This is a genomic window from Pseudoduganella buxea (assembly GCF_009720835.1).
GTDB lineage: Bacteria > Pseudomonadota > Gammaproteobacteria > Burkholderiales > Burkholderiaceae_D > Rugamonas > Rugamonas buxea.
On sequence record NZ_WNKZ01000003.1, the window covers coordinates 1 to 115343 of the forward strand.

At 65.8% G+C, this 115343-nt stretch carries 97 protein-coding genes (1 of these 97 running past the window's edge); 44 read left to right on the top strand and 53 right to left on the bottom strand.

Annotated features, from left to right (window positions below):
• A partial coding sequence (locus GM672_RS01730) for a J domain-containing protein (RefSeq protein WP_155468811.1) occupies window positions 1–947 on the bottom strand: 947 nt, incomplete at its 3' end.
• Window positions 948–1177: 230 nt separating this feature from the next.
• Window positions 1178–2518, bottom strand: a complete 1341-nt coding sequence (locus GM672_RS01735; RefSeq protein WP_155468812.1) for an acyltransferase family protein — start codon at window positions 2516–2518, stop codon at window positions 1178–1180.
• A 975-nt stretch (window positions 2519–3493) separates the two neighbouring features.
• Here GM672_RS01735 and GM672_RS29915 point away from each other — a divergent pair.
• The 10 genes from GM672_RS29915 (at window position 3494) to GM672_RS01780 (ending at window position 14801) form a co-directional block, all read left to right on the top strand.
• A complete protein-coding gene (locus GM672_RS29915) occupies window positions 3494–3628 on the top strand; it encodes a hypothetical protein (RefSeq protein WP_260098579.1) in 135 nt (44 codons plus the stop codon).
• A gap of 115 nt (window positions 3629–3743) precedes the next feature.
• Window positions 3744–4493 carry a TonB-dependent receptor domain-containing protein gene (locus GM672_RS01740; RefSeq protein ID WP_260098577.1) on the top strand — a complete coding sequence of 250 codons (750 nt, stop codon included), beginning with the start codon at window positions 3744–3746 and terminating at the stop codon, window positions 4491–4493.
• Window positions 4490–6265 carry a glycoside hydrolase family 2 protein gene (locus GM672_RS01745; RefSeq protein WP_155468814.1) on the top strand — a complete coding sequence of 592 codons (1776 nt, stop codon included), beginning with the start codon at window positions 4490–4492 and terminating at the stop codon, window positions 6263–6265. The genes GM672_RS01740 and GM672_RS01745 overlap by 4 nt, the downstream gene beginning before the upstream one ends.
• Before the next feature lie 152 nt (window positions 6266–6417).
• Window positions 6418–7284, top strand: a complete 867-nt coding sequence (locus GM672_RS01750; protein WP_155468815.1) for an STAS domain-containing protein — start codon at window positions 6418–6420, stop codon at window positions 7282–7284.
• A 7-nt stretch (window positions 7285–7291) separates the two neighbouring features.
• Complete coding sequence (locus GM672_RS01755) at window positions 7292–7648, top strand: STAS domain-containing protein (protein ID WP_155468816.1); 357 nt, start codon at window positions 7292–7294, stop codon at window positions 7646–7648.
• A gap of 21 nt (window positions 7649–7669) precedes the next feature.
• Window positions 7670–8086, top strand: a complete 417-nt coding sequence (locus GM672_RS01760) for an ATP-binding protein (protein ID WP_229417507.1) — start codon at window positions 7670–7672, stop codon at window positions 8084–8086.
• Complete coding sequence (locus tag GM672_RS01765) at window positions 8071–9105, top strand: ATP-binding SpoIIE family protein phosphatase (protein ID WP_155468817.1); 1035 nt, start codon at window positions 8071–8073, stop codon at window positions 9103–9105. Before GM672_RS01760 ends, GM672_RS01765 begins: the two co-directional genes overlap by 16 nt.
• Entirely contained in the window at window positions 9102–10853 is a 1752-nt protein-coding gene (locus GM672_RS01770; protein WP_155468818.1) for an ATP-binding protein, read from the top strand. Before GM672_RS01765 ends, GM672_RS01770 begins: the two co-directional genes overlap by 4 nt.
• Window positions 10854–10860: 7 nt before the next feature.
• Window positions 10861–12387 carry a response regulator gene (locus tag GM672_RS01775; RefSeq protein ID WP_155468819.1) on the top strand — a complete coding sequence of 509 codons (1527 nt, stop codon included), beginning with the start codon at window positions 10861–10863 and terminating at the stop codon, window positions 12385–12387.
• A 56-nt stretch (window positions 12388–12443) separates the two neighbouring features.
• Window positions 12444–14801, top strand: coding sequence for a S9 family peptidase (locus tag GM672_RS01780; protein WP_229417508.1), 2358 nt, complete (start codon window positions 12444–12446; stop codon window positions 14799–14801).
• Between the two features lie 4 nt (window positions 14802–14805).
• On the opposite strand, the gene GM672_RS01785 is transcribed toward GM672_RS01780, so the two are convergent.
• Window positions 14806–15249, bottom strand: a complete 444-nt coding sequence (locus GM672_RS01785) for a thioesterase family protein (RefSeq protein WP_155468820.1) — start codon at window positions 15247–15249, stop codon at window positions 14806–14808.
• 252 nt (window positions 15250–15501) lie between these two features.
• Here GM672_RS01785 and GM672_RS01790 point away from each other — a divergent pair, with 252 nt between their 5' ends.
• Window positions 15502–16440, top strand: a complete 939-nt coding sequence (locus tag GM672_RS01790) for a LysR family transcriptional regulator (RefSeq protein WP_155468821.1) — start codon at window positions 15502–15504, stop codon at window positions 16438–16440.
• On the opposite strand, the gene yidD is transcribed toward GM672_RS01790, so the two are convergent.
• Complete coding sequence (yidD, locus tag GM672_RS01795; protein ID WP_155468822.1) at window positions 16441–16896, bottom strand: membrane protein insertion efficiency factor YidD; 456 nt, start codon at window positions 16894–16896, stop codon at window positions 16441–16443.
• Between the two features lie 56 nt (window positions 16897–16952).
• Window positions 16953–17693 (bottom strand): sulfite exporter TauE/SafE family protein, encoded by a 741-nt coding sequence (locus GM672_RS01800; protein ID WP_155468823.1) that lies wholly within the window; start codon window positions 17691–17693, stop codon window positions 16953–16955.
• Between the two features lie 100 nt (window positions 17694–17793).
• On the opposite strand from GM672_RS01800, the gene GM672_RS01805 reads away from it, so the two are divergent.
• On the top strand, window positions 17794–18696 hold the full coding sequence (locus GM672_RS01805) for a LysR substrate-binding domain-containing protein (protein WP_155468824.1): 903 nt from the start codon (window positions 17794–17796) through the stop codon (window positions 18694–18696).
• Window positions 18697–18764: 68 nt separating this feature from the next.
• On the opposite strand, the gene GM672_RS01810 is transcribed toward GM672_RS01805, so the two are convergent.
• The 8 genes from GM672_RS01810 to aptA form a co-directional block, all read right to left on the bottom strand.
• On the bottom strand, window positions 18765–20036 hold the full coding sequence (locus GM672_RS01810; protein WP_155468825.1) for a Zn-dependent hydrolase: 1272 nt from the start codon (window positions 20034–20036) through the stop codon (window positions 18765–18767).
• A 33-nt stretch (window positions 20037–20069) separates the two neighbouring features.
• Complete coding sequence (gene hydA / locus GM672_RS01815; protein ID WP_155468826.1) at window positions 20070–21467, bottom strand: dihydropyrimidinase; 1398 nt, start codon at window positions 21465–21467, stop codon at window positions 20070–20072.
• Between the two features lie 16 nt (window positions 21468–21483).
• Window positions 21484–22980: an NCS1 family nucleobase:cation symporter-1 gene (locus GM672_RS01820; RefSeq protein ID WP_170299892.1), complete on the bottom strand. Its 1497-nt coding sequence runs from the start codon at window positions 22978–22980 to the stop codon at window positions 21484–21486.
• Between the two features lie 99 nt (window positions 22981–23079).
• Window positions 23080–24372, bottom strand: coding sequence for an NAD-dependent dihydropyrimidine dehydrogenase subunit PreA (preA, locus tag GM672_RS01825; protein ID WP_155468827.1), 1293 nt, complete (start codon window positions 24370–24372; stop codon window positions 23080–23082).
• The gene (locus GM672_RS01830; protein WP_155468828.1) at window positions 24372–25742 is read right to left on the bottom strand and encodes an NAD(P)-dependent oxidoreductase; all 1371 of its coding nucleotides are present in this window, start codon (window positions 25740–25742) and stop codon (window positions 24372–24374) included. The genes preA and GM672_RS01830 overlap by 1 nt, the downstream gene beginning before the upstream one ends.
• 96 nt (window positions 25743–25838) lie before the next feature.
• A complete protein-coding gene (locus GM672_RS01835; RefSeq protein WP_155468829.1) occupies window positions 25839–27341 on the bottom strand; it encodes a CoA-acylating methylmalonate-semialdehyde dehydrogenase in 1503 nt (500 codons plus the stop codon).
• Between the two features lie 33 nt (window positions 27342–27374).
• Window positions 27375–28490 carry an alanine dehydrogenase gene (ald, locus tag GM672_RS01840; RefSeq protein ID WP_155468830.1) on the bottom strand — a complete coding sequence of 372 codons (1116 nt, stop codon included), beginning with the start codon at window positions 28488–28490 and terminating at the stop codon, window positions 27375–27377.
• A gap of 107 nt (window positions 28491–28597) precedes the next feature.
• Entirely contained in the window at window positions 28598–29914 is a 1317-nt protein-coding gene (gene aptA / locus GM672_RS01845; protein WP_155468831.1) for an omega-aminotransferase AptA, read from the bottom strand.
• Between the two features lie 169 nt (window positions 29915–30083).
• Here aptA and GM672_RS01850 point away from each other — a divergent pair, with 169 nt between their 5' ends.
• From GM672_RS01850 to GM672_RS01880, 7 genes are all read left to right on the top strand, one after another.
• Window positions 30084–31601 (top strand): aminotransferase-like domain-containing protein, encoded by a 1518-nt coding sequence (locus GM672_RS01850; RefSeq protein WP_155468832.1) that lies wholly within the window; start codon window positions 30084–30086, stop codon window positions 31599–31601.
• Window positions 31594–32286: a TetR/AcrR family transcriptional regulator gene (locus tag GM672_RS01855; RefSeq protein WP_155468833.1), complete on the top strand. Its 693-nt coding sequence runs from the start codon at window positions 31594–31596 to the stop codon at window positions 32284–32286. The genes GM672_RS01850 and GM672_RS01855 overlap by 8 nt, the downstream gene beginning before the upstream one ends.
• Window positions 32286–32834 carry a GNAT family N-acetyltransferase gene (locus tag GM672_RS01860; protein ID WP_155468834.1) on the top strand — a complete coding sequence of 183 codons (549 nt, stop codon included), beginning with the start codon at window positions 32286–32288 and terminating at the stop codon, window positions 32832–32834. Before GM672_RS01855 ends, GM672_RS01860 begins: the two co-directional genes overlap by 1 nt.
• 204 nt (window positions 32835–33038) lie before the next feature.
• Window positions 33039–33326, top strand: coding sequence for a hypothetical protein (locus GM672_RS01865; RefSeq protein ID WP_155468835.1), 288 nt, complete (start codon window positions 33039–33041; stop codon window positions 33324–33326).
• The gene (locus GM672_RS01870; protein ID WP_155468836.1) at window positions 33323–34231 is read left to right on the top strand and encodes a sensor histidine kinase; all 909 of its coding nucleotides are present in this window, start codon (window positions 33323–33325) and stop codon (window positions 34229–34231) included. Before GM672_RS01865 ends, GM672_RS01870 begins: the two co-directional genes overlap by 4 nt.
• Window positions 34228–34992, top strand: a complete 765-nt coding sequence (locus tag GM672_RS01875; RefSeq protein WP_155468837.1) for a LytR/AlgR family response regulator transcription factor — start codon at window positions 34228–34230, stop codon at window positions 34990–34992. The genes GM672_RS01870 and GM672_RS01875 overlap by 4 nt, the downstream gene beginning before the upstream one ends.
• Before the next feature lie 124 nt (window positions 34993–35116).
• Window positions 35117–35554, top strand: coding sequence for a VOC family protein (locus GM672_RS01880; RefSeq protein ID WP_155468838.1), 438 nt, complete (start codon window positions 35117–35119; stop codon window positions 35552–35554).
• A 2-nt stretch (window positions 35555–35556) separates the two neighbouring features.
• On the opposite strand, the gene GM672_RS01885 is transcribed toward GM672_RS01880, so the two are convergent.
• From GM672_RS01885 to xapA, 7 genes are all read right to left on the bottom strand, one after another.
• Window positions 35557–36774: a nucleoside deaminase gene (locus tag GM672_RS01885; RefSeq protein ID WP_155468839.1), complete on the bottom strand. Its 1218-nt coding sequence runs from the start codon at window positions 36772–36774 to the stop codon at window positions 35557–35559.
• A 16-nt stretch (window positions 36775–36790) separates the two neighbouring features.
• Window positions 36791–37195, bottom strand: coding sequence for a cytidine deaminase (locus tag GM672_RS01890; protein WP_155468840.1), 405 nt, complete (start codon window positions 37193–37195; stop codon window positions 36791–36793).
• 99 nt (window positions 37196–37294) lie between these two features.
• On the bottom strand, window positions 37295–38617 hold the full coding sequence (deoA, locus tag GM672_RS01895; protein ID WP_155468841.1) for a thymidine phosphorylase: 1323 nt from the start codon (window positions 38615–38617) through the stop codon (window positions 37295–37297).
• A 136-nt stretch (window positions 38618–38753) separates the two neighbouring features.
• On the bottom strand, window positions 38754–41138 hold the full coding sequence (locus GM672_RS01900; RefSeq protein ID WP_371867012.1) for an aldehyde dehydrogenase family protein: 2385 nt from the start codon (window positions 41136–41138) through the stop codon (window positions 38754–38756).
• Window positions 41139–41150: 12 nt separating this feature from the next.
• Complete coding sequence (gene deoC, locus GM672_RS01905) at window positions 41151–42113, bottom strand: deoxyribose-phosphate aldolase (RefSeq protein ID WP_155468842.1); 963 nt, start codon at window positions 42111–42113, stop codon at window positions 41151–41153.
• A complete protein-coding gene (locus tag GM672_RS01910) occupies window positions 42110–43303 on the bottom strand; it encodes a phosphopentomutase (protein ID WP_155468843.1) in 1194 nt (397 codons plus the stop codon). The genes deoC and GM672_RS01910 overlap by 4 nt, the downstream gene beginning before the upstream one ends.
• Window positions 43304–43360: 57 nt before the next feature.
• The gene (gene xapA / locus GM672_RS01915; protein ID WP_155468844.1) at window positions 43361–44197 is read right to left on the bottom strand and encodes a xanthosine phosphorylase; all 837 of its coding nucleotides are present in this window, start codon (window positions 44195–44197) and stop codon (window positions 43361–43363) included.
• 253 nt (window positions 44198–44450) lie between these two features.
• Between xapA and GM672_RS01920 the strand changes: the two genes are divergently transcribed.
• The 3 genes from GM672_RS01920 to GM672_RS01930 are packed head-to-tail and all read left to right on the top strand — an operon-like array spanning window position 44451 to window position 47427.
• Complete coding sequence (locus GM672_RS01920; protein WP_170299893.1) at window positions 44451–45566, top strand: carbohydrate kinase; 1116 nt, start codon at window positions 44451–44453, stop codon at window positions 45564–45566.
• 3 nt (window positions 45567–45569) lie between these two features.
• Window positions 45570–46490 carry a pseudouridine-5'-phosphate glycosidase gene (locus GM672_RS01925; RefSeq protein ID WP_155468845.1) on the top strand — a complete coding sequence of 307 codons (921 nt, stop codon included), beginning with the start codon at window positions 45570–45572 and terminating at the stop codon, window positions 46488–46490.
• Between the two features lie 31 nt (window positions 46491–46521).
• On the top strand, window positions 46522–47427 hold the full coding sequence (locus GM672_RS01930; protein ID WP_155468846.1) for a LysR family transcriptional regulator: 906 nt from the start codon (window positions 46522–46524) through the stop codon (window positions 47425–47427).
• Between the two features lie 181 nt (window positions 47428–47608).
• Here GM672_RS01930 and pcp read toward each other — a convergent pair whose 3' ends face one another.
• The 4 genes from pcp to GM672_RS01950 form a co-directional block, all read right to left on the bottom strand.
• Window positions 47609–48253 carry a pyroglutamyl-peptidase I gene (gene pcp, locus GM672_RS01935; protein ID WP_443094174.1) on the bottom strand — a complete coding sequence of 215 codons (645 nt, stop codon included), beginning with the start codon at window positions 48251–48253 and terminating at the stop codon, window positions 47609–47611.
• Complete coding sequence (locus GM672_RS01940) at window positions 48253–49209, bottom strand: DUF979 domain-containing protein (protein WP_155468848.1); 957 nt, start codon at window positions 49207–49209, stop codon at window positions 48253–48255. The genes pcp and GM672_RS01940 overlap by 1 nt, the downstream gene beginning before the upstream one ends.
• Entirely contained in the window at window positions 49206–49907 is a 702-nt protein-coding gene (locus GM672_RS01945; protein WP_155468849.1) for a DUF969 domain-containing protein, read from the bottom strand. Before GM672_RS01945 ends, GM672_RS01940 begins: the two co-directional genes overlap by 4 nt.
• Window positions 49908–50157: 250 nt before the next feature.
• Window positions 50158–52428 (bottom strand): TonB-dependent receptor, encoded by a 2271-nt coding sequence (locus tag GM672_RS01950; RefSeq protein WP_155468850.1) that lies wholly within the window; start codon window positions 52426–52428, stop codon window positions 50158–50160.
• 569 nt (window positions 52429–52997) lie between these two features.
• Between GM672_RS01950 and GM672_RS01955 the strand changes: the two genes are divergently transcribed.
• The 4 genes from GM672_RS01955 to GM672_RS01970 all read left to right on the top strand — a co-directional run bounded on the left by GM672_RS01955 (window position 52998) and on the right by GM672_RS01970 (window position 57705).
• A complete protein-coding gene (locus GM672_RS01955; RefSeq protein ID WP_170299894.1) occupies window positions 52998–53993 on the top strand; it encodes a BMP family lipoprotein in 996 nt (331 codons plus the stop codon).
• 132 nt (window positions 53994–54125) lie between these two features.
• A complete protein-coding gene (locus GM672_RS01960) occupies window positions 54126–55652 on the top strand; it encodes an ABC transporter ATP-binding protein (protein WP_155468851.1) in 1527 nt (508 codons plus the stop codon).
• Window positions 55649–56731, top strand: a complete 1083-nt coding sequence (locus tag GM672_RS01965; protein WP_155468852.1) for an ABC transporter permease — start codon at window positions 55649–55651, stop codon at window positions 56729–56731. The genes GM672_RS01960 and GM672_RS01965 overlap by 4 nt, the downstream gene beginning before the upstream one ends.
• A 2-nt stretch (window positions 56732–56733) precedes the next feature.
• On the top strand, window positions 56734–57705 hold the full coding sequence (locus GM672_RS01970; protein ID WP_155468853.1) for an ABC transporter permease: 972 nt from the start codon (window positions 56734–56736) through the stop codon (window positions 57703–57705).
• Window positions 57706–57849: 144 nt separating this feature from the next.
• Here the strand turns inward: GM672_RS01970 and GM672_RS01975 are convergent, their stop codons facing one another.
• Window positions 57850–58167: a c-type cytochrome gene (locus GM672_RS01975; protein WP_155468854.1), complete on the bottom strand. Its 318-nt coding sequence runs from the start codon at window positions 58165–58167 to the stop codon at window positions 57850–57852.
• A gap of 97 nt (window positions 58168–58264) precedes the next feature.
• Window positions 58265–58858 carry an NUDIX domain-containing protein gene (locus tag GM672_RS01980; RefSeq protein WP_155468855.1) on the bottom strand — a complete coding sequence of 198 codons (594 nt, stop codon included), beginning with the start codon at window positions 58856–58858 and terminating at the stop codon, window positions 58265–58267.
• A gap of 71 nt (window positions 58859–58929) precedes the next feature.
• Between GM672_RS01980 and GM672_RS01985 the strand changes: the two genes are divergently transcribed.
• A complete protein-coding gene (locus GM672_RS01985) occupies window positions 58930–59685 on the top strand; it encodes a DeoR/GlpR family DNA-binding transcription regulator (RefSeq protein WP_155468856.1) in 756 nt (251 codons plus the stop codon).
• 54 nt (window positions 59686–59739) lie between these two features.
• Here the strand turns inward: GM672_RS01985 and GM672_RS01990 are convergent, their stop codons facing one another.
• The 11 genes from GM672_RS01990 to GM672_RS02040 form a co-directional block, all read right to left on the bottom strand.
• Entirely contained in the window at window positions 59740–60828 is a 1089-nt protein-coding gene (locus GM672_RS01990) for a S1/P1 nuclease (RefSeq protein ID WP_371867013.1), read from the bottom strand.
• Window positions 60825–62066, bottom strand: a complete 1242-nt coding sequence (locus GM672_RS01995) for a phospholipase D-like domain-containing protein (protein ID WP_155468857.1) — start codon at window positions 62064–62066, stop codon at window positions 60825–60827. Before GM672_RS01995 ends, GM672_RS01990 begins: the two co-directional genes overlap by 4 nt.
• 11 nt (window positions 62067–62077) lie before the next feature.
• On the bottom strand, window positions 62078–63772 hold the full coding sequence (locus tag GM672_RS02000) for a bifunctional metallophosphatase/5'-nucleotidase (RefSeq protein ID WP_155468858.1): 1695 nt from the start codon (window positions 63770–63772) through the stop codon (window positions 62078–62080).
• Window positions 63773–63931: 159 nt separating this feature from the next.
• The gene (locus GM672_RS02005; RefSeq protein WP_155468859.1) at window positions 63932–67354 is read right to left on the bottom strand and encodes a TonB-dependent receptor; all 3423 of its coding nucleotides are present in this window, start codon (window positions 67352–67354) and stop codon (window positions 63932–63934) included.
• A 563-nt stretch (window positions 67355–67917) separates the two neighbouring features.
• Window positions 67918–69387 (bottom strand): adenosine deaminase family protein, encoded by a 1470-nt coding sequence (locus GM672_RS02010; protein ID WP_155468860.1) that lies wholly within the window; start codon window positions 69385–69387, stop codon window positions 67918–67920.
• Window positions 69388–69441: 54 nt separating this feature from the next.
• On the bottom strand, window positions 69442–70755 hold the full coding sequence (guaD, locus tag GM672_RS02015; protein WP_155468861.1) for a guanine deaminase: 1314 nt from the start codon (window positions 70753–70755) through the stop codon (window positions 69442–69444).
• 1 nt (window position 70756) lies between these two features.
• On the bottom strand, window positions 70757–71752 hold the full coding sequence (gene xdhC / locus GM672_RS02020) for a xanthine dehydrogenase accessory protein XdhC (RefSeq protein ID WP_155468862.1): 996 nt from the start codon (window positions 71750–71752) through the stop codon (window positions 70757–70759).
• Window positions 71749–74172 carry a xanthine dehydrogenase molybdopterin binding subunit gene (xdhB, locus tag GM672_RS02025; protein WP_155468863.1) on the bottom strand — a complete coding sequence of 808 codons (2424 nt, stop codon included), beginning with the start codon at window positions 74170–74172 and terminating at the stop codon, window positions 71749–71751. Before xdhB ends, xdhC begins: the two co-directional genes overlap by 4 nt.
• A gap of 12 nt (window positions 74173–74184) precedes the next feature.
• Window positions 74185–75666 (bottom strand): xanthine dehydrogenase small subunit, encoded by a 1482-nt coding sequence (gene xdhA / locus GM672_RS02030; protein ID WP_155468864.1) that lies wholly within the window; start codon window positions 75664–75666, stop codon window positions 74185–74187.
• Between the two features lie 104 nt (window positions 75667–75770).
• The gene (locus tag GM672_RS02035) at window positions 75771–77309 is read right to left on the bottom strand and encodes a carboxylesterase/lipase family protein (protein ID WP_155468865.1); all 1539 of its coding nucleotides are present in this window, start codon (window positions 77307–77309) and stop codon (window positions 75771–75773) included.
• A gap of 17 nt (window positions 77310–77326) precedes the next feature.
• The gene (locus GM672_RS02040; RefSeq protein WP_155468866.1) at window positions 77327–78550 is read right to left on the bottom strand and encodes a glutamate carboxypeptidase; all 1224 of its coding nucleotides are present in this window, start codon (window positions 78548–78550) and stop codon (window positions 77327–77329) included.
• Window positions 78551–78707: 157 nt separating this feature from the next.
• On the opposite strand from GM672_RS02040, the gene GM672_RS02045 reads away from it, so the two are divergent.
• From GM672_RS02045 to GM672_RS02055, 3 genes are all read left to right on the top strand, one after another.
• Entirely contained in the window at window positions 78708–79979 is a 1272-nt protein-coding gene (locus GM672_RS02045) for an HlyC/CorC family transporter (RefSeq protein ID WP_155468867.1), read from the top strand.
• A gap of 141 nt (window positions 79980–80120) precedes the next feature.
• Complete coding sequence (gene pilB, locus GM672_RS02050) at window positions 80121–81809, top strand: type IV-A pilus assembly ATPase PilB (RefSeq protein WP_229417509.1); 1689 nt, start codon at window positions 80121–80123, stop codon at window positions 81807–81809.
• A 19-nt stretch (window positions 81810–81828) separates the two neighbouring features.
• Complete coding sequence (locus GM672_RS02055) at window positions 81829–83043, top strand: type II secretion system F family protein (RefSeq protein ID WP_155468869.1); 1215 nt, start codon at window positions 81829–81831, stop codon at window positions 83041–83043.
• On the opposite strand, the gene GM672_RS02060 is transcribed toward GM672_RS02055, so the two are convergent.
• The 4 genes from GM672_RS02060 to GM672_RS02075 all read right to left on the bottom strand — a co-directional run bounded on the left by GM672_RS02060 (window position 83021) and on the right by GM672_RS02075 (window position 89961).
• Window positions 83021–84352, bottom strand: coding sequence for an MFS transporter (locus tag GM672_RS02060; RefSeq protein ID WP_188915896.1), 1332 nt, complete (start codon window positions 84350–84352; stop codon window positions 83021–83023). The genes GM672_RS02055 and GM672_RS02060 overlap by 23 nt on opposite strands.
• 149 nt (window positions 84353–84501) lie before the next feature.
• Window positions 84502–86340 carry an alpha-amylase family glycosyl hydrolase gene (locus GM672_RS02065; RefSeq protein WP_155468870.1) on the bottom strand — a complete coding sequence of 613 codons (1839 nt, stop codon included), beginning with the start codon at window positions 86338–86340 and terminating at the stop codon, window positions 84502–84504.
• Window positions 86341–86424: 84 nt separating this feature from the next.
• Window positions 86425–88710, bottom strand: coding sequence for a TonB-dependent receptor domain-containing protein (locus GM672_RS02070; RefSeq protein WP_155468871.1), 2286 nt, complete (start codon window positions 88708–88710; stop codon window positions 86425–86427).
• A 180-nt stretch (window positions 88711–88890) separates the two neighbouring features.
• On the bottom strand, window positions 88891–89961 hold the full coding sequence (locus tag GM672_RS02075) for a LacI family DNA-binding transcriptional regulator (RefSeq protein WP_155468872.1): 1071 nt from the start codon (window positions 89959–89961) through the stop codon (window positions 88891–88893).
• Window positions 89962–90092: 131 nt separating this feature from the next.
• Here GM672_RS02075 and GM672_RS02080 point away from each other — a divergent pair, with 131 nt between their 5' ends.
• The 4 genes from GM672_RS02080 (at window position 90093) to yacG (ending at window position 92761) form a co-directional block, all read left to right on the top strand.
• Window positions 90093–90968: a prepilin peptidase gene (locus GM672_RS02080; RefSeq protein WP_155468873.1), complete on the top strand. Its 876-nt coding sequence runs from the start codon at window positions 90093–90095 to the stop codon at window positions 90966–90968.
• Window positions 90965–91594, top strand: a complete 630-nt coding sequence (coaE, locus tag GM672_RS02085; RefSeq protein ID WP_155468874.1) for a dephospho-CoA kinase — start codon at window positions 90965–90967, stop codon at window positions 91592–91594. Before GM672_RS02080 ends, coaE begins: the two co-directional genes overlap by 4 nt.
• Before the next feature lie 183 nt (window positions 91595–91777).
• On the top strand, window positions 91778–92533 hold the full coding sequence (gene zapD, locus GM672_RS02090; RefSeq protein ID WP_155468875.1) for a cell division protein ZapD: 756 nt from the start codon (window positions 91778–91780) through the stop codon (window positions 92531–92533).
• A gap of 39 nt (window positions 92534–92572) precedes the next feature.
• Window positions 92573–92761, top strand: coding sequence for a DNA gyrase inhibitor YacG (gene yacG, locus GM672_RS02095; RefSeq protein ID WP_155468876.1), 189 nt, complete (start codon window positions 92573–92575; stop codon window positions 92759–92761).
• Window positions 92762–92800: 39 nt separating this feature from the next.
• Here yacG and GM672_RS02100 read toward each other — a convergent pair whose 3' ends face one another.
• From GM672_RS02100 to argJ, 3 genes are read right to left on the bottom strand one after another with little or no spacing between them, the layout of a single operon-like run.
• Window positions 92801–93208 carry an NUDIX domain-containing protein gene (locus tag GM672_RS02100; RefSeq protein WP_155468877.1) on the bottom strand — a complete coding sequence of 136 codons (408 nt, stop codon included), beginning with the start codon at window positions 93206–93208 and terminating at the stop codon, window positions 92801–92803.
• Window positions 93205–94080 (bottom strand): ATP-binding protein, encoded by an 876-nt coding sequence (locus GM672_RS02105; RefSeq protein WP_155468878.1) that lies wholly within the window; start codon window positions 94078–94080, stop codon window positions 93205–93207. The genes GM672_RS02100 and GM672_RS02105 overlap by 4 nt, the downstream gene beginning before the upstream one ends.
• Window positions 94080–95315, bottom strand: coding sequence for a bifunctional glutamate N-acetyltransferase/amino-acid acetyltransferase ArgJ (gene argJ, locus GM672_RS02110; protein ID WP_155468934.1), 1236 nt, complete (start codon window positions 95313–95315; stop codon window positions 94080–94082). The genes GM672_RS02105 and argJ overlap by 1 nt, the downstream gene beginning before the upstream one ends.
• Before the next feature lie 298 nt (window positions 95316–95613).
• Here argJ and GM672_RS02115 point away from each other — a divergent pair, with 298 nt between their 5' ends.
• The 7 genes from GM672_RS02115 to GM672_RS02145 all read left to right on the top strand — a co-directional run bounded on the left by GM672_RS02115 (window position 95614) and on the right by GM672_RS02145 (window position 101781).
• Window positions 95614–96828: a porin gene (locus GM672_RS02115; protein WP_155468879.1), complete on the top strand. Its 1215-nt coding sequence runs from the start codon at window positions 95614–95616 to the stop codon at window positions 96826–96828.
• Window positions 96829–96838: 10 nt separating this feature from the next.
• Window positions 96839–97249 carry a type 2 periplasmic-binding domain-containing protein gene (locus GM672_RS02120; RefSeq protein ID WP_155468880.1) on the top strand — a complete coding sequence of 137 codons (411 nt, stop codon included), beginning with the start codon at window positions 96839–96841 and terminating at the stop codon, window positions 97247–97249.
• 248 nt (window positions 97250–97497) lie between these two features.
• On the top strand, window positions 97498–98706 hold the full coding sequence (locus GM672_RS02125) for a porin (protein WP_155468881.1): 1209 nt from the start codon (window positions 97498–97500) through the stop codon (window positions 98704–98706).
• Between the two features lie 12 nt (window positions 98707–98718).
• Complete coding sequence (locus GM672_RS02130) at window positions 98719–99126, top strand: type 2 periplasmic-binding domain-containing protein (protein WP_155468882.1); 408 nt, start codon at window positions 98719–98721, stop codon at window positions 99124–99126.
• A 332-nt stretch (window positions 99127–99458) separates the two neighbouring features.
• A complete protein-coding gene (locus GM672_RS02135) occupies window positions 99459–100673 on the top strand; it encodes a hypothetical protein (protein ID WP_155468883.1) in 1215 nt (404 codons plus the stop codon).
• 13 nt (window positions 100674–100686) lie between these two features.
• Window positions 100687–101097 (top strand): type 2 periplasmic-binding domain-containing protein, encoded by a 411-nt coding sequence (locus GM672_RS02140; protein WP_155468884.1) that lies wholly within the window; start codon window positions 100687–100689, stop codon window positions 101095–101097.
• A 96-nt stretch (window positions 101098–101193) separates the two neighbouring features.
• Complete coding sequence (locus tag GM672_RS02145; RefSeq protein WP_155468885.1) at window positions 101194–101781, top strand: IS110 family transposase; 588 nt, start codon at window positions 101194–101196, stop codon at window positions 101779–101781.
• 230 nt (window positions 101782–102011) lie between these two features.
• Here the strand turns inward: GM672_RS02145 and GM672_RS02150 are convergent, their stop codons facing one another.
• Both GM672_RS02150 and secA read right to left on the bottom strand, forming a co-directional pair.
• A complete protein-coding gene (locus tag GM672_RS02150; protein ID WP_155468886.1) occupies window positions 102012–103883 on the bottom strand; it encodes a methyl-accepting chemotaxis protein in 1872 nt (623 codons plus the stop codon).
• 231 nt (window positions 103884–104114) lie between these two features.
• Window positions 104115–106883 carry a preprotein translocase subunit SecA gene (gene secA, locus GM672_RS02155; RefSeq protein ID WP_155468887.1) on the bottom strand — a complete coding sequence of 923 codons (2769 nt, stop codon included), beginning with the start codon at window positions 106881–106883 and terminating at the stop codon, window positions 104115–104117.
• A 259-nt stretch (window positions 106884–107142) separates the two neighbouring features.
• Here secA and GM672_RS02160 point away from each other — a divergent pair, with 259 nt between their 5' ends.
• Window positions 107143–107610, top strand: coding sequence for a DciA family protein (locus GM672_RS02160; RefSeq protein ID WP_155468888.1), 468 nt, complete (start codon window positions 107143–107145; stop codon window positions 107608–107610).
• Between the two features lie 31 nt (window positions 107611–107641).
• On the opposite strand, the gene lpxC is transcribed toward GM672_RS02160, so the two are convergent.
• Complete coding sequence (gene lpxC, locus GM672_RS02165; RefSeq protein WP_155468889.1) at window positions 107642–108577, bottom strand: UDP-3-O-acyl-N-acetylglucosamine deacetylase; 936 nt, start codon at window positions 108575–108577, stop codon at window positions 107642–107644.
• Window positions 108578–108652: 75 nt separating this feature from the next.
• The gene (locus tag GM672_RS02170) at window positions 108653–109495 is read right to left on the bottom strand and encodes a DMT family transporter (RefSeq protein WP_155468935.1); all 843 of its coding nucleotides are present in this window, start codon (window positions 109493–109495) and stop codon (window positions 108653–108655) included.
• Window positions 109496–109641: 146 nt separating this feature from the next.
• Between GM672_RS02170 and GM672_RS02175 the strand changes: the two genes are divergently transcribed.
• Together GM672_RS02175 and GM672_RS02180 are read left to right on the top strand one after the other, a co-directional pair.
• The gene (locus tag GM672_RS02175; protein WP_155468890.1) at window positions 109642–110046 is read left to right on the top strand and encodes a hypothetical protein; all 405 of its coding nucleotides are present in this window, start codon (window positions 109642–109644) and stop codon (window positions 110044–110046) included.
• A gap of 34 nt (window positions 110047–110080) precedes the next feature.
• The gene (locus GM672_RS02180) at window positions 110081–110575 is read left to right on the top strand and encodes an SET domain-containing protein (RefSeq protein WP_155468891.1); all 495 of its coding nucleotides are present in this window, start codon (window positions 110081–110083) and stop codon (window positions 110573–110575) included.
• Between the two features lie 72 nt (window positions 110576–110647).
• Here the strand turns inward: GM672_RS02180 and GM672_RS02185 are convergent, their stop codons facing one another.
• The 5 genes from GM672_RS02185 to GM672_RS02205 all read right to left on the bottom strand — a co-directional run.
• Window positions 110648–111151: a peroxiredoxin gene (locus GM672_RS02185; protein WP_155468892.1), complete on the bottom strand. Its 504-nt coding sequence runs from the start codon at window positions 111149–111151 to the stop codon at window positions 110648–110650.
• Between the two features lie 187 nt (window positions 111152–111338).
• On the bottom strand, window positions 111339–112550 hold the full coding sequence (ftsZ, locus tag GM672_RS02190) for a cell division protein FtsZ (RefSeq protein ID WP_155468893.1): 1212 nt from the start codon (window positions 112548–112550) through the stop codon (window positions 111339–111341).
• A gap of 165 nt (window positions 112551–112715) precedes the next feature.
• Window positions 112716–113948 (bottom strand): cell division protein FtsA, encoded by a 1233-nt coding sequence (gene ftsA, locus GM672_RS02195; protein WP_155468894.1) that lies wholly within the window; start codon window positions 113946–113948, stop codon window positions 112716–112718.
• 118 nt (window positions 113949–114066) lie between these two features.
• Window positions 114067–114831 (bottom strand): cell division protein FtsQ/DivIB, encoded by a 765-nt coding sequence (locus tag GM672_RS02200; protein ID WP_155468895.1) that lies wholly within the window; start codon window positions 114829–114831, stop codon window positions 114067–114069.
• A 10-nt stretch (window positions 114832–114841) separates the two neighbouring features.
• A protein-coding gene (locus GM672_RS02205) for a D-alanine--D-alanine ligase (RefSeq protein ID WP_155468896.1) crosses the window boundary here: on the bottom strand, window positions 114842–115343 show its 3' portion. Its footprint extends 461 nt past the window's final position; the window shows 502 of its 963 coding nt (coding positions 462–963); its start codon lies off the right edge, out of view — the gene reads right to left on this strand; the stop codon is at window positions 114842–114844.

The window sequence follows — 115343 nt, forward strand, 5'->3', positions numbered from 1 at the left end:
GCCTTCGCATCGGCATCGGGCGCTGCCGCCCGCTCCGGTTCTTCGCGCGCACGCGCCGGCTCGGGCGGCACGACGGGCGCGGGCGCCGCGGAGCGCGACGGTGCGGAGGTCGCCGTTGCCGCCATAGCAGCCTTATCCGATTCGGCGGGCGCTGCCCGGGCGGGAACCCGTTTTTCGTTCGGTGGCGGCGTCGGCAGGTCCAACCTGTGCAAGCCCAGGCCCATGCTCTTCAACATGGCCGTCAGGCGCTCGAGCTCCGAGGCCTTCGACGCAGGCGCTGGACTCTCCGGTACCGCCGGTGCCTTGGGCGCCGTCTCCTGCATGACCACCTGTGGGCCGGCAGCCTCCGGCATGTGGATCGCGCCGATGGATGCAGTGCCCGACGCATCGTCGTCGGCATGCGCCGCGGGCGCGGCCGCGCCACGCGCCTGCACCGCCGCCTGCTCCAGCAGCAGCATCGATTGCTGCTCTGTCCAATCCCGCCAGAAAATCACGACCACGAGAACGATGCAGCTGCCAAGCAGGACGGCTGCAAGCTTGCCGTCACGGCCAGCCGCATACTTGCGCAGCAGGTGCAGCAAGCCACCGCTCTTGCCCGCCTCGAAGGAGCCGGGCGCGGTTCTCCCTCCCCGGGCGGCGGCGGCGTCAGTTGCCGCATCGGCAGACGCATAATCGTCATCGCCTGCCGGTTCGTGGAACGCGTGAGGATGGCTGCCGTGGATCCGCTGGCGGAGAACCTGCGCATCGTAACGCCTGCGTTGCTCCGCATCGGACAGCACGCTGTACGCGAAGTTCAGGCGTGACATCATCGATGCGGCATCCTGGTTGCCGATATTCTTGTCGGGATGGTGTTTTTGCGAGAGTGAACGATAGGCCGCGCGGATCACTTCGGCGGGCGCGTCGCGGGTGACTTTCAGGCACTCGTAAAGGCATTGACTATGCGTCATCGGATCTGACTGTTGCAATAGGTTTCGGGGTATACAGATACCAGCTGTTACCAGGCTGGGCAGCAAGCCGAAATACTATAATGAATTCATATTGCCAAAACGGAACTTAGCCGTTTGGTCGGCAAAAATGACTCAAAAACAACAAAATCGCGTCAGAATGGCGCCAAGTCGCCGAAGACCAGGCCGCTCCGGCATCGAAACGGCAGGCGGCGCGGTGGCGCCACCGCGGACTACAGGCGTGCCGTGCTGTTATGACTTCCGGCAACCGGCAGGTTCGCCTCGGGTACGACGGGCTCCCTGAGCGCCAGCTCGGTTTTCTTCTCGACGTCGCTGCCCTTGCGGTGCGACAGGTAATTGCGGATCGTGACCTGCAACGGCGCCACGACGCGTTCCTGGACGACGATACAGATGATGACCAGCAGAACAAGGTAGACCGGAAACACGGGCACGGACTGCTCGATGGTGCGGCTGAGCGCCGCGATGGCGCCGACATTCCATTCGGCGCTGGCCAGGACGGCGCAGCAATACCGTTCGCATACACGGAACAGGGAGAACAAGGGGCCGTGCAGCAGGAACAGCGGCAGCGACGCGGCGCCCAGGCGCTCGCCCCAATAGGTAAGCCAGCGATTGGAAGTCGGCGGAATGCAGACGCACAGCCAGATCAGCGCCAGGCTGGACGGGTAATACAGCCCGTTCTTGATCATGTGCAAATGGGCGCCTTCATGGCGCAGAACGACGGCAATGGCCACCGTTGCCACCATCACGGTGACGAGCGAGCCTACCTGCAGCGCGGAGCCGACATTCCGGCTGCGCGCGAAGAGCACGCACAGCACCATGCCGGCGACAAACAGGGGCAGCCGGATAATGGGATTCCTGTGCAACAGGCCATCCGTGAAAACGTCGGTGCGGTGCAGCGCGTCGGCGATGGCGCCAGGCAGCAGAAACACCACGCCAAGCAGCACGATGGCAGCTATGGGGGACTTCATCCGGTAAATGCCGGGCGCGATCACGGGAAACACGAGGTAATAGCAGGCCAGGGCCGAGAGCGACCAGGACGGATAATTGAACGACAGGTAATACGGATTCCACGCATTGAGCAGCAATGCATTCATTGCCAGGGCCAGCAGGAACTCGCCCTGATCCAGCATACGGGTTGCGGTGCCGCTGACGTCGATGGGAACACTCATGCCGCCACGGTTGTAGATGGCGTAGACGACCGGCACCAGCGACAACAGCAGCCCGGCAATATGCAGGGGATACAAGGTGGAAAAGCGCGCGATCAGGAAATTGCGCGTGTCGACGCGCTGACCGTTCTTCTTCACCACATAGGCATAGGTCAGCAGGAAGCCCGACAGTGCGAAAAACAGGCTGGTCGCCATATTGCCCAGGCCAAGGGCCGCTTCGTACCAGGTACCATCGATAGCCGGGTAATTCTTCAGGGTGTGGAAGAGGACGATGTAGATCGCCAGAATGAAGCGCAGCCAGTTCAGCGCCCAGAATCCCTTTTTCCTGGGGACAGCTTTCAGGTCCCCGGGATGGCCGACTCCGGACTCAATCTTTTCTATTTTCATGTCACGGCGTTCTGCTTGTTAGAGGGGTTCCCAACGGTGAACCTTTTTCTTTCGACGCACCGCAACAGGGCTGGCTCCCGGACCACCGATGCCTTGCCCGTACTCGCGACTTCCCTGAGGCGCAGACCAGGGGATGGCACACGCAATGCATATCAGCCTGCTCAGGGAATTTTGGCGCGCGACAACAGCCTGCACGCGGTGTCGGCGTTGGAAGTACGGTGCCAGTCCGGACCGGGACATCGCACGCGGCACCACGAAGCCAGGCACATCAGGGCAAATACTGCTCAGCGGTGCCAGCACCTACCCTGTCGAGTGCTGAAACTCTTGTAATTATAATACTAAAATTCACCAACCTGCAAGGGGCCTGGTCCTGCCCCGCCCGTTTTGTCTTGCCGTCCCCGCCAAGCGCAGCCCGCGGGCGACCGAACGTAACGACGGTAACGGCGGTGCGGCGCCGACGCTGCGCGTGTTCTACGAACATCATGGCGCGACTTTCCGCAACGCCAGCCTGGCGCCACGCGTGAGCCGCACCTGGCCGGCGGCGACACCCTGGCGTGGCAAGGCCTGGTCAACGTGACGGATGCGTCGAACCGGGGCAGCGCGGCCGAGACGACCTTGCTGGCCGCACCGAGCCGCCCGCCCTTGTCGCACTGGACATCGACCACCCGGCCCGATGCGCTGCGCAGCGACCTGGCCTGGATCCGCGCCGTGGCGACAAGCTGTTCGAAAGGACCGGCCGGCGTGCCACGCCGACGCTGGTGCGCAGCGCCCTGTCCAGCGCGCGCGACGACACCGCCGGCAGCTCCGGCGAGCTGCTGCTCCGCTGCTGCCGGGCTAGGCCTTTGCCGCCGGCTGGGACATGGGCCACACGCGAAGGCGTGGGACGCGACTGCGGCAAGACACCCTGCCTGTGGCAACGCTGGAGCAGGACTACACGGCCGGCGTCAGGCGCGCCGCAACGTTCGTGCCGGACCAGTGGGAATCCGCCCCGGCCTGCAGGCCTACCTGGGCCTGCGTTGGGAAGGCCTTCGCACGGCCACGCACGGGCGCACGCTGGCACGGACCACTACCCGTTCGGGCGTGCCCAGCCCCGTATTCCAGGCCTTGTGAAAGATACCGGAACGGGGCCAGTGGCGCCTGGCGCTGGCACGCACCTACAAGGCGCCGGCCACGCGCGACCTGGTGCCGCGCCTCTATACGGTCAACAACGAAAACGGCCCGGCCAATCCCGATCGAAGGCAATCCTGCCTTGCGGCCGGACCTGGCATGGGGCGTCGACGGCGGCCGGGAGGCCTACTTCGCCGGCATGGGTGTCGTCAGCCTTGGGGGCTACGCGCGCCGCATCGACGACGTTACCGTGAAAAGGCTGTACCGCGACGGCGCCGCCTGGGTATCGATGCCTTTCAATCAAGGCCGCGCCGCCGCGCGTGGCCTGGAGTTCGACGCGAAGCTGCCGCTCGCCAGCCTGCTGGCAGGCGCCCCGGCGCTGGACGTGCATGCCGACGCCAGCCGCCATTGGTCGCGCATCGCCGCCGTGCCGGGGCCCGGCAACCGCCTGGACGGACGGCTGCCGCTGGCAGCCAGCCTGGGCGCCGACTACCGCGGAGGCTCGGCCTGGAGCGGCGGCGTCAATTTCACCTACAGGCCGGCGCCGCCAGCCGCACCAGAGCCATGCTGGCCACCGGGGTTAGTCGGGTGCGCACGCTCGACCTGTATTTCGAATGAGGATGGCAGCCCCGCCGGCAAGCTGCGCGTCGCCGTGGCCAACCTGCTGCACCAGCCGACGCCCCCTTGCGCTCGTACACCGGCGACGACGGCAGCAATGTATGCACCTACGTGCGCAGCACCGTCACACCTGGCACGACGGCATTGCGGGTGCACCATGAGGTGCCGCTGGCACGACGCAAGTGGCCTAGTGAGACCCCACGCACCGCAGCTGCAAGCAAAAACCACCTTGGTTATCATGCGGGCATGACCGATACCGACCTGCACCCGCGCCCGCAGTGGCGCCGCGCCACCTGGATGAGCCTTGACGGCACGTGGGAATTCGCTTTCGACGATGACGATATCGGCCGCACCGAGGGCTGGCAGGATGGCCGCGCGCTGCCGCTGGCCATCGACGTGCCCTTTCCCTACCAGGCCGCCCGCTCGGGCCTGGGCACGCGGGACATCCACGAAATCGTCTGGTACAGCCGCGGCTTCACCGTGCCGCCCGGCTGGGCCGACGAGGACCTGTTGCTGCATTTCGGCGCAGTCGACTATGCAACCGAAGTGTGGATCAACGCCCGGCTGGCGGGCCGCAACCGGGGCGGCCATGTGCCGTTCTCGTTCAATATCGCGCCCTTCCTGCGTGAAGGCGAAAACCGCGTCACCCTGCGTGTCGAGGACCGCCAGGACCCGTGCCAGCCGCGCGGCAAGCAGTCCGCGTCCGGCGTCCCCGTGCGCATCTACTATTACTGCACCACCGGCATATGGCAGACCGTCTGGCTCGAACCCGTGCCGGCGATGCGGCTCGACGGATTGCGCCTCGCGCAGGCCGCGCCGGACGGCACCCTGGCGCTGGACGTGCACCTGCATGCGCCGGCCGGCAGCTGGACGGTCGAACTGGACGTGCTGGCCTCCCTTGACGAGGACGCGGCCGTCGTCGCGCGTGCCGCTACGGACGCCGCCCGCGCCAGCGCATCGCTGCAGCTGCAGCTGGCCGAGCCCCGCCCCTGGTCCCCCGAGCAGCCGCACCTGTACGGCCTGCGCCTGCGGCTGGTGCGCGACGGCGTGGTGCTCGACAGCGTCACGTCATATGCCGGCCTGCGCGACTTTTCCGCGCGCGACGCCCATTTCTACCTGAACGGACGGCGCACCTTCCTCCTCATGGTGCTGGACCAGGGCTACTGGCCCGATACGCTGCTGGCCGCGCCATCGGACGAGGCCCTGCGCGCCGACGTCGAGTGGATCAGGAAGATGGGCTTCAACGCCGTGCGCAAGCACCAGAAGATCGAGGCCGAGCGCTGGCTGTACTGGTGCGACCGGCTTGGCCTGCTGGTGTGGGAAGAGATGCCGAACGCGCGCAATTGGTCGCTGGCGGCGGAAGAGGCGCTGCTGGCCGAGTGGGAACGGGCCGTGGCACGGGACCTGAACCACCCGTCCATCGTGGCCTGGGTGCCGGTGGTGGAAAGCTTCGGCTTCCCGGCATTGCGGCGCCATCCGGGCCAGCAGGCCTTCCTGGAACGCCTCGCCATGCGCACGCGCCGCATCGACCCGAGCCGCGATATCGTTGACAACGACGGCTGGGAGCACACCAACCTGACCGACATCTGCTCGATCCACGACTACTCGCAGCCGGCGGAAAAGCTGGTGGCGCGCTACGCCGACATGCAGCGCACGGGCCAGCCGCCCGCCAAGGGCTGGTACAAGGACAAGCCCCTGTTCCTGCCCGGCGGCCAGTACCGGGGCCAGCCCGTCGTGCTGAGCGAAGTGGGCGGCTTCCTGATGCAGCCGGCCGGCCAGCAGCGCGACCGTCTGTTCGATTACTACGGCAATGCCGCCACCACGGAAGACCTGTGGCACCAGTACCGCGACCTGATGGCCGGCATCGCCAGCCTGACGGCGCTGGCCGGCATCTGCTACACCCAGCTTACCGACGTCGAGCACGAGCAGAACGGCCTGCTCACCTATGGGCGCGAGCCGAAATTCGACCCGGAGCGGCTGGCGGCGCTGCACCGCGAACTGTTCTTCTCCCGCCCGGACTGAAGAACCCCGCCGCCGGCAGGTTTATTTCCTTGTTGCATTTCTTCCAATACAACTGAACAGGAAGGAAATATTTCCAATCGTTTCATGTCTCCATGCCGTGACCTGCTACACTTGCTTGTTCACAGTAAATTTTTCTCTTCCATGGAGACCGTATGAGCTTGGCAATGACCGGCCACCTGGCCAAAATCCTCAATGAGAACCAAGAGGCTCTGCTGGAAGGCTGGCTGGGCGGGATGATGTCCCGCATGGTGCGCCGCGACAAGGCGGCCGAAGCCGATATCCGCCAGCAGGCTACCCGCTTCATCCCCCTGGTCGTCAAGGCCGTCGAAAAAGGCCAGACCTATGATTTCGACGCCCCGGCCTGGTCCGAGGTACGCCAGCAACTGAGCGAGATGTCGGCGGCACGAGTGCGCCAGGGCTTCTCGCCGACCGAAACGGCCACCTTCATCTTCTCGCTGAAAGAGCCGCTGTTCGCGCTGCTGCGCCAGACCCTGTCGGACGATCCTTCCGCGCTGGCGACGGAAGTGACGGACACGGGCGCCCTGTTCGACCGCATGGGTCTGTTCACCGTCGAGGAATACCAGCGCGGCCGCGAGCAGGTCATCATGCGCCAGCAGCAGGAGCTGCTGGAGCTGTCGACCCCCGTGGTGCAGCTGTGGAAGGACGTGCTGGCCCTGCCGCTGATCGGTACCCTCGACAGCGCGCGCACCCAGGTGGTGATGGAAAACCTGCTGCAGAAGATCATCGAGACGGGCGCATCGATCGCCATCATCGACATCACCGGTGTGCCCACCGTCGATACGCTGGTGGCGCAGCACTTGCTGAAAACCGTGGCGGCCGCGCGCCTGATGGGTGCGGACTGCATCATCAGCGGCATCCGCCCACAGATCGCGCAAACCATCGTGCACCTGGGCGTGAACCTGGAAGACGTCATCACCAAGGCCACCCTGGCCGATGCATTCCTGATCGCCCTGAAGCGCGTCGGCGCCACCGTCACGCGCGCCGAACAGGCCAACTGAGTCGGCCATGGAGCGTATTCCCATTCTGAAGATGGGTGACCTGCTGTTGGTCACCATCCAGGTCGACATGCATGACCGCCTGGCCATGACGTTGCAGGACGACCTGACCGGACGTATCGTCAAGGACCGCGCGCGCGGCGTGCTGATCGACATCTCGGCGCTCGACATCGTCGACTCCTTCATCGGCCGCATGATCAGCAACACGGCGGCGATGGCGCGCGTGCTCGATGCCCGCACGGTGCTGGTCGGCATGCAGCCAGCCGTGGCGATCACGCTGGTCGAGCTGGGCCTGACCTTGCATGGCGTGCGCACCGCGCTGAACGTGGAAAAAGGCATCGCCCTGCTCCAGCGGCTGGCGGACTAACCTCATCGAAAGGCGGCTTCCTTGAGCAATAACGACGTCGACGCGCTGGTGCTGCCGATCCGGTCCGACGAGGACGTGGTGCGGCTGCGCCAGGCCGTGCGTGAACTGATGATCGCTGCCGGCTTCAGCTTGATCGACCAGACCAAGATGATCACCGCCGCCAGCGAACTGGCGCGCAACACGCTGCGCTACGGCGGCGGCGGCGAGGCGCATATGCTGAAACTCTGGCAGGGCATGCGCCAGGGCGTGTCGCTGACCTTCATCGACCATGGCCCGGGTATCGAAGACATGGCCAAGGCCCTCACCGACGGCTACACCACCGGCGGCGGCATGGGCCTCGGCCTGTCCGGCGCCAAACGCCTGGCGGACGAATTCGATATCGTCTCCGCTCCTGGCGAAGGTACAACAGTAAAGATCAGCAAATGGAAACCATTCTAGCCGCGCAGGGCCGGCAGACCTGTCACCCGGTGGCGGACACGAGCCAGATCGGCGCCGCGCGCCGGGCCGCGGCCGACCTGTGCGTGCGCCTGGGCTTCGGCGAGACCGAGGCCGGCAAGGTGGCCATCGCCGTCAGCGAAGCCGCCACCAATATCCTGAAGCACGCGCAGCACGGCGAAATCCTGCTGCGCCCCCTGCACTCGGGGGCGGCACGGGGCATCGAAATCATCGCGCTGGACCGGGGCCCGGGCATCACCAGCCTGCCGGCCAGCATGGCCGACGGCACCTCCACGGCCGGGAGCTACGGTGTCGGCATGGGCGCGATGCGGCGCCTGGCCTGCGAATTCGATATCTACAGCGCGCCCGGCAAGGGCACGGCGGTGATGATGGCGCTGTGGCAGCGCAGCAGCGAAAGATTGCTCGATGCGCTGCTGCACGGCGCCGTGTGCCTGCCGATGCGCGGCGAGGATATCCCCGGCGACAGCTGGGCTTTGGCCGTGGACGCCACCGGCGCCACCGTGCTGGTGGCCGACGGCCTGGGTCATGGCCCGCTGGCGGCCGAGGCATCGGAGCTGGCCTGCGTCGTCACGATGGCCAAGCCGGAACAGACCGTCGCGGTGCTGCTGGAAGATGCCCACGCCGCCCTGCGCGCCACCCGCGGCGCCGCCGCGGCGGCCGTGCGCATCGACATGCTGCGCGATGAGCTGCGTTTCGCCGGCATCGGCAATATCAGCGCCCACCTGTTCGCCGGCGGCGAGCGGCGCCAGCTGGTGTCGCACAACGGCATCGTCGGCAGCAATATGCGCAAGGTGCAGGAATTTCCGTCCACGTGGGCGCGCGACGGCCTGCTGGTGCTGCATTCGGACGGCCTGACGGCGCGCTGGGACCTGAACGACTACTATGGCCTCGCGGCCTGTCATCCGGCCGTCGTTGCCGCCGTGCTGTACCGCGACTTCACGCGCGGCCGCGACGACGTCACGGTGCTGGTGCTGCGTGACCGGCGGGGCTGGATCCAATGAGCCTGCGCATCCTGAACCTGTCGGTCCAGCAGGAGCTGGACGTGGTGGCGTCGCGCCAGCGCGCGCGCCAGATCGCCCAGCTTTGCGGCTTCGGCAACCAGGACCAGGCCCGCATCGCCACCGCCGTCTCCGAACTGACGCGCAACGTCTACAGTTATGCCGGCTCGGGCCGCGTCGAGTTCTCGATCGAGGGCGAAACCGTGCCGCAGCTGCTGGTGATCCGGGTCGAGGACCAGGGCCCCGGCATCGCCGACCTGGACCTGGTGCTGTCGGGCCGCTACCAGTCGCGCACGGGCATGGGCATGGGCATCCTGGGCGCGCGCCGCCTGATGGACCAGTTCGACATTCAGTCCGGGCCCGGCGGCACCGGCGTCACGCTCAAGAAACTGCTGCCGCACGACGCCCCCTTGGTAACGAACGCCCTGATCGGCGCGATGGGCGCCCAGCTGGCCGCGCTGTCGCCGGACGTCACGGTGGCCGAAGTGCAGCAGCAGAACCGCGAGCTGCTGGCGACGCTGTCGGAACTGAAGGCGCGCCAGGACGAGCTGGTACAACTGACGCGCGAGCTGGAGGACACCAACCGCGGCGTCGTGGCCCTGTATGCGGAGCTGGACGAAAAGGCCGACCACCTGCGCCGCGCGGACGAGATGAAGACGCGCTTCCTGTCGAATATGAGCCATGAATTCCGCACGCCGCTCAGTTCCATCCGGGCCCTGACGCGGCTGCTGCTGGAGCGGGTCGACGGCGAGCTCAGTCACGAACAGGAAAAGCAGGTGCGCTTCATCATGAAGGGCGCCGAGTCGCTCAACGAACTGGTGGACGACCTGCTCGACCTGGCCAAGATCGAAGCCGGCAAGATCGACGTGCGCCCCGTCGCCTTCGACGTGGGCGAAATGTTCTCGGCCCTGCGCGGCATGCTGCGGCCCCTGCTGGTGAGCACCAAGGTCGAACTGCTGTTCGACGAACCGGAACAACCCATCGCGATGATGACGGACGAGGCCAAGCTGTCGCAGATCCTGCGCAACTTCATCTCGAACGCGCTGAAGTTCACCGAGGCGGGCCACGTGAAGGTGCGCGCCACCCTGCTGCCCAACGGCGACGCGGTACGCTTCGAGGTGGAGGACACGGGCATCGGCATCGCCCAGGAACACCACCAGATCGTGTTCGAGGAGTTCTCGCAGGTCGAGAACCGGCTGCAGCACAAGATCAAGGGTACGGGCCTGGGCCTGCCCCTGTGCCGGCGGCTGGCCGCGCTGCTGGGCGGTTCGGTGAACCTGCGCAGCACGCCGGGCGAAGGCTCGACCTTCTCCACCACGATTCCCGTCGCCTTCGACGCCATGCCGGACCCGCTGGCCTTCCGCGGCGCGCTGGCCGCGGGCGAGGCGGGCGGCATTCCCGTGCTGGTGGTGGAAGACGACCGCTCGACCATGCTGTTGTATCGCAGCTACTTCCGCAACACCCCGTACCGCGCCGTCAGCGCGCGCAGCATCTGGGAAGCGGACCAGGCCTGGGCCGTGCAGGAGCCGGCCGCCGTCGTGCTCGACCTGTACCTGCAGGGCGAGGACACGTGGCGCTGGCTGGCGCAAACCAAGAACGACGAACGGCGCAAGCATGTGCCCGTCATCATCGCCTCCGAGGTGGCCGACCGGCAGAAGGCCTTCTCCCTGGGGGCGGAAGCCTACCTGTCGAAACCGGTCGCACGGGAAGACCTGTTGGCACAATTGAACACCTTGTGTAAGGTACACTAGAGGAACCATGGTATCTGCGCCCCCTCCCCTGATCCTCAACGTCGACGACACCGACGCGGCACGCTATGCCAAGACGCGCATCCTGCAGCGGGCAGGCCTGCGCGTGATCGAAGCGGGCAGCGGCACCGAGGCGCTGGAAAAGGTGCAGAACGAGTCGCCCGACCTGGTGCTGCTCGACACCAAGCTGCCCGACATTAACGGCTTCGAGGTGTGCCGCCAGTTGAAGCAGGACCCGCACACATCCATGGTGCTGGTCCTGCAGACTTCCGCCTCCTACCTGGCATCTCCCGACAAGGTGCGCGCGCTCGACAGCGGCGCCGACAACTACCTGTTCGAGCCGATCGAACCGGAAGAGCTGGTGGCCAATGTGCGCGCGCTGCTGCGGCTGGGCCGCGTCGAGCGCGAACTGCGCGACATGGACCGCCGCAAGGACGAGTTCCTCGCCATCCTGGCGCACGAGCTGCGCAATCCCCTGGGACCCATCCGCAATGCCGTCGAGCTGCTGCGCAGCCTCGATCCCCATGCCTCGCCGGCCCAGGAAAACGCCCGCCGCGTCATCCTGCGCCAGACCGATCACATGGTGCGCCTGGTCGACGACCTGCTCGACGTGTCGCGCATCTCGCAGGGCAAGATCGCGCTGCGGCGCGCGCCCGTGGAGCTGTGCGCCCTGCTGCGCTCGACCGTCGAGACGGCCGAACCGAACATGGCCAGCCGCCAGCACCTGCTGACGGTGCAGCTGCCGGACCACGACATCTGGATCGACGGCGACAGCGTGCGCCTGGCCCAGGTGGTCGGCAACCTGCTGAACAACGCCGCCAAGTTCACCGCCCCGGGCGGGCGCATCGCGCTGACGGCCTGCCTGGAAGACCAGGATGCCGTCATCCGCGTGACGGACAACGGCATCGGCATCGATCCGGAACAGGCAGCATCGATCTTCGACCTGTTCGCCCAGGCCGGCCATTCGCCCGACCGGGTGCAGGACGGCCTGGGCATCGGCCTGTCGCTGGTGCGCACGCTGGTCAAGCTGCACGGCGGCGATGTGCAGGCCCACAGCGCGGGCGAAGGCAAGGGTGCCACCTTCGAGGTGCGCCTGCCGACCCAGGCCGGCACGCCGCAAGCCGACGCAACCGACTGCGGCACCGCCAAGCCGGCGGCCCGCCCCACCGATGCCTATCGCATCCTGGTGGTGGACGACAATGTCGACTCGGCCGAAATCGTCAGCGCCCTGCTGCAGTTCGCCGGCCACGAGGTCCACATGGCCAACGACGGCGCCAGCGCCATCGAGGCGGCCCTGCGCCTGCAGCCGGACGTCATCTTCCTCGACATCGGCCTGCCCGACATGAGCGGCGTCGAAGTGGCCGAAACCATGCGGCGCAATCCGCAACTGGCCAAGACCGTGCTGGTCGCCCTGACCGGCTACGGCCAGGACAAGGACCGCATGGGCGCCATGGCCGCCGGGTTCAACCACCACCTGACCAAGCCGGTCAACATGGAAACCTTGAACGACACGGTCCGCACTTTCATGCGGCCTTGATTTTAATTACAACCAATTAGTGGGGTCGACCCGGCGGGTCCGGCCCCGGCCCTCCCATGCGCCTTTCAGTCCTCATTCCCCTTGCCGCCACGCTACTGGCCGCTGCCCCGGTATTTTCCGCCACCCCCATCACCCTCGACCAGGCCATGGCCAATCCCGACTGGATCGGCACGCCCGTCGAATCGGCCTGGTGGAGCTGGGACGGCAAGACCGCCTACTACAAGCACAAGCGCATCGGTTCGCCGCTGCGCGACATTTATGCCGCCGGCCCGGTGCCGCGCAAGGTGGCCGATTCGGCGCTGGCCAGCCTCGATGCGCCGGCTCCCGTGTTCAACCGCGAGCGCACCCGCGCCGTCATGCTGCGTAACGGCGACCTGTTCGAACGGGACCTGAAGACGGGCGCGCTGACGCAGATTACCCGCAACACCACGGCGGCGGCCGACCCGCAGTATTCCAGCGACGGTGCCAGTGTGCAGTTCCGCATCGGCCACGACTGGTTCAGCTGGAACCGCGCCGAGCGCCTGGTGGCGCCCGTGGCCCTGCCGCGCGCGATGAAGGACCCGGCCGCCGATGCGGACGAGGACTACCTGCGTGCCCTGCAGCTGCGCCTGATCTCGACCTTGAAGCGCCAGAAGGACGACCGCGACGCCGGCCGCGCCCGCACCGAGGTCGAACGCCGTGCCGACGCCACCCGCGCGCCGGCGCCGTTCTACCTGGGCGAGAAGGTCGTCATCGACGCCAGCGCGCTGTCGCCGGACGGCCGCTGGCTGCTGCTGGCGACGTCGCCGAAGCAGGCCGACAACGGCCGCGTGGGCAAGCTGCCCCGCTACGTGACGGAATCGGGCTACGAGGAATTCGACGACCAGCGCCCGCGCGTGGGCCGCAACCTGCCTCTGGCGCAGACCCTGAAGCTGGCGGACCTGCGCACCGGCAAGCTGCGCGACCTGCCGCTGGATGCCCTGCCCGGCATCGCCACCGATCCGCTGGCGGCGATGCGCTCGGCCCGCAAGCTCGAACCGGTCAAGGGCAACCGCGCCGCGCGCCTGGACGACGACGAGGGCAACGGCATCGCCTGGAGCCGCGACGGCAGCGGCCTGGCCGTGATGATCCGCGCCGTGGACAACAAGGACCGCTGGCTTGCCACCGTCGACCTGGCCGCAGGCACGCTGCAGCCGCGCCACCGCGCCACCGACCAGGCCTGGATCAACAACAGCTACAACGAATTCGGCTGGCTGCCCGACAGCCGTACCCTGTGGTTCCTGTCCGAGGAATCGGGCTACTCGCACCTGTACACGCTGGGTGCCGACGGCCGCCAGCGCGCGCTCACGAGCGGCAACTGGGAAGCCACCCAGGTCACGTGGAACGGCGACGGCTCGGCCGCCTGGGTCATGTGCAACCGCAAGACGCCGGGCGAATACGAAGTGTGCGCCGTGACGAAGGACGGCGCCGTGCGTGAAGTAACGCAGCTCGATGGCGGCGTGGAGGAGTTCACGCCTTCGCCGGACGGGCGCAAGCTGCTGGTGCGCCATTCGGCTCCGTACGTGCCGCCGCAGTTGGCCATCGTTCCGGCCGCCGGTGGCGCGGCCGTCAAGCTGACCGATACGCGCAGCGCCGAGTTCAAGGCCCGTGAATGGATCATGCCGCGCTTCGTGGCGGTGCCGTCCACCCACGGCGCCCAGCCCGTGTGGGCCAAGCTGTATCGCCCCGCCACCCTGGAGCCGGGCAGGAAGTATCCGGTGGTGATGTTCGTCCACGGCGCCGGCTACCTGCAAAACGTCAGCCACCGCTACTCGAACTACTTCCGCGAGCAGATGTTCCACAACCTGCTGGTCGAGAAGGGCTACATCGTGCTGGACATGGACTACCGCGCGTCGAAAGGCTATGGCCGCGACTGGCGCACGGCGATCTATCGCCGGATGGGCCACCCGGAGCTGGAGGACTACGTCGACGGCGCCAAATGGCTGGCGGCGCAGCACCAGGGCGATATCGACAAGGTCGGCATCTACGGCGGCAGCTATGGCGGCTTCATGACCTTCATGGCGCTGATGCGCGAGCCCGAGCTGTTCAAGGCCGGCGCCGCGCTGCGCCCCGTGACGGACTGGACTTCGTACAACCACGGCTACACGGCCAATATCCTGAACACGCCGGACCTCGATCCGGAAGCGTACAAGCTGTCCTCGCCGATCGAGTATGCCGACCGCCTGAAGGGCCACCTGCTGATCGCCCACGGCATGGTCGACGACAATGTGTTCTACCAGGACTCCGTGCGGATGGCGCAGCGCCTGATCGAACTGAAGAAGGACCACTGGGAGCTGGCCAGCTATCCGCTGGAACGGCACGCCTATACGCAGCCGGAAAGCTGGTACGACCAGTACCGGCGCATCTACCAGCTGTTCGAGCGGACCTTGAAGTAAGGTCTCAGCGCACGCTGCTGGGCAGCACCTGGTGATCGTCGGTCTGGTACAGCGAGCGCCACGTGGCCAGCAGCGCCGGCGAAGGCGTCACCAGCTTGCGGGCGGTCAGGTCGAGCCAGCCGCCCACGCTGTCGATGCGGGCGGCCAGCTTGCCATCGCCCCGGAAGATCTCGCTGCGCAGCTGCCAGCGGCTGCCGTCCTCGGACAACCCGGCCAGCGCCAGGGTGACGGTGATCTGCTCCAGCAGCGCCACTTCCCTGTAGTAGGACAGCTCGTCCTTCATCACGACGGGACCGATGTGCAGGCGCCGGAACTCGCTCATCGGATAGCCGTTTTCGGCGAGGAAGAGCATGCGCACGTCGGCCGCCTTGCCGAGAAAGGCGGTGTTGGCCATGTGGCTGTTGAAGTCCATGTCGGCCCAGCCGGCCATCATCCTGCGTTCGAACATGTCTGCTCCCCGGTCGGTGGCCGCCCCGGCGGCCGGTTGTGCGTCATTGCCTGCCGATGATACCGCGCCGACCCGATTCACGCCCGCAGGCGCCATCCGGCACGGCCGGCCAACCGATTCCCGCACCACCGTCCGGCACCCGCATATGCTGCGCGCACGCCACACCGGCCCAGCCGGGACAGGCCGCAAGGTTTCCCATACATGAAAGTTCGCGTATATTCGACATATTCGCGTCCATATAGTCAGCCAGCCATGTCCAGCCTGCCGCAACATCTCGACCTGCACCTGATCCGCATCCTTTACCTGCTGCTGGTGGAGAAGAACGTGTCGCGTGTGGCGCTGAAATTGAACCAGCCGCAGCCTTCGATTTCGGCCTCGCTGCGCAAGCTGCGCGAGCTGACGGGCGACCCGCTGCTGGTGCGCGGCGCGCGCGGCATGGTGCCGACGCAGCACGGCGAAAGCCTGCTGAAACCGGCCAAGCGCATCCTGGACGAGACGGAGAACCTGTTCGTCCGCAAGACGCCGTTCGTGCCGCAGGAGGAAGCGCGCACCTTCCACCTTGCCGCGCCCGATTACCTGGACAGCCAGTTCCTGCCGAACGTGGTGGCGCTGCTGCGACGCGGCTCCCCCAACAGCCGCGTCGTGATCCATAACCTCAGCCCCGGCATCGACTATGTGCGCATGCTGTCGGACGGCGAGATGGACCTCGTCATCGCCAACTGGGACGAGCCGCCGCAGCACCTGCACATCTCCAAGCTGTTCGAGGACCCCATCATCTGCGCCATGCACGCGGCCTGTCCTTACGCCCGCCGCACGGAAAGCGACGCGATGACCCTGCACGATTACCTGACCCTGCCCCATGTGGCGCCGTCCCAGATCGTGCCGGGCTATGGCGGCGTGATCGACTCCTTCCTGGAGCGCCAGAACCTGCGCCGCAACGTCGCCGTCGAATCGGCATACTTCGGCCTGATTCCCTACATGCTGACGCAGACGGACCTGGTGCTGACGACGGGCCGCCAGTTCCTGCGCTTCTACGAACGCACCCTGCCACTGAAGACCTTCACCGTGCCCGTCAAGTTCCCGCCGATGCGCTTCTATCAGCTGTGGCACGAGCGCGTACACCAGGCCCCGGAGCACAAGTGGCTGCGCGACCAGGTATCGACGGCGGCCAAGGCGCTGGCGCCGAAGTAGTCAGCGCCACGGGCGGGCACGTGGCGCCGGCTTGGCTGTCGTCCTCGGCGCCTGCCTGCGCTTGCGCCAGTTGTGCGGGTCGGCCAGCTCGCAGGCGCCATGGCAGCACGCGTTGCCGAGCAGGTCGGCCATGAAGCTGAAAACGTGGCGCTTGCCGCAGGACGGCATGTCGCAGCAGCCCGGATCGCAGTCGCCGCGCTGGCGCCGCAGGGCCGGGGACAGCATGCGGCGCGGCAGCGCTGCCGCGGCGGTGCGGCGATGCTGTTCGCCACAGGCCGCCATTCGCCGCCGCAGCAGGCCGATGCCCACTTTAGTTCCATGGCGAGCGATGACCCGGTAGCCGTAGGCCGAGCAGCTTTCGCCGCCAGTGGCGACGCGCCATGCGCAGCTGAAGCCCTTGTAGGGTGACAGGTAACGGCGATACATGCGGATGGCGGCCAGCAGCAGGGTTTTCATCGGTTCTCCGGGGGCGAGCCGGCATGATACCGCCCTGTGTCGCGGCCGCGCCAGACCTATCCCTCGCCGAGCACGAGGTGGGTGCCGGCCAGCAGCAGCACCACGAACAGGCAGCGCCGGAACAGCGCGGGCTGCAGGCGCTTGCGCAGCCGCTGCCCCACCAGCATGCCGGCCAGCGCCGGCAGCTGGGCCAGGAACGAGGCCCCGGCGGCGGCAGGCTGCCAGGCGTCGTGCGCGGCCAGCATGATGGCCAGCGCCATCGTCGACATGGCGAACGACAGGCCCATCGCCTGCACCAGCTCATCGCGCTCCATCTTCAATGCCTGCAGGTAGGGCACGGCCGGCAGCACGAACACGCCGGTGGCCGCCGTCAGCACGCCGGTACCGGCGCCGACCAGCGGCGCCATCCACGGCTCGTGCCGGGCCGGCACGGTCCAGCGCCACGACGACAGGCCGACCAGCGCATACAGCACCAGGGCCAGGCCCAGCACGGTGCCGCCACCATCGAGGCGCATCAACAGCGCGCCGCCGACCAGCGTGCCGAGAAAGATCCCGGCCATCATGCCGCGCAGGCGCAGCCACAGCGGATACAGGGGCCGGCCCGACAGCAGCTGCCAGCCATTGGTCGACAACGAAGGCACGACCAGCAAGGCAGCCGCTTCCATCGGCGGCATCACGAACGCGAGCAGCGCCATCGCGACCGTCGGCAAGCCCATGCCGGTAATGCCTTTTACCATGCCCGCCAGGGCAAACACGACACCGACATAGATGATGTGGGTAACGAAATGAGGTTCCATGGACGCAGTGTGCCAGCCGCACCGTCCTGGGAAAATGTGGAATATACTTGCCCAGCCTTCGGCTGCTCCGAAGGCTGTCCGCATTCATTCCAAGGTATTCATGCGCTTCGACCTGACCGACCTGAAACTGTTCCAGCGCGTGGCGGAAAGCGGCAGCATCACGGCCGGCGCCGCCCACGCGCACCTGGCCCTGGCTTCAGCCAGCGCCCGCATTCGCGGCATGGAGGACACGCTGGGCGTGCCGCTGCTGGTGCGGGGTCGGCGCGGCGTGGAGCCCACCGCCGCCGGGCGCACCTTGTTGCATCACGCCCGCCTGATCACGCAGCAGATGGAGCGCATGCGCGCCGACCTGGGCGAATACGCCAGCGGCCTGAAAGGCCATGTGCGGGTGCTGTCGAACACGTCGGCGCTGACGGAATTCCTGCCCGACGTGCTGGCCGCCTTCATGGCGGCCCACCCGCACGTGAATGTGGACCTGGAAGAGCGGCTCAGCACGGACATCGTGCAGGCCATGCGCGACCGGCTGGCCGATATCGGCATCGTCACGGACGCCGTCGACAGCAGCGGGCTGGAAACGCGGCTGTTCAAGGAAGACCGGCTGGTGCTGGCCGTGGGGCTGGCGCACCCGCTGGCGAAAGGCGTGCGGCGGAGCGGCGCCCTGCCGTTTTCCGCCTGCGTCGAATACGACTTCATCGGCCTGGCCGGCGACAGCGCGCTGCAGCAGTACATCGGCGAGCAGGGCTTGCGGCTGGGCCACCGGCTGCGCTACCGCGTGCGCCTGCGCAGCTTCGACGCCATCTGCCGCATGGTCGCCAGCGGCAACGGTCTGGCCGTGCTGCCTGAATCGGCCGCCGTGCGCTCGCGCGACGCGGCCAACCTGAAAGTGGTGCGGCTTACCGACCCGTGGGCCCGGCGCCGGCTGCTGCTGTGCATGCAGAGCTACGCCAAGCTGCCCGGCTATGCACGGGAGCTGGCCGATGCGCTGGCGGCGCCGCAACCGTAGGCTTGCGGCCGTATTCTTGCCGCGGAAAGTTGCCGAAAAAATGGGGTCTGTCCCCATTTTCAAGGCAACTACACCGTGCCGGCCCGCTCCAGCATGGCATGCAGCAGCACGTTGCAGCCCGCCTCCAGATGTTCGGACTTGGCGTCCTCGATCTCGTTGTGGCTGATGCCGTCCTTGCAGGGCACGAAGATCATGCCCGAGGGCGCCAGGCGGGCGGCGTAGATGGCGTCGTGGCCGGCGCCGGAGACGACGTCCATGGCCGGGTAGCCCAGCTTCGCGGTGGCATTGCGCACGGCGCCCACCACGTCCGGATGGAAGGGGCACGGCGGGTAGTACGACACCCGTTCCAGCTCGATGGCCAAGCCGGTCTCCCGCGCCGTCTTCTCGACGAATGCCGTCATCTCCTCATGCATCGTATTCAGCAGTTCGCCCGTGACATTGCGCAGGTCGATGGAGAACTTCACCTGGCCGGGAATGACGTTGCGGCTGTTGGGGAATACCTGCATCATGCCGACCGTGCCGCGCCCGTACGGTGGATAGCGGTTGGCGATGGCCACCACCTCCGGAATGATGCGGGCCGCCACCTGCATCGCGTCCTTCCGCAGATGCATCGGCGTCGGGCCGGCGTGCGCTTCCATGCCGGATACCGTGCAGTCGTACCACGACAGGCCCATCACGGCCGGCACCACGCCGATCACCTTGTCCGCGTCCTCCAGCACGGGGCCCTGTTCGATATGGGTCTCGAAGTAGGCACCGATGGGATGCTCCCCTGGCACCTGGTCGCCCTTGTAGCCGATGCGTTCCAGTTCCTCGCCGACGGTCTTGCCTTCCGTGTCGCGCGCCGCATACGCGTGTTCCAGCGTGAAGGCGCCGCAGAACACGCCCGAACCCATCATCACCGGCACGAAGCGCGAGCCTTCCTCGTTGGTCCAGAAGGCCACTTCGATCGGCGCGCGCGTGCGGATGCCGTGATCGTTCAAGGTGCGCACCACCTCCAGCCCGGCCAGCACGCCGTAGTTGCCGTCGAACTTGCCGCCGGTGGGCTGGGTGTCGATATGGCTGCCCGTCATCACGGGCGGCAGCGTATTGTCGGTACCGTCGCGACGCATGAAGACATTGCCGATCTGGTCGACCGTCACGCTCATGCCGGCGTCGCGGCCCCAGCCCACTACCAGGTCGCGGCCCTGGCGGTCCAGGTCCGTCAGGGCCAGGCGCTTGACGCCGCCCTTGGCCGTCGCCCCGATCCGGGCCAGTTCCATCAGCGCCGCCCACAGCCGCTCTCTGTCCACGCGCAAGCCGGCCAGCGCGTCCTCCTTCAAGTCATTGCGCATTTCGTTCATGTCTGCTCCTGGGTGTACGCCTGGTTATAAGGTTCAAGCCTGCGCCGTGACGGGCACAAAGGCGGGACGGTCGATATGGCGGCCCGCGCCCTCCTGGGCCATCAGCTCGCCCCGGTGGAATACCAGCTTGCCGGCGGCGATCGTCGAACTGGGAATGCCCTTGACGGTGCGCCCTTCGAAGACGTTGAAGCCGCCCTTGGCATGCTGCGTCGCCTGCGAAATGGTGCGCGTGCCTTCCGGGTCCCACACCACGACGTCGGCATCCGAGCCGGCGGCGATCAGGCCCTTCCTCGGATAGATATTGAAGATCTGCGCCGCGTTGGCGGACGTGACGCGGACGAACTCGGAAGGCGTCAGGATGCCGCCGTTGACGCCTGCGTCCCACACGACGGCCATGCGGTCCTCGACGCCGCCGCAGCCGTTCGGGATCTTCGTGAAGTCGTCGCGGCCGGCCGCCTTCTGTTCGGCGCAGAAGGTGCAGTGGTCCGTCGCCGTCGTGTGCAGGTTGCCGCCCCGCAGGCCCTGCCACAGCGCGCGCTGGTGCTCCTTGCCGCGAAACGGTGGGCTCATCACATGGCCGGCGGCGAAATCGAAATCGGAATTCTGGTAGACGCTGTCGTCGATGACGAGGTGGCCCGCCAGCGCTTCGCCGTAGACGCGCTGGCCCGTGGCGCGGGCCCGCGTGATCGCATCGAGCGACTCCTTGCACGAGACGTGGACAATGTACAGCGGCGTATTGAGCACGCTGGCAATGGCGATGGCGCGGTTGGCCGCCTCCGCCTCCACGGCCGGTGGCCGCGACAGCGGATGCGACGACGGCCCCGTCAGTCCTTGCTTCAGCAGGTCCTGCTGCAGCTGGTAGACCAGCTCGCCGTTCTCGGCGTGCACGGTGGGGATGGCGCCCAGTTCCAGCGAACGGCGGAAACTCTTCACCAAGGTTTCGTCGTCGGCCATGATGGCGTTCTTGTAGGCCATGAAGTGCTTGAAGCTGTTGACGCCGTGCTTCTGCACGAGCTCCCCCATCTCCTCGCGCACCCTGTCCGACCACCACGTGATGGCCACATGGAAGGTGTAGTCGCCGGCGGCCTTGGCGGCCCAGCCGCGCCACTGGTGGTAGGCCTCCAGCAACGACTGCTGCGGGTTCGGAATGACGAAGTCCATGATGGTCGTGGTGCCGCCGGCCAGCCCGGCCGCCGTGCCGGTAAAGAAGTCGTCGGCCGTCACGGTGCCCATGAAGGGCAGGTTCATGTGCGTGTGCGGATCGATCCCGCCGGGCATCACGTACTGGCCGCTGGCGTCGATCACCTGGGCCGACGCGGGCGCGTCGAGGTTCTCGCCGACGGCGACGATCTTGTCGCCGTCGCACAGTACATCAGCCTTGAAGGCGCGGTCCGCGTTGACGACGGTACCGCCGCGAATAATCAGTGTCATGGCGTCTCCTTCTCGTTCAGGAATGCAGGGTGCGTGCCGGCGGCGCCAGCACCGGCGCCGTCTTGCCGCGCATCAGGGCGCCGTAGACGACGGCCGAGATGGCGATGCCGACGAACCAGGCGTAGGTATAAATGGTCTTGAAGATGTCCGCCGTCGTGGGGAAGGCGGCCGGGAAGGCGGCATGCAGGAAGCCGGGGATGTTCGGCAGCACGCCCAGCACGAAGGCGACGATGGCGGCCATGTTCCAGCCGCTGCCGTACGAGTAGATGCCGTCGTCGCGGTACAGCTGCGCCACGTCCAGCTCCGTCCTGCGCACGAAATAGTAGTCGACGATCAGCACGCCCGCGATGGGGCCCAGCAGCGCCGAGTAGCCGATCAGCCACGTGAAGATATAGCCCTCCGTGGTTTCCAGCAGCTTCCACGGCATCATCGCCAGCGCGATGGCGGCCGTGATGTAGCCGCCCGTGCGGTACGAGATCTTCTTCGGCGCCAGCGCGGAAAAGTCGTATGCGGGGCCGACCAGGTTGGCGGCCAGGTTGACGCTGACGGTATCGACCAGCAGCACGATCAGCGCCACCAGCACGGCCACGCCCGTCATGCGGCTGGCCAGGTCGACCGGGTCCCACAGCGCCTTGCCGTACAGGACGACGGTGGCGGACGTGACGATGACGGCCAGTGCGGCCAGCAATCCCATCGGCACCGGCAGGCCGACGGACTGGCCCACCAGCTGGTCGCGCTGCGATTTGGCGAAGCGGGTGAAGTCGGGGATGTTCAGCGCCAAGGTGGCCCAGAAGCCCACCATAGCAGTCAACGACGGCCAGAACGTCGACCAGAACTGGCCGGCCTTCTTGCCCCCTTCGACGAATTCGGAAGGCTTGTCCAGCAGCGGGCCGAAACCGCCCGCCTTGTCGTACACCCACCACAGCAGCACGAAGCAGATCAGGATCTTCAGCGGCGCCGTATAGGTCTCGAGCTTGCGGATCGATTCCATGCCGTGCACGATGTAGTAGAACTGGATGGCCCAGAAGGCCAGGAAGCACAGCAGCTGCGCCAGGTTGATGCCCAGCCCCGGCAGCTTGTCGCCGCCGATCGGGCTGCCCATCAGCACGCCCAGCAGGGTGTAGATCATCTGGCCGCCGAACCAGGTCTGGATGCCATACCAGCCGCAGGCCACGACGGCGCGCATCAGCGCCGGCAGCTTGGCGCCGGCCGTCCCGAACGAGGCCCGCGCCAGCACGGCATACGGAATGCCGTACTTGGTGCCGGCGTGGCCGATGGCGAGCATCGGCAGCAGCACGATGGCATTGGCCAGGAACACCGTCAGCACGGCCTGGTAGGCGGACATGCCGCCTTCGATCAGGCTGGCCGACAAGGTGTAGGCCGGAATGCACATCACCATGCCGACCCACAGCGCGGCAAAGTGATACCAGCGCCACGTGCGTTGGGCGGCGCTGGTGGGCGCCAGATCTTCGTTCCACAGGTCGCTGCTGTTCTTGTTAAGGTCTTGGTTCACTGCGGCTCTCCGTCGGTTGAAAGGCTTGGATCACGACAACTGCAACGACAACTGCAAAGACCGGGGACAGTCCTGAAGAACAGCCCCCTGCTGGCGGATTCACGCCGCCGTCGGCACCTTCTCCGCGCGCGGATTGCGCGGATCCTGGGTCCAGTTCATATAGGGCTTGCCGGTCTGCTGCGGCACCATCGTGATGCAGTTCTGGACCGGGCAGGTGATTTCGCACAGGTTGCAGCCGACGCATTCGTGGTCGATGACCTGGTAGCTGCGTGCCGCGCTGATCGGGTCGACCAGCTTGGCAATGGCCTGGTGCGACGTGTCCTCGCAGGCGACGAAGCATTTGCCGCAGCCGATGCAGGCATCCTGGTCGATCCGGGCAATGACCTTGTAGTTCATGTCCAGGTATTTCCAGTCCGTCGTGTTCGGCACGGCCTTGCCGGAAAAGTCCGCCAAGGTCTGGTAGCCCTTCGACTCCATCCACCGGGCCAGGCCGTCCTTCATTTCCTCGACGATGCGGAAACCATGCAGCATGGCCGCCGTGCACACCTGCACGCAGCCGGCGCCCAGCGCGATGAATTCGGCCGCGTCGCGCCAGTTGTTGATGCCGCCGATGCCGGAGATGGGCAGGCCGCGGGTCTGCTCGTCGCGCGCGATCTCGGCCACCATGTTCAGCGCGATGGGCTTGACGGCCGTGCCGCAGTAGCCGCCGTGCGTGCTGGCCTGGCCCACCGTGGGCAGCGCCACCATCCGGTCCAGGTCGATCGACGTGATCGAGTTGATGGTGTTGATCAGCGAGACGGCATCGGCGCCGCCGGCCTTCGCGGCCCGCGCCGGCTGGCGGATGTCGGTGATGTTCGGCGTGAGCTTGACGATCACGGGCAGGCGGCTGTGCTTCTTGCACCAGCTGGTGACGAGCTGCACGTACTCCGGCACCTGGCCGACGGCCGCGCCCATGCCCCGCTCCGGCATGCCGTGCGGGCAGCCGAAATTAAGCTCGATGCCGTCCGCGCCGGTGGCCTCCACCTTCGGCAGGATGTCGGCCCAGTAGTGCTCCTCGCAGGGCAGCATCAGCGACACGACGATGGCACGGTCCGGCCACGCTTCCTTGACGGCCGTGATCTCGCGCAGGTTGATGTCGAGCGAACGGTCGGTGATCAGTTCGATGTTGTTGAAGCCCAGGACTTCGCGGTTCTTGCCGTAGATGGCCGAGTAGCGCGAGGACACGTTGACGGCCGGCGGGTCTTCGCCCAGCGTCTTCCACACGACGCCGCCCCACCCCGCCTCGAAGGCGCGGATGACGTTATAGGCCTTGTCGGTCGGCGGCGCGGAGGCCAGCCAGAACGGGTTGGGTGACTTGATGCCGCAAAAATCGATGCTGAGGTCCGCTTTCATCACACACCTTCCTTCTTCGCCTGCATATCGGAATGAATCGCCAGCGCCGCCAGCTTGCCGTGCTGGACGGCCTGCACCGTCAGGTCCTGCCCCGGTGCCACGCAGTCGCCGCCCGCGTAGATGCCCGGCAGCGCCGTGCGGAAGCGGTCATCCACGTGGATCTTGTCGCCGTCGCGCTTCAGGAGCGTGGCCAGCGGATCGGACAGCGACGCTTCGGCCAGGCCCTGGCCGATGGCCTTGAACACGGCGTCGGCGGCGATCTCGAAGGTTTCCCCCGTGCCCGTCAGGCGGCCGGCGTCGTTCATCGCGGTCTTCTCGAAGCGCATGCCGCGCACGCGGCCGAAGCCGTCCAGCAGCACTTCGCGCGGCTGCGCCCACGTCACCATCCGCACCAGGTTGGCCTTGGCGATGTCCTGCTCGTGGTGGGTGGCGCCCATCGCGTCGAAGCCGCGCCGGTAGACCAGGGTGACTTCCTCGGCGCCCAGGCGGCCGATCTGCACGGCCATGTCGATGGCCGTATTGCCGGCGCCGATGACGATGGCGCGGCGCGGCACGGGCAGCGCGGCCAGGTCGCTGGCCTGGCGCAGCGCGGCGATGTAGTCGACGGCGGCCAGCAGGCCCGGTGCATCCTCGCCGGTGAGGCCCAGCTGGCGGCTCGCGCCCAGGCCCAGGCCCAGGAAGACGGCGTCGTAGTTCGCGTGCAGGTCCTTCAAGTGCAGGTTCTCGCCCAGCTTCTGGCCGCAGCGGATTTCGATGCCGCCGATCCCCAGCAGGAATTCCACTTCGCGCTGGGCGAACTGGTTGGTCAGCTTGTACTTGGCGATGCCGTATTCGTTCAGGCCGCCCGGCTTGGCCTGGGCTTCGAACACGACGACGTCGTTGCCCAGCATGGCCAGCCGGTGCGCGCACGACAGGCCGGCAGGGCCCGCGCCCACCACGGCAACGGTCTTGCCGGTGCTCGGGGCGCGCTGGAACGGGTGGTCGACGAAGGACATATTGTCGGTGGCGTAGCGCTGCAGCAGCGCGATCTTGACAGGCTGGCCTTCGGCGTCGTGGTTGCGCACGCAGGCGTCCTCGCACAGGATCTCGGTGGGACACACCCGCGCGCAGCTGCCGCCGAAGATGTTCTGCTTCAGGATGCCGGCGGCGGCGCCGTCGATATTGCGGTCATGGATATTGCGGATGAAGCTGGCCACGTCGATCTCGGACGGGCAGATGCGCGTGCACGGTGCGTCGTAGCAGTACAGGCAGCGCGCGCTTTCGATGGCGGCCTGGCGCGCGTTCAGGGGCGGTGCCAGGTCGGTAAAGTGGCTGGCCAGTTCGCCATTGGTGGCGGTGGGTTGGGGGATATAGTGTAGTGAGTCGAGCATGGTGTGGTTCCTGGCTGGTCCTGAATAAGACATCACTGTGCTGGGTAAAACCGGGGACAGTCCGGGAGGGACAGTCCCCCCGACATCTGGCGTCAACTACTTCATCTGAGGGAATGCAAATTCCGCGCCAGCGGAGGCCGTATTCGGCCAGCGCTGCATCACGGCCTTGTGGCGCGTGTAGAAGCGCACGCCCTCGGGGCCGTAGGCGTGGTGGTCGCCGAACAGGCTGCGCTTCCAGCCGCCGAAGCTGTTGAAGGCCATCGGCACCGGCAGCGGCACGTTCACACCCACCATGCCGACCTGGATCTGCCGCACGAACTCGCGCGCCACGCCGCCGTCGCGCGTGAACACGGCCACGCCGTTGCCGTACTCGTTGCGGTTGATCAGCTCCACCGCGCTGCCCACGTCCGGCAGGCGCACCACGCACAGCACGGGGCCGAAGATCTCCTCCTTGTAGATCGTCATGTCGGGCGTGACGTGATCGAACAGGGTGCCACCGACGAAGAAGCCGTTGGGCCGGTCCGCCACCTTGTGATTGCGCCCGTCGACCACCAGCGTGGCACCCTGCTCGACGCCTTCGCCGATCAGCTTTTCGATGCGCAGCTTGGCGGCCTGCGTGACGACCGGCCCCATTTCGGCATCGTGTGCCATGCCGTCGCCAATTTTCAGTGCGGCCGTGCGCCGTTGCAGTGCGCCGATCAGTTTGTCGCCTGCGTCGCCCACCGCCGCCACGACGGAGATCGCCATGCAGCGCTCGCCGGCCGAACCGAACGCGGCACCCATCAGGGCATCCACCGTCATCTCCATGTCGGCGTCGGGCATCACCACGGCGTGGTTCTTGGCGCCGCCTAGTGCCTGCACGCGCTTGCCGTTGGCGCTGCCCTTGGCGTAGATGTATTCGGCGATCGGCGTGGAGCCGACGAAGCTGATTGCCTCGACCAGCGGATGCTCCAGCAGTGCGTCGACGGTAACCTTGTCGCCCTGGATCACATTGAACACGCCGTCCGGCAGGCCGGCCTGTTTCAGCAGTTCGGCATGCAGCAGCGACGGCGACGGATCGCGTTCGGAAGGCTTCAGGATGAAGGTGTTCCCGCATGCCAGCGCAACGGGGAACATCCACATCGGCACCATCACTGGGAAGTTGAACGGCGTGATGCCGGCGACGACGCCAAGCGGCTGGCGCATCGACCACGCGTCGATGCCGCGCGCGATCTGGTCGGTGAATTCGCCCTTCAGCAGGTGCGGAATGCCGATGGCGAACTCCACCACCTCAATGCCGCGCGCCACCTCGCCGCGGGCGTCGGCAAAGGTCTTGCCGTGCTCCCGCGTCAGCATCGCCGCGAAGTCGTCGGTATGCTGCTGGCACAGCTGCAGGTACTTCGACAGGATGCGGGCGCGCGCCAGCGGCGGCGTGTCGGCCCAGGCCGGGAAGGCGGCATGCGCGGCCTGCACGGCCGCATCCACTTCCTCGGCCGTGCCCAGCGCGACGCGCGCCACGGGCTCGCCCATTGCCGGGTTGAAGACGTCGGCATAGCGGCCGCTGCGCGTATCGACCTTGCTGCCGCCGATATGGTGGGTAATGGTGTCCAGGTCCGTCATGATGTTCCTATCGTTCGATTGGGGCCAACAGAATCAAGCCAACAACGATTCCGCCGGCACGTAGGGGTAGCCCAGCGCATGCGCCACCGCTTCATAGGTGACGTTGCCCTGGCAGACATTGAGTCCGTTCTTCAGGTGCGGGTTGGCGGCCAGCGCCTTGGCCCAGCCCCTGTCCGCCAGCGCCAGCGCGTGGCCGATGGTGGCGTTGTTCAGTGCGAAGGTGGACGTGCGCGCCACCGCGCCCGGCATGTTGGCGACGCAGTAGTGCACCACGCCGTCGATGACGAAGGTGGGCGCCTCGTGCGTGGTGGCGTGCGAAGTCTCGAAGCAGCCGCCCTGGTCGATGGCGACGTCGACGACGACGGCGCCCTGCTTCATCTTCGCCACCATGGCGCGCGTGACGAGCTTGGGTGCGGCGGCGCCCGGCACCAGCACGCCGCCGATGACGAGGTCCGCGTCGAGCACCGCTTCCTCGATGGTGTGGGCGTTCGAGTACATGGTCTGCACGCGGTTGCCGAATACGAGGTCGAGCTGGCGCAGCCGGTCGACGTTCTTGTCCAGCACCGTCACGCGGGCGCCCATGCCGACGGCCATCTGCAGCGCATTGGTGCCGACCACGCCGGCGCCGATGATGGCCACGTGGCCCGGCGCCACGCCAGGCACGCCGCCCAGCAGCAGGCCCATGCCGCCCTTGGATTTCTCCAGGTGGGCCGCGCCGGCCTGGATCGACATGCGCCCCGCCACTTCGCTCATGGGCGCCAGCAGCGGCAGGCCGCCGCCCGGTCCCGTGATGGTTTCATAGGCGATGCAGACGGCGCCAGATGCCACCAGCGCGCGGGTCTGTTCCGGGTCCGGCGCCAGGTGCAGGTAGGTATACAGGATCTGGCCGGGACGCAGCATCGCGCATTCCTGCGGCTGCGGCTCCTTGACCTTGACGATCATGTCGGCGCGGCCGAAGATTTCCTCGGCCGAGTCGACGATGGTGGCGCCGGCGGCGCCGTACAGTTCATCGGCCAGGCCGATCGCGGCGCCGGCGTTGTGCTGCACCAGGACCTGGTGGCCCCGCAGTGTCAGTTCCTTCACGCTGGCCGGGGTAAGGCCGACGCGGGATTCCTGGTTCTTGATTTCCTTGGGTACGCCTACTAGCATTTTCGTCTCCTTTTATCCTGCGCCGGGTGCCGGGCCGCAAGCGCCGATTGTGTCGGTGCCCCGTCCCTGCCCTGGCCGCGTAGGTGGGTGCGTCGTTGGTCGAGTCCTCAGTCGAGCTCTTTCAAAATTCTTGCCAGCTTGCCGAACAGTTCGTCGATATGCTGTTTCTCGAACACCAGCGGCGGCGACAAGGCGATGATGTCGCCCGTCACGCGGATCAGCACCCCGTCCGCGAAGGCCTTCTTGAACGCCGCGTAGGCACGCGCGCCCGGCTTGCCCGCGATGGGCGCCAGCTCGATGCCGGCGATCAGGCCGATGCAGCGCAGGTCGATCACATGCGGCAGGCCCTTGAGCGAATACACGGCATCGACCCAGTAGTCCTGCAGGCCCTTTGCGTGGCCCAGGATGTCCTGTTCCTGGAACACTTCCAGCGTGGCCAGGGCTGCGGCGCAGGCCAGCGGGTGGCCGGAATACGTATAGCCGTGGAACAGTTCGATGCCGGCCGGCGCGTCCATGAAGGCGTCGTGCACGAAGCTTTTCGAGAACACGGCGCCCATCGGCACGGTGCCGTTGGTCAGGCCCTTGGCGGTGGTCATCATGTCCGGCTCGACGTCGAAATAGTCGGCCGCGAACGGCGTCGTCATGCGCCCGAAGCCCGTGATGACTTCATCGAAGATCAGCAGGATGCCGTGCTTCGTGCACAGCTCGCGCAGACGCTTCAGGTAGCCCTTCGGCGGAATCAGCACGCCGGTGGAGCCGGCCACCGGCTCGACGATGACGGCGGCGATGGTGGAGGCGTCATGCAGCGCGACGATGCGTTCCAGCTCGTCCGCCAGGTGGGCGCCATATTCAGGCTCGCCCTTCGTGAAGGCGTTCTTTTCCAGGTTGTGCGTATGCGGCAGGTGGTCCACGCCCGGCAGCAAGGTGCCGTAGGGCTTGCGGTTGCCGGCGATGCCGCCGACGGATATGCCGCCGAAGCCGACGCCGTGATAGCCCCGTTCGCGGCCGATGAAGCGGGTGCGCGATGCCTCGCCGCGCGCCTTGTGGTACGCCAGCGCCATCTTCAGCGCCGTGTCGACGGCCTCGGAGCCGGAGTTGGTGTAGAAGACGTGACCGAAGCGGTGGTTGGTGTAGTCCATCAGCCGGTCGGCCAGTTCGAAGGCGGCCGGGTGGCCCATCTGGAAGGTGGGCGCGAAGTCGAGCTGGCCGACCATCTCGCGCACCGCCGCGACGATCTTCGGCTGCGTGTGGCCGCAGGGGACGCACCACAGGCCGGCCGTGCCGTCCAGGATCTGGTTGCCGTCGACATCCTTGTAGTGGACGCCCGCGGCCGACACCAGCAGGCGGGGATTGGCCTTGAAATCCCGGTTGTTCGTGAAAGGCATCCAGAAGGCTGCCAGCGATGCCGGGCGGGATTCGTTCATGCTTTTCTCCTTTTTTACGATCCGTAAAAAACTTTACCAGTTGGCAAAATGATGATGCAATAATAGTCACGCCGTTCACTATGGCACATATACACAATCGGAAAAACCATCCAACCGTACAGGTAGCCAAAACACTACAGTTTTGGAAAGCGCGTAAGCGGAGTCAACGATGACGATTCACGAGTTTGAGGCAGATCAAGGCGCCGACGATGCGGTGGGAATTCCTGCGTGGCCCTTGCTGGCGCTGGAGCGGGGCAAGAAAGGCAGCCTCGTCGACAAGATCGTCGCGGCGGTCACGGCCATGGTGGCGGCCAAGGCCCTGCGGGTGGGCACGCGCATGCCGTCCGTGCGGCAGTTCGCCAAGTGTAATGGCATCAGTACCTTTACAGTTGTCGAGGCCTACGACCGCCTCGTCACGTTGGGCTTGCTGTGCTCGCGGCGCGGGTCCGGCTACTTCGTGGCGCGCCAGGACCTGCCGCCGACCTTGCAGCCGGACGCCCTGCTGCCCTCGCCCTGCGCCGGCGGCCGGGGCGCCGTCGATGCGCTGACACCGGAGCTGTACACGGGCGTTTCCGAAGCGCTGCCGGCCGGCACGGGCTGGCTGCCGCCCGAGTGGTATGGCGAGGACACCATTCTCGACGCCGTGCGCCAGGCCATGCGCATTCCCGCCAACCGGCTGCGCGGCTACGGCCACCCGCTGGGCTTCGCCGGCCTGCGCCAGCAACTGTCGAGCAGCCTATCGGACGAGCTGTTCCCCGTCGAGCCGGACCAGGTGCTGCTGACGCACGGCGCCACCCACGCCTTCGACCTGATCCTGCGCACCCTGACGCGCCCGGGCGACACCGTTTTCGTCGAGGACCCGGGCTACAGCAACCTGCTGTCGCTGATCCGCCACCACGGCTGCAATGTCGTCGGCATTCCCCGCGACGACCGGGGCCTGGACCTGGACGCGCTGGCGGCCCAGGCCCGGCTGGTCCAGCCCAAGCTGATGTTCGTCAACACGGTGCTGCAAAATCCGCTCGGCACGTCGCTGTCGCCGGCCCAGGCGCACCGTTTGCTGGCGCTGGCCGAGCAGTTCGACTTCTGGCTTGTGGAAGACGATATCTACCGCGAGCTGGCCGCGCGCGGCGAGGCGTCGCTGGCGGCGCTGGACGGCCTGCGCCGCGTCATCCGCGTCGGCAGTTTTTCCAAGACCTTGTCGCCCGTGCTGCGGGTCGGCTCGATCTGCGCTTCCGCCTCGCTGCTGCCGGAACTGGTGCGGGTGAAGATGCTGACGGGGCTGACGACGTCGGAAGTGAACGAGCGCGCCGTCTATCACGCGCTGACGGCGCGCCCCTACCGGCGCATGGTGGAAAAGCTCGTGGCCCAGCTGGACGCGGGGCGCGAACGCAGCATCGAGGTCCTGCGCGAGGTGGGCATGGCCCCCGTGGCCCGGCCGCGCGGCGGCATGTTCGTCAGCGCCGGCTGGGATATCGCACCCACGCCCACCCGCAACGGCCGTGTCATCGCCGACCAGGCCTTGCGCGCCGGCGTGCTGCTGGCGCCGAACGAATTCTTCATGCTGCGGCCCAGCCCCACCATCTGGTTCCGCTTCAATGTGGCCTACACGGCCGAGCCCCTGCTGCGCGCGTTCTTGCGCGATGCACAGCGCGACGGCCTGCGCGCGGATGGGGGCCAGCATGGATAAGCGCAGCACGCGCGCCAACGGCGCCTCGCGCCGGGTGCAGAACCGCGACCGTCTGGAAGCCGACATCGTCGCCGAGGCCGTGCGCGTGTTCGCCGAATGCGGCTACGAAGGCACGTCGATCGCCACCGTGGCGGAAAACGCCGGCTTGTCGAAGCAGAACCTGATGTACTACTTTCCAACGAAGCAGGCCCTGTACCAGCGCGTGCTCGACGACGTGCTCGACGAGTGGCTGGAACGGATGACCCACCTGGCCGATGCCGGCATGGCACCGGGCGCCGTGCTGCGCGCGTATATCCAGGCGAAGCTGAAGTTCTCGCGCGAGCAGCCGTATGCGTCGCGCGTGTATGCGATGGAAGTCATCGGCGGGGCCAAGCTGTACGGGGAGCAGATCCGCGCGCGCGTGATTCCCGTGCTGCGGCGCGATATCGAAGTGTTCGAAGGGTGGATCGCGGCCGGCCATATCGCCCCCGTCAACGCGGCCCACCTGCTGTTCGCCATCTGGGCGATGACGCAGTCGTATGCCGATTTCGCGCCGCAGATGGCGCTGGTGCTGAACCGCCGGCTGGGCCGCAAGGATTTCGACGAGGCCGAGCAGACCGTCGTGCGGATGGTACTGTCCACCCTGGGAATCACCGAAACCGCCCCGCCAGTACCACCACCTTCACCACCGGACAAGGAGAGATGATGCCGTTTTTCGCCCCATTCACCTTGCAATGCGAGCGCGTACGCCTGCGCTTCCTGCGCGCAGGCGACGCGACTGCCCTGTTCCGCCTCTTTTCCGACCCGGAGGCGATGCGCTACTGGAGCTCGGCCGCGTGGACCGACCCGGCCCGCGCCGACGCGCTGCTGGACCGGTGCCTGGCCGGCTATGCGGACGGCAGCGTGCTGACCTTCGTCCTGGAAGTCGGCGGCGACCTGGCCGGCACCGTCACGCTGCGCAGCTTCGATGCCGCCAACCGCCGCTGCGAGATCGGCTACATGCTGGCGCGTCCGCATTGGGGCCAGGGCCTGATGCAGGAAGCCATGCCGGCCGTACTGGCGCATGCGTTCGACGAGCTGGACATGCACCGCATCGAGGCCGACGTCGATCCCCGCAACACGGCGTCGGGCCGGCTGCTGACGCGGCTGGGCTTCCGCCACGAAGGCTGCCTGCGCGAGCGCTGGTTCGTCAACGGCGAAGTGTGCGACAGCGATTACTACGGTCTGCTGCGGCGCGACTGGCAGGAACGCTGACACCCTGTTCCGCCGCCAGTCCGGTGTGAGACACCTGAATCGAGGCACCTAATCGAGGCACCTGGCGCGCGCGCGGTACGGCACCATTCATCCGCCGCCGCTGCAAATCAACCCGTCAAAACGGCGGTTCATCGGATGGCCGGTCCCACCCGCCGACGGCGGCGCTAAAGTGACGTCATTGTCACGTTACGGGAGCGATCCAGCATGAAAACCATCAATAAGACCTTTACCGAGACGGTACGCGAGGCGGCCAACGCCGTGCTGAGCGTGGGGCGCCATGCCGTGCGCCGCCTCGGCCGCATGTCGTGGCCGGCGCTGCTGGCCCTGTGCGTGATGCTGGCCCTGCTGCTGACCATCCTGCCGCTGGCGCTGACCCTGTTCGTCATCTTCCTGCTGGCCAAGCTCGTCATCGGCGCATTCGGCACGCCGCATGCACCACGGCGCCCCCTGCATGAGCCGCCACAGGACACCATGCACGGCGGGGCCCAATGAAAGTGGCGGCCGGCGGCACGGGCGCGATCGGCTTCCTGCGCGAACTGGGCGAGACGGCCAGCACGCTGTGGTGGCAGTTCTTCGACTGGCTGGCCCAGGTGCCGTTTCGCCAGCTGGTGGTGACGTGGGTGCTGGCCCTGCTGCTGGCCTGCACGCCCGTGCTGCTGCCGAAACAGGCCCTGGCCTTCGTGCTCATTTCCTGCGGCCTGAAGGTGCTGGCCGGCGGCAAGCGCAAGGCCGAGATCGAGGCGCGTGAAGCGTCCGCCCACGCCGGCCTGGAAAGCATGGAACGGCGCGTGCTGGAAGCGCAAATGGCGGCCCTGCAGGCGCAGGTGGAACCGCACTTCCTGTTCAATACCCTGGCCCTGATCGGCCAGCTGATCGAGACGGACCCGCCCCAGGCGGCCCGCATCCACGAACACCTGATCGACTACCTGCGCTCGACCCTGCCGCAGATGCGCGCGCGGGGCGGCGCCACCTTGGGCCGGCAGATCGCCCTGTCGCGCTCCTACCTGGCCATCATGCAGGCGCGCATGAAGGCGCGGCTGGCCGTGTCGATCGACGTGCCGTCCGGCCTGGAAAGCGCGTCCTTCCCGCCGATGATGCTGCAGATCCTGATCGAGAACGCCATCAAGCACGGCCTGGAGCCGAAGATCGAGGGCGGACGCATCGATATCCGCGCCCGCGCCGCCGGCACCGTGCTGGAGGTGGAAGTGCAGGACGACGGTGTCGGCTTCTCGCACCTGGCCGGCGACGGCGTCGGGCTGGCCAATATCCGCGAGCGCCTGAAGCTGATGTTCGGCAGTCGCGCCGAGCTGCTGATCGAAGCCCCGCCCGAAGGGGGCTGCCGCGCCTGCGTGCGCGTGCCGTTCGCCCCCGACATCTTCGCCAAGGACACGCCATGAATGCCGCTGCCGCCACGGCCCTGATCGCCGACGACGAGGAACCGATGCGCGACATGCTGCGCAAGCGCCTGCACGAGTGCTGGCCCGGGCTGCGCATCGTGGCGGAAGCGGCCAACGGGCAGGAAGCGGTGGAGCTGGCCGGGCGCCACCTGCCGGACATCGTCTTCCTCGACATCCGCATGCCCGGCCTGTCCGGCATCGAGGCGGCGCGCCTGCTGTTCAACCGCTGCCATATCGTCTTCGTCACGGCCTACGACCAGTACGCCATCGAGGCCTTCGAGCAGGGCGCGCTGGATTACCTGCTGAAACCGGTGGGCGGCGAACGCCTGAAGACGACGTGCGCGCGGCTGAAGGGACGCATCGGCCGCCAGCCCGACGATATCGAACGCCAGCTGGGCCGCCTGCTGGCCCTGGGCGGCGCACCCCGGCGCCGCAACTACCTGCACTGGATCCAGGCCCAGGTGGGCAACAGCCTGCGCATGATCAGCACGCGCGAAATCCTGTTCTTCCGCGCGGACGAGAAATATACGCGGGTACAGACGGCGCAGGGCGAAGTCCTGATCCGCAAGACCCTGAAGGAACTGGCCGACGAGCTCGATCCGGACGAGTTCTGGCGCATCCACCGCTCCACGCTCGTGCGGGTCGACGCCATCGCCCACGTGACGCGCGACCTGCGGGGCCGGCAGATGGTCAGGGTACGCAATTTCACGGAAGAGCTCGAAGTTAGCCGGGGTAATACCCACCTGTTCCAGCAGATGTAAGGGCGCCGATGCGCTGCCCGGCCGTTGTTTTTCCGCCTGCCTGACCCCGCTTGCTCCACGAATAGTGCTGGTCTATATTGGTGATTCGGCCCTTTCGGGCATTGCCAGAACAAGGAGAAACGCAATGACGACGATACCGAAGCACACCCGCGCAACCATCATGCCTTGCCTGCGTTATCGCGACGCACCCGCCGCCATCGAATGGCTGTGCAACACCCTGGGCTTCGAAGCATCGCTCGTCGTGCGCACGGAAAACGACCTTGTCGCGCACGCGCAACTCACCTATGGCAACGGCATGATCATGCTGGGTTCGGTCGTCGACAGCGACTACGGCAGCCTGCTGAAGACGCCCGGCGAGATCGGCACCTTCGTCACGCAGACGTCCTACCTGGTGGTCAACGACGCGGACCGCGTCTACGCGCGGGCCGTGGAGGCGGGTGCGCCCATCCTGCTGCCGCTGCAGGACGAGGAATATGGCGGGCGCGGCTTCACGTGCCGCGACCCGGAAGGCCATGTGTGGAGCATCGGCACGTACGACCCTTGGGTGGATGCCGAACGCTGAAGCTATGCCCTCAGCGCGGCCACCAGCGCGGCATCGCGCACCTGCATGGGGCGCGTGCCGATCCGCTGGCGGTACAGGGGTGGCATGTCCGCGCACAGCTCCGCCAGCCGGGCCTCGTCCAGCGCCGGCAGCACGTACTGGAACTGGGCCGGATTGTGGGCCGGCAGCGGGCCTTCCATGGTCGAGCCGTAGGCCCCCAGGTTCATGAAGCCGGCGGCATCGTCGCCCGGCCCCTGCGCGAACACGAAGGTGCCGTCGCGGGGATGGCCCAGGTATTGCCGCACCTCGTCCTGCTGCGCCGGCGTGGCGCCTTCCATCAGCTTGTAGCGCAGCTGGGCATAGGCGCGCGTGCATTCCATGAACGCCGTGCGGATGGCGGACTGGCTGCGCTGGCCGTGGCAGCGCAGCAGCAGGTTGCCGAAGGCGTCGAGCAGCACGACGGCGTCGCCCGGCCCGCCTTGGGCGCGGTCGCGCCGGGCCGCATGCTGCAGGTAGGGCGCCAGTCCCGCGTCGGGCCGCTGCGGCGTGCAGCGGTAGGTCAGCGCATCCGGGCAGGTACGCTTGAGTGCACGCACGATGGGGTGCTCCGGCGGCAGCGTGCCCGGGTCGCGCAGTTGTTCGCGGGGCGGGTCGGCATCGAACAATCCCGTCACGCTTTCGGCCGTGGCTTCGAACACGAGCGAGCACAGGGCCTGGGTTGGCTCGGCAATCGTCTTGCCGATGAAGAAAGGCGGCGGCGTGGCACCGATCGCCGTGCGTGCATACGACGACGAGCCCAACACGGCAGGATAGGCAAAGGTGGCGCGGGCCTGCTCGCGCAAGCCTTCCGGCAGCGCGGTGAAGCTGCCGTCGCCTTCATGGTTGACGCCAGCCTGGCGGTCGTTCGCCGCCACCACCACATTGAAGCCGCCGGCCAGGATGGCGCCGGCGCACATGCAGCAGGGGTCGAGCGACGTGACGATGGTGATCTCGTGCGGCGGCGGCAGCGCCCTGCCCTTCGCGCTTTGCGCGTAGTACCAGTCGATCAGCTGCCGTTCGCCGTGGGCCGTGGGATCGTAAACGAGGCCATTGCGGATGACGTTGTTGTGCACCGCCTGCAGCACGCTGCCGAAACTGTCCAGCATGACGCCGCCGACACCGAAGGTGCCCTGCGTCTTGGCGGCGATGGCCTCCAGCGACGCGATGGCGACCGCGGCCTGCACGTCGATGGCTTTTTTCAAGGCGCTCTACCTTGGCTTACTTCTTCAGGTCCTGGCCGCCGAAGGCGTTCGGCAACTGCTGGGCCGCCGTCGTCTCGAAGACGTCGCCGTTCAGGTTGGTCAGCACGACGGGCAGCTCGTTGCCGCCCAGTTCGATGATGACCTGGCGGCAGGCGCCGCAGGGCGCAATCGGGCCATCCGTTTCGCCAACCACGACGAGCTTGTCGAAGTCGCCCTGCTTGTAGCCGTGGGCAAAGGCCGAGAAGAAGGCCGTGCGTTCGGCGCAGTTGCACAGGCCGTACGCCGCGTTTTCCACATTGCAGCCGTGGAAGACCTTGCCATCGCGGCACAGCAGCGCCGCGCCCACCTTGAAGTTCGAGTACGGGGTATAAGCCTTCAGGCGCGCGGCCTTGGCTTCGACGATCAGTTGTTCGGTATTCATATCGGGATCTCGGAAGTTGCCAAGAAAATGGGGACAGACCCCATTTTCTTGGCAATGTTTCTCAAAAAATGGGGTCTGTCCCCATTTTTTGAGCAATTTTTACGGGCGGATCGTGCGGTAGACGATCGGGTTGGCGGCCGGGGCCGTGTCGGCGATCGTGTAGGCGGCCTGCACTTCGGCGACGGCCTGGCGGGCCGCTTCCTCGGTGCGGGCGTGGACGATGGCGAGCGGCTGGCCGGCGTCGATCTTCTGGCCCAGTTCGGCCAGTTGCGTCAGGCCGACGGCGAAGTCGATGGCGTCCTGCGGGCGACGGCGGCCACCGCCCAGGCTGACGACGGCCAGGCCCAGGCCACGGCAATTGGTCGTGGCGGCGTAGCCCGACTGCAGGGCCGGCACTTCGACAATGATCGGCGCCCGTTCCAGGTGGCCGTCCATGTTCTCCAGCAGGTCGGCCGGACCGCCCAGTGCCGTCACCATTTTGGCGAAGCGTTCGGCGGCAGCGCCGCTGTCGAGCGATGCCTGCAGCTTGGCACGTGCTTCCGTTTCGTTGGCGGCCAGCTTGCCCAGCACCAGCATCTCGGCGCACAGCGCCATCGTCACTTCGTGCAGGCGCGCCGGACGGGCCTTGCCCGTCAGGTAGTCGATGGCGCAGCGCACTTCGACCGCGTTACCGGCCGCGGGTGCCAGCGATTCGTTCATGTCGGTCAGCAGCGCGGAGGTCAGCATGCCGGCGCCGTTGCCCACCTTGACGATCGACTCGGCCAGTTCCACCGATTTCTCGTACGTCGGCATGAAGGCGCCGCTGCCTGCCTTGACGTCCATCGCCAGCACGTCCAGGCCGGCCGACAGCTTCTTCGACAGGATCGAGCCGGTGATCATGGCCACCGATTCCACCGTCGCCGTGACGTCGCGGATGCTGTAGAACTTCTTGTCCGATGGCGCCAGCGAAGCCGTCTGGCCGATGATGGCCACGCCCACTTCCTTGACGACCTTGCGGAACAAGGTGTTGTCCGGCACCGTGCAGTAGCCGGGAATCGAGTCGAACTTGTCCAGGGTGCCGCCCGTGTGGCCCAGGCCACGCCCGGAGATCATCGGCACGAAGCCGCCGCAGGCCGCGATCATGGGGCCCAGCAGCAGCGAGACGACGTCGCCGACACCGCCCGTGGAGTGCTTGTCCATCACGGGACCGGGCAGGTTCAGCGATTTCCACTCCAGCACGTCGCCGGAGTCGCGCATGGCCAGGGTGAAGGCGACGCGTTCGTCCATCGTCATGTCGTTGAAGAAGACGGCCATCGCCAGCGCGGCGATCTGGCCTTCGGTGGTATTGCCGTCCGTGATGCCGCGCACGAAGAAGCGGATTTCATCGGCGGTGAGGACGCCGCCGTCGCGCTTCTTGCGGATGATTTCTTGGGGGAGGTACATGATCTATTCTTTCTAAACTTGGTTGGCGCCGCAGGATGGTTTCTACATGATGCGCCGACAAAACCAGGGTCAGTCCCCTCGTGACGTCAACGGCAAGCGCCGGCGCCGTCGCTTGCCGGGGACAGACCCCATGGCCTTAAACGCCGTAAGGAATCCAGATGTTCTTTACCTGCGTGGCGTGGGCCAGCACCGTGCGGCCGGCGGCCTGCTGGGTGCTGAACCAGTCGCGGCCCTTGGCGCCGCCCGTCCACGTGCGCTTGAGCGACGCGGCCGACAGCTTCTCCACTTCGGCGCAGCCGGCGGCCGAACCGTCGTGCCGCCAGACGGCGTCGATCTCGCCGTGCGACGCCAGGGTGCGCGCCAGTTCGTCCGCGCTGCCGGTGACGATGTTGACGACGCCACCCGGCAGGTCCGACGTGTCGAACACCTGGTACAGGTCCGTCGCCGTCAGCGGATGCGCTTCCGACGGCACCACCACGACGCGGTTGCCCACGGCGATGGCCGGTCCCACCAGCGACACAAAGCCCAGCAGCGGGTTCTCGTTCGGGCAGACGATGCCGATCACGCCGATGGCCTCGTTCAGCGCCACGGTGATGCCGTGCATCGGCGGCTGGTGCGCGGCGCCGTCGTACTTGTCGGCCCACGCAGCCCAGTAGAACAGGCGCTCGATGGCGGCCTGCACTTCTTTCTCGGCATTCCTGGCACCCGTCTGGGCGGCGATGCGGCCGGCGAATTCCTGGCCGCGGGCAGCCAGGTTCTCGGCGATGTAGTACAGCACCTGGGCGCGGTTGTGCGCCGTCGCCTTGGTCCAGCCGGCGGCCTTGTGCGCCGCCTCGACCGCGTTGCGGATGTCCTTGCGGTTGCCTTCGCCGATCTCGCCCAGGAAGCTGCCGTCCGCGCCGTGGATGGGACGGCTGTAGGCGCCGTCGGGGCGGGCCTGCTTGCCGCCGATGTACAGCTTGGCCGTGCGGTCGATGGCGAACGGGTCGTTCGACGATGCAGCGGGTTTGGTTTGCGCCGCCTTCGCCACGGCCGGCAGGGCCGGACGCGCGTCCTCGGACACGGGCACCAGGTACTCGAACATGCCTTCGCGGCCGCCTTCGCGGCCATAGCCCGATTCCTTGTAGCCGCCGAAGCCGCAGGCCGCATCGAACTGGTTGGCCGTGTTGATCCACACGACGCCGGCCTTGATCTGCGGCGCCACGTCCAGCGCCAGGCTGATGTTCTCGGACCACACGCACGCAGCCAGGCCGTACACGGTGTTGTTCGCCAGTTGCACCGCCTCGGCGGGCGTGCGGAAGCTCATCGCCACCAGCACGGGGCCGAAGATTTCGGCCTGCGCCACGGCGGCCGACGTGGAGGCGCCCGTGATCAGGGTGGGCGGGAACCACGAACCTTCGGCCGGGATTTCGCAGGCAGACGGCTGGTAGATTTCGCAGCCCTCGGCGCGTGCCGCCTCGACCAGGCCGTGGATGCGCTGGCGCTGGATCGGGTCGACGAGGGCGCCGATGTCCATCGATTTGTCCAGGGGCGAGCCGAGGCGCAGCGTGTCCATGCGGCTTTTCAGTTTCTTCAGGAAGCGCGGCTCCATCGATTCCTGTACCAAGAGGCGCGAACCGGCGCAGCAGACCTGGCCCTGGTTGAACCAGATCGAATCGACCAGGCCTTCGACGGCGGCGTCGATATCGGCATCCTCGAAGACGATGTAGGGCGACTTGCCGCCCAGTTCCAGCGACAGCTTCTTGCCGCTGCCGGCGGTGGCTTCGCGGATCAGGCGACCGACTTCCGTCGACCCCGTGAAGGCCAGCTTGTCGATGCCTTCGTGCTTGACGATGGCTTCGCCCGTGCGGCCGTCGCCGGTGACGATGTTGACGACGCCTGCCGGCACGCCGGCCTGCACGCAGATATCCGCGAACAGCAGCGCGGTCAGCGGGGTGAACTCGGCCGGCTTGAAGACGATGGTGTTACCGGCCGCCATGGCCGGGGCGATTTTCCACGCCAGCATCAGGAGGGGGAAGTTCCATGGCACGATCTGACCGACGACGCCGACGGCGCGGTGGCCGGGGAATTCCTCGTCCAGCAGCTGGGCCCAGCCGGCATGATGGTAGAAGTGACGCGCCACCAGCGGCAGGTCGGCATCGCGCGTTTCGCGGATGGTCTTGCCGTTGTCCAGCGTTTCGAGGACGGCAAACAGGCGCGCGTGCTTCTGCATCAGGCGCGCGATGGCGTACATGATGCGCGCGCGGCCGTGGCCACCCAGGGCGGCCCATGCCGGTTGGGCGCGGCGCGCGGCCTGCACGGCACGGTCCACGTCTTCCGCCGTGGCTTGCGTGAGCTGCGCCAGTTCCTTGCCGTCGGCAGGATTGGTCGACGCGAAGGTCTCGCCGGCTTCGGTCCATTGGTTGTCGATGAACAGGCCGAAGGTGCGGCCGCGCTGCTCCAGCCACGCTTGCGCTTCTTTCGTGCTTTCCGGTGCGGGGCCGTATTCCATGGTGTTCAGGATCTCGTTGATAGTTGGCATGGCAGTCGTTCTTTAAGGTTGCGCGTGGCGATGGGCGGCGGAGTAGTTGCCCGTCACGTAGTGTTCCAGCTGGCGCTCGATATCGGTCAGCAGGCTGGAGGCGCCGATGCGGAACAGGTGGGGTTCCAGCCACTCGTTGCCCAGCTCTTCCTTCATGACGGTCATGTACTGCAGCGCGGCCTTGGCCGTGGAGACGCCGCCGGCCGGCTTGTAGCCGACCTTGAAGCCGGTGCGCTCGTGGTATTCGCGGATCGTCCGCACCATCGTCAGCGACACGGGAATGGTGGCGTTGACGCCTTCCTTGCCGGTCGACGTCTTGATGAAGTCCGCGCCCGCCATCATGCAGACCCAAGAAGCCTTGGCCACGTTTTCCAGGGTGACCAGGTCGCCGGTGGCCAGGATGGCCTTCACGTGCGCTTCGCCGCAAGCCTGGCGGTAGGCCACCATCTCGTCGTACAGGGCCTGCCAGTTGCCCGTCAGGACGTGCTGGCGCGTGATGACGATGTCGATTTCCTGGGCGCCGTCGGCGACCGACAGTTCGATCTCGCGTACCTTGGTTTCCATGCTGGTCAGGCCGGCCGGGAAGCCGGTCGACACGGCGGCGATGGGCAGGCGGCCCTTCAGCACCTTGTCCGCGTGGCGGATCATCTCGTGGTAGACACAGACGGCACCCGTCATCAGGTTACGGTCCTGCAGGCCCAGTGCCTCGACCAGGTCGGTGCGCAGCGGGCGCATCGCCTTCATGCACAGGCGCTCCACGCGGCCCGGCGTATCGTCGCCGGACAGGGTGGTCAGGTCGATCAGCTCGATGGCCTTGACCAGCCACGCAGCCTGGTATTCCTTCTTGACGGTACGGCGGTTCGCCAGCGACGCGGCGCGGCGGTCGGCCGCGGCCTTGTTGACGTGGATGTGGTTCAGCCAGCCCAGGTCAAGGCCGGTGGCCTCGTTGCGCTTGAAGTCTGCGGGGATGCTCATAACAGGTTGGTTCCGTTGGAAAGAGGTTTCACGCCGAGGTGGTGAGCCAGGGTCTGGCCAATGTCAGAGAACGTTTCGGACACGCCCAGCGCGCGCGGGGCCACACCTGGGCCGAAGAAGATCATCGGGATGTGCTCGCGCGTGTGGTCCGAACCGGGCGAGGTCGGGTCGCAGCCGTGATCGGCCGTGATGACGCAGACGTCGCCGTCCTTCAGCCTGGCGATGAATTCGGGCAGGCGTGCGTCGAGTTCGTGCAGCGCGTTCGAGTAGCCCGCCACGTCGCGGCGGTGGCCGAACATCATGTCGAAGTCGACGAAGTTCACGAACGTCAGCGACTTGTCGCCCGCTTCGTCCTGCACCTTCAGCAGCTGGTCGAACAGGGCCATGTTGTCCGGGCCCTTGACGACGCGCGAGACGCCCTTGGCCGCGTAGATGTCGCTGATCTTGCCCAGGGCGATGACTTCGCCGCCGGCGTCCTTGACGTGGTCCAGCAAGGTCGGCGACGGTGGCGGCACGGCGTAGTCGTGGCGGTTGGCGGTGCGCTTGTAGTCGCCATTGGCGCCCGTGAACGGACGGGCGATGACGCGGCCGATGTTGTACGGCTTGACCAGCTCGTAGGCGTGCTCGCACATCTCGAACAGGCGCTCCAGGCCGAAGTGCTCCTCGTGCGCGGCGATCTGCAGCACCGAGTCGGCCGACGTGTACAGGATCGGCTTGCCAGTGGCGACATGCTCGTCGCCCAGCTCGTTGATGATGGTGGTGCCCGAGGCGTGGCAGTTGCCCAGGAAGCCGGGCACGCCCGTCAGCGCCTGCAGCTTGTCCGTCAGCTCCTGCGGGAAGGTCGGCACGGTCTTGGGGAAGTAGCCCCAGTCGAACAGCACCGGCACGCCGGCGATTTCCCAGTGGCCGCTCTGCGTGTCCTTGCCCGTCGACTGCTCGCGCGCGACGCCGTAGGCGCCGGTGAAACCTTCGCGCTCCTTGAATCCTTCGGCCCAGGTACCGGTGGCGATATGGGCGGCCGCGGCCAGGCCCAGTTTTTCCAGATTGTGCAGCTGCATGGGCGCGCCTTCCCTGGCGGCCCATTCGGCGATATGGCCGAAGGTGTTGGCGGCGGCGTCGCCGTACTTGTCGGCGTCCGGCGTGGCGCCGAGGCCGAAGGAGTCGAGCAGGAGGATGAATGCGCGTGACATGATGGTCCCGTTAAAAAGATTCGGGGCGGTCGCGCCGCCCCTTCGATACTGTGTTGATTACGCTTTCGGCGTGGCGGCGACCTTCGCCATGAAGGCGTGGATCAGTTTCACCAGGCTTTCCGCGCCGATGGCGGCGTACTTCAGGGTCTGCTCGTGCGACAGCGGGAACGGCGACAGGCCTTCGGCCAGGTTGGTGATGACGGACACGCCCACCACCTTCAGGCCGCAGTGACGGGCCGGCACCACTTCGGGCACGACGGACATGCCGACGACGTCGGCGCCCAGGCGGGTGAAGGCGCGGATCTCGGCCGGCGTCTCGAAGTTCGGGCCGGCGTAGGCGATGTACACGCCTTCGTGCAGGGTGATGGCTTCAGACGCGGCGGTATCCTGCAGCAGCTTGCGCAGGTCGGCGTCGTAGGCATTGGCCATGCTGAAGAAGCGGGGGCCGAAACGTTCGTCGTTCGGGCCGATCATCGGCGTGCCGGGCAGGAAGTTGATATGGTCGTTCAGCGCCACCAGCGAGCCGGCATCGACTTCCGGACGCAGCGAACCGGCCGCGTTGGTGACGAAGACGAATTCGCAGCCCAGCAGCTTCAGGGTGCGCACGGCGCTCGTCATGACGCCCAGGCCATAGCCTTCGTAGAAGTGACCGCGCCCCTTCAGGCACACCACCTGCACGCCGGCCAGGGTGCCCAGCACCATCTGGCCCGCGTGGCCGTGCACGGTGCTGATCGGGAAGCCCGGCAGCTCGTCGAAACCGATGGTGACGGCGTCACTCATCTGCTCGGCCAGCACGCCCAGGCCGGAGCCCAGGATCAGTGCGCAACGTGGCTGGAAATCGGCCGGCATGCGCGCGCGGACGATGGCGGCGGCCTGGAAGGGGGAATTGTTCATGGGGTCCTCTGTGTGGCGAAGTCGGTTCGATGTTGCAGTGGCGCCAGGGGCACCAGGTGGCAGGCGACACTATGCCTTACCGCCGATATGTATGGCAAATACCATTTTTCTTGGTCATTTATATGTTGATTATATAAATACTGGCCTATTATAAGGGATGCGTCCGTTTGACAGCCAGCTGACAAGTGTTTACTATCAAAAACAATAGTTTGTCGCCCTGGCGATCCACCCACCGATTCCCCCGAAAGCGCCCGTGAGCGACCTGCCAAAAAAAGAGCAGCTTTACCAGCTGATCCGGTCCAACCCCTTCATCTCGCAACAACAGATGGCGGACCAGCTCGGCCTGTCGCGCTCGGCCGTGGCCGGCCACGTCGCCAGCCTGATCCGGGAACGCCGGCTGCTGGGCCGGGCCTATGTGCTGCCGACGGCCCGCGCCGTACTGTGCATCGGCGCGGCCAACCTGGACCGCAAGCTGCGCACCTTGGGCGAGCTGTGCATGGCTACGTCCAACCCGGCCAGCGCGGTCGAGACCTACGGCGGCGTGGCCCGCAATATCGCCGAGAACCTGGCCCGCCTGGGCACGCCCTGCAGCCTGCTGACGGCGCTGGGCGACGACGCGGCCGGCCAGGCGCTGCGCACCCATGCCGAAGGCGCCGGCATCGACATGACCGGCTCCCTGAAGCTGCCCGGCGCGGCCACCGGCACGTACACGGCGGTGCTGGACGGCGCGGGCGAGATGGTGCTGGCACTGGCCGACATGGCCCTGTACGAGCACCTGACGCCGGCCTGGCTGGCCGGGCGCCAGCCGCAGCGAAGCGCCGCCTCCCTGGTGGTGGCGGACCTGAACCTGCCCGAGGCGGCCGTCGCGCTGCTGCTGGGCGACGCGCAGCGCGGCGATACGCCACTGGTGCTGGTGGCCGTCTCGCAGGCCAAGATGGCCCGGCTGCCGCGCGAACTGCGCGGCCTGCGCCTCCTGATCCTCAACCGCGGCGAACTCGAAGCCCGCGCAGGCCGGGCGCTGCCCACGGAAGCCCACGTACGCGAAGCATGCCGCGCTTTGCAGGCCGACGGCGCACAGGACATCATCGTCACCTGCGGCGCGGCCGGGGTCTATCACACGGTGCCGGGCGACCTGCACTGGCTGCCCGCCCATGAAATTGCCCCGGCCGACGTCGTCGACGTGACCGGCGCCGGCGACGCCTTCTCGGCCGCCGTGTGCTGGTCGCTGACGCAAGGCGACACCGACCTGACGCGCGCCTGCCTGCGCGGCCTGCACGCGGCTGCCCTGACCGTGCAAAGCCCGCACACCGTATCGCCCGCGCTGACAGCCACGCTGCTCGGCGCCCCAACCCTCCAAGAACAGGACTAAAGCATGCATCACTTTCTCTCCTTCTCGCCCGAAGTGGCCAATGCGCGCGCCGCCGGCAAGGCCATCGTGGCGCTGGAGTCGACCATCATCTCGCACGGCATGCCCTACCCGCAGAACGTGCAGACGGCCCGCGAGGTCGAGCAGATCATCCGCGACGGTGGCGCCGTGCCGGCCACCATCGCCGTCATCAACGGCAAGATCTGCATCGGCCTGACGGACGAGCAGCTCGAGCTGCTGGGCCAGTCGCCGGAGGCGATGAAGGTGAGCCGCCGCGACCTGGCCTACGTGCTGTCGCAGAACAAGCTGGGCGCCACCACCGTTGCGGCCACGATGATCTGCGCGGCGCTGGCCGGCATCTCCGTCTTCGTCACCGGCGGCATCGGCGGCGTGCACCGGGGCGCCGAAACGAGCTTCGACATCTCGGCCGACCTGCAGGAACTGGCGCAAACCAACGTGGCCGTCGTGTGCGCGGGCGTCAAGTCCATCCTCGACATCGGCCTGACCCTGGAATACCTGGAGACCCAGGGCGTGCCGGTGGTGAGCGTCGGCCAGCCGGGATTCCCCGCCTTCTTCACGCGCGAAAGCGGCTTCCATGCCGACTTCCAGCTCGACACGGCGGCCGACCAGGCAGCCTTCATCCACACCAAGTGGCGCCTGGGCCTGAACGGCGGCGTCGTCGTGTCCAATCCCGTGCCGGAAGCGGATGCGATGCAGAAGGAAGAGATCGACGCGATCACCTTGCAGGCCCTGCAGGAAGCGGCCGAGAATGGCGTGACGGGCAAGAAGGTTACGCCCTTCCTGCTGGCCCGCATCAAGACGTTGACCGGTGGCCGCAGCCTGGCCACCAATATCGCGCTGGTCAAGAACAACGCCCGCGTCGGCGCCGAGCTGGCGCGGGCGATGGTGGAGTATCCGATCGCGTAAGCGTTTGCCCCTCACGCCCAGACCCACGCTCATGTCCATCGACCTGAAACAACTGAAGTACTTCCTCGCCGTGGCCGAAGAAAAAAGCTTCAGCCGCGCCGCCGAACGCCTGCATATCTCGCAGCCGCCGCTGTCGCAGCAGATCATGAAGCTGGAGGCGGAGCTGGGCGTGAAGCTGTTTGCCCGCACGACCAGGAGCTTCGAGCTGACCGTGGCCGGCCGCGCGTTGATGAACGAGGCGGCCGAGCTGCTGGCCAAGATGCGCATGACCATCGACACGGTGCGCCAGATCGACCGGGGCGAAGTGGGCCGCCTGCGCGTGGGCATCGTCGGTTCGGCAATGTGGGGACCGATTCCCAGCCTGCTCGAACAGTTCCAGAGCCAGTTCCCCCGCGTGACGTGGACCATCCACGAACTGGGACCGACCGTGCAGTACGACGCGCTGCGCGCCAAGCAGATCGACGTGGGCTTCTGGCGCGAGCCGAAGCTGGACGAAACGGACCTGCGCAACGACAACCTGCGCCAGGAGCTGTGCTTCCGCGAGAACGTCTGCGTGGCCGTCAACGAGCACCACCGGCTGGCGAAGATGGAGTCGATCGAGTTGGCCGACATTGCCGAGGAACCGATGCTGACCCTGGCGCTGGACAAGTCGGCCTTCCCCCGCTACCTGATCCAGTGCTGCGTCAACGCCGGCTTCCAGCCGGCCATCTTCCAGGAAGCGTCGGAACCGCAGACCCTGCTGGCGATGGTGGGCGCGGGCCTGGGCGTGACCTTGATGCCGGAAACGACGAGCCGCATCGGCTGGCCCGGCGTCGTCTTCCTGCCCATCCGCACCAACCCGCCGTCGGCCAACCTCTACATCACCTACACGACGCTGGACGACGCCCCCGTCGTGCGCGCCTTTCTCAACATCCTGCGGCCACCCGCCCGCGACTGAACCACCGGCCAACGGTCGGGTTCGTGTCCACCATGGGGGCGCAGCAGGGAATTCGATGAGCGCAGCTCTTCGCCTGCGCAGCGGGGCGGACATGCATGTCCGCCCTGCCTCCAGGCCCCCGACAAAGATACAGCTCAGCTATACACTCGTCCCCCATTGTGGACACGGGCCCGCCTGCGGGTCAGTGGGTCTTGCCGCCGGCTTCGCGCAGGTCGCCTTCGGTGGTGCAGGCGGTGCGCACGGCGATGCGGATGGCTTCGACCATGTCGGCCAGCGCCATGCTGGGCGCGCCGGGAATCTGCGCTGCCTGCTGCGGCAGGTAGGGAATGTGGATGAAGCCGGCGCTGGTGGCCGGTTGCGTGCGCAGCTCGTGCATCAGACCGTAGAACAGGTGGTTGCAGACGAAGGTGCCGGCCGTCTGCGACACCGACGCCGGCAGCCCGCCTTCGCGCAGCGCATGCACGATGGCCTTGATGGGCAAGGTGGCAAAGTACGCAGCCGGGCCGTCCGTTGCGATGGGCTGGTCGACCAGCTGGATGCCGTGGTTGTCGGCGATGGGGGCATCGTCGATATTGATGGCCACCCGCTCGACCGTGATGTCATGGCGCCCGCCCGCCTGGCCGACGGCGATGACGACGTCAGGCCGCACCTCGCCCAGCGCAGCGCGCAAGGCATCAAGGGCGTGGCCGAACACGCAGGGCAGCTGGCGCACGTTTACGGCGAAGCCCTCTTCGGCCCACCCTTCCAGCGCGCGCACGCTTTCCCACGCGGGGTTGAGGGACTGTTTATTGAATGGCTCGAAGCCTGTCAGCAGCACGGTTTTCATCATTGGTTCATCAGGAAGTACAGCAATACGATATTGACCACCAGCAGGGGCAAGGCGGTGGGGATCTGGGCCTTGATGACGGCGTGCTTGTCCGGCAGGTCGAGCAGCGCGGCCGGCACGATATTGAAGTTCGCCGCCATCGGCGTCATCAGGGTACCGCAATAGGCGGAGAACATGCCGATGGCCGCCATCACGGCAGGGTTGGCGTCGAACACGCCGACCAATACGGGGATGCCGACGCCGCCCGTCATCACGGGGAAGGCGGCGAAGCCGTTGCCCATCACGATGGTGAACAGCGCCATGCCGACGCAGTAGACGGCCACCGCGAGCAGCGCGGACTCCATCGGAATATACGACATCGTCAGGTGGGCCACGGCCTTGCCGACGCCCACTTGCGTGAACAGCAGGCCCAGGATCGCCAGCAGGTGGGGCAGGAAGAAGGCCCAGCCCAGCGCGTCGACCAGGCGGCGGTGCTCGCGCATGGCCTGCACCGGCGTCGAGCGCGTCAGCCGGCACGCCAGCGCGGCCGCGACGATGGAAGCGCAGCCCAGCCCCACCAGGGTGGCCTGCTTCGGGTCGATCAGGAACAGCGCGCCCACCTTGACATCCTTCAGCAAGGTCGACGCCAGCACCGTCACGATGGGAATGGCCAGCGCCGGCAGGAACAGCTTGTGGCGCAGGCGTGCGGCGCTGGCGCGGCGCTCGCTGTCGGACAGCACGTCGGGCCTGCCGCTGCGCACGCCGCCGAAACCCGCCAGCAGCGCCATCGCCACGACGACGGCGCCAGCCAGCGCGGCCGGCAGCGCCTCGCCAGCCAGGTAGATCAGCGCGTACAGGCCCCAGAACAGGGCCGTGCTCCAGCGGCGGGGATTGGTGCGGTCGGTGGCGGACATCCACGCGACGATGGCCAGGATGGCGCCGACGACATAGTAGAAATGCTCGAGCTGCAGGATCATGCGCGCGCCTCGCGGTCCAGGTACAGGTCGAGCCGGCGCAGGCGCCACGCGTGGATGACGAAGGCCGACAGCGCCGTCGGGATGCCCCACAGCGCCATGTGCAGCGGATCGACCTCGATGCCCTCGCCGCGCAGGATGGTCTGCATCAGCACGATGGCACCGAAGGCGACAAAGATATCCTCGCCGAAGAACAGGCCGACATTGTCGGTGGCCGCCGTCATCGCCCGCACGCGCTGGCGCGCCGCATCGGACAGCACGGTGCCATGCGCGGCAGCCTGCCGTTCGGCGGCGCCTTCGGCCATCGGCGCCATCAGCGGGCGCACCATGGTGGGATGCCCGCCGATCGACGTCAGCCCGACGGCGGCCGCGCCTTCGCGGATGGCCAGGTAGACGATCAGCAGGCGCCCGGCCGTGGCCGACTTCACCCGGCTGATGGCCGCCTGCGCATGCTCGCGCAGGCCGAAGCGCTCCAACAGGCCAATCGCGGCCAGCGGCAGCAGCAGGATCAGGGGCAGGTTGCGCGTGTTGACGAAAGCCGTTCCCAGCGCCGCCAGCAACTCCAGCGGCGGCATCAGCACGGCGGCTCCCGTTGCCAGGCAGGCGGCGATCACGACCAGCACCGGATGCAGCCGCAGAAGGAAGCCGGCGACAATGACGGCCACGCCCAGCAGGGGCCACAGGTTCACTACGGTTTGCATACTCTCTCCAGCAAGGTTCGTCCAACGATCCTAGCAGACGGCACGCCGATAGCCGGGCACAAGCGTCCCAACCCGGCACTCAAGCTCGGCGCCCGAATCAGGTGCCGGGCACCGAATCGCCTTTGCCCCCGTAAGCGGCCGCCGGCACGAAAAGTTGCCTGGAAAATGGGGTCTGTCCCCATTTAACTGTTGGTTGCATAAAAAAAGCCCCGCACGGGGCGGGGCCAGTCAAGCTACGTAACCAACAGTATCAGAAATTCATCTTGAACTGCACACCGTAGGTGCGCGGTTCGTTCAGGATGCCCGTCAGGTTGTTGAAGTCGATTGCGCCCACGGACTGCACTTCGTCCGTGATGTTGCGGCCGTACAGGGCCAGGTCGTACTTGCCGTCGCCCCATTTGTAGCCCACGCGCAGGCCGCCTTCCAGCAGGTCCTTGGCCTTGTACTCGACCGCTTCGTACAGGAAGAAGTTGTACGAGGAACGGTAGGCCCAGTCGGTGAAGGCGTAGAACTCGCCGTTGGCCACGGGGGTGCTGTACTTCAGGGTGAAGTTGTGCTGCCACTTCGGTGCGCGCGGCAGCGGGTTGCCGTTGATCAGGGCCACGCGGGTGCCGCCGACGAAGGAGATCGGGTTCGTCACCGTGCAGCCGCTGCCGCATGGCAGCACGTACAGGCTGGCGTCCTTGATCTCGGTATCGTTGTAGCTGGAACCGAAGGTCATCGACAGCGAATCGGACAGGTTGGCCTGCACGTCCAGCTCGACGCCCTGGCCCGTGGCCTTGTCGGCGTTGAGCAGCTGGTTCATGTTGACCGTACCGCTGCCGGCCGTCAGCTGCTTGTCCTTGACGCGGTAGTGGAAGGCCGTGGCCGACAGGCGCGCGCGGCGGTCGAACAGGTCCTGCTTGATACCGGCTTCAACCGACAGCACCTTCTCGGCGCCGGCCATCGAAGGACGGCTGCCCAGATCGTTCAGGCGGCCCTGCATCGACGGTGCGCGGTAGCCGGTGGCGACGCGCGCGAAGACGTTGGTGTCTTTCGTCAGCACGTAGGTGCCGCTGGCATCCCAGCTGATATTGTTCGAGTCCTGGCTCAGCGGCAGGTAGCTGCGGCCGCCCGTCTCGATGCGCTGCGCCACGAAGTCCTTCTTGTCGCTGGTGTAGCGCAGGCCGCCGCGTACCTTCAGGCGGTCGTTGATGGCGTAGTTGACGGAGCCGAAGGCCGCCCACGACCTGGCGTTCTGCTCCTGGGTCGCGTAGTTGGCGTTCTGCGGATTGCCCGGTGCCAGCGAATTGAAGGAGATGCTGTCGATCTGGATGTCTTCCTTGAAGTAGAAGACGCCGGCGATCCACTGCAGCGGGCCCTTGGTGGTGGACTCGGCGCGGAATTCCTGCGACAGCTGCTTGTGGTTCGGGATCAGGTCGGCCGTCTCGACGAGGAAGGGAATGAAGCCCGGGCCCATCGGCGGCGCATACGAGGCGCCGTAGCCGCCGTCGACGTCGGCGCGGCTGTAGAAGTCCAGCGTCTCGTAGCCGGTGATCGAATGCAGGGTCACGCCCGGCAGGTCCCAGCGCAGGCGCATGCTGGCGCCCTTGTTCTTCAGGTGCTGTTCGTTGACGCCGTCGGTCGGGTAGCTGCCGAAGTCGAAGTTGTCGACCAGGCCATTGGTGCCGGCTTTCAAGATATTGGCGCGGAACAGGGTGGCGTTGCCGTCCATGTCGCGGCCGTGCACGTTGAACAGCGCGCTGAAGTCGGCGCTCGGCTTGACCAGCACCTGCAGGCGCGCGGCGTTGTCCTTGTAGCCTTCGAAGTCGCGCGTGCCCGTTGGGCGGTCGTTGTGCACGCGGTTGCCGCGGTGCTGCGACTGGCCGGCGAAGCGGATGGCCACGGTGTCGCTGACGGGGATGTTGTAGGCGCCGTCGATATTGCGCACGCGGTCCTTGCCGAAGCCGGCCGACAGGTAGCCTTCCGTCTTGAACACGGGCTTGGCGGAGTCGAACTTGATGACACCGGCCGGCGAGTTACGGCCGAACAGCGTGCCCTGCGGGCCGCGCAGCACTTCCACCTGGTCGACGTCGAAGACGGGGAAGCCCTTGAGCATCGGGTTCTCCTGGACGATGTCGTCCATCACCAGGCCGACCGGCTGCGAGGCGTTCAGGTCGAAGTCGGTATTGCCCAGGCCACGGATGTAGAAGCGGGGGAAGGTACGGCCGTAGTCCGATTCGATGGCGACGGACGGCGAGCGGCCGGACAGGAAGCGGATGTCCTGGCCGCCGGAGGTCAGCACGTCCAGCTTCTCGCCCTTGACGGTGGCGATCGACATCGGCACGTCCTTGATGTTCTCGGCACGGCGCTGCGCCGTGACGATCACCGTTTCCAGCTGGCCGGGCTGGCGCGTTTCCGTCGCGGCCGCGGAGTCGGCGGCGGGCTGCGGCTGTGGCGCCTCCTGGGCATGCAGGGGAAATGCGGCGGCGACTGCCAGCGCGATCAGCGTACGCGCAGCGTAACGGGTAGGTTCAGTCATGAGGCCAGCTCCTTCGATTGAATTAAAAACACCACAAGTGTGCGTAAAAAGCATAGAAAATCTGCAATGAAGACGCGATGCTAGCATGAACCCACCGGCCCGAAAATCGTGCTAGGACGAAATTGATTGATATCAATTTGATATAAATGGGCAAGCAAAAACGTATTTGCCATACATATCACAGCTGTTGCATAGTAAAGAGCTGCCCGGCGGCCACCGTGGAGACAGTGGCTTCCTATATATAGAAGAGTTCGCAGGGACAGCAGGAGGGACGGCGGCAGCCGGCGTTTTTTCGGGAGGGCCCGGCAACGGCCGGCGGCGCGAAAAAACAACGCCGGCGCGGTCCGGTTGATGGCACCACTGCTGTTGTGCAAACGCGACAGTGGGTATCGCGGGACAAACCTGGACTTATCGAAACAACAAGCCAAGGAAAAATCTGGAAACGGTTGCGTGGCGAGCAGGCACTGAGCAAAGCCTCTAAATCGGCGGCTTTCCCGACGGGGGGCCGTACTCCCCTACATGTTTTGCTCGCAAAAACTATACAATAACGAACTTCCAGGAGTCTATTCATGCAAATCAAACAACTTTCGATGATGATCGCTGCAGTTGCAGTGTCGGCCAGCGCTTCCGCGGCGGCACCGAAACTGGCCATCGTCTACGACGCTGGCGGCAAGTTCGACAAGTCGTTCAACCAGTCCGCTTTCGAAGGCGCCTCGCGCTTCAAGAAGGAAACGAACATCAACTTCATCGAAGTGCAGGCCTCGTCCGACACGCAGGCCGAGCAGGTGCTGCGTGGCCTGGCCCGCAAGAAGATGGACCTGATCGCCTCGATCGGCTTCGCCCAGACCCAGGCCGTGCAGAAGGTTGCCAAGGAATTCCCGAACGTGCGCTTCGTGCTGATCGACGGCGTGGCGCAAGGTGCCAACGTCAATTCGATCACCTTCAAGGAAGAAGAGGGTTCCTACCTGGTGGGCGTGGCTGCCGCGATGGCGTCGAAGTCGAAGAAGCTTGGCTTCATCGGCGGCATCGACATTCCGCTGATCCGCACCTTTGCCTGCGGCTACGCGCAAGGCGCGAAAGCGACCGACAAGAAAGCCGAGATCGTGCAGAACATGGTGGGTACGACAGCCGCCGCGTGGAACGATCCGGCCAAGGGCGGTGAACTGGCCCGCTCGCAGTTCGAACGCGGCGTGGACGTCGTCTTCGCCGTGGCCGGCGGCTCCGGCATGGGCACGCTGCAGATGGCCAAGGAAAAAGGCAAGCTGGCCATCGGCGTGGACTCGAACCAGAACCACCTGTATCCGGGCACGATGCTGACCTCGATGGTCAAGCGCGTCGACAATGCCGTGTACGACAGCTTCACCCAGGTCAAGAACGGCACCTGGAAGGCCGGCATTACCGCCAAGGGCCTGAAGGAAGGCGGCGTGGACTGGGCGCTGGACGCCAACAACCGCAAGCTGATCACGCCGGAAATCGAGAAGAAGGTGCTGGGTGCCCGCAAGGACATCATCGACGGCAAGACGAAAGTCATCGATATCCGTTCGGGCGCCGCCTGCCCGGTCTGATCGGCCTCGAACACCCGGGAGTCTCCCGTTGAAACGCGCCGCAGGGGCAAGCTCCTGCGGCGCGTTTTTCAGTAGAACCGCAAGCCAAGCAAAGAACCGGCCCAGCGCCAGCAACCAGACCTGAAGAATCCTATGCAGCCAGCAGTAGAATTTCGCGGCATCTCCAAGCATTTTGGAGCGGTCAAGGCGAATACGGACGTCAGCTTCTCGATCGCCAAGGGCGCCATCCATGGCCTCGTGGGCGAGAACGGGGCCGGCAAATCGACCCTGATGAGCATCCTGTACGGCTACTACAAGGCCGACGGCGGCGAGATCCTGCTCGACGGCCAGCCGCGGCAGATCCGTACCAGCCAGGAAGCGATCCGCCTCGGCATCGGCATGGTGCACCAGCACTTCATGCTGGTCGAGAACATGACCGTGCTCGATAACGTCATGCTGGGCACCGAGGGCGGTTTCCGCCTGGCGGCCCACCGTCACGAAACCGAGAAAAAGCTGCGCGAGATCTGCGCGCGCTACCGCCTCGACGTCGATCCGCTGGCCACCATCCACGACCTTTCCGTGGGCGCGCAGCAGCGCGTCGAGATCCTCAAGCAGATCTACCGCAGCGCCAATATCCTGATCCTGGACGAGCCGACCGCCGTGCTGACGGCCCAGGAGACCGAGTCGCTGTTCGAGATCCTGCGCCTGTTCAAGGAACAGGGCAAGACCATCATCCTGATCACCCACAAGCTGCAGGAGATCAAGGACATCACGGACACTGTGACGGTGATGCGGGCCGGCCGCGTGATCGGCGCCGTGCAGACGGCCGACACGTCGAAAGAGGAACTGGCCAACATGATGGTGGGCCGCCCGATCGAGAACAACCTGCCTCGCGGCGCCTACAAGCCCGGCAAGCCGGTACTGGAAGTGCGCGACCTGCAGTTGAAGGACAGCAGCGGCGTGCCCCTGCTGGAAGACATCGGTTTTACCTTGCGGGCCGGCGAGATCGTCGCCATTGCCGGCGTGTCCGGCAACGGCCAGAGCGAGCTGATGGAAATCCTGTCCGGCATGCGCCTGCCCACTGGCGGCGAGGCCGATTTCGAGGGCAAGCCCCTGCCCTTCAATCGCCATGACCCGGACGGCCTGCCGCTGGAATTCCGCCACCTGGGCATCGCCCACGTGCCGGAAGACCGCCTGCGCGATGGCGTCGTGAAGAACTTCTCCGTCATGCAGAACACGGTGCTGGGCTACCAGGATCACCTGAAGGGTGCCTTCGGCCTGTTCGACTTCAAGCACATCGCCGCGCGCTGCGAGTCGCTGCTCAAGGAGTTCGACGTGCGTCCGCCCAATCCGGACCTGCGTATCGGCCTGCTCTCGGGCGGCAACCAGCAGAAGGTCGTCATCGCCCGTGAAGTGCTGGCCAGGCCGAAGCTGATGCTGGTGGGCCAGCCCACGCGCGGCGTCGACATCGGCACCATCGAGGCGATCCACACGCAGCTGCTGGCGCTGCGCGATGCCGGCGTGGCGATCCTGCTGGTGTCGGTGGAGCTGGAGGAAGTGCGCGCGCTGGCCGACCGTATCCTCGTGATGTGCGGCGGCCGTATCACGGGCGAACTGAAAATTGAAGAATTCGACACCACCCGCATTGGCCTGTTGATGGGCGGGATGCACAAATCATGACAACCAACGATATGCCACGCTGGGCCACCAGCATTGTTTTACCGCTCCTGAACCTGCTCTCGGCGCTGCTGGTCGCGGCCCTGGTGATCTACCTGCTGGGCGAAGACCCGGTGGAATCGATGCAGATCCTGATCAACAGCGCCATCGTCAATCCGGAAGGCCTGTCGTACACGCTGTTCTACGCGTCCACCTTCGTCTTCACGGGCCTGGCGGTATCGATCGCCATGCAGGCGGGCCTGTTCAACATCGGCGCCGAGGGCCAGATGTACTTCGGCGGCCTGGGGCTGACGGTGGCCATGCTGACGCTCGATGCCAGCCTGCCTTGGTACCTGCTGATCCCCGCCGGCATGGTCGGCGCGGCGCTGTTCGGCGCCCTGTGGGCCTTCATTCCCGGCTACCTGCAGGCAAAACGGGGCAGCCACATCGTCGTGACGACGATCATGTTCAACTTCATCGCCGCCTCGCTGATGAACTTCATCATCGTCAAATACCTGATTCCGCCGGGCGAGCAGAACACTGCCAGCCGTGTGTTCTCGGATGCTGCCGCGCTGCCGCCTTTGAACGCCTGGTTCCCCGCGCTGGGCGACACGCCGCTGAACATCAGCTTCTTCCTGGCCATCGTGGCGCTGGTGATCTACGGCGTCTTCGTCTCGCGCTCGTCGTGGGGCTACAAGCTGCGCGCCACCGGCATGAACAAGCACGCGGCCCACTACGCGGGCGTGAAGATCTCGTCGATGATCATCGTCACGATGCTGATCTCGGGCGCCCTGGCCGGCCTGGGCGCCGTCAACTCGATCATGGGCTCGACCCACTACCTGTCGCTGAACTTCACCGCGGGCGCCGGCTTCGTCGGCATCGCCATCGCGCTGATGGGCCGCCAGCACCCGGTCGGCATCTTCCTGTCGGCCGTGCTGTTCGGCGCGCTGATCCAGGGCGGCTTCGACCTGTCGCTGGAAAAACCGAACATCCCGGTCGAAACCTTCATCTTCATCCAGGGCCTGATCATCCTGTTCTGCGGCGCCATGGAATACCTGTATGCGCCCGCGCTCATCAAACTGATCAAAGGTAAAAAGGCTTGATCATGACATTCGAAGATCTCCATCTTGGCAGTATCGTCGTCTCGACCGTGCGCAATGCGCCGGTCCTGATTTTCGCCGCCATGGCCGGCCTGTTCGCGGAACGCTCCGGCGTCATCGACATCGGCCTGGAAGGCAAGATCCTGGCATCGGCCTTCGTCTCGGCCGCGGTCGCCTTCACGACGCAGAACCCGTGGTACGGCATCCTGGCCGGCATGGCCGTGTCGATCGCGCTGGCCACCCTGCAGGGCTACGTGGCCGTCACGCAGAAGGGCAACCAGCTGGTGGCGGGCATCGCCATCAATATCGCCATGAGCGGCCTGACCTTCGTGGTGGCGCAGTACTTCTTCCAGCAGGGCGGCCGCACACCGGATCTGGGTGAAGCACGCCTGCCCTACGTGACCTTGCCGGGCAGCGAAGCCGTGGCGGACGTGCCCGTGCTGGGCTGGATCTGGACCCAGCTGCTGGGCGGCCATTCGGTACTGGTTTACGCCGCCTTTGCCCTGGTGCCGCTGGTGCACTGGGTGCTGTACCAGACACGCTTCGGCCTGCGCCTGCGTGCCTGCGGCGAAAACCCGCATGCGGCCGATGCCGCCGGCGTGTCGGTGGAACGCACCCGTTACATGTCGATGCTGATCGCCGGTTTCCTGTGCTCGTTCTCGGGCGCCTACCTGGCCATCGTGCAGAGCGGCTTCTTCCTGCGCGACATGTCGGCCGGCGCCGGCTACCTGGCGCTGACGGCCATGGTGTTCGGCAACTGGCGTCCGTTCTTCACCTTCCTGGGCTGCCTGATGTTCGGCTTCTTCACCGCCGTGCAGATCCAGCTCGAAGGCGTCGACCTGCCCGTCGTCGGCCGCATTCCCGGCGCGCTGATCCAGATGGTGCCGTATGTCGTGACGGTGGTCGTGCTGGCCGGCCTGATGGCCAAGTCGGTGGCGCCGAAGGCCATTGGCGTGCCGTTCGTCAAATCGCGCTGAGCCTTACGTCGGTTTCCAGGAAAGCCCGCGGTTGCGGGCTTTTCTTTTGGCCGGCGCATAAAAAAAGCCCGCGCAAGCGGGCCAAAAACTCCAGGTAAAACCTCTTCGAGCCGCCGCATGAAGCTTCTCCTCATGCGGCCCGCTTCATTTCTGCGCCAGCGTCCATTTCGCCAGTTCCAGCGCCTCGGCGTCCGTCACCTGGTTCGGCGGCATCGGCATCGCGCCCCATACGCCGCCGCCACCCTTCTTGATCTTCTGGGCCAGCTTGGCTTCGGCATCCTTCTGGCCCTTGTACTTGGCCGCGACGTCCTTGTAGGCCGGGCCCACCATTTTGGTGGCGACGGCGTGGCAGGCCATGCAGTTCTTCGATTTCGCCAGGGCTTCCGGTGCGACCGCGTGGGCGCTGGTGGCGGCGATCGTGGCGGCAATGGACAGCAGGCTTGCTGCAACGAGTTGTTTCATGATGTCTCCAGTGTTGGTTGTCCGGAGAATTCTAATGCAGATCGGCGGCGCGAAACGTTAGGCAGCACGCGCAAAACAGTATCGTCTGTGCATACCTTCAACGGCCCGGCCCCGCCTCGCCGAACAGGACCAGGCGCGCGTGCTGCAGCAGCATGATGGTCTTGCCGTCCTCGATGCGGCCGGCGGCGATGTGCGCCATCGCCTCGTCGATGCCGAGTTCCACCACTTCGATATCCTCGCCTTCGTCGGCCACGCCGCCGCCATGGCCGGCACGCTGGGCATCGTCGTATTCGGCGACAAAGAAATGCAGCCGCTCCGTCACGGAGCCGGGGCTCATGAAGGCCTCGAACACCTTGCGCACGGCACCGACGCGGTAGCCGGTTTCCTCCTCGACCTCGGCGCGGATGCGCTGCTCCGGCGTGGCCTGGTCCAAGAGGCCGGCCGGTGCCTCGAGCAGGAAGCCGTCGTGCGTGCCGCCGTAGCCGTAGGCGGGAAAGCGGAACTGGCGCACCAGGATCACCGTGCGGCGCAGCGGGTGGTACAGCAGGATGACGGCGCCGTGGCCGCGGTCATAGGTTTCGCGCGACATGGTCTGCCAGCGCCCGTCGCGGCGGCGGTAGTCGAAGGTGGTTTTCCTCAAGAGGTACCAGTCGTCCGACAGGGTTTTGACTTCCTTGATGCGTATGCCCATCGCAATTCTCCGTGGTGGTCTATTTTTACGATATCATGCAATATCGTGCAATCTCAAGAAAAATCACGCATATGCTGACACGTCAACGCAAGCAACTGCTGCTCGACATCCTGAAGAAGGAAGGCCAGATCGTCGCCAAGGTGCTGTCCGAGTCGCTCGGGCTGTCCGAGGACACCATCCGGCGCGACCTGCGCGAGCTGGCCAGGGAGGGCCTGCTGCAGCGGGTGCACGGCGGCGCCCTGCCCGCCTCCCCGGCGCAGGCCAATTTCGCCGTGCGCGAACAGATCTCGACGGATGCCAAGCCGGCCATCGCCCGCGCGGCCGCCGCGCTCATCGAACCGGGCCAGGTGGTGTTCATCGACGGCGGCACCACGGCCGTGCAGCTGGCGCGGGCGCTGCCGCGCGAGCTGAAGGCGACGGTGGTCACGCACAGCCCGTCCATCGCCGTGGAGCTGGTGGAGCATCCCGGCGTGGAAGTGATCGTCATCGGCGGGCGCCTGTTCAAGCATTCCATCGTGGCCTGCGGCGCGCAGGCGCTGGAAGCGATCGGCCAGATCCGCACGGACGTGTTCTTCATGGGCGTGTGCAGCCTGCACCCGGAGGCCGGCATCACGACGGGGGATTACGACGAGGCGTGCATGAAGCGCGCCATCAGCGCGGCGGCAAGCCGCACCGTGGTGCTGGCCTCGCCCGAGAAGCTGGGCACGGCCGCGCCATATGCGATCGCGCCGCTGGCGACGATCGACCATATCGTCGTCAGCCGGGAGACGGACGACGCGCTGCTGGCGCCGTACCGGGAGATGGGCATTGGCGTGACCTTGGGGTGACCCTGGCCTGGGGAACCCCGGGCCGCGTCACCGGCCGTCTTGTGGCCAGATCGATTACGGCCAGATCGCCCGCAGCAGCGCGGCCAGGTGGTAGCCGCCCTTGATCAGCTGCTCGCGGGCGATGGCCGACGACGGCACCGGGTAGTTCTCCGGCACGGCCAGCGCCCACACCTTGTAGCGCTCGCCGCCCTTGCTGGTTTGCGTCGACGCGGCGCCCACCGTCACGTCCTGGTGCGCCAGCTTCGACACGGCCAGCGCATCGTTGGCCCACTGGTAGGGCCACGTCAGCACGTCGCCCGTGTTCGCGGAAACGGCCGGCCTGGTGTCGATGGCGTATTGGGCGAACTGCTGCGGCGTGCGCGTGCTGGAGCGGCGCATCGCGTAGTCGACCACGGTGCTGTCCCAGTACGAGTGGAACGGGCGCGTGGTCGATTTCGATGCCGCGGACGTGGGCTTGTCGGCATCGTCCTTCGGCGGCGCCGGCGGAATCAGCTTGCCGGACGTTTCCACCAGCACCGCGTCGTCCAGCAGCAGGTTGTTGCCGCCACGGGAGTCGAAGATGTTCAGTGCGTCGATCTCGACCTGGTTCTTCGGCACGACGAAGCGGCCGTCCTTGCTGACGAACGCCGCGCCCACGTGCAGTGGCTGGTGGATGTCGCCGGCCAGGTGGGCCACGACCAGCAGCGCCTGGCGCTTGGTGAAGCGGTGCGGATTGGTTTGCGGCGTGTCCTTGCCCTGCAGGACGGCAATGGCGCCCTTCAGCGTCTGGACGATATCGTCCTCGAAGGTGCCGGGGCCGTGGTCATGATAGGCGTCGAGCTGGAACGGCACATCCGTGTAGTGGTACTCCGAGTGCTTCGGATTGGCGCTGACATAGTCGACCATCTCCGGCGTCTGCGGGCCGCACCAGTTGCCCTTGACGCAGTCGGCCCACACGGCCACCTTCTCCAGGCTTTCGCCCGGCAGCAGCAGCGCGGCCACCTGCTTCTCGGCGTTGCTGCCCTTGAGCAGCTGGTCGGCGATGGCGCCCACGGCGCGGTGGCCGTCGTAGCCCCAGGCCAGCGCCTCGGTGGCCGCGGTGGCGGCCAGGGAGCCGGCCAGCGCCAGCATGCACGTGATCTTCTTCATTGCGGGATTCTTCATTCTGCTGCAGCCTTTTCGCTTGCCTTGTTCGGTTTCGGGTAGTCGCGGTTGATGTCGAGCTTTTGCGCATACGGCGAGCTCCACGCCTGTTCATGCAGCGCGGCGACGCGGCGCGCCATGGCCTCGCTGCGCAGCACCACTTCCAGGTTGCGCGACAGGTCGAAGTAGCCACCGGCCCAGTTGCTGGTGCCGACCCAGGCCAGCTTGCCGTCGATCGTCATCGTCTTGCTGTGGATGACGCGGGCGAACGGAATGAAGCCCGTCGACGCCTGCGGCAGCGTGACGACGCGGATCTCCACGTTCGGCAGCACGGCCAGGCTTTTCAGGTACGGCAGCGCGGGCGCCTCCAGGTTCCAGTTCGACACCATCAGCTTGATCCTGACGCCCCGGTTGGCGGCGGCGCGCACCGCGTTGTCGATGACGGCGTAGTACGGCCGCGTGCCCTGCGGCCCATACGACAGGGGCGCGTAGTCGAGCAGCTGGATGCGTACTTCTTCCTTCGCGTCCGCCAGCAACGCCGGCAGTACCGCTTCGGAGTCGCGCACCCCCGGCGGATTGTAGGCGGCCGGGCTGGCCACCAGGTAGGCCGGCCGTGCCAGCTCCGCCTGGGCCGCCACGGCAGCCGCCTTGGCCTGCAGCGGCGCCACCGGCGCACCCCGTGCCAGGGTAGCCTGGGCATTCCAGTCCTGCTCGAAGATGGCGCGCACCTGCCCGACGATGGCGGCATCGTCGATGCGCAGGCCCGTTTCGTGGATATGCGTGAAGGCGCGCCAGTCGAAGTTCTGGCTGCCGACAAAAGCCGCCTTGGCATCGACGATGACGTACTTGGCATGGATGATGCCGTTGCCCGTCAGCTTGCTGTAGTCGAGGACGCGCAGTTCCAGGTTGGGGATGGCGCGCAGCCGGTCCAGGGTGGCGGGATCGGACAGGCCAATGCCCTTCTTGTCGAGCAGGAAGCGGATCTTCACGCCCCGCTTGCCGGCCGCTTCCAGCCGCTCGATGACGCGCTCGAACGGCGAGCCGGGCTTGCCGGCAGCGTAGAACTGGCCGATGGCAATGTCGGCGCGGGCGTTGTCGAACAGCTCGCACCACACGGTGATGGGGTCGCGCAGGTCCGGGTTGGACAGCGATGTTTCGACGGGCGCGGTCTGCACCAGTTCGAAACCGGGTATGCGAAAGTCCGCGTGGGCACTGGCGAAGCTGCCGGCCAGCACAACGGACAGGATCAATCGACGCATGGTAAGACTCCTTATTGCACGCGGCGGATGCGCGGCTGTTCCAGCGCCTGCCCGGCCGGTTTCAGGTCCTGCTCGCGGCGCACCAGGTAGGCCGTCAGCGAATCGATATCGCGCACGCCCGTCTCGGCGCGGTTGCTGCCCTTGGCGAACATGGGGAAGGCGTCGCCGCCTTCGGCGATGAAGTTGTTCGCGGCCACGCGGTAGCTGGCGTTGTCGTCCAGCGGCACGCCGTTCAGGGTGGCCTCGATGACCCGCTGGCCGGCCGGGCGGCGCAGGTCGTAGGCATAGGAAAAGCCTTCGGAGACCTGCAGCAGCCCGCGCGTCTCGACCTTGTCGCCGATCCACTGCTGCTCCAGCAGCACGCGCAGCTGGGCGCCCGTCAGGTTCATCACCGTCAGCGTGTTCCCGAACGGCAGGACGGCCAGCGCCTGCCCTTTCGACACGACATTGCCGCTGCCGGTCTCCAGGTTGGCGCGGATGCCGCCCGTGTTCATGAACGCCACCTGGGCGCCGAAGGGGCGGGCCGCGAACAGGGTGGCGTCGGCCACCAGGTTACCCAACGCCGATTCGTCGCTGCCCTTGCGCTCGCGCGTGACGGCGGGGGTGGCGATGCGCGCGACAGGCTTGGCCAGCTCCGCGTTGCCCTTGGCCCGCACCTTGGCGAGATAGGTCACGGCGCGCGGGTCGGCCGGATATGCGCCCTGCTCCATGACGACGTTGCGCGCGCTGACATCGACCAGCGCATTGGTCTTGCGGTCCACCACCAGCTTGATGCGCGACAGCATATGCCCGCCCATCTGCGCCTGCGTCACCAGCGTGTCGCCCACCTTGCACAGGTAGCCCTTGTGCGAGTGGCCGCTGATGACGAGCCGGATGGCCGGGTCGAGCCTGTGCACGACGGGCACCAGGTCGCCTTCCAGGTCGTTGCAATACTGCTTGTCGAATTCCGATGCCGTGCGACCGCCCTGGTGCAGCAGCACGACGAATACGCCGACGCCCTGCGCGCGCAGTTCCGGCAGCAGACGATTGACGGATTCTGCTTCGTCGGCGAACTGCAGGCCGGCGATGCCGGCGCTGGCCACCACTTCGGCCGTGTCCCGCAGCACCGCGCCGATAAACGCTATCTTCACGCCCTTCGCTTCCAGGATGCGGTAAGGCGGCAGCAGCGGCCTGCGGCTGTTGGCATCGATGACGTTGGCGGCCACGTAGTGGAACTTCGCGCCATCGTAGCGGCTATCGAACTTGCACGCCTTGTCCGGCCGGGGCGAGGCGCAGCCACCCTTCTGCTGGCGCAGCAGCTCGATCCTACCCTGGTCGAATTCATGGTTGCCCACCGACGTGACGGTCAGGCCCAGCAGGTCGAGCGCGCCGATGGTGGGTTCGTCGGCCCACATGGCCGACAGGGCCGGGCTGGCGCCGATCATGTCGCCGGCGCCCACCAGCAGCAGCTCGCGGTCGTCGCGGCGCCAGGCCTGCAATGCGGCGGCCAGCGTATCGATGCCGCCGGCGTGCACGGTCTTCTGGCTTGTGTCGCCCACGCCCGCGTAGGTGAACTTGTCCGCTTCCAGGTGGCCGTGCAGGTCGTTCAGGGCCACCAGGTTGATTTCGGCGAGAGGGCCGGAAGGCGTCGTGGCACAGCCACCGAGCATGCCCAGTGCGGCGGAGAGAGCGGTGGCCAGCGCGAGGGTACGGGGAGAAAAAGTCATGGCATCGAAGGGGAAACTTGAACCGGTTATTGTACAGCCGCGGCGGCGCGCGCCGGCCGGCAAATCGCGCGATGAAACCTTACGTTACAGAGCCCGCGGGCGAAAAAAAACCGGCGCTTGCGCGCCGGTTCCTTGAGTCGAAACTAAGTCAGCAGGGCCTTAGAATTCGTACTTGACGGTGGCCTGCAGGGCCCACTGCGATTCGCCCTTGACCTGGCGCACTTCGAAGTCTTCCACCTTGTCGCGCAGCTGGTACACGTACTTGCCATCGCGGATACCGGCGAAGTCGACGAAGGAACGTGCCTGCGCGCCGTTGGACTGGAAGCCCACTTCGTTGATACGGCCCCATTTCTTGTTCAAGAGGTTACCCACGTTGAACAGGTCCAGCGTGAAGATGCCCTTGTGACCTTGCCAGAAGCCCGGCACTTCCTGCGAAACGCGCATGTCGAAGGTGTTGGTCCATGGCGAGAAGCTGGTGTTGCGGTCGACCACTTTGCCTGCCGAATTGCGCAGGGCGCGGTTGCCGTTGACGATGTCCCAGAACTTCTGCTCGTTGGCACGGTTGGCGGCGGTATCGCCCTTGAACACGACTTCACCCGAACCGAAGGCTTTCGGGATGTACATCAGGTCGTTGCCGGCCAGGTCGTCGCCGTTCATGTCGTTGTTGAACGTCCAGCTGTATGGCTTGCCCGAACGGCCTTCGTAGAACAGGCCGAAGGTGGTGTTGTACGCACCGAAGAAGCGCTTGCGGAAGTTGACGAAGGCGTTGATGCGGTCCTTCACCAGGTAGCTGGAATTGGCTTCCACTTCCTCGTTCGGGTTGAACACGGAACGGCCGGACCAGTTCGAGTTCGACGTCGACGACGTCAGCGGCGACACTTCCTTCGATTCCGTGTACGTGTACGAGATCGACCAGCCCAGGCCCGAAATCATCGGACGGCTCAGCGACAGGGTGGCCAGGTTGCTGCCGCCCTGCTTGGTGCCGGTGGCAACCAGCACGTTGGCGAAGCTGGCGTTCGAGTTGTTGCGGGCACGTGCCGAGCAGTTGCCGCTGGTGATACGCGTACCGGTGGCGCTCCAGCAGTTTTCCGCATAGGCGGCGTTGCCGTAGTACTGCTGGCGGCCGTCGCTGCCGATACGGGTCGGGTCGCCCAGGTTGACGTTGCGGTAGAAGATGGCGTCACGCACGTCCGTCTTCAGGTATTCCGCGCTGACGACCAGGTTTTCCCAAGGCAGTTCGTGATCGACGGCCAGGTTTGCCTTCCAGACGGACGGCTGACGCAGGCCCGAAGCCAGGACGTCCACCGAAGCGGCTGGCGACGTGCCTGGCAGGCGCGGCTGGTTGTTGATGTCCGGGCTGAAGCGACCCGAGGCCGTCGTGCTGCATGGAGACAGGCCCGTTGCGCCGCAACCGATGACGGACGTGGCCACGCCGGCGTTCTGGAACGGGTTGCCCAGCCAGACGGCCATGGCCGAACCCTGGAACAGGCCGGCACCGCCGCGGATCTGCGTACGGCGCGCCGATTCCAGCGTGTAGTTGAAGCCGACGCGCGGCTGCCACAGTTTCTGGCCGTCGAAGGTGTTGGTGTTGTCCAGTCCGAAGCCACCCGTCAGGCGGCCATCGGCGCCGACCGACGAAGGCGCGGCCAGCAGCGCATTGCGCGAAGGACGCTGGCCGACGTCGATGCCGTCCACGCGCACGCCGCCTGTAACGGTCAGCTGTGGCGAAACGGTCCACGTATCCTGCAGGAACAGGCCCGTGTTCTTCGTCGTGAACTTGGCGACGGCGTCTTCCAGCGAGAAGCCGGCATTGGCCACGGTGTTCTGGTACACGGTCGGGCGGCCCAGGCGGAAGTTTTCCAGCACGGCCGCTTCGGTCTGCGCGGCGTTCGAGCCGCAGGTTTCCAGCGTATTGAGGGTACCGTCGGCGTTACGGCCCAGGAATTCGTAGCCGATCTTCGGAATGCAGGCGAAGGTATAGTTACCGTACAGGTTCTGGACGAAGGCGTTGTAGATCTCGTTCTTCTGGTAGTCCGCGCCGAATTTCACTTCATGCGCGCCCAGCTGCCAGTTGGCGCCGACGTAGTAGTCGTCCGTCTTGGTGCCCAGCACATTGCGCTGGCGGCTGTTTTCCGTACCGAAGTTCAGGAAGCGGTCGTTCGTCGACGTGCCCGATGGCGTGCCGGCGGGCAGCGCGCCCGTGAAGCGCAGGCCGACCAGCGGCATCTGCGAGTTCACCTTCGGCACGCTGTCGTAGTCGCGCACGGACAGCTTGACCTCGGTCGAGAAGGTCGGAGTCCAGTCGGACGTCAGCTGGGCCACCTTGGTTTCGATGACCTTGCCCTGGTTGTACCAGTAGCTGTTCAGCGACAGGCCCGTGGCCGACAGGCCGGGGAAGATCGGCTCGGACTGCTCGGTCTTGGACCAGCGGAACATGGCGCGGTGATCGTCCGTGATGTTCCAGTCGAATTTCACCAGCTTGTCCGTCACGTCCAGCATCGTGCCGACCGGGACGACGTCCGTGCCGGCGTCGAGGCCGTAGCGGTTCTGGGCGATCTGCTGTGCCTGGGCGATGGCGGCCGGGGTGATGCCGACGTTCGTCAACGAGCTGCCCACAGGGCCGAAGGACGGCGCCGTGCGGGTCGATTCCAGCTTCTCGTAGTTGGCGAAGATGAACAGCTTGTCCTTGATCAGGGGGCCGCCGACGGTGGCGCCCTTGGTGGTTTCCTTGAACTTGGCCGGTTCGTAGTATTCGCCGGTCGACGAATTGAAGCGGTCGCCCACGGTCGAATCGTTACGGAAGACGTAGTAGACGCTGCCCTTGACCTTGTTCGTGCCGGACTTGGTCACGGCGTTGATATTGCCGCCCGTGTAGCCCTTCTGCGTGACGTCGTAGTTGGCGACGTTGACCTGCACCGACTGGATCGCTTCGATCGAGATCGGCTGCTTCGACGTGGGCGAACCGGAAGCTTCCAGGCCGAAGGTATCGCTGACGGAGACGCCGTCGATGGTCAGGGTGTTGTAGCGGCTGTTCTGGCCGGCCACGGACAGTTCGCCACGTTCCTTGTCGGTCTGCGACACGCGCGGGTCGGTACGGGCGTAATCCTGCAGGTTGCGGTTGATCGAACCCTGGATCGCCAGTTCGGTGGCGCTGATGTTGGTGCCGGCGCCCATCGTGGTTTTCGAGAAGCGGTCGTTACGCACGGCGCTGCCCGCGACGACGACGGTCTGCATCGGCTGGCCCAGTTGCGCGTCGACGCTGGCCGTTTCGGCCAGGTTCACGAAGACGTTCTCGCGCTTTTCCGTCACGCCGTTTTTCTCGATCGTGATGGTGTACGGACCGCCCACGCGCAGGCCACGTGCGACGTAACGGCCTTGTGCGTCGGTGGTGACGTTGTTGACGGAGCCGGACTCGACGTGAACGATCGTGACCGTCGCGCCGGCGGCAGGATTGCCGTCCGCGCCCGAGATACGGCCACCGATGGCCGAGGTCGTGTTCTGCGCGAAGGTCGGTGCCGCCGCCAGCGCGATGGACAGGCTGAGCGCGATCTGCGTGAGCCGGAGCCGCTTGTGATTCATCATGTTCTACCCCAAAAAGGAACGTTTTATTGGTGTTTTCGACGCAAATCGTGACTTTTACGTCTCGACACCACTCTTTAGCTGTGTTGCAAACTGCTTGGCCGACCCGGGATTTTAGTGGCGATGCATGTCAAGGCCGTGACAGCTTTATGACAGTTTCGTGACAATCGCGGCGCACCTTCGGGACTAGAATGACATAGCCATCAACCAACTATGCATGAGCGTCAAGGGCGTGACAAATTCGATTTACCGAGCATATTTATATGCGCAAACAATAAATCGGATGACAAAACGCGCTGGAAGGGAGCCGGAACCGGGGGTCGGACCGACGGCGGCATTATAAATGAGGGTCTCCGCCGTGAAATTAATTCATTAAGAAATGACTAAAACGGTGGCGGAACTGCCACAAACTGTAGCGCCACGGCTACACAGTTGTCGATTCAAGTATTCTATAAAGCAAGAAATCCGGTTATGGGGATGGCCGGAAATGAGGCGGGAAGCCCGTAAAACGCGGCAGGGGGGCATATCCCGGCAGCATGTAGATGCTGCCGGGATATTTTTTTATGTCATTTTCTCGTGCCGGCGGCGACGATTTCCGCTTCAAAAATCTTGAAACGGCCGTCCAATTGCTTGATCAAGCGTTGTTTATCCGCGTCAGCCAGGAAGGCATGACGGATGCTGTCGTACGACAGCCGCTTCAGTTCCGCATAGTCCGTCTTGTAGCGTGTGGCAAACAGCACATACTCGTTCGACAGGTTATGGCGCGTGACACCCGCGTCGTCCGTGGAGATCACGAAGGGCACGCCATGCTTGCGGTACAGCTCGACAGGATGGTCGGCGCCCTTGACGCCCAGGATGAACTCGTTGCTGGTCAGGTTGATCTCGACGGGAATCCTGCGTTCGCGCATCGTGCGCAGGATGGCCAGCGCATTCTTCTCGTGGGCGATGTCGATGCCGTGGCCGATGCGGTTCGCGCCGGCCACGTTCACTGCTTCGCCGATATGGAAGGTCAGGCCTTCCGGCGGCACGATGCCCAGTTTCAGTTCACCCGCGTGCAGGGCCGTCTTCACGTCCGGATACTTCGCCTTCAGGAAGCGGAACATGCGCATGTGCAGGCTGTAGTCGCGCATCGACACGTTCAGGCTTTCCTGGCCGACGATATTGACGCCGACAATCTTCGGGTTGGCCTTGGCCAGCCTGGCGCTGGCCAGCATCTGCGAAAACACGACGGACGGCGACAGGAAGCGCAGCACATACGGCTGGTAGCGCATCGTGAAATGTTCGTCGTCGATGCCGGCGCTGCTGGCTTCCACATTGGCGACGTAGTCGGCAATGCCCTTGGCAAAAGCGGGATTGGCTTCCAGCCTGGCCGCCAGCGCGCCCAGCGCCGCGTCCAGCTGGGCCGGATCGAAGCCGGGGGAAGCCACCAGCTTGTCGAAATCCGCATCGGCCGTGATGGGCGCCAGCTCGAAGATGGTCTCGATATACGCCAGGTTCTCGGCGATGGCGCGCGCCTTCAGGGTGCGCAGGCCTTCGGCCGTATTGGTCGAGGCGACGGGGCCGAAGTAGCCGAAGGTGTCGAAGAAGGTCTGGTCCGGCGGGCGCTGGTCGGCGCCGTGGTTGTAGAAATCCAGGGTCGACCACTTCTGCAGCAGCTCGCGGTAGCTGTCGTTGTCCGCTACCAGGTCGCGCCCGGAAACGCAGGTGCGCAGCGGCGCCGGCTTGGCCGCTTCGGCCGCAATGGCCGCCTTGTCGGTGGTGATGCGGAAGTTGGTCTTGCTGACGCAGTAGCCCTGGCGGTCGACCCATTCCAGGTACTGCTCGGCGTAGATGGCACCCGAGTAGTGGTGGTGCAGGTCGCCGCCCTTGGGCATCATCGTCAGGAACATCGTCAGTTCTGCCGTCTTCGGCTGCGCCCCCGCCACCAGGGTGGCGAAGTGGCGCTTGACGATATCCTCGTTGGTGGCGCTGGCCGCGCCGCCGGCGCCCGCCAGCATTGCGGCTGCCGTGACGGCTGTGATGAATTTTCTCTGCATGACGATCCCGGTGGTAGTGGGAAGTTCAGCCCTGCCCTGCCCTTATTTCTGCCCTTATTTCTGCCCGCGTGCGTGCACCCGGCGTCCGCCCGAATACGTGGCCGCGATCGTGCGGTCGTCGCCCAGCAGCGCCAGCGCGAACAGCATTTCTTCCAGGCTGTCCGTATTGGCGGTGCGGCGGGCCAGCAGCGGCGTGGCCTGCGGATCGAGGACGATGAAGTCCGCTTCGCGACCGGCGGCGAAACTGCCGATCGTGTCCTCCAGGTGCAGGCTGCGCGCCGCGCCCAGGGTGGACAGGTAGAACATGCGCAAGGCCGGCAGGTAGCTGCCCTTCAAGCGCGCTACTTTATAGGCTTCATTCATCGTTTGCAACATCGAGAACGACGTGCCCGCGCCCACGTCCGTGGCCAGGGCCATCAGCATGCGCGCCTGGTCGGCCCGCTCGAAGTCGAACAGGCCGCTGCCCAGGAACAGGTTCGACGTGGGGCACACGGCCGCCGCCGATCCCGTTTCCGCCATGCGCGCGCGATCCTGCTCGTCGAGCCAGATGCAGTGGCCGAACACGGCGCGCGGGCGCATCATGCCGTAGCGGTCATACACGTCCAGGTAGCTGCGCGCGGCCGGATACAGTTCCTTCACCCAGCGGCATTCGTCTTCGTTCTCCGACACGTGCGTCTGCAGGTAGGTATCGGGGAAGGCGCGCGCCAGCTCGCCCGCCACGCCCATCTGCGCCTCGGTCGACGTCGGCGCGAAGCGGGGCGTGATCGCATACAGGGAGCGCTCGTGCTTGTGCCAGCGGCGGATCAGGTCTTCCGTCTCGCGCCCGCCCTGCTCGGCCGTGTCGCACAGGAAGTCGGGGCAGTTGCGGTCCATCAGCACCTTGCCGGCGATCATGCGCAGACCGCGCGCTTCGCTGGCGGTGAAGAAGGCGTCGACGGACTGCGGATGCACGGTGCAGTAGACCAGCGCCGTCGTCGTGCCGCAGCGCAGCAGCTCATCCAGGAAGAACTCGGCCACGGCCGCCGCGTGCGCCGGGTCCTGGAAGGCGCGCTCGGTCGGGAAGGTGTACTGCTCCAGCCATGGCAGCAGGCCCGGTGCCGGCGAAGCAATCATGTCCGTCTGCGGGTAGTGGATATGGGCGTCGATGAAGCCCGGCGTGATGATCTTGCCGCGGTAGTCGACAACTTCCGTACCGGCCGGCAGCGTGGGGGCCAGCTGGGCATAGTCGCCCGCCGCCACCACCTTGCCGGCGGCAACGATCAGAAGGCCATCGGCATGCCAGGCGTGGGCCTGTTCGGCGAAGGCCGGATCGGCGTGGAAGTGCAACAAGCCTGCCCGGTAGGCTTGCACATGTGATGCTGTCTGCATATCAGTTCTCTTGGGGTGCTGGGGCGGCGGCTTGCGCTTCCCACGTTATCAGTAATTGGGCGGCGACGGAGGCCGCGATGACGGCCGGCGCCTTGTCCGTGATGCCGGGCACGCCGATGGGGCAGACCATCGTGGCGATGCGCTCTTGCGCGATGCCCCGTGCGGCCATGCGGTGCTCGAACTGCATGCGTTTCGTCTTCGAGCCGATCAGGCCGAACCAGCCCACCTGCTCGCGCGCCAGGATGGCTTCGCACAGCTGCTGGTCGAGCGCGTGGCTGTGCGTCATGACGAGGTAGCTGGCGCCGGGCGGCGCCAGGTCCACCAGCGTTTCCGGCGTGTCCGTCGCTTCCACCGTCACGTTGTCCGGCACGGTGGCGGGGAACATGTCGTCGCGCTCGTCGATCCACATGACGGTGCACGGCAGTTCGGCCAGCGCCCGCACGATGGCCGCGCCCACGTGGCCCGCGCCAAACAACAGCACGTGGGACCGGGGTGCCAGGACCGGGTCGTACAGCCAGGTGCGGCCGGCCGCATCGGCGAACAGGGTGGCGTCGTCGTAGCGCACGGGTGGCTGCGGTACGTTGTCGCCGCCGGCAATGACGGCACCGGCGTCGTCGAACAGCGCGCAGCGTGGCGTGCCGTCGATGGCGGTAACGCGCCAGCTGTCCTCGCGCCGACGTTCGCGCAGGGCGGCCAGTACCTCTGCTACCTGCGCCTGCACCGGCTCGAAGGTCAGCCACACCACGCCGCCGCAGCACTGCCCCAGGCTGGGGCCGAGGGGGAAGCGTTCGTGCTGCGTGGCCGGCACCGCGCTGTCGAGCATGCCGCGCGCGATGTCGATGGCGCGCATTTCCAGGTGACCGCCGCCGATGGTGTCCTGCTGCCCATCGGCCGTCACGAGCATCTTGGTGCCGGCGGCGCGCGGGGCGGAACCCTGCACCTTCGACACCGTCACCAGCACGGCCGGCGCCGCCGCCGCGACCAGCCACTGGTTCATTTTGCCGCCCCAACAGTTGCTTCAAAATTGGGGACAGACCCCATTTTTGAAGAAATAGTTGCTGAAAAATTGGGGTCTGTCCCCATTTTCTTGGCAACTTCGGCGCGGACGGCGTCGACCGCGCGCAGGATTTCCTCGCTGGTGGCGGGGGCGTTCAGTGGCGGGTTGACGCGGTGTTCGCCCACGCTGGAGATGGCGTCGCGGATGGCGAAGAAGACGGAGAACGGCAGCAGCAGCGGCGGTTCACCCGTGGCCTTGGAGCGGTGGATGCTGTCCTCGACGTTGCGGTTGTCGAACAGGCGCACGCGGAAGTCTTCCGGGCAGTCGGAAATGCCGGGAATCTTGTACGTGGACGGCGCATGCGTCATCAGCTTGCCCGCGCCGTTCCACCACAGCTGCTCCGTGGTCAGCCAGCCCATGCCCTGGATGAAGGCGCCTTCGACCTGGCCGATGTCGATGGCCGGATTCAGCGAGTTGCCGGCGTCGTACAGCGCGTCGGCGCGCAGCAGCTTCCATTCGCCCGTCAGGGTGTCGACCACCACTTCCGACACGGCCGCGCCGTAGGCGTAGTACGAGAACGGGTGGCCCGTCATCGTCTTCGGGTCCCAGTGCAGGCCTGGCGTGGCGTAGAAGCCGTCGGACCACAGCTGCACGCGGGCGAGATAAGCCATGCGCACCAGTTCCGGGAAGGCGACGTCATTACCGTTGGCGTGCACGATGTCGTTGCGGAAGACGACGTCCGCGGCTTCGCCGCCATAGGCCTTGGCGGCAAAGGCGCTGAGGCGCTCGCGGATCTGGCGCGCCGCATCCTGGGCCGCCTTGCCGTTCAAGTCGGCGCCGGTGGAAGCGGCCGTGGCCGACGTATTGGCGACCTTGCTCGTATCGGTGGCACTGGCGCGCACATGGACCATGTTCAGGCCCAGTTCATGTGCCACTACCTGCAGCACCTTGGTGTTGATACCCTGCCCCATTTCCGTGCCGCCGTGGTTGACCAGCACGGAGCCGTCGACATACACGTGCACCAGCGCGCCGGCCTGGTTCAGGTGGGTGACGTTGAAGGCGATGCCGAACTTCACGGGCGTCAGCGCCAGGCCCTTCTTCAGCACGGGACTGGTGGCGTTGTAGGCTTCGATGGCGGCGCGGCGGGCGCGGTACTGGCTGCTCTGCTCCAGCTCCGCCGTCAGTTCGCCGATGACGTTGTCGACGACGATCTGCCGGTAAGGCGTTTCATTGCGTTCGGTCTTGCCGTAGAAATTCAGGCGGCGGATATCGAGCGCGTCGCGCCCCAGGTTGCGGGCGATTTCGTCGATCACGTATTCGATGGCGATGGCGCCCTGGGGCCCGCCAAAGCCACGAAACGCCGTGTTCGACTGCGTATTGGTCTTGCCGCAGGCGGCGCGGATATCGACGTCGGAAAGGTAGTAGGCGTTGTCGAAGTGGCACACGGCGCGCGTGGCGACGGGGCCGGACAGGTCGGCCGAATAGCCGGCGCGCAGGGTCATGTCCAGCTTTGCGCCGACGATGCGGCCGTCGTCGTCATAGGCCACTTCGTATTCGTAGAAGAAGCAGTGGCGCTTGCCCGTCACCATCATGTCGTCGTCGCGGTCGGCGCGCAGCTTGACGGGCCGGCCCGTGCGCACGGCGGCGATGGAAGCGGCGGCCGCCCACAGGGCCGACTGCGACTCCTTGCCACCGAAACCGCCGCCCATGCGCCGGCATTCGACGGTGACGTTATGCGAGTGCACGCCCAGCGCATGGGCCACCACGTGCATCATCTCGCTGGGGTGCTGCGTCGAGCACTGCACCAGCAGGCCCCGGTTTTCCTTCGGGATGGCGTAGGCGATCTGGCCTTCCAGGTAGAACTGCTCCTGGCCACCGACGAACAGCTCGCCCTTGACGACGTGCGGCGCCTTCTCGAACGCGGCCTGCACGTCGCCGCGCACCAGCTGCATCGGCGGCAGCACATACGAGGCGGCCGCCTTGGCCTGCTGCGGCGTCAGGATGGCCGGCAGTTCCTCATACGTGACGTTGGCCTTGCGCGCGGCGCGGCGGGCGTTCGTGTGCGTATCGGCCACGACGATGAAGATGGGCTGGCCCACGTACAGCACTTCGTCGACAGCCAGGATCGGATCGTCATGGATGATCGGACCGCAGTCGTTGGTGCCGGGGATGTCGGCGGCCGTGTAGACGGCCACCACGCCCGGGCAGGCCCGCACGGGCGCCAGGTCGATGGCGAGGATCTTCGCGTGCGCCTTCGAGGACAGGCCCAGCGCCGCATGCAAGGTGCCGTGCACTTCGCCGATATCGTCCGTATAGGTGGCCTGGCCCAGTACGTGCAGCTCGGCCGATTCATGCGGGCGTGCGACGCCGACGGCGGTCCAGGCGGGAGCGGTCAGGTCGCGGGGAATGGGATGGTTCATGGCGTTCTCCGGTCAGGCGGCGCAGGAAGGCGCGCGCACGGCAAAGGCATTGACGGCATCGTGCGCCAGCGGCGCATCCGGGCGCGTCTCGAGCCAGAAGCGGCGCAGCAGGTTCTGCGCGCTGCGCATCCGGTAATCGCTGGAAGCGCGCATGTCCGTCAGCGGCGCGTAGTCCTGCGCCAGGGCAGCCATCGCTTCGGTCAGCGCCGCTTCGTCCCAGCGGCGGCCCGCCAGCAGCGCTTCGGCCGTGCGGGCCCGTTTCGGCGTGCCGGCCATGCCGCCGAAGGCGATGCGGGCCGAGGCCACCGTGTCGCCGTCCAGGGTGAAGGCAAAGGCGGCGCAGACGGCCGAGATGTCCTGATCGAAGCGCTTGGCCAGCTTATAGGTGCGGAACACCACGTTCGGGCGGCGCAGCGGCACGCGCACGGCGCGCACGAATTCGCCCGGCTGCAGGTCCTTCTTCATATAGTCGAGATAGAAATCTTCCAGCGCCAGCACGCGCTCGCCGCCGGCACCGTACAGCACCACGTGGGCACCCAGCGCGATCAGCCACGGCATCGAGTCGCCGATAGGCGAGCCGTTGGCGACGTTGCCACCCAGGGTGCCGGCATTCCTGATCGGCAGCGACGCGAAGCGCTGGCGCATTTCGCCCAGTTCTTCCGGATAGTGGCGGCACAGGGCGCCGTAGGCCCCTTCCAGCGACACGCCGGCGCCGATTTCCAGCATGCCGTCGCGCTCGGCCACGTGCTTGAGCGCGTCCACGTGGCCCAGGTAGATGATTTCGTTCAGTTCGCGCATCTGCTTGGTGATCCACAGGCCCACGTCCGTGCTGCCAGCCAGCAGCGTGGCGGCGGGATTGGCCGCGCGCAGCTGCACCAGCTCGTCCAGCGTACGGGGTGCCAGGAAGGTCTGGCCATGCGCGGCGTAGACGGACAGGCGGTCGCGCTTCAGGCCGGCCAGCTGTTCGGTCAGGCGGGCCGTGTCGAACGTCACCTGCGGCAGCTCCGTCATGCGCGTGGCCGCGTCGATAATGGGGCGGTAGCCCGTGCAGCGGCACAGGTTGCCGGACAGGCAATCGTCGATCTGCTTGCGGCCAGGTTTCTGCCCGTCCAGCTGCAGGTACATGCCCCACAGCGACATGGCGAAGCCCGGCGTACAGAAGCCGCACTGGGAACCGTGGCATTCCACCAGCGCCTGTTGCACCGGGTGCAGCGCGCCATCCTGCTGCTGCAGGTCCTCGATGGTGAACAGGGCCTTGCCGTCCAGGGTCGGGGTCAGCTGGATGCAGGAATTGACGGCCTTGAGCTCCAGCTGGCCGTCGACGACGGTGCCCAGCACGACGGTGCAGGCACCGCAGTCGCCTTCGGCGCAGCCTTCCTTGGTGCCGGTGCAGTGCAGGTCTTCGCGCAGGTGCTGCAGCACGGTTTGCGTGGGAGCGGCGTCGCGCACTTCATGCACGGCACCACGGTAGTAAAAACGGATCGGTTCAGACATATTGGCCTCAGGGTTTGCCCATGATTGCAGCCTAACACCCGGGGCCCCTTCAGTCATGCGTTCTGGCTGATGTCCGTTATCAGCCATTTCGCATAATCAACTTGTCATGGCTTGGCCGCCTGCCGCTCGTGGAACTCGAAACGGGCGCCGTCCTTCGGATCGAACGCCCCCGGCTCGACGTCGAGCCGCATCACGTTCGCCCCGGGCTCCGTCACCAGGGGCCAGGCCGGCAAGGCCTTGCCGTTGGGGTTGCCCGTGCGGATGAAATTGGCGAAATAAGCCTGCATGGCCTCGGCGGTCTGGCGGTCGCCGCTCTGCCACAGGTAGACCTTGTTGCCGTCCAGGTTACCCAGTGCATATTCGATTTCGGCCGAATGGGTCGCGCCCCGACCGGCCGGCTTGCCGTCCATCGAAGCCGGCCGGGGACGCGTGAAGTAATACCGGTACGTGGGCGCGACCTTGGCCTGCAAATCGATCCATTTCCACGTGCCGTGGACGATCCAGCGGTCGCTGGCCAGGTCGCGCGCGGCGTCCTCGACGTCGTAGGCATAGGCCTTGGCGGCGTCCGGCGCACGGTCGCCATACAGTTTCTGCAGGGCGGCGTCGAAGTTCTCGCGCGTGGGGGCCTGTTCGCCCAGGATCGCGCGGCCGTCCTGTTCCTGCGAATTCCAGCCGGCCAGCAGCGGCACGGGTGCCTGCTCGCCGCGCCCGTAGGTGTCCAGGGGCTGTCCGGGGAGCGCGACGCCGTCGGCGACGATGCCGAACCACGGCGTGCCCGGTTTGGCGCCGGCCTGCAGCAGCTCTTCGGCCGGCGCCTTGCGCAGGGCCGCCAGGGACTCGTGGCCGGCCGCCTTGCCAAACGCAGTGCCCTGCTGTTCGGCCTCCGCCAGCGTCGGCACGGGGCGGCCCAGCACCGAGCCGCTTTCGCCGATGGCGCGGGCGAACAGGCCTCGCGCGGCCGGCATGGCCATCAAGGCGCTGACGGAAAACGAGCCGGCCGATTCGCCGGCGATCGTCACCTGGGCCGGGTCGCCGCCGAACTTGCCGATGTTGTCGTGTACCCAGCGCAGCGCCGCCATCTGGTCCATCAGGCCGTAGTTACCGGACGCCTTCGATGGCGACGCGGCGCTCAGTTCCGGGTGGGACAGGAAGCCGAACACCCCCAGGCGGTAGTTGGCGGTGACGACGACGATATCGCGCCGGGCCATCGCGCCCCCGTCGTAGCGGGGTTCAGAGCCGTCGCCGGCGGCCAGGCCGCCGCCGTGGAAGTAGACCAGCACGGGCCGTTTCTTGTCCATGCCGACGCGCGGCGTCCAGACGTTCAGGTACAGGCAGTCCTCGCTGACGCCAGGGGAACGGAATACCATGTCGGAAAACAGGGGCAGCTGCATGCAGCGGTTGCCGAAGTTCCTGCCCGAGCGCACGCGCGGCCACTGTGCGACCGGCTGGGGCGGCTGCCAGCGCAGCGCGCCGACGGGCGGCGCCGCAAACGGGATGCCCCGAAAGGCCCGGTGGCCCTGCTCGAACGTGCCGCTGACGGCGCCGCCGTCGACCTTCACCACGGGCGGCGGCGCCAACGCGGCCGCACTGCCGCAGGCAAACCATGCGGCCACGGGCAGCCAGGCCAGTCTTGTCTTCACCATTATTTCTCCATTTCCGTTCAAAGCCGCGGATTCTTGCCGAACTCCTGGATCAGCCGCGCCAGCAGATACAGGCGCGGCGCGATGCTGTCCACTTCCGCATATTCGTCGGCCGTGTGGATGCCGCCGCCGACGATGCCCAGGCCGTCGATGGTGGGCACGCCGGCCGCGAACACGAGGCTCGAATCGGCGGCGCCGCCGGAGCTTTCCAGGGTCAGCTTGCGGCCCAGTTCCCCGTAGATATTCGATGCCTTGCGGGCCAGCGCGTCCGTGACGGGGCTGGGCGGCATCGGCGGGAAGCTGCGTTTCAAGGCGATGTCCACCTTCGCATCCGGCACCAGCTGTTTTGCCGCGATGCGCCGCATGTCCCGTTCGACCCGGTCGAATTCCTCGGACTGCATCACGCGCACGTCGGCCTGCGCGCTGGCGCCGTCGGGAATCACGTTGCTGCGCTCACCGCCCTTGGCGACGGTCCAGTTGACGGTGGTCTGCTTCGCGTCGTCGCCCAGGTTCGACAGCTGCACCACCTGGTGCGACGCCTCCAGCACCGCATTGATGCCCTGCATCGGCGCCACGCCCGCGTGCGAGGCCTTGCCCGTGACCTTCAGTTCGATGTCGCCGCTGCCCTTGCGCGATACCACCAGGCCGTCGGCCGGGCGGCCCGGCTCCAGGTTGAAGACGACGTCGTGTGCTTTCGACAGCCGCTCGATCAGCTCGCGCGTGCCGTGCGAGCCCGTTTCCTCGTTGGTGTTGAGCAGCACCGTGATGCGCTTGAAGTCCTCGAAGCCGGCCTCGCGCAGCAGCGCCACGGCGTGGATGCCGATGGCGATGCCGCCCTTGTCGTCCATGATGCCGGGCCCGTAGGCGCGCTTGCCGTCGATGCGGAACGGATGGGCCCTGGCCGTGCCGTCGCCGAACACGGTGTCCATGTGCGCTACCAGCAGGATACGGCCCTTGCCGCGGCCATCCAGGGTGGCGACGACATTGCTGCCCAGGGCCGGCGTGGCCGGGAAGGTCTCGATGCGAAAGCCCAGCTTGGCCAGTTCCTTCGATGCGACGGCACCAACGGCATCGAGCCCAGGCCCGCTGAAGGTGCCGGAATCGATATTGACCAGCTGCTCCAGCAGCGCCAGCGCCGCCGGCTGGTGCTGCTCGGCCCGGGCCAGCAAGGCCTTGTCCGGCGCCGCCATCGCGGTGCCCAAACCGAAGATTGCCGCTGCCGCTATCGCCAGTGCCTTGTGCATGGTGCCTCCGCTGAGTTCGATGAGACGATGAGATGACACGATGATAGCGTAATCAAAGCACAACGTGGTCCAGCTTGCGCCGCGGTAGCCCTTCGTCGTAGAATTTGCCGTTCTGCGGCCCCATCCGCGTGCAATCGGGCACGAGTGCCCCGACATCTTGGACAACATTCCCTTATGGGTGCAACTGACTGCACTCGCCTGCCTTATTCTTCTGTCGGCCTTTTTCGCGATGGCCGAAACCGCCCTGATGGCCGCCAACCGCTTCCGCCTGCGCCACGAGGCCAAGCGGGGCAGCCGCCGCGCCATCGCCACCTTGTGGTTGCTGGAACGCACCGAGCCCCTGCTGTCGCTGGTGTTGATCGCCAACACCCTGCTCAACGCCATGGCGATCGCCCTCGTGACGGCGATCGCCATCAACAGCTTCGGGCTGGAAGAGCATGTGATCCTCGTATCCACCGGTGGCGTCGTGTTCATGCTGATCGTGCTGGCCGAGATTTCGCCGAAGATCATCGGCGCCCGTTATGCGGACCAGATCGTGCTGCCGGCCAGCATCGTGCTGCGTCCCCTGCTGCGGGCGACCCGCCCCGTCATCTGGTTCGTCAACCTGTTCGTGGCGACCCTGCTGCGCCTGTTCCGCATCAAGCCGGCGCCGGACCCGCACGAAGCCGGGCTGTCGCCGGACGAGCTGCGTTCCGTGCTGCTGGAAAGCGGCAACTTCATTCCGCAGAAGCACAAGAGCATCCTGCTGAACCTGTTCGACCTGGACACCATTTCCGTCGAGGACGTGATGACGCCCCGGGCCAAGATGGAGGCGCTGAACCTGGCCGTACCGGTGGCCGACATCAAGCAGCAGCTGACGACGTGCTACCACAACAAGCTGCCCGTGTATGACGGCGAAATCAACCAGATTCTCGGCATCCTGCACGTGCGCAAGGCCGTCGGCCTGCTCAACGAGGAGGGCGAACTGACGGCCGAACACTTCCGCGCCCTGCTGTCCGAGCCCTACTTCATTCCCCAGGAAACGGGCGTGTTCGCCCAGCTGCAGAACTTCCAGGAGAACCGCGAGCGCCTGGCCATCATCGTCGACGAGTATGGCGAGGTGCAGGGCCTGGTGACGCTGGACGACATCATCGAGGAGATGATCGGCGAATTCACCACGTCGACGCCGAGCGCGGCGCGGGCCGACAGTTTCGGCTGGGACGGCAAGGCCGAATGCCTGCTGGAAGGCACGACGGCACTGCGCGACGTCAACAAGCGCCTGGGATTACACTTCCCCACGGATGGCCCGAAGACCCTGAACGGCCTGCTGCTGGAATGGCTGCAGGACATACCCGATGCACCGATCAGCGTACGTATTGGCAATTGCATCATAGAGGTTGTTCAGGTGCAAAATCAGTCCATCAAAGTCGTCAAATTACGACAGCATTGAGCGGAACAACGCTTTACAAAAATGATGCCTGAGGGCATCATCCGTTGATCCACGCGTGCCGTCGCACGCGTTTCTTCGTTCAACGTCGTTTCGCCGGTCTCCTTTATGGCTGCAGTCCAACCCACCGCGACAGGTGCTCCCATGTCGGGTCTGGCGCGTGCATTGATGCAGGCGGGTCGGCTCACGCCCCCGCAGGCCGATGCCCTGCAGAAAAAAGCGCTGCTGGAAAAGCTGCCCTTCATCGACGTGCTGCTGGCCAGCGGCGGTATCGACTCGCGCGAACTGGCCCTGTTCTGCGCCGAGACCTTCGCCTATCCGATGATGGACCTGCAGGCCTTCTCCATTGCCGCCCTGCCCACCAAGATCATCGACGCGAAACTGATGCAGAGCCAGCGAGTCGTGGCGCTGGCCCGGCGCGGCAACAAGATGTCGGTGGCGATCTCGGACCCCACCAACACGCAGGCGCTGGACCAGATCAAGTTCCAGACCGAGTCGTCGGTGGAACCGGTCATCGTGCCGCACGATACCCTGGTGCGCCTGCTGCAGGAACTGGCCAAGAACAGCGAACAGCTGATGGGCGAGCTGGCCGGCGAGGAAGGCGAGATCCAGTTCGCCGAGGAGCAGGAAGCGGCGGCCAGCCCGGAAGCACCGGCCACCGATGTGGAGGACGCGCCCATCGTGCGCTTCCTGAACAAGATGCTGATGGACGCCGTCAACATGGGCGCCTCGGACCTGCACTTCGAGCCGTTCGAGAAGTTCTACCGCATCCGCTTTCGCGTCGACGGCGTGCTGGTCGAGCACGCGCAGCCGCCGATCGCCATCAAGGACAAGCTGGTCTCGCGCATCAAGGTGCTGGCCAAGCTGGATATCTCGGAAAAACGCGTGCCCCAGGACGGGCGCATGCGTCTGATCATCTCGCCCACCAAGACCATCGACCTGCGTATCTCGACCCTGCCGACCCTGTTCGGCGAGAAGACCGTGATGCGTATCCTCGACGCGACCCAGGCCCAGATGGGCATCGAGGCCCTCGGTTACGACCCGGACCAGAAGGCCCTGCTGCTCGATGCGATCGCCCGTCCCTACGGCATGGTGCTGGTGACGGGGCCGACGGGTTCGGGCAAGACCGTGTCGCTGTACACCTGCCTGAACATCCTGAACAAGCCGGGCATCAATATCTCGACGGCGGAAGACCCGGCCGAGATCAACCTGCCCGGGGTGAACCAGGTCAATGTCAACGACAAGGCCGGCCTGACCTTCCCCGTCGCCCTGAAATCGTTCCTGCGCCAGGACCCGGACATCATCATGGTGGGCGAGATCCGCGACCTGGAGACGGCCGATATCGCCATCAAGGCAGCGCAGACGGGCCACATGGTGTTCTCCACCCTGCACACGAACGACGCGCCATCGACCCTGACGCGGCTGATGAACATGGGCGTGGCGCCGTTCAATATCGCCTCGTCCGTCATCCTGATCACGGCCCAGCGTCTGGCGCGGCGGCTGTGCAGCTGCAAGAAGCCGATCGAGATATCGAACGACCTGCTGCGCCGGGCCGGCTTCAAGGAGCATGAGCTGGACGGCAGCTGGAAGCCCTACGGGCCGGCGGGCTGCGAACGGTGCAACGGCACCGGCTACAAGGGCCGCGTCGGCATCTACCAGATCATGCCCATCTCGCCCGCCATCGAGGCGCTGATCCTGGCGCACGGAAACGCGATGCAGATCGCCGCCCAGTCCGAAAGCGAGGGCGTGCGCTCGCTGCGCCAGTCCGGCCTGGTGAAGGTCAAGGGCGGGCTCACCAGCCTGGAAGAAGTACTGGGCTGTACCAACGAATAGGCAGAAAGAGGAACACGACATGGCACGAAGCGGCAATGGGGTCAAGGAGTCCGTCTTCGCCTGGGAAGGCAAGGACAAGACGGGCAAGACGGTGCGCGGCGAACTGCGCGCCGGCGGCGAGGCCGTCGTCAACGTGACCTTGCGGCGCCAGGGCATCATGGTGACGAAGGTGAAGAAGAAGGTCTACCGCTCCGGCAAGAAGGTGACGGACAAGGACATCACCCTGTTCACGCGCCAGCTGGCGACGATGATGAAGGCCGGCGTGCCGCTGCTGCAGTCCTTCGACATCGTCGGCAAGGGCCACGCCAATCCCTCCGTGTCGAAGCTGATCATGGACCTGCGCGCCGATATCGAAACGGGCACGAGCCTGAACCAGGCCTTCCGCAAGTTCCCCCTGTACTTCGACCCGCTGTTCTGCAACCTGGTGGGCGCGGGCGAACAGGCCGGCATCCTGGAAGACCTGCTGACACGGCTGGCGATCTACAAGGAAAAGACCATGGCCATGAAGGCCAAGATCAAATCCGCCCTGACCTATCCCGTGGCCATCCTGGCCGTGGCCTTCATCGTCACGGCCGTCATCATGATCTGGGTGGTACCGGCCTTCAAGGAAGTATTCACCAGCTTCGGCGCCGACCTGCCGGCACCGACCCTGTTCGTGATGGCGATGTCGGAGTTCTTCGTCGGCTACTGGTACATCATCTTCGGCGGCCTGTTCGCCAGCCTGTACTTCTTCTTCCAGGCCTGGCGCCGGTCGCTGGCAATGCAGCAGGCCATGGACCGCCTGCTGCTGCGCCTTCCCGTGTTCGGCGACGTGATCCGCAAGGCCACCGTGGCGCGCTGGACCCGTACCCTGTCGACCATGTTCGCCGCCGGCGTGCCGCTGGTGGAAGCGCTCGACTCCGTCGGCGGCGCGGCCGGCAATGCCGTCTACCTGGAAGCGACGCGCAAGATCCAGAACGAGGTATCGACCGGCACCAGCCTGACGGTGGCGATGCAGAACGCCGAAGTCTTCCCGAACATGGTGACGCAGATGGTGTCGATCGGCGAGGAATCGGGCGCGCTGGACGGCATGCTGGCCAAGGTGGCCGACTTCTACGAGGACGAAGTGGACGAAGCCGTGGCTTCGCTGTCGAGCCTGATGGAGCCGGCCATCATGGTCATCCTGGGCGTGCTGATCGGCGGCCTGGTGGTGGCCATGTACCTGCCCATCTTCAAGCTGGGTTCGGTGGTGTAAGCCGGGTCGTGCCGGACACCGGCGCGACCTTCACCCACAGCACCGCCACGGCCGCGCACAACATCAGCACGCCGGCCAGCCGGATCACGTTTTCCGGATTCCCGCCCAATCCCGCGTGGTAGTACAGCGGCAGCGTGAAGATCTGGATGATCATGGGGATCACGATGAACATATTGAAGATCCCCATGTACACACCGGTGCGCTCGGGCGGAATGCAGCCGGCCAGCATCACGTAGGGATTGCCCATCATGCTGGCCCACGCGAGGCCGATGCCGACCATCGGCAGGAACAGCAGCGCCGGCGTATCGATCATCGGAATGCACAGCATGCTCACGCCGGCCACCGCCACGCAGGCGCTGTGCATGCGCTTGGCGCCATAGCGCCGCGTGAACGGCACCAGCGCGAACGCGGCGATGAAGGCGACGAAGTTGTAGAACGCCCCCACCTGCCCGTTCAGCAGGCCCGCATCGCGAAAACCCTGGCTGGTCGGGTCCGTGGTGCCGTACAGCGTGTGCGCCAGGGCCAGCATGATGTACTGCCAATAGCAGAACATGGCATACCACTGGAACAGCTTGACGAGGGCGAGCCGGCGCATCGTCTCCGGCATTTCGCGCACGGCCGTCACGATATCGGCCAGCACGGCGCGTACGCCCGGCCGCTGCCCGCGCAGGTGCGCCAGCTGCGCCGCGTCGAGCGGTGCCTCGGGCGTCGTGCGGATCGACCACACCACGCTCGTAATCGACATGACGGCGCCGATCAGGAACGCCGCCACCACCACCTGGGGAATGTGGCTGCCGTTGGTGGCGTCCTTGTCCATCCCGCAGAGCACCAGCAGGGACGGCGTCAGGTAAGCCAGCGTCTGGCCCAGGCCCGTGAACGCGCTCTGCGTCAGGAAGCCCAGCGAATGCTGGGCCGGCGGCAGCTTGTCGGTGACGAAGGCACGATACGGTTCCATCGTCACGTTATTGGCGGCGTCGAGTATCCACAGCAGGCTGGCCGCCATCCACAGCGTCGGACTGAACGGCATCGCGAGCAGGCCCAGGCTGCACAGGATGGCGCCGATGAGGAAATACGGCGTGCGCCGCCCCCAGCGGGTGACGGTGCGGTCGCTCATCGCCCCCACGATGGGCTGCACCAGCAGCCCCGTGACCGGTCCGGCAAGCCACAGCAGCGGCAACGTGGCTTCGTCCGCCCCCAGGTACTTGTAGATGGGGCTCATGCTGCTCTGCTGCAGGCCAAAGCTGAACTGGATGCCGAAAAAGCCCACGTTCATGTTGACGATCTGGCGGAAGGACAGTGGTGTCGTCATTAAGGTCTCCGTCAGTCGATCGGCCATGGGCGCCGGCCCGGGTGGGCAGCCACGGCGTGGCACCGAAGGCGGCCAGTGCTTCGCCACGGATGGTCATTGGGGGTGTGATGTCTCATGATGTTCTTTGTACTTGTAAGGGTTGCCTGGCGCTAGCGGTGGAGCCAGCGCATGTCCCACGGCGCCAGCTCGACTTCGCCAGCATAGCCGGGCCAGGTACCGGCGCCCAGTGCCGGCAGTGCGACGGTCAAGGACCGGTCGGAGAAGTTGAACAGGGCCAGGAAGCGTTCGCCGCGTGCCAGGGCCAGCAAGGCCGGATCGTGCGTCGGCAGCAGCGTTCGCGGCACATCGGCGGCCAGCGAGGGGCAGCGGCGGCGTTGTTCGACGAGCGCACGCAGCGCCGTGAATACCCGGCCGGTCCAGGCATCCGGATCGTCGCGCTGGGCCAGGACTGCCTCGTCGAACACGGGGCGCTGCACCCACCGTGTGTCGTGCGCCCGTTGCGGGTCTTCACGGTAGCCATGGTCGTTGCCCATCCCCAGCTCGTCGCCCATGTACAGCACGGGCATGCCGCCGAAGGCGAACGCCACGCCGTGTACCAGCAACAGCCGACGCAGGGCCAGCTCGCGGGCCAGCGGCCCTGCCGCCGTTTCGTAGCCGGCCAGCGCGGCAGCCATGCCGTTCGTTGCGTGCACGGCGGCGGCGGCGCCGGACTGGAACGGCACGCCTGCCGCGAAGCTGCCGCCGGCGCCGTTGAAGAAGCGCGCGATGGCTGCCAGGCGCTCCGTGTCGCCGCCGGCTTCGGCCGCCAGGATCTTCCAGCCGATATCGTCGTGGCAGCGGACATACGTCAACCAGCTCGCGCCCGGTGGTGGCGTGGGCGTGCCCGCGACGACGTCGCGCAGCAGGCCGGCATCCTGCTCGGCCAGCGCGGCCCAGCTGGCGGCCATCAAGGTGCTGTGGTAGGCGAAATGGCATTCGGGCACGCCCGGCTCGCCCAGGTATGCGGGCAGGTCGCGCGTGGGGACGATGGCCTCCGCCTTCAACAGCACGGCCGGTGCCGCGATGGCGGCGATGGCGCGCAATGCCTGCAGCAGCGCATGGGCTTCCGGCTGGTTCATGCTGGCGGTACCTTCGCGCTTCCACAGGAAAGCGGTGGAGTCCAGGCGGAACACTTCGACGCCCCGGTTGGCCAGTTGCAGCAGCGCGGCGGCAATCTCGCCCAGCACATGCGGATTGGCGTAATTCAGGTCCCACTGGAAAGGGTAGAACGTGGTCCACACCCACCCCTGCAGCGCGGGCACGAAGGTGAAATTGCCGGGCGCCGCTTCCGGAAATACCTGGCCCAGGCCGCGCTCGTGGCGATCCGGCATGGTGCGGTCAGGGAATACGTGGAAGAACTCGCGCAGCCGCGGGTCGCCCGCCATGGCACCGCGTGCCCAGGCGTGATCGTCGGCCACGTGGTTCAGAACGAAGTCCGCGCACAGGCTGATGTCCGCTGCGCGCAACTGCGCGCACAGGGTCTCCAGGTCGTCCATCGTTCCCAGCGCCGGGTCGATCTCGCTGAAACTGGCCACGGCGAAGCCGCCATCGTTCTCGCCCTCGCGGGCACGCAGGAACGGCAGCAGGTGCAGGTAGTTCACGCCCAGCGTGCGCAGGTGTTCGATGCGCCGCCCGACGCCGGCCAGGGTGCCGCCGAAGCGCGCCGCATAGGCGCTGTAGCCCAGCATCTGCTGGTGCAGGAACCAGCGGGAATCGCCGGACCGGCGCGCATCCAGCGCCAGCAGGTCGGCCGGACGCGCGGCCAGCAGGCCCCCGATGGTGCGCAGCAGCTCACCATACCAGGCGTGGAAATCGGGACGCTCGCCATACAGCGCGGCCAGGCGGCTGTACAGCAGCGGGCCGTGTTCGGCGTAGCGGCGCGCCGCGTCGGTCCGCAGCGCAGGGGGCAGCGCCGCCAGCAGCGGCTCGGGAGAAGGAAAATCGGTCATCGTGAACCAGGAGAGTAAAGACAGCAGAGTAAAAACAGGTGAAAAAATGCCGGCGCCGTCTCCGGCACCGGCCAAAGGCCCGACTCAGAAGGCGTACTTGACGGTGACCTTGATCGAGCGGCCGCTGATGGAGCGGGCGGCGTGGCCGTCGCCTTCCACTTCCGTGTAGCCGGTCTCGTTGAACAGATTATTGGCCGACAGCGCCACCAGGATGCGCTCCGTGACGTTGTAGTTGACGAAGGCGCTGACCGTGCGATAGGCCGGCATCACGATCGTGTGCTGGTCGTCCGCCCATGACTTGCCCGTGCCGACCAGGCTGGCGCCCGCCATGGCCTTCCCGAACGTGTAGGTGGAAGCGAGCTGGTACACGGCGCGGGCCTGGCGCCGCGGCGTATTGCCGATGACGGCTTCGCCGCCGGGCGCGGTGGCGCTGATGCGTGCATCCGTCAGGGTCAGGCCGCCATTGACCTGGAATGCGCCGCTGCGCCAGGCGGTTTCGAGCTCGACGCCTTTCGCATCGTAGCTGTTGGCGGTACTGGTCTGCGTCGTGACCTCGTAATTGCTTTCGCGCGTCTTCGCGTGGAACAGCGTGACGAAAGCGCTCAGCCCGCCACTGCGCCATTTGACGCCGCCTTCCAGCTGGCGCACGGTGTTGATGCTGACGGGCGTGCTGCCGTCGAGGGGCGCGCCGAACAGGATACGGTCCGCGTTGAACGCGATCCCTTCGCTGGCGCGGCCAAACACCGCCAGCGCGCTCGAGACGCGGTAGTTGGCACCTGCCGAGTACGAGTTATGGCTCAGGTCATAGTCGACCCGCTGCACGGTGGCCGGGTCATAGCGGGTGGCCCCGGTGGCGATGTTGGCGCTGCCGTCGACGCTCTGGCGGTCGTGCCGCACGCTGGCATCCAGGTTCAGCGCGCCGACCTCGTAGCCCAGGTTGACGTACGGCGCGCGATACTTGTATCGCATGTCGACGGCACGCGAGCAGCAGCCACCGAAGGCCGGACCGACCAGGCCGGGCGTGCTGCTTGCCGTGCGCAGCAGGGCCGGTTCGTCGCCGCTGGCCTGCATCAGGTATTCGTTGAAGTTCCACGTCAGTCCCAGGTCCTGGTTTGCCAGGTACAGGCCAGCGGTGCCGGTCAGGCGCGCACCGTCGGCAAGCCGGAAAGTACGGGCCAGCTTGGTGTCGCTGACGATCGAACCGGCATCGTCGATCGACGTGTTGAAGACCACTGCCGCGAAGGCCCGTCCGGAATAAGCCTGGCCGCTGCGTGGACCGGTGGCGAACACGAAGTTGCCGTCCGCGCCGTTGTTGCCGGCGAAGACACCGATGAAACGGCCGCTGTTATTGGACTTGCGCAGCCGCTCGGAGACCGTCCAGCCGTCGCCCAGTTCGAACTGGGCTTCCAGACCGAATGCGTTGCTGCGCACACGCATGCCATCGTTGACGTCGTGCGCCACCTGCCGGTTATCCTTGTCGAGCGAGATGTCCGGCACCCAGTTCGGCGAATAGAAGCTGACGGTGCGGGGATCGATGCCGTCGACCGTCGAGATGTGTCCATTCTGGACGCGCACGGGCACGGGCAGCGCCGTGGGCGTGCGGTCGTCCAGGTGCTTGAACGACAGGCGCACGTAGCCATTGTCGAATTCGCGCGTGATGTTGGCGCGCAGCTGGCCACCCTTCTCGCTCGTGACACCCGTCTTGCGCACGCCTTCGCCGTTGCGATAGAAACCACCGACAAAGAAGCGCGTTCTCGGCGCCACCGTGCCGCCATAGTCGGCATCGATGCGCGTGGAATCGTAGTCCAGGCCTTGCGTCAGGCCGACGCTGCCGCCTTCCTGCTCGCCCGTCTTGCCGATGAAGTTGATGATGCCGCCGGGGGCATTCGTCGCCAGCGTGGACGCCGAGCCGCCCCGTACCACTTCCAGGTGCGACAGGCCGCCATCGATGCGAACGTAGGCGTCGGGCGTGACGAAATTGAAGTCGCCCGACTGCAGCAGGGGCAGGCCATCTTCCTGCATCTGCACATAACGCGAGCCGCCTGCGGAAATGGGCACGCCGCGCACGGTCATGTTGGCGTTGCTCTCGCCGCCGGACGACTCGGAACGCACGCCGGGCACGGAGCGCAGCACGTCCGCGGCGCTGGTGGGTACTGCCTGGGCGATGGTGTCCGCCTCCAGCGTGCTGACCGAGACACTGGATTTCATTTTCGACGTGCCGCCGGCCGTGCCGGTAACGACCACGCGGTTCAACTGCAGGCCGTCGTCGGCAGGCGCGCCCTGCGCTGGCGCTTCCTGCGCAAACGCGCCACTCATTTGCAGCAGGGCGAGCGATACCGCCGCCCCCATGCGGGTGCAAGGGAAAGTCATGTCTCCTCCGATTGTTTTATTGAATACCTTGTTGGCGCGTCGATTATCACGACTTTCCGAAATTAATGCAATCGATTGCATTGTGACGTTTACGCTACAACTGAGGCAATATTCGTACGACAGTCAGCGAACATGCAATCGATTACATCTTGGTGCCGCGGGTAACGAGGAAGGCGGGAATCAGGCCGGGGCGGCGCGCTCTTCGCCGGCGCTGGCCCGTACGATCAGCTGCGTCGGCAGCTCCACCGAAGCGGCCGGGGTGCCGTCGATCAGCGCCAGCAGCGCGGCGACGAGTGCGCGCCCGGCCGCGCCGATGGGCTGGCGGATGGTGGTGAGGCGGGGATGGAAGTATGCCGACTGGTCGATGTCGTCATACCCCACGACTGCTACGTCATCCGGCACGCGCTTGCCGTGCGCGCGCAGGCTGTCGATGGCCGTCATCGCCAGCAGGTCGCTGCATGCGAACACGGCGTCATAGGAAATGGCCCGTGCCTCCAGGGTTTCAACCGCCGCGCTGCCGCCAATGGGCAGGAAGGGCGTCGATACCTGCAGGCGCGGATCGACGGCGATGCCGTGCTTCTCCAGGGCCGCGCAATAGCCCCGGTAGCGCTGGGCCGGTTCCGGCAGCTCGATGTCACCGAAGAAGGCAATGCGGCGCCGCCCCTGTTCCAGCAGGTGCTGCGTGGCCAGCATGCCGCCGCTGACGTTGTCGCTGCCAACGCAGCAGTACAGCTGCTGCGGCAGTTGGGCACCCCATACCACGATGGGCACCTTGCGCGCCGCCAGCTCATTGAGCTGCTGGTGCCGGCCCCACTGGCCGACCAGGATGATGCCGACGACACGGCCCGAATCGAACGGGGCTGCCGCGGCGGCGCCCAGTTCGTCCGTGGCGATACGCGAGAACAGCATGTCGAAGCCCTGTTCCGTGAGGGCGTCGGCCAGGCTGCCCAGCATCGCGAGCAGGAACGGGTCCGTCAGGTTCTGGTGGATCTTGCGGTCGAACGGAATCAGCACGCTGATCGTACGATTCTGCTTCAGGCGCAGGTTCTGCGCGCCGATGTTGATCGAGTACTTCAGCGACGCGGCCAGTTCGAGGATGCGGCGCCGGGTTTCTTCGCTGACGAGGGGACTGTGATTCAAGGCGCGCGACACGGTCGCCGTCGACACGCCGGCCAGCCGCGCGATGTCCGCCATTTGCACGCGCCGTTGCGCCGCGTCGTTGTCCGAGCCATCCTGTCGCGCTTTCGCCATACTGTTCTTCCGCCATGACCCACAAAGAGAGCGCCGATTGTATGCCACCGGGCCTGCGGGCGGAAGCACGGCGCCGCGGCGGTGGTGTAAGCTTCGCTCTCATCCGGGTACCATCCGACGAAACGACAACCATGCTCCAAGACCTCTACCTCTTCGCCCCGCCCAACACCCTCCCCGCCGCCATCCTCGCCGGTATCTTCGGCCTGCTGGTGGGCAGCTTCCTCAATGTCGTCATCTACCGCATTCCGGAAATGATGAAGCGCGAGTCGGATAACTATGTGGCCGCCGAATCGGGCCAGCCGCTGCCGCACACGGCGCGCTTCGACCTGGTGCTGCCCCGCTCGGCCTGCCCCCACTGCGGCCACCACATCACCGCATTGGAAAACATACCCGTCATCAGCTGGCTGGCGCTGCGCGGCAAGTGCAGCCAGTGCAAGGCGAAGATCTCGGCCCGCTACCCCGTCGTGGAAGCCTTCACGGGCCTGCTGTCGGCATTGCTGGTCTGGCAGTTCGGCAGTGGCCTGATGGGCCTGGCCACCCTGCTGTTCGCCTTCCTGCTGATCGCGCTGACCTTTATCGACGCCGATACCCAGCTGCTGCCGGACGACCTGACCTATCCGCTGCTGTGGGCCGGCCTGCTGGTCAACATCAACGGCACCTTCGTGCCGCTTGCCGATGCCGTCATCGGCGCGGCCGCCGGCTACCTGGTGCTGTGGACCGTCTACTGGCTGTTCAAGCTGGCCACTGGCAAGGAAGGCATGGGCTACGGCGACTTCAAGCTGCTGGCCGCGCTGGGCGCGTGGCTGGGCTGGACCATGCTGCCGACCATTATCCTGCTGTCCTCCATCGTCGGCGCGCTGGTGGGCATCGGCCTGATCGTGTTCGCCAGGCGGGGGCGCGGCAACCCGATCCCGTTCGGGCCTTACCTGGCGGCCGCCGGCATGATCGCGCTGCTGTTCGGCGGCCCCATCGCCGGCTTCACCACCACCTTGCTGGGCGGCGCATGAGCGGCCGTCCCCGCTTCACCGTCGGCCTGACGGGCGGCATCGGCAGCGGCAAGAGCGTCGTGGCGCGCCTGTTCGCCGAACGGGGCGTCGACATCGTCGACACCGACCAGATCGCCCGCAACCTGACGGTGGCCGGCGGCGCCGCGATGCCGGCCGTGCTGGCCGCGTTCGGTCCGCGTTTCGCCGACGCGGCCGGCGCGCTGGACCGGAGCAGGATGCGCGCGCTGGTGTTTTCCGACCCGGCCGCCAAGGCCCGGCTGGAAGCCATCCTGCACCCGATGATCCGCGATGCCGTCTATGCCGCCAGCCTGCTGGGCACAGCGCCCTACGTCATCTTCGACATTCCCCTGCTGGTCGAGTCGGGCACGTGGCGCGACCGGCTGGACCGTGTGCTCGTGGTCGATTGCCCGGAGGATGTACAACTGGCCCGCGTCATGGCCCGCAACGGCCTGCCGGCAGAGCAGGTCCAGGCCATCATGGCGGCCCAGGTGCCGCGCCAGGTCCGCCTGGCGGCGGCCGACGACGTCATCGACAACGGCGGCGACCTGGCCCGGCTTGCACCGCAGGTCGACCGTTTGCATGCCCTTTACGGCGAAATGGCCGCCGCGGCCGCGAGAAACAATTAACAACGTTTGTATTTTTGCTTCTCATGGTTCAGAATCACGAGAATTCTTTCAGGGTTCTCGGGAAAGCTGAACTGGGCTTCCTTGCCTGTCCGTTGTGCCGCATGCTGCGTCGCTGGTGCCGTTTCCGAGTTCCCCGCCGTTTTCGAGTTCGGCCCCACCGGTCCACCAACAGAGGGATTCACTTTGATCGTCTATGAATATCCTTTCAACGAGCGCATACGCACGTTGTTGCGGCTGGAAGACCTGTACGAAAAATTCAAGTTCTTTGTGCACCACGAGCACCCGATGCAACACCACGTGGCGCTGTCCACCATCTTCGACATGCTCGAGGTGGCCGGCCGCGCCGACCTGAAGTCCGACCTGCTGCAGGAACTGGAGCGCCAGCGCCAGACCCTGCTGGGCTACCGCTCGAATCCGAACGTGCAGACGGACATGCTGGACGCCGTGCTGAACGAGGTCGACGGCGTATCCGCCGCGCTGATCGCCAGCCAGGGCAAGACGGGCCAGAACGTGCGCGACAACGAGTGGCTGATGAGCATCCGGGGCCGCACCATCATCCCCGGCGGCGCCTGCGACTTCGACCTGCCGTCCTACTATGCGTGGCAGCAGCGTCCGGCCGAGCAGCGCTTCGGCGACATCATGACGTGGTTCGCACCCCTGTCGCCCCTGTTCGAGGCGCTGGCCCTCGTGCTGCGCCTGCTGCGCGATTCCGGCGCGCCGAAGAAAATGATCGCCAACACGGGCAGCTACCAGCAGATGCTGCAAGGTAAGGTCTACCAGATGCTGCGGCTGACGGTGGACGACACGCTCGGCGCCATCCCGGAAATCTCGGCCAACAAGTACATGCTGTGGGTGCGTTTCACCACCCAGGGCGGCGACCTGAAACCGAAGCCGCTGGAAGCGGACGTGCCGTTCGAGCTGACCCTGTGCGCCTTTTGACCTGCCCGCCTTTTAATCCTGTCTCTTATCAGTTGAATCATGCCTACCGTCGTTGACTGTCCTACCTGCGGCAAGAAAGTGGAGTGGACGGAGAAAAACAAGTTCCGCCCCTTCTGTTCCGAACGTTGCAAGCAAATCGACCTGGGCGCCTGGGCCGAGGAGAAATACGCCATTCCCGGCGCCGCCCCTGCCGACCCGCTCGACCCGCTGGACGACGAGCCGAAATAGCGCAAGCGCCCTGACTTCCAATCCGGATGCGGCTGCGTGTCAGCGGTGTATCCACTCCAGCAGCGGGATGGTGGCCGGCAGCAGCGGTTCGACGCTGACCACGCCCTGCCAGGCAAAAGCCTGGTTTTCCAGGCTTTGCGGTTCGCCGCGCCACTCGCGGCTGATGAAGAAATGCAGGCGCACGTGGGCGTGTTCGTACACGTGCTCGACGCCGCACCACTCGTCGGCCGACAGCACTTCGATGCCCAGTTCCTCCATGAACTCGCGCTTCAGCGCCTCCAGGATGGTTTCGCCCGGATCGACTTTGCCTCCGGGGAATTCCCAGTAGCCCGCATAGGGCTTGCCGGCCGGGCGCTGGCCCAGCAGCACGTCGCCGTTCGGCTTCATCAGGATGCCGACGGCGACATCCACGGGCCGCGCCGGTGCGCTTGCCTGCGCGCCGCTCATGGCAGCTTGCCGGCGTAGTCGCGGGCGAACTGCCAGGCCACGCGGCCGGAACGCGAGCCCCGTTGCAGCGCCCAGCGCAGCGCGTCGCCACGGGCGTCCGTGATCTGTTCCGGCGTGCAGCCGAACGACGCCAGCCAGTGCGCCACGATGTCCAGGTAGTCGTCCTGCTTGAACGGGTAGAACGACAGCCACAGGCCGAAGCGCTCGGACAGCGAGATTTTCTCCTCCACCGTCTCGCCCGGGTGCAGGTCGCCGTCCTCGTCGTGGCGGTAGCTGGCATTGTCCGACATGCGCTCGGGCATCAGGTGGCGGCGGTTCGACGTGGCGTAGATCAGCACGTTGTCCGACTGCGCCGTGATGGACCCGTCCAGCGCCACCTTCAGCGCCTTGTAGCCGCTCTCGCCTTCCTCGAACGACAAATCGTCGCAGAACACGACGAACTTCTCCGGCCGTCCGGCCACCAGATCGATGATGTCCGGCAGGTCGGCCAGATCGGCCTTGTCCACTTCGATCAGGCGCAGGCCCTGGGCGGCGAAGCGGTTCAGGCAGGCCTTGATCAGCGAGGACTTGCCCGTGCCGCGTGCGCCCGTCAACAGCACATTGTTGGCCGGCCGGCCCGTGACGAACTGCAAGGTGTTCTGCTCGATCTGGGCCTTCTGGCTGCCCACATTGTGCAGGTCGTCCAGCGCGATGCGCGAGGCATGCGCCACCGGCTGCAGCCAGCCCGTGCTGCCTGCCACGCCGTGCCGCTTGCGCCAGCGGAAGGCCGTCGCGGCATCCCAGTGCGGCGCCGCCACCGCCGGCGGCAGCAGCGCTTCGACCCGGGCGAGCACCCGCTCGGCGCGGGCCAGGAACATTTCCAGCGACGCCATCAGGAGCGGTAGTCGGCGTTGATCGACACGTAGTCGTGCGACAGGTCGCAGGTGTAGACGACGGCGGCGGCGCTGCCGCGCGCCAGCTTGACGCGCACCGTGATCTCGCTCTGCTTCATGACGCGCTGGCCGTCTTCTTCCTTGTAGTCGGGATTGCGTCCGCCTGCCTTCGCCACCCACACGTCGTCCAGCCACATGTCGATCTTCGACACGTCCAGCTCCACGCCGGCGTAGCCGATCGCGGCCAGGATGCGGCCCAGGTTCGGGTCGGAGGCGAAGAAGGCCGTCTTGACCAGCGGCGAGTGGCCGATCGAGTAGGCGATCTTGCGGCACTCTTCCACCGATTCGCCCTCTTCCACACGGATGGTGATGAACTTGGTGGCGCCTTCGCCGTCGCGGATGATGGCCTGGGCCAGGAACACGGACAGTTCCGTCACGGCGGCGGCCAGCTCGCGGTATTCGGCCGAGTCGACCGAGTTCACTTCCAGGGTGCCGGCGCCGGTGGCGATCAGCATGAACGAATCGTTGGTGGACGTGTCGCCATCGATGGTGATGCAGTTGAACGACTGGTCGGCCGCTTCCTTGACGAGCTGCTCCAGCACGGGCTGGGCCACTTTCGCGTCGAAGGCCAGATAGCCCAGCATCGTCGCCATGTTCGGCTTGATCATGCCGGCGCCCTTGCTGATGCCCGTCAGGGTAACGGTGTGGCCGGCGATCGTCACGGTGCGCGAGCCTGCCTTCGGCTGCGTGTCGGTGGTCATGATGGCTTCGGCCGCGTTGAACCAGTTGTCCGCCTGCAGGTTCTGCACGGCGGCAGGCAGGCCTGCCTTGATCTTCTCGACGGGCAGCGGCTCCAGGATGACGCCGGTGGAGAACGGCAGGATCTGCTGGGCGTCCAGCCCCAGCTCGCTTGCCAGCGCCGCGCAGGTGGCGCGGGCATTGGCCAGGCCGCTCTCGCCCGTGCCCGCGTTCGCGTTACCCGTGTTGATCAGCAGCGCCCGCACCGGCTTGCCGCCGGCCTTGGCCGCCGCCAGGTTTTCCTTCGAGATCTGCACCGGCGCCGCGCAGAAGCGGTTCAGGGTGAAGACGCCCGCCACGGTGGCGCCCTCGGCCAGCCGCATCACCAGCACGTCCTTGCGGTTCGGCTTCTTGATACCGGCCTGGGCATAGCCGATTTCGATACCGGCGACGGGCTTCAGGTCGGCGGCGACAGGAATGGGAGAGTTGACGGCCATGGTGTTATTCATTTGATCTGGTTAATCGAAGCGCTATTGTAATCGCTGTGGAAAGCAGGCGGCATTCGGCGGCAAGGGCCGTCGGCGCGATGCCATTGTGGCCAGTAAAGACGAGGCAACTGTGTCGAAGTGCTCACATTTTTACAGCGAATAGTTCACAAAATGCGACAGAACATTTTCGAGGAGACAAGTTTGCGTGCGATTCGATTGATGCCGCTCAGCAACCAACTTATTGTAGAGCTTCGATGCCACACGGAAACTCCCTGCAGGCATCACTCGACAAAAGGAACCCGTCCGCATGAAACACACTCTGTTAGCCGCATCGATTCTGACCGCGCTGGGCCTGGCCCCCGTGCAAGCTGCCACCTTGGGCAATGACAAACTGACCATCAGCGGCTTCGGCACCTTGGCTGCTGCCCGCAGCGACACCGAGGATGCCCGCTTTACCCGTTCCAACCAGCGTGAAGGTACCGCCGGCACGACGACATTCGGCCTGGATTCGAACCTGGGCCTGCAGGCCACCTATACGCTCAGCGACAGACTGTCAGCCACCACCCAGATCCTGTCGCGCAAGTCGACGGGCGAGAGCTTCACGACCGAACTGGGCTGGGCCTTCATCAAGTACAAGCTGAGCGACGAAATCGCCGTGCGTGCAGGCCGCGTGGTCACGCCGGTCTTCCTGATTTCCGATTACCAGAACGTCGGCTATGCCAACACGATGATGCGTCCGCCGGTCGAGATGTACGGCCAGGTGAACCTGGAAAACATCGATGGCGCGGACGTCAGCTGGCAGCACAGCTTCGGCGACACCAATGTGACTGCCCAGGCTGCCGTCGGCGTCGGCCGTGGCAAATCGTATTTGGCAAGCAACCACTCCGAAGGGCATTTCCAGGCGCCGACCGGTGCCGTGTCGATCAGCGCCGAGCATGGCCCGGTAACGCTGCGGCTGGGCTACACCCAGGCGGACTTCAAGCTGGGCGATGCCGCCACCCTCAATTCGTTGACGAAGACGCTGCGCGCGGTCGGCTTCCCCCAGCTGGCCGACGATGTGTCGCTGACCGAGGGCAAGCGCATGTCGTTCACCTCGTTCGGCGTGCTGGCTGACTGGAACAACATCCTCGTGCAGGCCGAATACGGCATGCGCCGCGGCAAGGAGCCCGTCTACCTGACCGAGAGTAACGCGTGGTACACGCTGGTCGGCTACCGCTTCGGCAAGGTGCTGCCTTACTACACCCATGCCAAGTTCGACGGCAAGGGATCGAACATTGTCGTGCCGGCCGGTCTGGCACGCATTCCCGCGCTGAACGCCGCGTTGCAGGGTGCTGTCGCCCGCAGTTCGCAGTCGACCGACACGGTCGGCGTGCGCTGGGACTTCGCCCGGTCGGCTGCGCTGAAAGTGCAGGTCGACCGCGTCAAGCCAGGCGCCAAGAGCGGCTTCCTGATCGACGTGACACCAGCCGGTGTGGGCAAGAACGTTACCGTCGTCGCTGCCGGCGTAGACTTTGTCTTCTAAGGAATTTCACATGAAAAAAGTATTGTCCTCCCTGCTGCTGGCCGCCATCGCCGCCGCGGCGTTCCCGGCGGCCGCCGAGACGGTCGTCATCGTCAGCCCGAAGAATCCGGCCAGCCGCATGTTCTCGGAGCAGGCCGCCCAGTTCTTCCTCGGTAAATCGTCGCAGTTCACGCCGATCGACCAGGCCGAAGGCTCGGCCATCCGCACCGACTTCTATAAGAAGGTGTCGAACATGGATGCCAGCCAGGTCAAGGCCGGCTGGTTGAAGCTCGTGTTTACCGGCAAGGCCACGTCCGAACCCAAGGAATACAAGTCCAATGCGGACGTGAAGAAGGCCGTCGCGGACGACCCGAAAGCCATCGGCTATATCGACAAGTCGGCCGTGGACGATACGGTCAAGGTCATCCTGACCCTGCAGTAATCGCTGCCAACATCTTCCAAGCCCGGCCTTGTGCCGGGCTTTTTCGTTCCGCCTTCCCACCGAATTACTTCAATCCCAAACAGTTCACGAAAATACGACAGAAGATTTCCTAAAATATATCCATACAGAAATATTTATTGATGGAATTCATTTCCGCCGGTAAAGTTGCACCTTCATTTGCGAACGGTCGTGCGGCATCCATGCCTCAGCCGGGCAAGCCCTGACACGTTATTACCATCGGAATAATCATGAAACACAATGCACTCGTCGCCGCCTTGCTCGGCACCTTCGCCATGGCAAACGCCGGCGCCGCCACCCTGGGCAGCGACAAGCTGACCATCAGCGGCTTCGGCACCCTGGCGGCCGCCAAGAGCAATACGGAAGATGCCCGCTTCACCCGCGCCAACCAGCGCGAAGGCACGGCCGGTACCAACACCTTCGGCCTCGACTCGAACCTGGGCCTGCAGGCTACCTACACCTTCGACGACAAGCTGTCGGCGACGACGCAGATCCTGTCGCGCAAGACGACGGGCGACAGCTTCACGACGGAACTGGCATGGGCCTTCGTGAAGTACAACGTCAGCGACGAAGTGGCCGTGCGCGTGGGCCGCGTGGTGGTGCCTTCCTTCCTGATCTCGGACTACCAGAACGTCGGCTATGCGAACACGATGATGCGTCCGCCGGTTGAAATGTACGGCCAGAACATCATCGAGACGGCCGACGGCGCCGACATCAACTGGCAGCACGGTTTCGGCGACACCAATGTCACGGCTCAGGCCGTCGTCGGCATTGCCCGTGGCAAGACCTATGTGTCGACCAACCAGAGCGAGCTGCGTTACCAGGCCCCGACGGCCGGCTTTGCCATCAGCGCCGAACACGGCCCTGTCACCTTGCGTTTTGCCCACGTACAGGCCAAGCTGGAAGTGAACGACGCCGTCATCATCGAATCGCTGAGCAATACCCTGGCCGCCGTCGGCTTCCGCCAGCTGGGCCAGGACATCAGCGTTGGCCAGGCCAAGCGCATCGCCTTCACGTCCTTCGGCGTACTGGCGGACTGGAACAATATCGTCGTGCAGGCCGAATACGGCATGCGCCGCGCCAAGGAACCCGTCTACCTGACCGACAGCAACGCCTGGTACACGATGGCCGGCTACCGCTTCGGCAAGGTGCTGCCTTACTACGCCCACGCCAAATACGACGGCAAGGGTTCGGTCATCCAGACCCCGGCCGCGCTGGCCCGCATCCCGGCCCTGAACGCCGGCGTCAAGGGCCTGCTGTCCGGCGGCGATCAATCCTCCGACACCATCGGCGTGCGCTGGGACTTCGCCAAATCGGCGGCCCTGAAGGTGCAGGTCGACCGCGTCAAGTCCGGTTCGAACAATGGCTTCCTGCGCGACGAGAAAGTCGCCGGCAAGGGTGTCACCGTCGTCGCCGCTGGCGTCGACTTCGTGTTCTAAGGAGATTCAATCATGAAAAAAATCACCGCCCTGCTGGCACTCGCCCTGACGACGGCAGCCCTGCCTGCCGCGGCCGAAACCGTCGTCATCGTCAGCGCCAAGAACCCGGCGAGCCGCATGTTCTCGGAACAGGCCGCCCAGTTCTTCCTCGGCAAGTCGACCATGTTCACGCCCATCGACCAGGCTGAAGGTTCGGCCATCCGCAACGAGTTCTACAAGAAGGTGGCGGACAAGGACGCCGGCCAGGTCAAGGCCCTGTGGTCCAAGCTGGTGTTTACCGGCAAGGCCACGGCCGAGCCGAAGGAGTTCAAGTCGAATGCCGAAGTGAAGAAGGCCGTGGCGGACGACCCGAAAGCCATCGGCTATATCGACAAGTCGGCCGTGGACGACAGCGTCAAGGTCATCCTGACACTGCAGTAATCGACTTACATACTGGCAGTACCGAAAAGCCCGGCTTCGTGCCGGGCTTTTTACATTGCGGCCCTGCCATGGCGACACCGCGGACTTGTCCGGGATGCACCAGTTCCGGGCATCGGAACCTTGTCCAGGACGGCGATTTCACCAAAATGCGACATAAAGTTTGCAAAAATCTATCCATTTGGAAATACTTATTGATGCTTCTCAGCAATATCCACTATGGTAGCTACTGCATGCACGATGTCCTGTAACAGCCGCTCCCCCAACCCCCGCAGCGGATGCACGACACAGCAGTACCAAACACTCAAAAATCATCTCGATCGGAATAGTTCAGCATGAAACAAAAACTGTTAGTTGCATCCATCCTGGGTGCCCTGAACCTGGCACAGGCCCACGCAGCGACGCTCGGCAGCGACAAGCTGACCATCAGCGGTTTCGGTACCCTGGCCGCCGCCAAGAGCAACACGGAAGACGCGCGCTTCACCCGTGGCAACCAACGCGAAGGCACGGCTGGCACCAGCACCTTCGGCCTGGATTCGAACCTGGGCCTGCAAGCCACCTATACCCTGAGCGACAAGCTGTCCGCCACGACGCAGATACTGTCCCGCAAGACCACGGGCGACAGCTTCACGACGGAGCTGGCCTGGGCTTTTGTGAAGTACAAGGTCAGCGACGAAGTGTCCGTGCGCGTGGGCCGCGTTGTCGTGCCCGCCTTCCTGATTTCCGATTACCAGAACGTCGGCTATGCCAACACGATGATGCGTCCGCCGGTCGAGATGTACGGTCAGAACATCATTGAAAACCTGGACGGCGCCGACATCAACTGGCAGCACAGCTTCGGCGACACCAACGTGACGGCCCAGGCCGTTGTGGGTATCGCCCGCGGCAAGTCCTTCGTGGCCGCCGACCACAGCGAACCGCGCTTCCAGGCACCTGCCGGCGGCTTCGCTCTGAGCGCCGAACACGGTCCCGTGACCCTGCGCTTCGCCCACGTGCAAGGCAAGCTGAAAGCCACCGACGTCAAGGCAATCAACTCGCTGACGAACACCTTGACCAGCATCGGTTTCGGCCAGCTGGCCGACGACATCAGCATCTCCGAAGGCAAGCGCATGGCGTTCACGTCCGTCGGCCTGCTAGCGGACTGGAACAATATCGTCGTGCAGGCCGAGTACGGCATGCGCCGCGCCAAGGAACCTGTCTACCTGTCGGAAAGCAATGCCTGGTACACGATGGCCGGCTACCGCTTCGGCAAGGTCCTGCCGTACTACGCCCACGCCAAGTATGACGGCAAGGGTGCCGCCATCACGGTACCGGCCGCGCTGGCCCGCATCCCGGCCCTGAACGCCGGCGTGAAGAACCTGCTGGCCGGTGGCTCGCAGTCGTCCGACCTGGTCGGCGTGCGTTGGGACTTCGCCAAGTCGGCCGCCTTGAAGGTGCAGGTCGACCGCGTCAAGCCCGGTGCCAAGAATGGCTACCTGATCGACGTGACCCCCGCGGGTGTCGGCAAGAAAGTTACCGTCGTCGCCGCCGGCGTGGACTTCGTGTTCTAAGGATTAATTATTCATGAAAAAAATTCTGTCTTCCCTGATCGCCCTTTCCTTCGCCGCGGCCGCCCTGCCAGCCAGCGCCGAGACCGTCGTCATCGTCAGCGCCAAGAACCCGGCCAGCCGCATGTTCTCGGAACAGGCCGCCCAGTTCTTCCTCGGTAAATCGACGATGTTCACGCCGATCGACCAGGCCGAAGGTTCCGCCATCCGCAACGACTTCTACAAGAAGGTAACGGACAAGGATGCCGGCCAGGTGAAAGCCATCTGGTCCAAGCTGGTCTTTACGGGCAAGGCCACGGCCGAGCCGAAGGAGTTCAAGTCGAACGCCGAAGTGAAGAAGGCCGTGGCGGACGATCCGAAAGCCATTGGCTATATCGACAAGTCGGCCGTGGACGACACCGTCAAGGTCATCCTGACCTTGCAGTAATCGCTTCACGCTGCACCCGAGCCCGGCCATGTGCCGGGCTTTTTTGCGTCCGCTCGCCTATACTCCCGTCTTGAGCGAAGCCGGAAAGGAGTGGATGTGACGACGTGGATCGGTATCAAGGCGGGCAAACGCAAGCTGGACGTGGCGCTGCTGGCCGGTGGCAAGCTCAAGACCAAGGCGCTCGGGTACGACGGCGATGAACTGCTGGGCTGGCTGGGCAAGCAGGGCGTCACGCTGGTCCAGGGCCGCGCCTGCGTGGCGATAGCCGGCATCGAGGCCGAACGCATTGGCCTGCTGCTGCATGACGAAGGCTGCCCCGTCAGCATGGTCGACGCCGCAACGGTGCTGGCCTTCGCGCGGGAAGAAAAGCTGCGCGTCAAAAACGACGCCATCGACGCGCCCATCTTGGCCCGCTACGGCGCAGTCAGACAACCCGACGCCTGGACGCCGCCCCCCAGCGAAGTGCGCGTGCTGGCGGTGCTGCAGGACGGCTTGCGCGACATGGAAACCTTCCGCCAGGACCAGCTCGACCGCCTGAAACGCTACCAGGCCGACGGCTTCCAGGAGCTGGTCGACCGGGTCAACGAACACATCCCCATCCTCGACGACGCCATCGCCAAGCTGCAAACCTCCCTCGCCAACCACCTGGCGGAGCATCCCCACTTGACGCCCGCCGCCGACTGAGCACGGCCGGTTCGGTGTCAGGCACCTGACAAAGAGAGCCAGGCCAGGCATTGCGTCCGCACCGCCGCGTACGCGTCGATTTCCCTGCTCGCCTCCGTCGTGGCTCATGCAAACTTACGGTATGACAATGGTCGAGCCAACAAGTTCCTTGCGACCGGGGCACAGCGCCAATGAAAAAACGCCGCGGGGTGACGGCGTTTTGGGGGGCGAGGCGCCGGGGGCGCCAGCGGTCAGGCTTCGAGCTTGAAGGTGCCGACGACCTGTTCGAGCCTGCGGGCCTGCTCCTGCAGCGAGCCGGCCGCGGCGGCGGCCTGTTCGACCAGCGCCGCGTTCTGCTGGGTGGCGTCATCCATCTGGGCCACGCTCTGGTTGACCTGGCCGATGCCCTGGCTCTGCTCCTGGCTGGCCTGGGCGATCTGCTTCATCAGGGTTTCCGCTTCCTGCACGGAACGGACGATTTCCGTCATGGCCGCGCCGGCACCATCGGCCAGCGCGCTGCCCGTTTCCACCTTGCCGACGGAGTCGAGGATCAGTTCGCGGATTTCCTTGGCGGCCGCGGCCGAACGCTGGGCCAGGTTGCGCACTTCGCTGGCGACGACGGCGAAACCGCGCCCCTGCTCGCCGGCCCTGGCCGCTTCGACGGCCGCGTTCAGGGCCAGGATATTGGTCTGGAATGCAATGCCGTCGATGACGCCGATGATGTCGCCGATCTTGCGCGAGCTGTCCGAAATCTCGGCCATCGTGCGCACCACCTGGGTGACGACGTCGCCACCCTTCTGGGCCGACTGGGCCGTCGCCGCCACCAGGCGGTTGGCCTGCAGCGCGTTGTCGGCGTTCTGGCGCACCGTCGTCGTCAGCTCTTCCATCGCGGCTGCCGTTTCCTGCAGGCTGGACGCTTGCGCTTCCGTGCGGCCGGACAGGTCCAGGTTGCCGCTGGCGATCTCGCTGCTGGCCGTGGCGATGACGGACGTGCTGTCGCGCACTTCGGCGATGGTGCCGCCCAGCGAGGAGACGAAGCGGTTGAAGGCCATGGCCAGCGCACCGATTTCGTCCTGGCTCGTCACAGGCATCTTGCGGCTCAGGTCACCGTCGCCGCTGGCGATATCCTCCAGCATGCGGGCGGCGCCCATGACGGGGGCGGCAACGGCGCGGGCGATCAGCCAGATGGCGACCATGCCGATGCCGCCGCCGACCAGCGCGGCGATCAAGGCCGACGTCATCGCCGAGCGCACGATATTGCCCAGCACTTCCGCTTCCGGCACTTCGGCCACGACATACAGGTTCAGTTCCGGCACGAAGGACGAAGCCACGAACTGGGTGCCGTCGGCGCTGTCATAGGTGGCGTGGGCGAACTTCTCGCGGCCCATCAGCTTCTTGGTCAGGTCAGGCGTGAAGCCGGCCTGGTCGCCGACGCCGTGCTTGCCGTCCGCCAGTTCCTTGTGTTTGTGAATCAGGATGGTGCCGCCGGCATCGACCAGATAGACGAAGCCGGACTGGCCCAGGCGGTAGCCGCGAATGGTTTGCGCCAGCTTTTCGGCCGACAGCCCCAGGCCGGCCGAGGCCAGCTTGCCGCCCGGCGTCTGTACGCGCGTATTGATGAACAGCATCAGGGCGTCCGAACCGGGGTTCTTGCTCAGGTCCAGGCGATACGGCACGCCGCTGCCGATGAAGTTGTACAGCCAGCTGTCGTCCGGCACGGATTTCGACACCGTTCGTTCATAGCCTTTTTCGGAGAAGTACTTGCCGCTCTCGGCCGACACCCAGAAGATCGATGCCGCATTCGTCATCGCCTTGATGCTTTTGGCGTAGGAATTCCAGGCGGCCAGGCCCTCCTCCGGGGTGCCGGCGTCTTCCCATGCCTGCAGGAAGGTATCGTGCGCCAGGGTACGCGACACCGTCAGCGGCTCGGCGATCTGCTTCAGGATATCGTTACGGATCTCGCCCACCTGCGCAGGCAGCTCCGAGTCGACGACGCGCTGGCGCGTGTTGGCGCTGCTTAGCGTGACGCTGAGGGTGGACGAAATGATGATGAACAACAGCAGGCAAAGACCCATGCTGAGCATCAGCTTGGCCTTGATTGACAGGCGACGGAACAGGGACATGATGACTGAATGTAAAGTTTAGAATGATTTTGGTTCACATTCAGTCTAGCAAACAGCAAGTTGTTCCTGCCAGCAATACCAGTGCCGCCCCCTGATTAGCACGGTCGTACGCCGCATTCCCGCAACGTTTCGTGAATTCGAATGCAAGAGCTTGTGCGACGGACGACGTCGACGACGGACAATAAAAAACCGGGGCACGCAGGCCCCGGTTTTCCATGCAACGTTCCCGGCTTACGCCAGCTTGCCGTGGCAAGCCTTGTATTTCTTGCCGCTGCCGCAAGGGCATGGGTCGTTGCGGCCCACCTTGACACCGGCGCTGATGCCCACTTCCGGCATGTTCGCGGGCGACGCCAGCGGTGCCAGCAGTTCTTCGGGCGCCGCGTTCGGGTTGAAGTCGGCGTGCTGGTAGTGCACGTTTTCCAGGTGCGCCGCCGAGGCGGCCATGGCCGCTTCGGCCGCTTCCACTTCCTCGCGGGACTGGATACGCACCGTCATGACCATCTTCACCACTTCGTTCTTGATCATGTCAAGCATCTGGCCGAACAGCTCGAAGGCCTCGCGCTTGTATTCCTGCTTCGGGTTCTTCTGCGCATAGCCGCGCAGGTGGATGCCCTGGCGCAGGTGATCCAGCGCGGCCAGGTGTTCGCGCCAGTGGCTGTCGACGCTTTGCAGCATGACATTGCGCTCGAAGCCGCCGAAGGCTTCCTTGCCGACGATATCGATCTTGGCCTGGTACTGCGCATCGGCCGCGGCCACCACGCGCTCGACGATGTCCTCGTCGGTCAGGTTGGTTTCCTTCTCCAGCATCGTCGTCAGCGGCAGGTCGATCTGCCACTCGGAAGCCAGGGTGGCCTGCAGGGCCGGCACATTCCACTGTTCCTCGACCGACTCGGCCGGCACGTACTCGCGCACGATGTCGGTGAACACGCCGTGGCGCAGGTTCTGGATCATCTCGGAAATCTCGGTCGCTTCCAGCAGCTCGTTACGCTGCTGGTAGATGACCTTGCGCTGGTCGTTGGCGACGTCGTCGTATTCCAGCAGTTGCTTGCGGATGTCGAAGTTGCGGGCCTCGACCTTGCGCTGGGCCGACTCGATCGAGCGCGACACGATGCCCGCCTCGATCGGTTCGCCTTCCGGCATCTTCAGGCGGTCCATGATGGCGCGCACGCGGTCGCCGGCGAAGATGCGCAGCAGCGGATCGTCCAGCGACAGGTAGAAGCGGGACGAGCCCGGGTCGCCCTGGCGGCCGGAACGGCCACGCAGCTGGTTGTCGACGCGACGCGATTCGTGCCGCTCGGTGCCGATGATGTGCAGGCCGCCGGCCGCCACCACCTTCTCGTGCAGGGCCTGCCAGCCGTCGCGCAGCTTGGCGGCCTGGGCCGTTTTTTCCGCGTCCGACAGGGCCGGATCGGCTTCGACGAACTGGACCTGCTTCTCGACGTTACCGCCCAGCACGATGTCGGTACCGCGACCGGCCATGTTGGTGGCGATCGTGATGGCCTGCGGCGAGCCGGCCTGGGCGATGATTTCCGCTTCGCGGGCGTGCTGTTTCGCGTTCAGCACATTGTGCGGCAGCTTGGCCTTCGTCAGGATCGACGCCAGCAGTTCGGAGTTCTCGATCGACGTCGTGCCCACCAGCACGGGCTGGCCCCGTTCGTAGCAGTCACGGATATCGTTGAGCATGGCACCGTATTTTTCCTGCGCCGACTTGTAGACCTGGTCCTGCTTGTCCTTGCGGGCCGACGGCCGGTTCGGCGGAATCACGACCGTTTCCAGGCCGTAGATTTCCTGGAATTCGTAGGCTTCCGTGTCGGCCGTACCCGTCATGCCGGCCAGCTTGCCGTACATGCGGAAATAGTTCTGGAACGTGATCGAGGCCAGGGTCTGGTTCTCGTTCTGGATGCGTACGCCTTCTTTCGCCTCGACGGCTTGGTGCAGGCCATCGGACCAGCGGCGGCCCGTCATCATGCGGCCCGTGAATTCGTCGACGATGACGACTTCGCCGTTCTGCACGACGTAATGCTGGTCCTTGTGGTACAGCGCGTGGGCGCGCAGGGCCGCGTACAGGTGGTGCACCAGCGTGATATTGGCCGAGTCGTACAGCGAGGCGCCTTCCGGCAGCAGGCCCATCTGCGTCAGGATGGCTTCGGCCTTTTCGTGGCCCGCTTCCGTCAGCAGCACCTGGTGCGCTTTTTCGTCTTTCGTGTAGTCGCCGGGCACTTCGATCTTGCCCTTGCCGTCCGGCGTTTCCTCGCCCACCTGCAGCACCAGCTGGGGTGGCACGGTGTTGATCTTGTGGTACAGGTCCGTGTGGTTCTCGGCCTGGCCGGAAATGATCAGGGGGGTCCGCGCTTCGTCGATCAGGATCGAGTCGACTTCATCGACGATGGCGAAGTTGAGGCCCCGCTGGGAGCGGCCCGCCACTTCGAACACCATATTGTCGCGCAGGTAGTCGAAGCCGAATTCATTGTTGGTGCCGTAGGTGATGTCGGAGGCGTAGGCCTGCTGCTTGGCGCTGTGTTCCATCTGCGACAGGTTGACACCCGTGCTCAGGCCCAGCCAGCTGTACAGCTTGGCCATCGTGTCCGCATCGCGTTGCGCCAGGTAATCGTTGACCGTGACGATGTGCACGCCCTTGCCGGACAGCGCGTTCAGGTAGGCCGGCAGGGTTGCCGTCAGGGTCTTGCCTTCACCCGTGCGCATCTCGGCGATTTTGCCAAAGTGCAAAACCATGCCGCCGAGCAGCTGCACGTCGAAGTGCCGCATCTTGAAGACGCGCTTCGACGCTTCACGGCAAACGGCGAACGCTTCGGGCAGCAGGTCGTCGAGCGCTTCGCCATTGGCGATGCGCTGCCTGAAGGCGGGCGTCTTGGCCTGCAATTCCGCATCCGACAGCTTTTCGTACTCGGGTTCGAGTGCGTTGATCGCTTTTACCGTTTTTTGGTATTGCTTGAGCAACCGCTGGTTACGGCTGCCGAAAATCTGGGTCAGTAAGGACATGCTTGAATTCTTGAATAAACGCCGTTAAAAAAAGCCCGCTTCGCGACCTTGCCCAGTGCTTCACCTTCGTCGGCTTCCGCTGATGGCAAAAGACCTATGATTTTAGCATGCGGGCTTAGGTTGGGATTGCCATGCGTAACACAATAGCTTATTTGGTAAGAAACCGGCCGGCGCCTTCCGCCCCGTCCGGCCCGCCTGGAAGCCGGCCCGGCCGGTAAATTTGCTGCGCGCGGGCCCCTGGCTATGATATGTTTCGCCGATGCGATTCAACTCTCTCAACCAGAACCGGACAGCCGTCGGGGCGACGGACTTCCTGCGCCGCAGCGACCGCCTGGCGGCCCTGCTGCCGGCCGTGCAGCGGATGGCGAAGTTGCAACAGGATTGCGCCGCCGTGCTGCCCACGGCGTTCAGCTTCTGCGAGATCCTGTCCTGCGAGGACGGCGTGCTGGTGCTGTCGACGCCGAACGCGTCGGTGGCCGCCAAGCTCAAGCAGCAAGTACCGAAATTGCAGGAAGCCCTGGCCCGCAAGGGCTGGCAGATCGAGACGGTCAAGCTGAAGGTGCAGATGATGCGCGCCATGTCGACGCCGCCCGTCGAGCGGCGCCAGCTGCTGCTGCCGGAGACGGCCGTCAACTCCTTCGAGGAGCTGAGCCAGACCCTGGAGCAGACCAAGCAGAATGCCTCGCTGATCGCGGCGCTGAAGAACCTGGTGGCGAACCGGCGCTAGGCCGGCCGCGCACGGCCGCTCAGTTATATGCTCAGTTATACGCCCATTCCTGGGCCATCTGCCGTGCATACGACGGCGGCGCATCGTCGGCCGAATTGTAGGTGACGATCTCGTAGGCATCCGGCTGGGCCAGCAGCGCGCGCAGCAGCATATTGTTCAGCGCATGGCCGGACTTGTGCGCCTCGTAGGCGCAGATCAACGGATGGCCGATCACATACAGGTCGCCGATGGCGTCGAGGATCTTGTGGCGCACGAACTCGTCGTCGTAGCGCAGGCCGTCCGGGTTCAGGATGCGGTATTCGTCCATGACGATGGCGTTTTCCAGCGAGCCGCCCCGGGCCAGGCCGATCCCGCGCAGCATTTCCACGTCCTGCATGAAGCCGAAGGTGCGGGCCCGCGCCACGGCCTGGATATACGACTGCTCGCCGAAATCGACCAGCGCGCGCTGCGCTGTGCCATCCACGGCGGGGTGGTTGAATTCGATGAAGAAGTCCAGCTTGAAGCCTTCGTGCGGCACCAGCCGGGCCCACTTTTCCCTGGCGCCCTCGCCCTCGCGCACTTCGACGGGCTTCAGGATGCGGATGAATTTCTTCGGCGCTTCCTGTTCCGCCAGGCCGGCCTGCTGCAGCAGGTAGACGAAGGACGACGCCGAGCCGTCCATGATGGGGATTTCCTCGGCCGTCACGTCGATATACAGGTTGTCGATGCCCAGGCCCGCGCAGGCAGACAGCAGGTGCTCGATGGTGGACACGCGGGCGCCGTCCCGGATCATCACGGTGGCCATGCGCGTGTCGCCGATTTCCATCGGCCCCACGGGGAAGACGACGGGCGGCTTCAGGTCCACCCGCGAGAAGATGATGCCCGTATCGGGCGGTGCGGGCCGCAGGGTCAGTTCCACCTTCGTGCCCGAGTGCACGCCCACACCCGTGGTGCGCACCATTTCATTGATCGTACGTTGTTTCAGCATTGCGCGATTATAGCGGCTTTCCCTCCACGCCGTTCCCCACCCCGCCGGCGTTAAAAGCAAGGCAAGGCGCGGGTTTCACGGGTGTTCGGCCTCGCTGTGCACGGCCTCGCGCCGCACCAGGTAGATGCCGCTGCCGATGATGATGGCCGCGCCCACCAGGGTCCAGCCATCGGGCAGGGTATTCCACAGGGCCCAGTCGATCGCCACGCCCCAGGCCAGGGCGGTGTACTCGAACGGCGCCACGACGGATGCCTTGCCCATGCTGAAGGCGCGCGTGATGGCCAGCTGGCCGAGAAAGCCCGTGACGGCCAGCGCCGCGATGATGGGCCAGTGTTCCAGCCGCAGCGCCACCCAGCCCGGCAACGCCAGCGGCAGCGCGCCGCAACCCATCATGATCAGGATCCAGAACATGATCTGCTCGTTCGAATCCGTGCGACTGAGGATGCGGCTGGCAATGGCCGACACGGCATAGCAGGCGGCCGACCCCAGGACGGCCAGGCCGGCGACGGAAATGAAGCTGGTGCCCTCCGGGCGCAGCACCACCAGCACGCCGCCCAGGCCGACGACGATGGCCAGCCACTGCATGGCGTCGACCCGCTCCTTCAGCACCAGAACGGACAGCGCCGTGATCAGGGCCGGCGCGATGAAGAACACGGAATAGGTTTCGGCCAGCGGCATGGATTTGAGCGCGAAGGCGAACATCGTCAGCATGCCGATGCCCAGCGCGCCGCGCAGCAGCTGCAGCTTCCAGTTCACGTTCAGGATGGTGCCGAAGCGGCCCCGGTAAGCCACCCACGCGCACACCAGCGGCAGCGACGAGAACGAGCGCAGCACCGTCACCTGCATGGCCGGATAGTGGGCCGCCAGCAGCTTCATCGTCGTATCCATCAGCGAAAACATGGCGACGGCGGCGACCATCGCGTAGATGCTGTGCAGGTTGTCGTTGGCGGGCTGTTTCAACGGAAATCCAATGGTTGTACCGGGCTGATCATTGTACGCAAAGACTTGCAACATTGTCAGGTCAACAGGCCGGCGCCCTGGCTTACACTGGCTGCATGAGAACCTTGCCCATACTGCTGCTTCTGCTGGCCGGCGCCGCCGCCGCCAAACCTTCCGCCCCTGCCGACTGCGCCGACGCCCGTCTGCCGCTCCTGCTGCACGAACTGCCCCTGCCGGCGCAGCAACTGCTGGGCCGGGGCGAAGCGGGCGTGGGCGGGCTGGCCGACCGCGACGAACCGTTCACGGCAACCGACGCCGTCTTCGGCCCATTGCGCCCGATGACGCGCTTCGTCGGGGCCGCCGCGGGTGAGCGCTGCCTGGCCGTCGTGCTGGAGCGGGGCGGCATCGCCCACTTCGTCGAGACGGCGATCCTGCGCGAAGTGGACGGCCGCTGGGGCCTCGTCGCCACGCGCGCGCCGACGGAGGGTGAAGTGGCGGCATGGAAAACGGCGGCGCAAGCGAAACGGTGAAACGTGCGGGCCATGGTCGCGGTATCATTTCAATATGACCAAACCCGCCAAGCCCCCCTCCCCCCTGTACGAAGTGCACCACTCGCCGGTCCACGGCAACGGCGTGTTCGCGCGCCGCAAGATTCGCGCGGGCGACCGCATCATCGAATACACGGGCGAACGGGTGGACTGGGAAGAAACCTGCCGCCGCACGGCGGAAAAAGGCGGCCCCATCAACCACACCTTCTTCTTCACCCTGAACGACGGCATGCTGATCGACGGCGGCGCCGGCGGCAACGATTCACGCTGGATCAACCACTCGTGCGAGCCGAACTGCGAAGCGATGGAAGAGGATGGCCGCGTCTACATCCACGCACTGCGCGATATCGACAAGGGCGAGGAACTGAACTACAACTACGGCCTCATCTACGACGAGCGGCATACGCCGGCTGTCAAGAAAGCCTTTGCCTGCCGTTGCGGTGCGCCGTCATGCACCGGCGTGATGCTGGCGCCGAAGAAGCGCAGCCGCAAAAAGACGGCCGCCGCGTAGGGCGCCAGCCCGTACGTGCCAAAAAAATGCCGCCCAAAAAGGCGGCATTTTTTCTCGTGAGGAAACGAGGACTTAGATCTGGCCCAACAGCGTCTCGGCGTTCGACACTTCGAACTTGCCGCCCTGCTCGACGTTCAGCTGCTTGACGACGCCGTCTTCCACCAGCAGCGAGTAGCGCTGCGAGCGGGTGCCCATGCCGAACTTGGAGAAGTCCGCGTCCAGGCCCAGGGCTTTCGTGAAGGCGGCGTTGCCGTCCGCCAGCATGCGCACGGTGCCGGTGGCTTTCAGTTCTCGGCCCCAGGCGCCCATGACGAAGGCGTCGTTGACGGAGATGCACCAGATTTCGTCGATGCCCTTGGCTTTCAGCGCGTCGGCGTTCTGGATGTAGCCCGGCGCGTGCTGGGCCGAGCAGGTCGGGGTGTAGGCGCCCGGCAGGCCGAAGATGGCGATCTTCTTGCCCTTGACCAGGTCCTGCACGTTGAACGTGTTCGGGCCCAGCGCGCAGCCTTCCGTTTCGACTTCGATGTATTCGGACAGCGTGCCTTCCGGCAGCTTGTCGCCGATCTTGATGGTCATGGTGACTCCTTGGATATTATGTTCAGCTGAAAAAAAACCGCGCCCGGGCGCGGTCTGCCCTGCCGGCAGTATGCCAGAGGGCGGGCAATCTTGCTGGATCGGCCATGGCCCGGTGGGGGCCGTGGTCGAACGCTGCAATCCCCAGTCAGCCTGCTTGCGCAGGAAGCTGATCCGAACGCTGCAATCCTCAGTCAGCCTGCTTGCGCAGGAAGGCAGGGATATCGTACGTTTCCATGCCGTTCTTCTCCATCGCGCGCACCTGCTCGGAAGCCGATTCGCGGCGCCACACGGCCGGGGCCTTCATGCCTTCGAAGGACTGGGCCGCGCCGATGCCGGCACCCATCGTGACGGAGGTCGAGCCGACGCCGCCGCCCAGGGCCGCCTGCGGGTTCAGGCCGCCGTTGGTACCGGTGCGCAGCATCTGCTGCGGCACCAGCTGGACGTGCTTCTTGGCCTTGCCCAGGCCCGTGGCGACGACGGTGACGCGGATGGCGTCGCCCATTTCGTCGTCGTAGGCGATGCCCTGGGCGATCGACGCGTCCGGCGCGGCGAAGGCGCGCACGGCGGCCATGACTTCCTTGATCTCCTTGCCCTTCAGGCCGCGGCTGGCCGTGACGTTGACGAGCACGCCGCGCGCGCCGGACAGGTCGATGCCGTCCAGCAGCGGCGACGCGACGGCCTGTTCGGCCGCGATGCGGGCGCGGTCGACGCCGGAAGCGGTGGCCGTGCCCATCATGGCCTTGCCCTGCTCGCCCATGATGGTCTTGACGTCGTTGAAGTCGACGTTGATATGGCCCGGCACGTTGATGATCTCGGCGATACCGGCCACGGCGTTGTTGAGCACGTCGTCGGCGTGCTGCAGCCATTCGATCAGGGATTCGTCTTCGTAGATTTCTTCCAGCTTCTCGTTCAGGATGACGATCAGCGAGTCGACGTTCTGCGACAGCTGCTCCAGGCCCTCGTCGGCGATTTCCATGCACTTCTGGCCTTCGTGCGAGAACGGCTTGGAGACGACGGCCACCGTCAGCGCGCCCAGCGACTTGGCCACTTCGGCCACGATGGGGGCGGCGCCCGTGCCGGTGCCGCCGCCCATGCCGGCAGCGATGAACACCATGTGCGCGCCGCGCAGCGCGTCCTCGATGCGGCCGCGCGATTCCTCGGCCAGCTTGCGGCCGACGTCGGGCTTCATCCCCGCACCCAGGCCGGTCTCGCCGATCTGGATGATGTTGCCGGCCTTGGAAGCCGACAACGCCTGGGCATCGGTGTTGGCGGCGATGAATTCGACGCCGCTCATACCTTTGTTGATCATGTGTTGCACGGCGTTGCCGCCTGCGCCACCGACACCGACGACCTTGATGACCGTTCCCAGTGCTGCGTTATCGACCATATCGAACTCCATGATGTGCTCCTAAATGTATGCGGTTTCAAGCGCCAGGCCTCATATCGGTAGGAGAACTGGCGACTGAATACTGCAAAAATATATTTGAATGAGAAAAACCCAGAAACCCAAAAACCAAATCTTTACGTCCCGGCAGGCCACACCGCCGCACGGCGGGCCACGCCGTTAGAAATTGCCCAGGAACCACTCCTTCATGCGCTGCCACACCGCCTTGACCGACCCATCCTGGCGCGTCACGATATGCCCGCGCAGATACTGCTTCTTCGCTTCCAGCAGCAGGCCGAGCACGGTGGCGTAGCGGGGGCTGCGCACCACGTCGGCCAGCTGGCCGCGATAATCCGGCGTGCCCATGCGCGCCGGTTTCAGGAAGATGTCTTCGGCCATTTCGACCATGCCTGGCATGATCGCCGTGCCCCCGGTCAGCACGATGCCGGACGAGAGCACACCCTCGTATCCGGACTCGCGCACGACCTGGTGCACCATGGCGAACAATTCCTCCACGCGCGGCTCGATGACGGCAGCCAGCGCCTGGCGGGAAAGGTTGCGGGGGCCACGGTCGCCCAGGCCCGGCACTTCCAGGTGTTCACCCGGATCTGCCAGCACCTGCTTGGCCACGCCGTAACGGATCTTGATTTCTTCCGCTTCCGAGGTGGGGGTCCGCAAGGCCATTGCGATGTCGTTGGTGATCTGGTCACCGGCGATAGGGATCACTGCCGTATGGCGGATCGCGCCGTCCGAGAACACTGCAACGTCGGTGGTGCCGCCGCCGATATCGATCAGCACTACACCCAATTCTTTTTCATCCGGCGTCAGCACGGCGTCGGCCGAAGCCATCGGCTGCAGGATCAGGTCCGAGACCTCTAGCCCGCAGCGGCGCACGCACTTGACGATGTTCTGCACGGCGCTCACGGCGCCGGTCACGATATGGACCTTCACTTCCAGGCGGATGCCGCTCATGCCGATCGGCTCGCGCACGTCTTCCTGGCTGTCGACGATGAACTCCTGCGGCACGGTATGCAGCAGCTGCTGATCAGTAGGGATATTAACCGCCTTCGCCGTCTCGATGACGCGCGCCACGTCCGTGGCCGTGACTTCCTTTTCCTTGATCGCCACCATGCCGCTGGAATTGAAGCTGCGGATATGGCTGCCCGCGATACCGGCATACACGTTGCGGATCTTGCAGTCGGCCATCAGCTCGGCTTCCTCGAGCGCGCGCTGGATCGATTCCACGGTCGCTTCGATGTTCACCACCACGCCCTTCTTCAGGCCCTTCGATTCGTGCTGACCCAGCCCGATCACTTCGTGGCGTCCATCGGCCATCACCTCGGCCACCACGGCCACCACCTTGGAGGTGCCGATGTCGAGGCCGACGATCAGGTTTTTCGCGTCTTTTGTCATCTGTTTTGCCTGCTGTCTTTTTTGTCGTCGTTGCTGCTGTTGTTCTTACTATTGTTCGTGCTGCCGTTCGTTGTGCTTACGTCGTGCTTACTCTTGTGTTTACTGCTACATCTGACAGTTACTTGTGTGGCTTCTCGGCCGGTATCTTCAATCCCGTGGCCGACAGCGCCAGGCCGTTCTGGTAGCGCATGTCGATGTTCTCCACGTTCTGCACCCTGCTGGCCAATTGCGGCCAGATGCTGACGAGGCGCTGCACCCTTTCCTTCAGGGTGGTGGGCGTCTGCTCGCGTCCCAGCGCCACGCTCATGCCGTTATCGAGCGTGACGGTCCACGCATAGCGGGAGGACAGGGCCAGGCTTTCCGGCACCAGCTGCGCGGGCGCGAACCACTTGCGCAATTCGCCGTAGCGCGTCAGCACTTCCTTCTCGCTGCCTTCCGGTCCTGAAAACTGCGGCAACGCATGGTCTTCTTCCGCCTCGGCCAGGTTGGCCGTAAAGACGTCGCCCTTGACCGACAGCAGCCGCCCGTCCTCGCCCCACGTGCCCAGCGCCTCGTGTTCTTCCACTTCCACGATCAATTGATCGGGCCACTCGCGCCGCACCGTGGCGCGACGTACCCAGGGTACCGCTTCGAACACCTGGCGCACGTTCTCCAGGTCGGAGGTGAAGAAGTTGCCGCTGATGCGACCCTGGGTGCCGTTCTTCAGGGTCAGGAGGTTCACGTGCCGCAGTTCGGCGCGGTCCATCGATTCAACGCGGATGGCCCGCAAATCGAATACAGGACGGTGCGCCAGCCACCACACGCCCGCGACGACGCAAGCACCCACCGCCACGGCGAGCAGGCCGTTGGCGGTTGCATTCAGGGCTTTCGCGTCATGCCACATACCCGTTTCCTCAAGCCTTGTTCTTCAGGCGCGCCGTGCGCAGGATTTCCACGCACAGCTGCTCGTACGACATGCCCACCGCGCGCGCCGCCATCGGCACCAGCGAGTGGCTCGTCATGCCGGGCGACGTGTTCACTTCCAGCAGGAAGGGACGATCGTCGCCGGCGCGCAGCAGCACGTCGACCCGGCCCCAGCCCTCGCAACCGAGCACGCGGTAGGCCTGCACGGCGATGCGCTGCATGTCGGCCTGGATTGCCTCATCGAGCTGCGGCGGGCAGAAGTACTGCGTCACGTCCGTGTAGTACTTGTTCTGGTAGTCGTAGTTGCCCTTCGGCGCGACGATCTCCACCACCGGCAGCGCGCGCGCGTCCTTGCCCGTGCCCAGCACGGCCACGGTGAATTCGCGGCCCTCGACGAACGATTCGGCCAGCACGGAATCGTCCAGCGGCGCGCACTTGTCGTAGGCGGCCTGGAAGTCGGCCAGCGCTTCCACCTTCGAGAAACCGATCGAC

Excerpts from the sequence above, each read along its gene's own strand:
- GM672_RS02065 (WP_155468870.1), bottom strand. The coding sequence starts at position 86,340 with ATGACCGATTTTCCTTCTCCCGAGCCGCTGCTGGCGGCGCTGCCCCCT.
- GM672_RS01890 (WP_155468840.1), bottom strand. The coding sequence starts at position 37,195 with ATGAATACCGAACAACTGATCGTCGAAGCCAAGGCCGCGCGCCTGAAG.
- GM672_RS01735 (WP_155468812.1), bottom strand. The coding sequence starts at position 2,518 with ATGAAAATAGAAAAGATTGAGTCCGGAGTCGGCCATCCCGGGGACCTG.
- GM672_RS02105 (WP_155468878.1), bottom strand. The coding sequence starts at position 94,080 with ATGGCGTCGCTGGAAATGTTCCTGGCCCGCGCCGAGCGGGTGCTCGCC.
- GM672_RS02130 (WP_155468882.1), top strand. The coding sequence starts at position 98,719 with ATGAAAAAAATCACCGCCCTGCTGGCACTCGCCCTGACGACGGCAGCC.
- GM672_RS01745 (WP_155468814.1), top strand. The coding sequence starts at position 4,490 with ATGACCGATACCGACCTGCACCCGCGCCCGCAGTGGCGCCGCGCCACC.
- GM672_RS02170 (WP_155468935.1), bottom strand. The coding sequence starts at position 109,495 with ATGGTCGCCGCCGTCGCCATGTTTTCGCTGATGGATACGACGATGAAG.
- hydA (WP_155468826.1), bottom strand. The coding sequence starts at position 21,467 with ATGACACTGATTATTCGCGGCGGTACCGTCGTCAACGCGGACCGCGCC.
- GM672_RS01805 (WP_155468824.1), top strand. The coding sequence starts at position 17,794 with ATGCGCTTCGACCTGACCGACCTGAAACTGTTCCAGCGCGTGGCGGAA.
- GM672_RS01800 (WP_155468823.1), bottom strand. The coding sequence starts at position 17,693 with ATGGAACCTCATTTCGTTACCCACATCATCTATGTCGGTGTCGTGTTT.
- GM672_RS02180 (WP_155468891.1), top strand. The coding sequence starts at position 110,081 with ATGACCAAACCCGCCAAGCCCCCCTCCCCCCTGTACGAAGTGCACCAC.
- coaE (WP_155468874.1), top strand. The coding sequence starts at position 90,965 with ATGAGCGGCCGTCCCCGCTTCACCGTCGGCCTGACGGGCGGCATCGGC.
- GM672_RS02055 (WP_155468869.1), top strand. The coding sequence starts at position 81,829 with ATGGCACGAAGCGGCAATGGGGTCAAGGAGTCCGTCTTCGCCTGGGAA.
- GM672_RS01850 (WP_155468832.1), top strand. The coding sequence starts at position 30,084 with ATGACGATTCACGAGTTTGAGGCAGATCAAGGCGCCGACGATGCGGTG.
- GM672_RS01955 (WP_170299894.1), top strand. The coding sequence starts at position 52,998 with ATGCAAATCAAACAACTTTCGATGATGATCGCTGCAGTTGCAGTGTCG.
- GM672_RS01960 (WP_155468851.1), top strand. The coding sequence starts at position 54,126 with ATGCAGCCAGCAGTAGAATTTCGCGGCATCTCCAAGCATTTTGGAGCG.
- GM672_RS01980 (WP_155468855.1), bottom strand. The coding sequence starts at position 58,858 with ATGGGCATACGCATCAAGGAAGTCAAAACCCTGTCGGACGACTGGTAC.
- GM672_RS02035 (WP_155468865.1), bottom strand. The coding sequence starts at position 77,309 with ATGGTGAAGACAAGACTGGCCTGGCTGCCCGTGGCCGCATGGTTTGCC.
- GM672_RS01860 (WP_155468834.1), top strand. The coding sequence starts at position 32,286 with ATGCCGTTTTTCGCCCCATTCACCTTGCAATGCGAGCGCGTACGCCTG.
- GM672_RS02060 (WP_188915896.1), bottom strand. The coding sequence starts at position 84,352 with ATGACGACACCACTGTCCTTCCGCCAGATCGTCAACATGAACGTGGGC.
- GM672_RS01950 (WP_155468850.1), bottom strand. The coding sequence starts at position 52,428 with ATGACTGAACCTACCCGTTACGCTGCGCGTACGCTGATCGCGCTGGCA.
- GM672_RS01930 (WP_155468846.1), top strand. The coding sequence starts at position 46,522 with ATGTCCATCGACCTGAAACAACTGAAGTACTTCCTCGCCGTGGCCGAA.
- GM672_RS02185 (WP_155468892.1), bottom strand. The coding sequence starts at position 111,151 with ATGACCATCAAGATCGGCGACAAGCTGCCGGAAGGCACGCTGTCCGAA.
- GM672_RS01985 (WP_155468856.1), top strand. The coding sequence starts at position 58,930 with ATGCTGACACGTCAACGCAAGCAACTGCTGCTCGACATCCTGAAGAAG.
- GM672_RS01755 (WP_155468816.1), top strand. The coding sequence starts at position 7,292 with ATGGAGCGTATTCCCATTCTGAAGATGGGTGACCTGCTGTTGGTCACC.
- GM672_RS01880 (WP_155468838.1), top strand. The coding sequence starts at position 35,117 with ATGACGACGATACCGAAGCACACCCGCGCAACCATCATGCCTTGCCTG.
- xdhB (WP_155468863.1), bottom strand. The coding sequence starts at position 74,172 with ATGAACCATCCCATTCCCCGCGACCTGACCGCTCCCGCCTGGACCGCC.
- GM672_RS02100 (WP_155468877.1), bottom strand. The coding sequence starts at position 93,208 with ATGAGCGGCGCGCAGGCAAGCGCACCGGCGCGGCCCGTGGATGTCGCC.
- xdhC (WP_155468862.1), bottom strand. The coding sequence starts at position 71,752 with ATGAACCAGTGGCTGGTCGCGGCGGCGGCGCCGGCCGTGCTGGTGACG.
- secA (WP_155468887.1), bottom strand. The coding sequence starts at position 106,883 with ATGTCCTTACTGACCCAGATTTTCGGCAGCCGTAACCAGCGGTTGCTC.
- GM672_RS01910 (WP_155468843.1), bottom strand. The coding sequence starts at position 43,303 with ATGTCACGCGCATTCATCCTCCTGCTCGACTCCTTCGGCCTCGGCGCC.
- GM672_RS01995 (WP_155468857.1), bottom strand. The coding sequence starts at position 62,066 with ATGCGTCGATTGATCCTGTCCGTTGTGCTGGCCGGCAGCTTCGCCAGT.
- GM672_RS02160 (WP_155468888.1), top strand. The coding sequence starts at position 107,143 with ATGCGATTCAACTCTCTCAACCAGAACCGGACAGCCGTCGGGGCGACG.
- GM672_RS02200 (WP_155468895.1), bottom strand. The coding sequence starts at position 114,831 with ATGTGGCATGACGCGAAAGCCCTGAATGCAACCGCCAACGGCCTGCTC.
- GM672_RS01770 (WP_155468818.1), top strand. The coding sequence starts at position 9,102 with ATGAGCCTGCGCATCCTGAACCTGTCGGTCCAGCAGGAGCTGGACGTG.
- xapA (WP_155468844.1), bottom strand. The coding sequence starts at position 44,197 with ATGAACAATTCCCCCTTCCAGGCCGCCGCCATCGTCCGCGCGCGCATG.
- GM672_RS02150 (WP_155468886.1), bottom strand. The coding sequence starts at position 103,883 with ATGTCCCTGTTCCGTCGCCTGTCAATCAAGGCCAAGCTGATGCTCAGC.
- guaD (WP_155468861.1), bottom strand. The coding sequence starts at position 70,755 with ATGCAGACAGCATCACATGTGCAAGCCTACCGGGCAGGCTTGTTGCAC.
- GM672_RS01855 (WP_155468833.1), top strand. The coding sequence starts at position 31,594 with ATGGATAAGCGCAGCACGCGCGCCAACGGCGCCTCGCGCCGGGTGCAG.
- GM672_RS01810 (WP_155468825.1), bottom strand. The coding sequence starts at position 20,036 with ATGAACGAAATGCGCAATGACTTGAAGGAGGACGCGCTGGCCGGCTTG.
- aptA (WP_155468831.1), bottom strand. The coding sequence starts at position 29,914 with ATGAACGAATCCCGCCCGGCATCGCTGGCAGCCTTCTGGATGCCTTTC.
- GM672_RS01865 (WP_155468835.1), top strand. The coding sequence starts at position 33,039 with ATGAAAACCATCAATAAGACCTTTACCGAGACGGTACGCGAGGCGGCC.
- GM672_RS02135 (WP_155468883.1), top strand. The coding sequence starts at position 99,459 with ATGAAACAAAAACTGTTAGTTGCATCCATCCTGGGTGCCCTGAACCTG.
- GM672_RS01785 (WP_155468820.1), bottom strand. The coding sequence starts at position 15,249 with ATGTTCGAACGCAGGATGATGGCCGGCTGGGCCGACATGGACTTCAAC.
- GM672_RS01975 (WP_155468854.1), bottom strand. The coding sequence starts at position 58,167 with ATGAAACAACTCGTTGCAGCAAGCCTGCTGTCCATTGCCGCCACGATC.
- lpxC (WP_155468889.1), bottom strand. The coding sequence starts at position 108,577 with ATGCTGAAACAACGTACGATCAATGAAATGGTGCGCACCACGGGTGTG.
- xdhA (WP_155468864.1), bottom strand. The coding sequence starts at position 75,666 with ATGTCTGAACCGATCCGTTTTTACTACCGTGGTGCCGTGCATGAAGTG.
- GM672_RS02010 (WP_155468860.1), bottom strand. The coding sequence starts at position 69,387 with ATGCAGAGAAAATTCATCACAGCCGTCACGGCAGCCGCAATGCTGGCG.
- GM672_RS02125 (WP_155468881.1), top strand. The coding sequence starts at position 97,498 with ATGAAACACAATGCACTCGTCGCCGCCTTGCTCGGCACCTTCGCCATG.
- ftsZ (WP_155468893.1), bottom strand. The coding sequence starts at position 112,550 with ATGGAGTTCGATATGGTCGATAACGCAGCACTGGGAACGGTCATCAAG.
- GM672_RS01990 (WP_371867013.1), bottom strand. The coding sequence starts at position 60,828 with ATGAAGAATCCCGCAATGAAGAAGATCACGTGCATGCTGGCGCTGGCC.
- GM672_RS01775 (WP_155468819.1), top strand. The coding sequence starts at position 10,861 with ATGGTATCTGCGCCCCCTCCCCTGATCCTCAACGTCGACGACACCGAC.
- ald (WP_155468830.1), bottom strand. The coding sequence starts at position 28,490 with ATGCTAGTAGGCGTACCCAAGGAAATCAAGAACCAGGAATCCCGCGTC.
- deoA (WP_155468841.1), bottom strand. The coding sequence starts at position 38,617 with ATGTACCTCCCCCAAGAAATCATCCGCAAGAAGCGCGACGGCGGCGTC.
- GM672_RS01940 (WP_155468848.1), bottom strand. The coding sequence starts at position 49,209 with ATGATCCTGCAGCTCGAGCATTTCTACTATGTCGTCGGCGCCATCCTG.
- GM672_RS01925 (WP_155468845.1), top strand. The coding sequence starts at position 45,570 with ATGCATCACTTTCTCTCCTTCTCGCCCGAAGTGGCCAATGCGCGCGCC.
- GM672_RS01750 (WP_155468815.1), top strand. The coding sequence starts at position 6,418 with ATGAGCTTGGCAATGACCGGCCACCTGGCCAAAATCCTCAATGAGAAC.
- GM672_RS01830 (WP_155468828.1), bottom strand. The coding sequence starts at position 25,742 with ATGCTCGACTCACTACACTATATCCCCCAACCCACCGCCACCAATGGC.
- GM672_RS02075 (WP_155468872.1), bottom strand. The coding sequence starts at position 89,961 with ATGGCGAAAGCGCGACAGGATGGCTCGGACAACGACGCGGCGCAACGG.
- argJ (WP_155468934.1), bottom strand. The coding sequence starts at position 95,315 with ATGGCCGTCAACTCTCCCATTCCTGTCGCCGCCGACCTGAAGCCCGTC.
- GM672_RS01790 (WP_155468821.1), top strand. The coding sequence starts at position 15,502 with ATGTCCAGCCTGCCGCAACATCTCGACCTGCACCTGATCCGCATCCTT.
- yidD (WP_155468822.1), bottom strand. The coding sequence starts at position 16,896 with ATGAAAACCCTGCTGCTGGCCGCCATCCGCATGTATCGCCGTTACCTG.
- GM672_RS01970 (WP_155468853.1), top strand. The coding sequence starts at position 56,734 with ATGACATTCGAAGATCTCCATCTTGGCAGTATCGTCGTCTCGACCGTG.
- GM672_RS02040 (WP_155468866.1), bottom strand. The coding sequence starts at position 78,550 with ATGCACAAGGCACTGGCGATAGCGGCAGCGGCAATCTTCGGTTTGGGC.
- GM672_RS01875 (WP_155468837.1), top strand. The coding sequence starts at position 34,228 with ATGAATGCCGCTGCCGCCACGGCCCTGATCGCCGACGACGAGGAACCG.
- GM672_RS02070 (WP_155468871.1), bottom strand. The coding sequence starts at position 88,710 with ATGACTTTCCCTTGCACCCGCATGGGGGCGGCGGTATCGCTCGCCCTG.
- GM672_RS02005 (WP_155468859.1), bottom strand. The coding sequence starts at position 67,354 with ATGATGAATCACAAGCGGCTCCGGCTCACGCAGATCGCGCTCAGCCTG.
- GM672_RS01870 (WP_155468836.1), top strand. The coding sequence starts at position 33,323 with ATGAAAGTGGCGGCCGGCGGCACGGGCGCGATCGGCTTCCTGCGCGAA.
- GM672_RS02000 (WP_155468858.1), bottom strand. The coding sequence starts at position 63,772 with ATGACTTTTTCTCCCCGTACCCTCGCGCTGGCCACCGCTCTCTCCGCC.
- GM672_RS01900 (WP_371867012.1), bottom strand. The coding sequence starts at position 41,138 with ATGCCAACTATCAACGAGATCCTGAACACCATGGAATACGGCCCCGCA.
- GM672_RS01780 (WP_229417508.1), top strand. The coding sequence starts at position 12,444 with ATGCGCCTTTCAGTCCTCATTCCCCTTGCCGCCACGCTACTGGCCGCT.
- GM672_RS01765 (WP_155468817.1), top strand. The coding sequence starts at position 8,071 with ATGGAAACCATTCTAGCCGCGCAGGGCCGGCAGACCTGTCACCCGGTG.
- GM672_RS01945 (WP_155468849.1), bottom strand. The coding sequence starts at position 49,907 with ATGCAAACCGTAGTGAACCTGTGGCCCCTGCTGGGCGTGGCCGTCATT.
- GM672_RS01835 (WP_155468829.1), bottom strand. The coding sequence starts at position 27,341 with ATGACGGACCTGGACACCATTACCCACCATATCGGCGGCAGCAAGGTC.
- deoC (WP_155468842.1), bottom strand. The coding sequence starts at position 42,113 with ATGAGCATCCCCGCAGACTTCAAGCGCAACGAGGCCACCGGCCTTGAC.
- pilB (WP_229417509.1), top strand. The coding sequence starts at position 80,121 with ATGTCGGGTCTGGCGCGTGCATTGATGCAGGCGGGTCGGCTCACGCCC.
- GM672_RS02115 (WP_155468879.1), top strand. The coding sequence starts at position 95,614 with ATGAAACACACTCTGTTAGCCGCATCGATTCTGACCGCGCTGGGCCTG.
- GM672_RS02140 (WP_155468884.1), top strand. The coding sequence starts at position 100,687 with ATGAAAAAAATTCTGTCTTCCCTGATCGCCCTTTCCTTCGCCGCGGCC.
- GM672_RS02080 (WP_155468873.1), top strand. The coding sequence starts at position 90,093 with ATGCTCCAAGACCTCTACCTCTTCGCCCCGCCCAACACCCTCCCCGCC.
- GM672_RS01965 (WP_155468852.1), top strand. The coding sequence starts at position 55,649 with ATGACAACCAACGATATGCCACGCTGGGCCACCAGCATTGTTTTACCG.
- preA (WP_155468827.1), bottom strand. The coding sequence starts at position 24,372 with ATGAAAGCGGACCTCAGCATCGATTTTTGCGGCATCAAGTCACCCAAC.
- yacG (WP_155468876.1), top strand. The coding sequence starts at position 92,573 with ATGCCTACCGTCGTTGACTGTCCTACCTGCGGCAAGAAAGTGGAGTGG.
- pcp (WP_443094174.1), bottom strand. The coding sequence starts at position 48,253 with ATGAAAACCGTGCTGCTGACAGGCTTCGAGCCATTCAATAAACAGTCC.
- GM672_RS02120 (WP_155468880.1), top strand. The coding sequence starts at position 96,839 with ATGAAAAAAGTATTGTCCTCCCTGCTGCTGGCCGCCATCGCCGCCGCG.
- ftsA (WP_155468894.1), bottom strand. The coding sequence starts at position 113,948 with ATGACAAAAGACGCGAAAAACCTGATCGTCGGCCTCGACATCGGCACC.